Origin of the sequence: Enterococcus sp. DIV0240d (assembly GCF_051711245.1) — a bacterium.
Lineage (GTDB): Bacteria > Bacillota > Bacilli > Lactobacillales > Enterococcaceae > Enterococcus_D > Enterococcus_D casseliflavus.
In genome coordinates this window covers 1,626,510-1,741,852 of sequence record NZ_JBIOMG010000001.1, presented here as the reverse complement: position 1 = coordinate 1,741,852, position 115,343 = coordinate 1,626,510, and the positions used below count along the sequence as shown (strand labels likewise).

General features: G+C 41.8%; 102 protein-coding genes and 2 pseudogenes (2 of these 104 cut by a window edge). 18 read left to right on the top strand and 86 right to left on the bottom strand.

The window, feature by feature from the left end; genetic code table 11:
* From ptsP to IGJ25_RS08120, 3 genes are all read right to left on the bottom strand, one after another.
* On the bottom strand, positions 1 to 857 hold the 5' portion of the coding sequence (ptsP, locus tag IGJ25_RS08130; RefSeq protein ID WP_005225882.1) for a phosphoenolpyruvate--protein phosphotransferase. The gene continues 871 nt to the left of window position 1, outside the view; only the first 857 of its 1,728 coding nucleotides appear in the window; it begins with the start codon at positions 855 to 857; the stop codon falls past the left edge of the window.
* On the bottom strand, positions 857 to 1,123 hold the full coding sequence (locus IGJ25_RS08125; protein ID WP_003126335.1) for a phosphocarrier protein HPr: 267 nt from the start codon (positions 1,121 to 1,123) through the stop codon (positions 857 to 859). Before IGJ25_RS08125 ends, ptsP begins: the two co-directional genes overlap by 1 nt.
* Positions 1,124 to 1,283: 160 nt before the next feature.
* On the bottom strand, positions 1,284 to 1,475 hold the full coding sequence (locus IGJ25_RS08120; protein ID WP_005225880.1) for a hypothetical protein: 192 nt from the start codon (positions 1,473 to 1,475) through the stop codon (positions 1,284 to 1,286).
* Between the two features lie 270 nt (positions 1,476 to 1,745).
* Here IGJ25_RS08120 and IGJ25_RS08115 point away from each other — a divergent pair, with 270 nt between their 5' ends.
* Together IGJ25_RS08115 and IGJ25_RS08110 are read left to right on the top strand one after the other, a co-directional pair.
* On the top strand, positions 1,746 to 4,007 hold the full coding sequence (locus tag IGJ25_RS08115) for an ATP-dependent Clp protease ATP-binding subunit (RefSeq protein ID WP_225001252.1): 2,262 nt from the start codon (positions 1,746 to 1,748) through the stop codon (positions 4,005 to 4,007).
* Positions 4,008 to 4,158: 151 nt separating this feature from the next.
* On the top strand, positions 4,159 to 4,470 hold the full coding sequence (locus IGJ25_RS08110) for a DUF1827 family protein (protein WP_225001250.1): 312 nt from the start codon (positions 4,159 to 4,161) through the stop codon (positions 4,468 to 4,470).
* Positions 4,471 to 4,631: 161 nt separating this feature from the next.
* On the opposite strand, the gene IGJ25_RS08105 is transcribed toward IGJ25_RS08110, so the two are convergent.
* The 3 genes from IGJ25_RS08105 to IGJ25_RS08095 all read right to left on the bottom strand — a co-directional run bounded on the left by IGJ25_RS08105 (position 4,632) and on the right by IGJ25_RS08095 (position 8,476).
* The gene (locus tag IGJ25_RS08105; RefSeq protein WP_225001253.1) at positions 4,632 to 5,951 is read right to left on the bottom strand and encodes a helix-turn-helix domain-containing protein; all 1,320 of its coding nucleotides are present in this window, start codon (positions 5,949 to 5,951) and stop codon (positions 4,632 to 4,634) included.
* 473 nt (positions 5,952 to 6,424) lie between these two features.
* Positions 6,425 to 6,892 (bottom strand): hypothetical protein, encoded by a 468-nt coding sequence (locus tag IGJ25_RS08100; protein WP_081116863.1) that lies wholly within the window; start codon positions 6,890 to 6,892, stop codon positions 6,425 to 6,427.
* 393 nt (positions 6,893 to 7,285) lie between these two features.
* On the bottom strand, positions 7,286 to 8,476 hold the full coding sequence (locus IGJ25_RS08095; protein ID WP_271292405.1) for an IS256-like element ISLgar5 family transposase: 1,191 nt from the start codon (positions 8,474 to 8,476) through the stop codon (positions 7,286 to 7,288).
* Positions 8,477 to 9,201: 725 nt separating this feature from the next.
* On the opposite strand from IGJ25_RS08095, the gene IGJ25_RS08090 reads away from it, so the two are divergent.
* Both IGJ25_RS08090 and IGJ25_RS08085 read left to right on the top strand, forming a co-directional pair.
* On the top strand, positions 9,202 to 9,705 hold the full coding sequence (locus IGJ25_RS08090; RefSeq protein WP_081117359.1) for a hypothetical protein: 504 nt from the start codon (positions 9,202 to 9,204) through the stop codon (positions 9,703 to 9,705).
* A gap of 20 nt (positions 9,706 to 9,725) precedes the next feature.
* The gene (locus tag IGJ25_RS08085) at positions 9,726 to 10,757 is read left to right on the top strand and encodes a hypothetical protein (protein WP_225001356.1); all 1,032 of its coding nucleotides are present in this window, start codon (positions 9,726 to 9,728) and stop codon (positions 10,755 to 10,757) included.
* 206 nt (positions 10,758 to 10,963) lie between these two features.
* Here IGJ25_RS08085 and IGJ25_RS08080 read toward each other — a convergent pair whose 3' ends face one another.
* The 8 genes from IGJ25_RS08080 to IGJ25_RS08045 all read right to left on the bottom strand — a co-directional run bounded on the left by IGJ25_RS08080 (position 10,964) and on the right by IGJ25_RS08045 (position 20,171).
* Positions 10,964 to 11,662: a hypothetical protein gene (locus tag IGJ25_RS08080; RefSeq protein ID WP_081117357.1), complete on the bottom strand. Its 699-nt coding sequence runs from the start codon at positions 11,660 to 11,662 to the stop codon at positions 10,964 to 10,966.
* Positions 11,663 to 12,326: 664 nt separating this feature from the next.
* Complete coding sequence (locus tag IGJ25_RS08075) at positions 12,327 to 13,907, bottom strand: peptide chain release factor 3 (protein WP_438779236.1); 1,581 nt, start codon at positions 13,905 to 13,907, stop codon at positions 12,327 to 12,329.
* 191 nt (positions 13,908 to 14,098) lie between these two features.
* A complete protein-coding gene (locus IGJ25_RS08070; protein WP_225001355.1) occupies positions 14,099 to 14,914 on the bottom strand; it encodes a MetQ/NlpA family ABC transporter substrate-binding protein in 816 nt (271 codons plus the stop codon).
* Positions 14,915 to 14,919: 5 nt separating this feature from the next.
* Entirely contained in the window at positions 14,920 to 15,588 is a 669-nt protein-coding gene (locus IGJ25_RS08065; protein WP_010748069.1) for a methionine ABC transporter permease, read from the bottom strand.
* Positions 15,575 to 16,300, bottom strand: coding sequence for an ATP-binding cassette domain-containing protein (locus IGJ25_RS08060; protein ID WP_081117354.1), 726 nt, complete (start codon positions 16,298 to 16,300; stop codon positions 15,575 to 15,577). The genes IGJ25_RS08065 and IGJ25_RS08060 overlap by 14 nt, the downstream gene beginning before the upstream one ends.
* 11 nt (positions 16,301 to 16,311) lie before the next feature.
* Positions 16,312 to 17,328, bottom strand: coding sequence for a lipoate--protein ligase (locus tag IGJ25_RS08055; protein ID WP_074934723.1), 1,017 nt, complete (start codon positions 17,326 to 17,328; stop codon positions 16,312 to 16,314).
* Positions 17,329 to 17,566: 238 nt separating this feature from the next.
* Entirely contained in the window at positions 17,567 to 18,943 is a 1,377-nt protein-coding gene (locus IGJ25_RS08050; protein WP_005225867.1) for a hemolysin family protein, read from the bottom strand.
* A gap of 112 nt (positions 18,944 to 19,055) precedes the next feature.
* Positions 19,056 to 20,171, bottom strand: coding sequence for an AI-2E family transporter (locus IGJ25_RS08045; RefSeq protein ID WP_005225866.1), 1,116 nt, complete (start codon positions 20,169 to 20,171; stop codon positions 19,056 to 19,058).
* Positions 20,172 to 20,315: 144 nt separating this feature from the next.
* Between IGJ25_RS08045 and IGJ25_RS08040 the strand changes: the two genes are divergently transcribed.
* Positions 20,316 to 20,750, top strand: coding sequence for a GNAT family N-acetyltransferase (locus IGJ25_RS08040; RefSeq protein WP_010748065.1), 435 nt, complete (start codon positions 20,316 to 20,318; stop codon positions 20,748 to 20,750).
* Positions 20,751 to 20,817: 67 nt separating this feature from the next.
* Here the strand turns inward: IGJ25_RS08040 and IGJ25_RS08035 are convergent, their stop codons facing one another.
* The 4 genes from IGJ25_RS08035 to recX form a co-directional block, all read right to left on the bottom strand.
* The gene (locus IGJ25_RS08035; protein ID WP_081117297.1) at positions 20,818 to 21,780 is read right to left on the bottom strand and encodes an N-acetylmuramoyl-L-alanine amidase; all 963 of its coding nucleotides are present in this window, start codon (positions 21,778 to 21,780) and stop codon (positions 20,818 to 20,820) included.
* A 159-nt stretch (positions 21,781 to 21,939) separates the two neighbouring features.
* Positions 21,940 to 22,473: a nucleoside tri-diphosphate phosphatase gene (ntdP, locus tag IGJ25_RS08030; protein ID WP_005225863.1), complete on the bottom strand. Its 534-nt coding sequence runs from the start codon at positions 22,471 to 22,473 to the stop codon at positions 21,940 to 21,942.
* A 93-nt stretch (positions 22,474 to 22,566) separates the two neighbouring features.
* Entirely contained in the window at positions 22,567 to 23,718 is a 1,152-nt protein-coding gene (gene mutY / locus IGJ25_RS08025) for an A/G-specific adenine glycosylase (RefSeq protein WP_081117298.1), read from the bottom strand.
* Positions 23,711 to 24,505: a recombination regulator RecX gene (gene recX / locus IGJ25_RS08020; protein ID WP_179135487.1), complete on the bottom strand. Its 795-nt coding sequence runs from the start codon at positions 24,503 to 24,505 to the stop codon at positions 23,711 to 23,713. Before recX ends, mutY begins: the two co-directional genes overlap by 8 nt.
* 114 nt (positions 24,506 to 24,619) lie before the next feature.
* Here recX and rlmD point away from each other — a divergent pair, with 114 nt between their 5' ends.
* A complete protein-coding gene (gene rlmD / locus IGJ25_RS08015) occupies positions 24,620 to 25,996 on the top strand; it encodes a 23S rRNA (uracil(1939)-C(5))-methyltransferase RlmD (RefSeq protein ID WP_081117300.1) in 1,377 nt (458 codons plus the stop codon).
* Positions 25,997 to 26,067: 71 nt separating this feature from the next.
* Here the strand turns inward: rlmD and IGJ25_RS08010 are convergent, their stop codons facing one another.
* Genes IGJ25_RS08010 through IGJ25_RS07995 form a run of 4 tightly spaced genes read right to left on the bottom strand, consistent with a single transcriptional unit; the run spans position 26,068 to position 29,734 of the window.
* On the bottom strand, positions 26,068 to 26,628 hold the full coding sequence (locus tag IGJ25_RS08010) for a hypothetical protein (protein ID WP_179135488.1): 561 nt from the start codon (positions 26,626 to 26,628) through the stop codon (positions 26,068 to 26,070).
* 16 nt (positions 26,629 to 26,644) lie between these two features.
* Positions 26,645 to 27,850, bottom strand: a complete 1,206-nt coding sequence (locus IGJ25_RS08005) for an ABC transporter permease (protein WP_081117302.1) — start codon at positions 27,848 to 27,850, stop codon at positions 26,645 to 26,647.
* Positions 27,847 to 28,521: an ABC transporter ATP-binding protein gene (locus IGJ25_RS08000; protein WP_081117303.1), complete on the bottom strand. Its 675-nt coding sequence runs from the start codon at positions 28,519 to 28,521 to the stop codon at positions 27,847 to 27,849. Before IGJ25_RS08000 ends, IGJ25_RS08005 begins: the two co-directional genes overlap by 4 nt.
* Positions 28,505 to 29,734 (bottom strand): efflux RND transporter periplasmic adaptor subunit, encoded by a 1,230-nt coding sequence (locus IGJ25_RS07995; RefSeq protein WP_438779235.1) that lies wholly within the window; start codon positions 29,732 to 29,734, stop codon positions 28,505 to 28,507. The genes IGJ25_RS08000 and IGJ25_RS07995 overlap by 17 nt, the downstream gene beginning before the upstream one ends.
* Before the next feature lie 244 nt (positions 29,735 to 29,978).
* On the opposite strand from IGJ25_RS07995, the gene IGJ25_RS07990 reads away from it, so the two are divergent.
* Positions 29,979 to 31,124, top strand: a complete 1,146-nt coding sequence (locus IGJ25_RS07990) for a sensor histidine kinase (protein ID WP_081117305.1) — start codon at positions 29,979 to 29,981, stop codon at positions 31,122 to 31,124.
* A gap of 18 nt (positions 31,125 to 31,142) precedes the next feature.
* Positions 31,143 to 31,820: a response regulator transcription factor gene (locus tag IGJ25_RS07985; RefSeq protein ID WP_016610236.1), complete on the top strand. Its 678-nt coding sequence runs from the start codon at positions 31,143 to 31,145 to the stop codon at positions 31,818 to 31,820.
* A 145-nt stretch (positions 31,821 to 31,965) separates the two neighbouring features.
* Here the strand turns inward: IGJ25_RS07985 and glyS are convergent, their stop codons facing one another.
* From glyS to IGJ25_RS07960, 5 genes are all read right to left on the bottom strand, one after another.
* A complete protein-coding gene (gene glyS, locus IGJ25_RS07980; protein ID WP_034868511.1) occupies positions 31,966 to 34,038 on the bottom strand; it encodes a glycine--tRNA ligase subunit beta in 2,073 nt (690 codons plus the stop codon).
* Position 34,039: 1 nt separating this feature from the next.
* Positions 34,040 to 34,951, bottom strand: a complete 912-nt coding sequence (glyQ, locus tag IGJ25_RS07975; RefSeq protein WP_005225852.1) for a glycine--tRNA ligase subunit alpha — start codon at positions 34,949 to 34,951, stop codon at positions 34,040 to 34,042.
* A gap of 15 nt (positions 34,952 to 34,966) precedes the next feature.
* On the bottom strand, positions 34,967 to 35,206 hold the full coding sequence (locus tag IGJ25_RS07970; RefSeq protein WP_015509542.1) for a hypothetical protein: 240 nt from the start codon (positions 35,204 to 35,206) through the stop codon (positions 34,967 to 34,969).
* Positions 35,207 to 35,504: 298 nt separating this feature from the next.
* Entirely contained in the window at positions 35,505 to 37,262 is a 1,758-nt protein-coding gene (locus tag IGJ25_RS07965) for a glycoside hydrolase family 35 protein (RefSeq protein WP_081116565.1), read from the bottom strand.
* Complete coding sequence (locus IGJ25_RS07960; protein WP_081116564.1) at positions 37,262 to 39,274, bottom strand: beta-galactosidase; 2,013 nt, start codon at positions 39,272 to 39,274, stop codon at positions 37,262 to 37,264. The genes IGJ25_RS07965 and IGJ25_RS07960 overlap by 1 nt, the downstream gene beginning before the upstream one ends.
* Positions 39,275 to 39,395: 121 nt before the next feature.
* Here IGJ25_RS07960 and IGJ25_RS07955 point away from each other — a divergent pair, with 121 nt between their 5' ends.
* Positions 39,396 to 40,202: an AraC family transcriptional regulator gene (locus IGJ25_RS07955; RefSeq protein ID WP_438779234.1), complete on the top strand. Its 807-nt coding sequence runs from the start codon at positions 39,396 to 39,398 to the stop codon at positions 40,200 to 40,202.
* Here IGJ25_RS07955 and recO read toward each other — a convergent pair.
* The 9 genes from recO to IGJ25_RS07910 form a co-directional block, all read right to left on the bottom strand.
* Positions 40,196 to 40,969, bottom strand: coding sequence for a DNA repair protein RecO (recO, locus tag IGJ25_RS07950; RefSeq protein ID WP_074535734.1), 774 nt, complete (start codon positions 40,967 to 40,969; stop codon positions 40,196 to 40,198). The genes IGJ25_RS07955 and recO overlap by 7 nt on opposite strands.
* A 93-nt stretch (positions 40,970 to 41,062) precedes the next feature.
* A complete protein-coding gene (gene era / locus IGJ25_RS07945) occupies positions 41,063 to 41,962 on the bottom strand; it encodes a GTPase Era (protein ID WP_005225846.1) in 900 nt (299 codons plus the stop codon).
* A gap of 34 nt (positions 41,963 to 41,996) precedes the next feature.
* Positions 41,997 to 42,386 carry a diacylglycerol kinase family protein gene (locus tag IGJ25_RS07940; protein ID WP_016610244.1) on the bottom strand — a complete coding sequence of 130 codons (390 nt, stop codon included), beginning with the start codon at positions 42,384 to 42,386 and terminating at the stop codon, positions 41,997 to 41,999.
* On the bottom strand, positions 42,370 to 42,846 hold the full coding sequence (ybeY, locus tag IGJ25_RS07935; RefSeq protein WP_081116562.1) for an rRNA maturation RNase YbeY: 477 nt from the start codon (positions 42,844 to 42,846) through the stop codon (positions 42,370 to 42,372). The genes IGJ25_RS07940 and ybeY overlap by 17 nt, the downstream gene beginning before the upstream one ends.
* Positions 42,846 to 45,047, bottom strand: coding sequence for an HD family phosphohydrolase (locus IGJ25_RS07930; RefSeq protein WP_005225843.1), 2,202 nt, complete (start codon positions 45,045 to 45,047; stop codon positions 42,846 to 42,848). The genes ybeY and IGJ25_RS07930 overlap by 1 nt, the downstream gene beginning before the upstream one ends.
* A 21-nt stretch (positions 45,048 to 45,068) precedes the next feature.
* Positions 45,069 to 46,043, bottom strand: coding sequence for a PhoH family protein (locus IGJ25_RS07925; RefSeq protein ID WP_005225842.1), 975 nt, complete (start codon positions 46,041 to 46,043; stop codon positions 45,069 to 45,071).
* 171 nt (positions 46,044 to 46,214) lie between these two features.
* Entirely contained in the window at positions 46,215 to 46,664 is a 450-nt protein-coding gene (locus tag IGJ25_RS07920) for a GatB/YqeY domain-containing protein (RefSeq protein ID WP_005225841.1), read from the bottom strand.
* A 33-nt stretch (positions 46,665 to 46,697) separates the two neighbouring features.
* A complete protein-coding gene (gene rpsU, locus IGJ25_RS07915; RefSeq protein WP_002356740.1) occupies positions 46,698 to 46,874 on the bottom strand; it encodes a 30S ribosomal protein S21 in 177 nt (58 codons plus the stop codon).
* Between the two features lie 160 nt (positions 46,875 to 47,034).
* Positions 47,035 to 47,466 carry a Fur family transcriptional regulator gene (locus tag IGJ25_RS07910; protein WP_005225833.1) on the bottom strand — a complete coding sequence of 144 codons (432 nt, stop codon included), beginning with the start codon at positions 47,464 to 47,466 and terminating at the stop codon, positions 47,035 to 47,037.
* Between the two features lie 95 nt (positions 47,467 to 47,561).
* On the opposite strand from IGJ25_RS07910, the gene IGJ25_RS07905 reads away from it, so the two are divergent.
* Positions 47,562 to 48,449 carry a pyruvate, water dikinase regulatory protein gene (locus IGJ25_RS07905; protein WP_010748043.1) on the top strand — a complete coding sequence of 296 codons (888 nt, stop codon included), beginning with the start codon at positions 47,562 to 47,564 and terminating at the stop codon, positions 48,447 to 48,449.
* 84 nt (positions 48,450 to 48,533) lie between these two features.
* Here the strand turns inward: IGJ25_RS07905 and thrB are convergent, their stop codons facing one another.
* The 6 genes from thrB to trxB form a co-directional block, all read right to left on the bottom strand.
* Complete coding sequence (gene thrB, locus IGJ25_RS07900) at positions 48,534 to 49,403, bottom strand: homoserine kinase (RefSeq protein WP_005225831.1); 870 nt, start codon at positions 49,401 to 49,403, stop codon at positions 48,534 to 48,536.
* Positions 49,400 to 50,458, bottom strand: a complete 1,059-nt coding sequence (thrC, locus tag IGJ25_RS07895; protein ID WP_005225830.1) for a threonine synthase — start codon at positions 50,456 to 50,458, stop codon at positions 49,400 to 49,402. The genes thrB and thrC overlap by 4 nt, the downstream gene beginning before the upstream one ends.
* 2 nt (positions 50,459 to 50,460) lie before the next feature.
* Positions 50,461 to 51,711, bottom strand: coding sequence for a homoserine dehydrogenase (locus IGJ25_RS07890; RefSeq protein WP_438779233.1), 1,251 nt, complete (start codon positions 51,709 to 51,711; stop codon positions 50,461 to 50,463).
* Positions 51,712 to 51,827: 116 nt separating this feature from the next.
* Positions 51,828 to 52,121 (bottom strand): ArsR/SmtB family transcription factor, encoded by a 294-nt coding sequence (locus tag IGJ25_RS07885; protein WP_005225828.1) that lies wholly within the window; start codon positions 52,119 to 52,121, stop codon positions 51,828 to 51,830.
* Between the two features lie 247 nt (positions 52,122 to 52,368).
* On the bottom strand, positions 52,369 to 54,096 hold the full coding sequence (locus IGJ25_RS07880; RefSeq protein WP_081116559.1) for a phospho-sugar mutase: 1,728 nt from the start codon (positions 54,094 to 54,096) through the stop codon (positions 52,369 to 52,371).
* A gap of 147 nt (positions 54,097 to 54,243) precedes the next feature.
* Positions 54,244 to 55,176: a thioredoxin-disulfide reductase gene (gene trxB / locus IGJ25_RS07875; RefSeq protein ID WP_015509534.1), complete on the bottom strand. Its 933-nt coding sequence runs from the start codon at positions 55,174 to 55,176 to the stop codon at positions 54,244 to 54,246.
* Positions 55,177 to 55,361: 185 nt separating this feature from the next.
* Between trxB and IGJ25_RS07870 the strand changes: the two genes are divergently transcribed.
* Positions 55,362 to 56,747 (top strand): MATE family efflux transporter, encoded by a 1,386-nt coding sequence (locus IGJ25_RS07870; protein ID WP_081116558.1) that lies wholly within the window; start codon positions 55,362 to 55,364, stop codon positions 56,745 to 56,747.
* A gap of 98 nt (positions 56,748 to 56,845) precedes the next feature.
* On the opposite strand, the gene IGJ25_RS07865 is transcribed toward IGJ25_RS07870, so the two are convergent.
* Positions 56,846 to 57,721 carry an IS3 family transposase gene (locus tag IGJ25_RS07865; RefSeq protein ID WP_413118969.1) on the bottom strand — a complete coding sequence of 292 codons (876 nt, stop codon included), beginning with the start codon at positions 57,719 to 57,721 and terminating at the stop codon, positions 56,846 to 56,848.
* Entirely contained in the window at positions 57,691 to 58,257 is a 567-nt protein-coding gene (locus tag IGJ25_RS07860) for a helix-turn-helix domain-containing protein (RefSeq protein ID WP_016249835.1), read from the bottom strand. Before IGJ25_RS07860 ends, IGJ25_RS07865 begins: the two co-directional genes overlap by 31 nt.
* A gap of 190 nt (positions 58,258 to 58,447) precedes the next feature.
* Between IGJ25_RS07860 and IGJ25_RS07855 the strand changes: the two genes are divergently transcribed.
* Entirely contained in the window at positions 58,448 to 58,918 is a 471-nt protein-coding gene (locus tag IGJ25_RS07855; RefSeq protein WP_005235460.1) for a glutathione peroxidase, read from the top strand.
* 235 nt (positions 58,919 to 59,153) lie between these two features.
* On the opposite strand, the gene IGJ25_RS07850 is transcribed toward IGJ25_RS07855, so the two are convergent.
* Together IGJ25_RS07850 and IGJ25_RS07845 are read right to left on the bottom strand one after the other, a co-directional pair.
* Positions 59,154 to 60,587, bottom strand: coding sequence for a 6-phospho-beta-glucosidase (locus IGJ25_RS07850; protein ID WP_008378424.1), 1,434 nt, complete (start codon positions 60,585 to 60,587; stop codon positions 59,154 to 59,156).
* 20 nt (positions 60,588 to 60,607) lie between these two features.
* The gene (locus IGJ25_RS07845; protein ID WP_005225822.1) at positions 60,608 to 61,999 is read right to left on the bottom strand and encodes a 6-phospho-beta-glucosidase; all 1,392 of its coding nucleotides are present in this window, start codon (positions 61,997 to 61,999) and stop codon (positions 60,608 to 60,610) included.
* A 259-nt stretch (positions 62,000 to 62,258) separates the two neighbouring features.
* On the opposite strand from IGJ25_RS07845, the gene IGJ25_RS07840 reads away from it, so the two are divergent.
* Complete coding sequence (locus IGJ25_RS07840; protein ID WP_010748037.1) at positions 62,259 to 63,179, top strand: MurR/RpiR family transcriptional regulator; 921 nt, start codon at positions 62,259 to 62,261, stop codon at positions 63,177 to 63,179.
* A gap of 78 nt (positions 63,180 to 63,257) precedes the next feature.
* On the opposite strand, the gene IGJ25_RS07835 is transcribed toward IGJ25_RS07840, so the two are convergent.
* The 18 genes and pseudogenes from IGJ25_RS07835 to IGJ25_RS07750 all read right to left on the bottom strand — a co-directional run bounded on the left by IGJ25_RS07835 (position 63,258) and on the right by IGJ25_RS07750 (position 88,174).
* Positions 63,258 to 65,177, bottom strand: a complete 1,920-nt coding sequence (locus IGJ25_RS07835; RefSeq protein WP_081116556.1) for a beta-glucoside-specific PTS transporter subunit IIABC — start codon at positions 65,175 to 65,177, stop codon at positions 63,258 to 63,260.
* Between the two features lie 201 nt (positions 65,178 to 65,378).
* Positions 65,379 to 66,223, bottom strand: a pseudogene (gene licT / locus IGJ25_RS07830) (BglG family transcription antiterminator LicT).
* 412 nt (positions 66,224 to 66,635) lie between these two features.
* On the bottom strand, positions 66,636 to 67,745 hold the full coding sequence (locus IGJ25_RS07825; RefSeq protein WP_225001317.1) for a LacI family DNA-binding transcriptional regulator: 1,110 nt from the start codon (positions 67,743 to 67,745) through the stop codon (positions 66,636 to 66,638).
* A 148-nt stretch (positions 67,746 to 67,893) separates the two neighbouring features.
* Positions 67,894 to 68,628, bottom strand: a complete 735-nt coding sequence (locus IGJ25_RS07820) for a hypothetical protein (protein WP_081116554.1) — start codon at positions 68,626 to 68,628, stop codon at positions 67,894 to 67,896.
* Positions 68,625 to 70,753 (bottom strand): annotated as a pseudogene (locus IGJ25_RS07815) (hydantoinase/oxoprolinase family protein). Before IGJ25_RS07815 ends, IGJ25_RS07820 begins: the two are co-directional and overlap by 4 nt.
* Before the next feature lie 62 nt (positions 70,754 to 70,815).
* On the bottom strand, positions 70,816 to 72,168 hold the full coding sequence (locus IGJ25_RS07810; RefSeq protein WP_074931563.1) for an SLC13 family permease: 1,353 nt from the start codon (positions 72,166 to 72,168) through the stop codon (positions 70,816 to 70,818).
* Positions 72,169 to 72,841: 673 nt separating this feature from the next.
* The gene (locus IGJ25_RS07805; RefSeq protein ID WP_010748035.1) at positions 72,842 to 74,617 is read right to left on the bottom strand and encodes an ABC transporter ATP-binding protein; all 1,776 of its coding nucleotides are present in this window, start codon (positions 74,615 to 74,617) and stop codon (positions 72,842 to 72,844) included.
* Positions 74,617 to 76,365 (bottom strand): ABC transporter ATP-binding protein, encoded by a 1,749-nt coding sequence (locus IGJ25_RS07800; protein ID WP_081116551.1) that lies wholly within the window; start codon positions 76,363 to 76,365, stop codon positions 74,617 to 74,619. Before IGJ25_RS07800 ends, IGJ25_RS07805 begins: the two co-directional genes overlap by 1 nt.
* 200 nt (positions 76,366 to 76,565) lie before the next feature.
* Positions 76,566 to 76,784, bottom strand: a complete 219-nt coding sequence (locus IGJ25_RS07795) for a YneF family protein (protein WP_005235432.1) — start codon at positions 76,782 to 76,784, stop codon at positions 76,566 to 76,568.
* Positions 76,785 to 76,891: 107 nt separating this feature from the next.
* Complete coding sequence (locus tag IGJ25_RS07790; RefSeq protein WP_438779232.1) at positions 76,892 to 77,635, bottom strand: ABC transporter permease; 744 nt, start codon at positions 77,633 to 77,635, stop codon at positions 76,892 to 76,894.
* Between the two features lie 2 nt (positions 77,636 to 77,637).
* Positions 77,638 to 78,546: an ABC transporter ATP-binding protein gene (locus tag IGJ25_RS07785; protein ID WP_225001315.1), complete on the bottom strand. Its 909-nt coding sequence runs from the start codon at positions 78,544 to 78,546 to the stop codon at positions 77,638 to 77,640.
* Between the two features lie 240 nt (positions 78,547 to 78,786).
* Positions 78,787 to 80,310, bottom strand: coding sequence for a helix-turn-helix domain-containing protein (locus IGJ25_RS07780; RefSeq protein ID WP_225001314.1), 1,524 nt, complete (start codon positions 80,308 to 80,310; stop codon positions 78,787 to 78,789).
* Positions 80,311 to 80,607: 297 nt separating this feature from the next.
* Positions 80,608 to 81,660 (bottom strand): LPXTG cell wall anchor domain-containing protein, encoded by a 1,053-nt coding sequence (locus tag IGJ25_RS07775; protein WP_081116548.1) that lies wholly within the window; start codon positions 81,658 to 81,660, stop codon positions 80,608 to 80,610.
* A gap of 181 nt (positions 81,661 to 81,841) precedes the next feature.
* On the bottom strand, positions 81,842 to 83,302 hold the full coding sequence (locus IGJ25_RS07770; protein ID WP_262119260.1) for an Ig-like domain-containing protein: 1,461 nt from the start codon (positions 83,300 to 83,302) through the stop codon (positions 81,842 to 81,844).
* 304 nt (positions 83,303 to 83,606) lie between these two features.
* On the bottom strand, positions 83,607 to 85,697 hold the full coding sequence (locus IGJ25_RS07765) for an ABC transporter permease (RefSeq protein ID WP_225001311.1): 2,091 nt from the start codon (positions 85,695 to 85,697) through the stop codon (positions 83,607 to 83,609).
* Positions 85,669 to 86,445, bottom strand: coding sequence for an ABC transporter ATP-binding protein (locus IGJ25_RS07760; protein ID WP_016610278.1), 777 nt, complete (start codon positions 86,443 to 86,445; stop codon positions 85,669 to 85,671). Before IGJ25_RS07760 ends, IGJ25_RS07765 begins: the two co-directional genes overlap by 29 nt.
* A gap of 89 nt (positions 86,446 to 86,534) precedes the next feature.
* Positions 86,535 to 87,482: a sensor histidine kinase gene (locus IGJ25_RS07755; protein ID WP_081116545.1), complete on the bottom strand. Its 948-nt coding sequence runs from the start codon at positions 87,480 to 87,482 to the stop codon at positions 86,535 to 86,537.
* Positions 87,479 to 88,174: a response regulator transcription factor gene (locus IGJ25_RS07750; protein ID WP_081116544.1), complete on the bottom strand. Its 696-nt coding sequence runs from the start codon at positions 88,172 to 88,174 to the stop codon at positions 87,479 to 87,481. Before IGJ25_RS07750 ends, IGJ25_RS07755 begins: the two co-directional genes overlap by 4 nt.
* Before the next feature lie 162 nt (positions 88,175 to 88,336).
* Between IGJ25_RS07750 and IGJ25_RS07745 the strand changes: the two genes are divergently transcribed.
* Positions 88,337 to 88,954: an FMN-dependent NADH-azoreductase gene (locus tag IGJ25_RS07745; RefSeq protein WP_005225804.1), complete on the top strand. Its 618-nt coding sequence runs from the start codon at positions 88,337 to 88,339 to the stop codon at positions 88,952 to 88,954.
* Positions 88,955 to 89,093: 139 nt separating this feature from the next.
* Here the strand turns inward: IGJ25_RS07745 and IGJ25_RS07740 are convergent, their stop codons facing one another.
* From IGJ25_RS07740 to tyrS, 4 genes are all read right to left on the bottom strand, one after another.
* Positions 89,094 to 89,480, bottom strand: coding sequence for a cytidine deaminase family protein (locus tag IGJ25_RS07740; RefSeq protein WP_034858030.1), 387 nt, complete (start codon positions 89,478 to 89,480; stop codon positions 89,094 to 89,096).
* A gap of 45 nt (positions 89,481 to 89,525) precedes the next feature.
* Positions 89,526 to 90,419 carry a deoxyribonuclease IV gene (locus tag IGJ25_RS07735; RefSeq protein ID WP_081116543.1) on the bottom strand — a complete coding sequence of 298 codons (894 nt, stop codon included), beginning with the start codon at positions 90,417 to 90,419 and terminating at the stop codon, positions 89,526 to 89,528.
* A gap of 88 nt (positions 90,420 to 90,507) precedes the next feature.
* Positions 90,508 to 91,419: an AEC family transporter gene (locus IGJ25_RS07730; protein ID WP_081116542.1), complete on the bottom strand. Its 912-nt coding sequence runs from the start codon at positions 91,417 to 91,419 to the stop codon at positions 90,508 to 90,510.
* Positions 91,420 to 91,488: 69 nt separating this feature from the next.
* Positions 91,489 to 92,751 (bottom strand): tyrosine--tRNA ligase, encoded by a 1,263-nt coding sequence (tyrS, locus tag IGJ25_RS07725; RefSeq protein ID WP_005225800.1) that lies wholly within the window; start codon positions 92,749 to 92,751, stop codon positions 91,489 to 91,491.
* Between the two features lie 262 nt (positions 92,752 to 93,013).
* Between tyrS and IGJ25_RS07720 the strand changes: the two genes are divergently transcribed.
* Positions 93,014 to 95,452: a transglycosylase domain-containing protein gene (locus IGJ25_RS07720; protein ID WP_081116541.1), complete on the top strand. Its 2,439-nt coding sequence runs from the start codon at positions 93,014 to 93,016 to the stop codon at positions 95,450 to 95,452.
* Between the two features lie 142 nt (positions 95,453 to 95,594).
* Here the strand turns inward: IGJ25_RS07720 and ccpA are convergent, their stop codons facing one another.
* Complete coding sequence (ccpA, locus tag IGJ25_RS07715; RefSeq protein ID WP_005225798.1) at positions 95,595 to 96,593, bottom strand: catabolite control protein A; 999 nt, start codon at positions 96,591 to 96,593, stop codon at positions 95,595 to 95,597.
* A gap of 194 nt (positions 96,594 to 96,787) precedes the next feature.
* On the opposite strand from ccpA, the gene IGJ25_RS07710 reads away from it, so the two are divergent.
* On the top strand, positions 96,788 to 97,888 hold the full coding sequence (locus tag IGJ25_RS07710) for a M24 family metallopeptidase (protein WP_225001310.1): 1,101 nt from the start codon (positions 96,788 to 96,790) through the stop codon (positions 97,886 to 97,888).
* Between the two features lie 54 nt (positions 97,889 to 97,942).
* Positions 97,943 to 98,821: an NAD-dependent epimerase/dehydratase family protein gene (locus tag IGJ25_RS07705; RefSeq protein ID WP_225001309.1), complete on the top strand. Its 879-nt coding sequence runs from the start codon at positions 97,943 to 97,945 to the stop codon at positions 98,819 to 98,821.
* Between the two features lie 83 nt (positions 98,822 to 98,904).
* On the opposite strand, the gene IGJ25_RS07700 is transcribed toward IGJ25_RS07705, so the two are convergent.
* The 6 genes from IGJ25_RS07700 to hprK form a co-directional block, all read right to left on the bottom strand.
* A complete protein-coding gene (locus IGJ25_RS07700; RefSeq protein WP_016610287.1) occupies positions 98,905 to 99,585 on the bottom strand; it encodes a YtxH domain-containing protein in 681 nt (226 codons plus the stop codon).
* Positions 99,586 to 99,599: 14 nt separating this feature from the next.
* Positions 99,600 to 100,025 (bottom strand): DUF948 domain-containing protein, encoded by a 426-nt coding sequence (locus IGJ25_RS07695; protein ID WP_005235398.1) that lies wholly within the window; start codon positions 100,023 to 100,025, stop codon positions 99,600 to 99,602.
* A 159-nt stretch (positions 100,026 to 100,184) separates the two neighbouring features.
* A complete protein-coding gene (galU, locus tag IGJ25_RS07690) occupies positions 100,185 to 101,102 on the bottom strand; it encodes a UTP--glucose-1-phosphate uridylyltransferase GalU (protein WP_074931604.1) in 918 nt (305 codons plus the stop codon).
* A 17-nt stretch (positions 101,103 to 101,119) separates the two neighbouring features.
* The gene (locus IGJ25_RS07685) at positions 101,120 to 102,148 is read right to left on the bottom strand and encodes an NAD(P)H-dependent glycerol-3-phosphate dehydrogenase (RefSeq protein WP_195960581.1); all 1,029 of its coding nucleotides are present in this window, start codon (positions 102,146 to 102,148) and stop codon (positions 101,120 to 101,122) included.
* Between the two features lie 75 nt (positions 102,149 to 102,223).
* Positions 102,224 to 103,054, bottom strand: a complete 831-nt coding sequence (gene lgt / locus IGJ25_RS07680; RefSeq protein WP_074931610.1) for a prolipoprotein diacylglyceryl transferase — start codon at positions 103,052 to 103,054, stop codon at positions 102,224 to 102,226.
* A gap of 14 nt (positions 103,055 to 103,068) precedes the next feature.
* The gene (gene hprK, locus IGJ25_RS07675; protein WP_005225790.1) at positions 103,069 to 104,004 is read right to left on the bottom strand and encodes an HPr(Ser) kinase/phosphatase; all 936 of its coding nucleotides are present in this window, start codon (positions 104,002 to 104,004) and stop codon (positions 103,069 to 103,071) included.
* Between the two features lie 157 nt (positions 104,005 to 104,161).
* Here hprK and IGJ25_RS07670 point away from each other — a divergent pair, with 157 nt between their 5' ends.
* Positions 104,162 to 105,862: a M3 family oligoendopeptidase gene (locus tag IGJ25_RS07670; RefSeq protein WP_225001308.1), complete on the top strand. Its 1,701-nt coding sequence runs from the start codon at positions 104,162 to 104,164 to the stop codon at positions 105,860 to 105,862.
* 63 nt (positions 105,863 to 105,925) lie between these two features.
* Here IGJ25_RS07670 and IGJ25_RS07665 read toward each other — a convergent pair whose 3' ends face one another.
* The 11 genes from IGJ25_RS07665 to recN all read right to left on the bottom strand — a co-directional run.
* Positions 105,926 to 106,285: a phage holin family protein gene (locus IGJ25_RS07665; RefSeq protein ID WP_225001307.1), complete on the bottom strand. Its 360-nt coding sequence runs from the start codon at positions 106,283 to 106,285 to the stop codon at positions 105,926 to 105,928.
* Positions 106,285 to 106,593 (bottom strand): PspC domain-containing protein, encoded by a 309-nt coding sequence (locus IGJ25_RS07660; RefSeq protein WP_010748006.1) that lies wholly within the window; start codon positions 106,591 to 106,593, stop codon positions 106,285 to 106,287. The genes IGJ25_RS07665 and IGJ25_RS07660 overlap by 1 nt, the downstream gene beginning before the upstream one ends.
* Before the next feature lie 49 nt (positions 106,594 to 106,642).
* Entirely contained in the window at positions 106,643 to 108,205 is a 1,563-nt protein-coding gene (gene liaX, locus IGJ25_RS07655; RefSeq protein WP_074931614.1) for a daptomycin-sensing surface protein LiaX, read from the bottom strand.
* Positions 108,206 to 108,733: 528 nt separating this feature from the next.
* Positions 108,734 to 109,411 (bottom strand): phosphate signaling complex protein PhoU, encoded by a 678-nt coding sequence (phoU, locus tag IGJ25_RS07650; protein ID WP_005225785.1) that lies wholly within the window; start codon positions 109,409 to 109,411, stop codon positions 108,734 to 108,736.
* An 11-nt stretch (positions 109,412 to 109,422) separates the two neighbouring features.
* On the bottom strand, positions 109,423 to 110,181 hold the full coding sequence (pstB, locus tag IGJ25_RS07645) for a phosphate ABC transporter ATP-binding protein PstB (RefSeq protein ID WP_005225784.1): 759 nt from the start codon (positions 110,179 to 110,181) through the stop codon (positions 109,423 to 109,425).
* A gap of 31 nt (positions 110,182 to 110,212) precedes the next feature.
* A complete protein-coding gene (gene pstB / locus IGJ25_RS07640; RefSeq protein ID WP_005225783.1) occupies positions 110,213 to 111,019 on the bottom strand; it encodes a phosphate ABC transporter ATP-binding protein PstB in 807 nt (268 codons plus the stop codon).
* A gap of 13 nt (positions 111,020 to 111,032) precedes the next feature.
* On the bottom strand, positions 111,033 to 111,917 hold the full coding sequence (gene pstA / locus IGJ25_RS07635) for a phosphate ABC transporter permease PstA (protein ID WP_005225782.1): 885 nt from the start codon (positions 111,915 to 111,917) through the stop codon (positions 111,033 to 111,035).
* A complete protein-coding gene (gene pstC / locus IGJ25_RS07630) occupies positions 111,917 to 112,837 on the bottom strand; it encodes a phosphate ABC transporter permease subunit PstC (RefSeq protein WP_438779231.1) in 921 nt (306 codons plus the stop codon). The genes pstA and pstC overlap by 1 nt, the downstream gene beginning before the upstream one ends.
* 97 nt (positions 112,838 to 112,934) lie before the next feature.
* Positions 112,935 to 113,789, bottom strand: coding sequence for a phosphate ABC transporter substrate-binding protein PstS (locus IGJ25_RS07625; RefSeq protein WP_015509511.1), 855 nt, complete (start codon positions 113,787 to 113,789; stop codon positions 112,935 to 112,937).
* Between the two features lie 400 nt (positions 113,790 to 114,189).
* Positions 114,190 to 114,921 carry an alpha/beta hydrolase gene (locus tag IGJ25_RS07620; protein WP_225001306.1) on the bottom strand — a complete coding sequence of 244 codons (732 nt, stop codon included), beginning with the start codon at positions 114,919 to 114,921 and terminating at the stop codon, positions 114,190 to 114,192.
* A 95-nt stretch (positions 114,922 to 115,016) separates the two neighbouring features.
* Positions 115,017 to 115,343, bottom strand: partial view of a DNA repair protein RecN gene (gene recN / locus IGJ25_RS07615; protein WP_010747998.1) — the 3' end only. The gene runs 1,347 nt beyond the window's last position; only the last 327 of its 1,674 coding nucleotides appear in the window; its start codon lies beyond the right edge, outside the window; it ends in the stop codon at positions 115,017 to 115,019.

The window sequence follows — 115,343 nt, the reverse complement described above, 5'->3', positions numbered from 1 at the left end:
ACACCTTCTAAATCTTTTGGCGTTCCAATGTTCGCAGCTAATTCAAAGTGCTTGCCATCAGCGGTAACTGTTTCAGCATCTTTCAATTTTTCCCATTCTGCTTTTTGTTCTGCGTAGGCTTTCCCAGCTTCAACAAATTCAGCTGCTTGGTCATCTGTCGGGTTGACGATAACGTCACCGATAATACCGTTAACAGCTAAGATGTCGCCCGCTTTCACTTTTGCAGTGATCTCCATTGTTCCAACGATTGCTGGGATTTCAAGAGAACGTGCCATGATAGCGGAATGAGAAGTACGTCCACCGATATCTGTTACAAAAGCTTTTACAAAGTTGCGGTCTAATTGTGCAGTATCACTTGGTGTCAAGTCATGCGCAACAACGACTACTTCTTCGTTGATCATTGAAGGATTAGGCAAAGTCACATTCAGCAAATGCGCCAAGATACGTTTTGCGACATCTTTAATGTCAGCTGCCCGTTCTTGCATGTAAGCATTGTCATCCATTGCTTCAAACATACCAATATACATGTCAGTAACTTCTTTCAACGCAGCTTCTGCATTGACTTTGTTATCTGTTACGTTTTGTTTGATTTGACCAATCATCTCAGGATCTGAAAGAACCATTAAATGAGCATCAAATACTTGTGCTTCTGCTTCACCTAAAGTTTGCGCTGCTTTGTCACGGATTTGTTGTAATTCCGCTGTTGACTTCGCTAACGCATCATCTAAGCGTGCTTCCTCTGCTGCAGTATCTTCAACTGATACTTTTGAAAAAGATAAATCAGGTTGTACTAACAGGTAGGCTTTCGCAACGGCTACACCATCACTAGCAGCAATTCCTTTTAGCATCTCAACCATTATTCAGACAAACCTTCTTTTTTCATTGTTTCTACGATTGCAGCGATTGCATCTGCTTCGTCAGCACCTTCAGCAGTGATAGTTACATCAGAACCTTGGCCAACGCCTAATGACATTACGCCCATGATTGATTTAAGGTTTACTGATTTACCTTTGTACTCTAAGTTGATATCAGAGTTGAATTTGCTTGCTGTTTGAACCAATAATGTAGCTGGACGTGCGTGAATCCCTGTCTCAGCAACTACGTGAAAATCTTTCTTTTCCATATTGATCAATCTCCTTTATGATACGTTTTTTTGTGTGAAGGCAAAATTTCCATGCATGCAATGACACCCGAAAAAAATCGCCCTTTCAACTGTTAAGATTACCATTTTTTTCCTCGATAGACAACCGTTTTCTCTTAAATAAACGATTGAAATAAATGTCCTATTTATTTTCTTGCACATAACGGTAGATGATCTTCCCATTTAAGCCCGCTTCTCCGACAAAAGAAGACCGATCTTCCAACTGGAGCCAGACATCTCTAAACGCCAGGAATTCTGGCTGTTGGACAATCAATTCTTGGATCTCTCCATTGCGCAAACGCGTTATTTCTGAAGCAAAATCTCTGTTCTCCATCCTCAATTCTCACCTCTTTCTTTCTATTATAATGGAATTACTTTTTATTTAAAAGACGCTTCTGCTAATGAAAGAGCGGCAAAAATTTTTACGAGTAAAATTCTTGCAGTCTGACAAAAAGTTAGTATAATAGAATTATGGTCAGTAAAGGTCAATAACACATTACCTCGAAGATGACCGTTTCTATGCACACAGCCCCTTTTCTTTTACAAGTGTAAAAAAGCGCCGTAAAATAAGGGTGTTGGAACAAATATGAAAGGTCGTGAATCTATGCTTTGTCAAAATTGCGGCAAAAATGAAGCGTCTATTCATTTATATGCCAGTGTCAATGGTCAAAGAAAACAACTCGATTATTGTCAAAGTTGTTACCAAAAATTAAAAGCTCAATCTGGGAATGCTGCAGCTGCAATGGCGCAAGATCCTTTTGGATTCGGCAATATTGATGATCTATTTCGTCAAATGTCTCGCCAGATGCAGCAAGGAAATACCCCTTATGAACAAACCCCTCCGACGCAAACCGGCGGTAACGGTTTTGTCGGCGGTCAGCCTCCACGCAATAACCAAGCACCTGCAGGTTTGTTAGGAGAATACGGTATCAATATTACCCAAATGGCTCGTGATGGCGAAGTCGATCCAGTCGTTGGTCGTGATTCAGAGATCAAACGAGTGATTGAGATCCTTAATCGTCGAACAAAAAACAACCCTGTGCTTATTGGTGAACCTGGGGTTGGGAAAACTGCCGTCGTTGAAGGGTTAGCCCAAAAAATCGTCGATGGCGATGTGCCACAAAAACTAATGGACAAAGAAGTCATTCGTTTGGACGTTGCGTCTCTTGTTCAAGGCACAGGTATTCGTGGACAATTTGAAGAACGTATCCAAAAATTGATTGAAGAAATCAAGCAAGCAGAAAACGTGATTTTGTTTATTGATGAAGTCCATGAAATCGTTGGCGCTGGTGCAGCTGGCGACGGAAATATGGATGCTGGAAACATCTTAAAACCAGCTCTTGCTCGTGGAGAACTACAAATGGTCGGAGCAACGACGTTAAATGAATACCGCATCATCGAAAAAGATGCTGCTTTAGAACGCCGTTTACAACCAGTACGTGTAGATGAACCTTCTGTGGAAGAAACGATCCGCATCTTAAAAGGTTTGCAACCACGTTATGAAGATTATCATCATGTGAAATATACTGATGAAGCGATCGCAGCTGCCGCTACCCTTTCTAACCGATACATCCAAGACCGATTCTTGCCTGATAAAGCAATCGATCTACTAGATGAAACAGGTTCTAAGAAAAACTTAACGATCCAAATCGTTGATCCAAAAACGATCGAAAAGAAATTACAAGAAGCAGAAGAACAAAAACAAGCTGCCTCTCGAGAAGAAGATTTCGAAAAAGCTGCTTACTATCGCGATCAAATCAATAAACTGCAAAAAATGAAGGAACGCCAAATCAGCGAAGAAGAAACGCCAGTCATTACCGAAAAAGACATGGAACAAATCGTTGAAGAACGGACGAATATTCCAGTTGGTGAATTGAAAGAAAAAGAACAAACCCAATTGAAAAATCTTGCGGATGACTTGAAAGCTAAAGTTATCGGACAAGATGAAGCGATCGATAAAGTAGCCAAAGCGATCCGCAGAAATCGGGTCGGTTTAGGCAAACAAAACCGTCCAATTGGCTCTTTCCTATTCGTCGGCCCAACCGGTGTCGGGAAAACCGAATTAGCAAAACAATTAGCCTATGAGATGTTTGGTTCTGAAGAATCGATGATTCGTTTCGATATGTCAGAATACATGGAAAAACACAGTGTATCCAAACTGATTGGCTCTCCTCCTGGTTACGTTGGCTATGAAGAAGCGGGTCAATTGACTGAAAAAGTTCGTCGGAATCCATATAGCCTGATTTTATTAGACGAAGTGGAAAAAGCCCATCCTGATGTATTGCATATGTTCTTGCAAATTCTCGATGATGGTCGTTTGACGGATGCCCAAGGACGTACGGTCAGCTTTAAAGATACGCTGATCATCATGACTAGTAATGCGGGAACTGGCAAAGTTGAAGCCAACGTCGGCTTTGGCGCAGCGCGTGAAGGCATCACTCGTTCCGTGTTAAATCAATTGAACAATTACTTTACGCCAGAATTTCTCAATCGCTTTGACGGGATCATCGAATTCAAGGCACTAAGCAAGGAAAACTTGTTATCGATCGTGTCCCTTATGCTGCATGATGTCAATCAAACACTTAGTCATCAAAAATTGCATATCGATGTTCCACAAGACGTGCAAGAAAAACTGGTCGATCTAGGTTACAGTGCAACGATGGGTGCTCGCCCATTGCGCAGGACCATCCAAGATCAAATCGAAGACGGGATTGCTGAATATTATCTTGAGCATCCTCAAGTTCGTCAATTAAAAGCACAATTGGAGGATTCCGATAAAATCGTTGTAACTTCAGCCGAATCCTCTGCACTTCCTGAAGAAACACCTTCTGCTGAAGAGGAAAAACCATCGGAAACAGATGAGTAATAACGTGTCAAAACGGTGACCAAACCGTTCGTTTTGCCAGACAACCATGTTTTGCCAAAAAATTGGGTAATTCCGAGTTGTCTGGCTTTTCTTTTGAAAAAAAACGACCTATAATGTTATTAATAAATACATAGAATGTGAGGTGAGTCTGGTGAAATTAATCAACGTTACAAACAGCCATTCTCGACTAGTATTGAATCAACTTGAAAATACCGACGCAGAACTTGTAAATGTTTACACAGCCGGAGACACGACCGTGATCTTTACCTCAGCGCCGAACCACAATGAAATTTTGCTGATCAATAAAAAACGGAATATTCGCCCGACGGAAGTAGAAGAAATCAAAAATTACTTCTTGAAAAAATTACCTGATGGCTCCTATGATCCTGCTACGATCTCTGTGATCCAAATGCCCGAAGTGGTAGAAATCTCCATCAAAAAAACGTTGTCTTCCTCACGTTAGCTTTTCCTAATCATGTGATTAAAAAATATCTATAAAAGGTGACTGTCGCAGCCCTCTTTTATAGATATCTTTTTTTGTCTTCTCTCCTCCTTCTTTCGTCTAGTACTTCGACCAACGATACCTGATAGTCAAGCAAAAAAAGAGAGCCTTACGCTCTCTTTTCAAGTATATTTATTAGAAATCATCGACTGGATCATCACATGTAGATTGTGCCAATCCTTGGTACTATGAACATTGCCAAAAAATGTAAATTTCTGTGACTCATTATGGATCAGCACGCCATCAGAAACCAGTATGTCTGAGTCTCCTAAGTTCGAACTAAAGTGAATCACATTTTCATTGTAAATTTTCAATAGTTTGTTCTTAATGACCGGAATATATTCAGGGTGGTTCAAAAGAGAAATACCAATGCGAATCGGTTCCTCTTTTTGGATAGGTAAATAAGATGCTGTAATCTGAGCGATTTTCCTTAAGAAAAGGGCTTCTTTTTCTATTACAAACGAATGGCGCTGCAAGACGGTCGCAATCAGTTCCTCCACCTCTAATACGCGTTTGTTCGTAGAGGACAAATCTTCAGTAGACACAAAACTATCCAAAAAGAGATGAAGACAGCCCCATGTATTCATCACTAATTCATAGATAAGAAACGCTTCGATCGCTTTGGAAAGATCATACTTTTGCGACAAGACAGCCACAACATCGGCAGAAAATTCGACCAATGGATTCCCCGAGAGGTTTCGCAGCTGTTTCCCCAAAAGAAGTTTCTCTTGATCCGAGATCGTTTCAGGTATGAAGAGAAAAACCCAGAAATGATAAAAAATCTGTTCTTTCTCGATATCTTGCTGACTTCTGATCGGCAGCAGCTTGATCACTTGCTTTTCCCCATTGAGTTGCTTGATTTGCTCATAAATAGCGATGGAAGCTTCGTCTAATTCATTGACGATATAACCCCTCAACACCGCATTCTCAATGATTGAAAACATAATGTCGTGCTTCACTTTTGTAGTTTTCAACGGCTCATATTCTTTCGCAGCTAATTCAACGCTTGCACGGGTGCGCTGATTGATGTAAACATTGCAAGCCATGATCTCAACTAAATAATGGTACATCCGCACACAAGGCTCTGCCCCTGTCAGATCAATGGAATCTGTGTTGTTATTGATAGTAATCGGGACATTTTGGATAACCAGCATTTTTTTCAGATAGCTGATCAATTTATAACAATAAGAAATACTAAAAATCAATTCTTCTGAGATGTCCACCATACGGGTCTTTCTTTTTCTTAACAAATAGGATAATAGACGATAATAAGGAGATTCTAAGAAATACTTCTTCTTTAGATTCACAAAAATATGCAGGCTTTGTTCTTCGTTTAATTCTCGTGACAAATAAACGGTTCTCTTTTTCAGCAAAAAAATAGACTCGTCAAAGGTCGTAAACTCTCTCATATCTTCGGCGATTTCATTGATCAATATTTTCACCTGATACAAAGATTTGTTTATCGTTTCACATATTTTATCAAGAGACAGCTGCTTCTCCAAAATGATATTTCTAATAATAGTTAATTTATCTACCTGTTTTTTGGTTAAATAAAACCTATACAACTTTTCTATATACTCCAAAATTTTTTACCCGCCTTATTTAAAAAGTATCCTAGTTTCCAATTATAGTAAAATAAACTTAAATTTGAGCCTCTTTTTTCATTAAACGGACAATTTTAATAAAAACTTCAGAAAAATCCCCGCTTCTTTAAAACAGAACGGGTGAGAAAAACTTGTGAAACGATTCTTACCTTTTATAACAAAAAAGTGTTGGAAACCATTAAAAAGATCCTGTGAATTAGCTGTTTCCATAGACTTAGAAAAAATTCGTATTCTTTCATTGATTGGTAAGTGACTTGGAGAGTAAAATCATTTTCTAGCTGGACAAACTTCTTTGAGGAATCAAGTTCATTTCAAAGATCTTGTAATAAAATATCTTCTCTTTTTAGCCAGCAATCTTTGTATTCATAAATGTTGATGATCGACAATTCATTACTCATCTCATTAATTGCCCGCATAATTTCTTCATCATCCGAATCAACATTGCCAATGACATGCAAATCATAATGAATACCAGATTTATCCACGCACTCAACGATATAACTGATGACATCTCCCCAAAAATGTTCCAATCGATGCGTGCCTCCTGCTTTTTCTAGCCTTGAACGTTCAGCGATACACAAAACGTTTTTCGAAGAGTATTGCAAGATGTTGATTTCCCCTAGTGATTCTGCTAAGTAGTCAAGAACCGATTGACGATCATCCTCTTGATCCACAATTAAATTTCTCTCTAAAATCGTGTTCGTCTTGTTGCTGAAAAAGCGCACAGTCAACATGGTAGCATTCTTTTGTCCACTGAAATTTATTCTGGTTTGCAGCATTTTGATTCACTCCTTAAAAGAACTTTGATCCTCTGCTATTAAGGATATAGTAAGAACCAGCTGATTTTTATCGTCTTTTTTTCAAAAAAACTACAAATAAAATAATCATTGTCACTCTTTTTCTTTCTACTGACTAAAAGACCTGTCGATTAGAAACGAGTAGCAACTTCATAAAATTAAGAAAGACAAAAAAACTCTTTCAAAGCTTTCTTCAAAGAGTCTGATTGTATATTCCTAAAAAAATATGCTTCCTATTAAAATCTAGGGTTCATGAGATAGCCATCCCACACAGTTAGTTTTTTGAGATATCTTTATAATGAAACAAACATGAACGTTTATTAAGGGAGCGTCAATAATTTTGTGTAAATGATTCTTCCCTACTGCAGATTGTTTCTAATTCTCAATCAGTTGGCTTAGCATTTGTTCAAGTTCGCCTTCGGCCTGTTGAAAGCCTTTATGACTGCGACCTAGGAATTTTTGGTTGTAAGTATCAAAAGACGAGACTAAGAAACGTTCCATCGACTCTTCGTTTTGGAACTGTTCCTTGCGGTGGCTGTATTTCTTGATTTGCTTATTAAAGGATTCAATCAAGTTCGTAGAATAAATACTCTTGCGTATGGCCAAGGGGAAATCATAGAAAGTGAGCAAGTGATCGTTCGAAAGAATCGATTCAACCACTTTTGGATAGCTGGTTTTCCATTTTTCCGCAAAAGCACCACGTGCTTCCAACGCCACCTCTTTAGATGAGGCTTGATACACCATTTTAAAATCATCACAGACTTCCTTACGATCATCGACACGCACTTTGTGACTGATATTACGGGAAACGTGTACACAACAATGTTGAAAACGAGCTTTGGGATAGAACCGACTAATCGCTCCTACCATCCCCTTTAAGCCATCCGTGATGAACAGGAGGACATTTTTCAAACCGCGCTCTTGAAGGTCCAATAAAATTTCCTCCCAAATCGTGATGGATTCAGTCGGTGCAATCGCATAGCTCAATACTTCCTTTGATCCGTCCGGGCGAATGCCAACTGCGATATGAATAGCTTCCTTGGCGACGGTTTTCCGCTTTAACGGAATATACGTTGCGTCCATATAAATAGCAGCATAACGGTCATGAAGCTCCCGCCCTTTAAACGCCGTTACCTCTTCTGTAAATGATTTTGTTATATTAGACATGGTTTGGGGCGTGTAGTGATGCCCATACATTTTCTCAATCAAGTCTGCGATTTCCGACATGGTAATACCTTTTCGGAAGAGGTGAATGACGGTCTCCTCTAACGTGTCATTCGTCCGTCTATAAGCAGGAACAGTCTGTTGCTTGAACTCACCATTGCGGTCGCGCGGAATCTGGAGATGAAGTTCCCCATACTCGGTCTTGACCGTACGGTCATAGGAGCCGTTACGAGAATTACCCGTGTTAAAACCAATGCGATCATACTTTTCGTAATCTATGAAAGCCGTTAACTCCGTTTTGAGAAGCGTATTGACTGCTTTCTCCAAATGGACACGGAATAATTCATTCAAATCGCCTTTGTTCGCTAGAGTCTTTAGAATTTCTGTAGTAAAATCGTTCATAGGGAAGTCCTCTCTTCTGTGAATGTGTTGTGGTAACTCTATTCTACAGAAGGGACTTCCTTTTTTCTATTTACACAAAATATTTTACACTCTCTTTATTAACACAGGAGTAACCTTGATGTCTCTGTCGCGTGAAGCTAGAAGAATTGTAGGTGCAGATTACTAATTGAATGAAAACGTTAATTGATATTTTTTCATAAGTAACTTTGATATACCTATCCAATAGGAACGCATAAATAGAATCATACTTTTCAATCCCCACCCTACGCAACTGTTCATACGCGTAAAGCTACTGCCAAAATAGTTTCTTAAAAATGATAGAAAGTTGATTTCTATTGAATTGCAGGGGTTCACTAAAGAAATATTAAACATGAATTTTCAGAATTGGTTTCTCTGACAGCGACTGATTCAGAGCAAATTCTCAGAGACAACGAATAACATTTTTTTCGTTTTTTAGGTCCCATCCTAGTTGGAACGACAATTCTTTCAATTCTGAGAAGACTTTGACTTAAAATAAAAGCCAAAATATAACCCTGCAACAAATTTACTTTCATAGTCATTATTACCGAATTGATAATTCATAGACAGAAAGATAGGTCGACTTGATAATCAACATGATTTGACCACTTGAATATTTTATTAAATTATTTTATAAAAAAATCAGATTAATAAAATACTTTATTTAAGCAGTAAATCATCTGCAAAAATTAAAGTGAGGTTTTATTATGAAAAAAGTTATTTTGGGTACTACATTCATTGCATCTTTGTTGTTAGCCGGAGGAGTCAACGCATTTGCCAATACTATAGCAACAATTACCGAACCTATTGAAATTGAAGTTATTGATGGTGATGCAACATTCACTTTTAATAAAATGGAGCTATCAAATCCCATACAAATTACAGAAGCATTATTGGAGGGAAATACTGGAATTGTGGAAGGATCTGTATCTAATGTGGGAGGAACATTACAAAACTTAACTCGTTCTCCTAAAACAGTTAATATTTCCGTAACGGCACCTAATGACAGTGGCATAAGCATTATCGGAAGTAACCCTTCTTCTTTAGAAGCAAGAGCGATTGAAGTTGTTTCAACACCTGAAACAGAAACAGAAATAGCATTTACCATTAATAGAACATTTGCTTTGTTACAAGAAACTGATGATAAACCTGTAATTACAATAACAGCACAAGACGGTACTCCTGATACTGGTGAAACTCCACCACTATAATTTTCAGAAGGAAAAAAATCATGAATCATACATTCAAACACAGAAATTCTTTTCTAAGGATTTCTGTGTTGCTTCTCTTACTAACACTGATCAGCAATACAAACATCCGTAATGCAAATGCCGATGAGACGACGAACTCACTGAAACTTACTCTGAGAGAAACGGAGTACAAAATTTCAGATAATACCTTGAGTATTTCTCCGGAAAAGGAGACGGCGTATACTGTTGAAATTTTACTAGAAAATGTTGGATCTGGTGACTCATCCATTGTTGTCACGCCTTACACCTCTACTGCTCTCTCACGAGAATCGGCTATCATCTATAGCGAGGACTTGACTTTACTGCTAGATGATAAGTATAACTTTTCAAATTATGCATTGATCGAATCAGAAGCATTAGATGACGATGATCAAATCGAGATTCTCCCAAATGAATCCGTTCTTGTGACCGTTACAATCACTCTTCCAGATGATCCTGCACGTGAAGGAACCGTGATGGGGGCAATCAATTTTAGTCAGATCATGGGTCTTGAAACAGCAGAAGATTCAGTCGGTATCAAATCTGTGTATGAGTCACTTATTTTTATCAACTTACTTTTTAGTGATGTAGAAGAGATCAAAGATGTCGTTTATGAAGACTTCTCCTTTGTTGCTCTTCAGGACACGGCAAACCTACAATTTTATGCACTCAACTATAATCCTATTTTAGGCAACTTAAACAATGCACTCTATGAATTAATAAACCCCAATGGAGAAACAATTGCCTCTGGGGAATTAGCAAATTCCGTTCTTTTAACGCCGTTAACCAAATCAAGAATGCAGATTCCTCTAATAGACGATAGTGAACTTATTGCAGGAGAATACCGTTTAACAATAGAAACAACTAGAAAAGCGATCACGACTACTTTTTCTTATGAGAAAGAAGACTTGGATAACTTCAAAAATAGAACCGTCCAACGAACACTGCCGATGTTCAGACAAATAATCAAATCCTTATCTGGATCATTTTTGTTCTCGTTGCAGCGTTGGCAGTTGCAGTCATTTACATTTTAAAATCAAAAAGAAAAAGAGAGGGCTAGTGTTGTGACCCCTAAAGTTAGCTTTTAGGACTAACTTTTGGAGGTCGCTTCAAAGCTCCTTTTTTAGTACCACCAATTAGTCACAAACTTGTTCCAGCAAAAGCACTTTTCACCTAGTATTAGAAAAAGATGTGCAAAAAACCGCTCCTATTCAGCTAAGCGGTTTTTTCTACACTTGTTTTAAACATATCTTTTATCAAAAATCACTTCTTTTATAAAAATTGTCGCTATCTCGTACTGGCACTCTTCCTCTAAACGATCCTCATGGACAGTATCATCATTGATATCCTCAAGTGATTCTTCTTGGCTGAATGAATCATTCTCTAATGAGTCTTCTTCCTCTGGGCGTTCAGATTCATCTTCAATGCCATTGTCTTCTTGCTTTTCATCGTCTTGGTCTTCATCTGTCAAGTTTTCATCTGGAATCTCTTCTTTTTCCTCATCCGTCTGATTCATTTTTATATCTTTCGTAAAGGTCTCTGAATCATCAATTGCTGTAAACGTGACTGATAGGTAGTACTCAGAGTTAGAATCAAGATATTCCTTTATGTTCAATGTTGCAGCTACGTTAAGAATCATTGATGCTTCATCAGTATCCTCAATCTGAAAGATCATCTCTTCCGAACCGTTCACGCTGTTTAGTTCTGCTGAAAATCCTTCTCCGACAGCCGTGATCGTTACGTCAAAAGCACCTTCACTGCCATTGCTATTGACGGTCAGCTGAAGATCTTGTGTGGTTTTCAACAAATAATAGTGTTCGTCCTTAAAGTCAATCGTGTTCAAATCAAAAATCAACGTTTCGGAAACCTCATCAGCTGCAGTCTCTATTGTTGGAAAGAAAAATATCGCCGAAAATATGAATAACAAACTTTTTAGCACTATCTGGTCCCCTTTCTGGTTTCAGAAATCACTTTTATTTAATAAATAATCATTTGCTTTAGCAAAATCGATAGATAGATAACTAGTAGACTAGCAATAAGACTAATTCATTTTTTGAGTCGCGAAGCCATGGTTCACCAACTGAAAACTTAAACCATCTGTAGAAGAGCTTCAAATGAAGTTTCAAGGGCTATCACCGATTCATGTTCAGATAAAGAAAGTTTAGTCTTCACTAGTAGCATCTGACAAAAAAACATTTCCCTCAATCAAATGATTAAATGACCTTTATCACTGGCAATCTATTCTCTGCTTTTCCTCTACTTTCAAACAAGTGAAAATTTCCTGAATCATCAAATGTGCCTATGATATTTTTCTATTCATTTCAAATGCATTTCCTTGTGGTCACCTTTAATACTACGCTCTTTTTCCGACTCATTTTATCTTCTTTTAAAAGAATGGTTATAAATTAGGATAATTGTCTGATCATTGGACGATTGCCCCCAATCATGCAACCTTCCTTCTGTATCAAAAGCACGTTTTCAGCAAAAAAAGCCCCTTCTTATCCATTTGGATAAGAAAAGACTTTCTACGATCGTTCAATTAAAAAAGATCAGCCTTACGTACAAAGTTGTGCATACCTAGACAGTCTCGCGGGAATCGACTCTTACATCAAACTCTTCAATTCGACGTCTGGGTACTTATCTGCGAACCAGCGCATCGCAAATTGGTTCTCAAACAAGAACAATGGCTGGTCGAAACGGTCTTTCGCTAAAATGTTACGACTGGAGCTCATACGCTCATCCAAGTCTTTCGGATCGATCCAACGGGCAATCTTGTGGCCCATTGGGGTCATAATGACTTCGGCATTGTACTCATTCATCATGCGGTATTGGAAAACTTCAAATTGCAGCTGCCCGACAGCACCAATGATATACTCATCACTAAGATACGTCTTGTACAACTGGATGGCTCCTTCTTGGACCAACTGATAGATTCCTTTGTGGAAAGATTTTTGTTTCATCACATTTTTTGCAGTGACTTTCATAAAGAGTTCCGGAGTAAATGATGGTAGCTCTTCGTAAGCAACTTTTAGTTTTCCTTCATAGATCGTATCGCCAATTTGGTAATTTCCCGTATCATAAACCCCGATGATATCTCCAGCGACTGCTTCTTCAATATTTTCTCGGGTATCTGCCATAAATTGTGTCACATTGCTGAGTTTCATTTTTTTGCCAGTACGCTCAAGTGTCACGTCCATGCCTCGTTCAAAGGTTCCTGAACAAATACGGACAAAGGCGATCCGGTCACGATGGGCAGGGTTCATATTTGCTTGGATCTTGAACACAAACCCAGACATTTCTGGTTCATAAGGGCTGACTTCATCACCAGCCAAAGTTTTGTGACCGTAAGGCGTTGGTGCAAAGGACAAGAAGGTTTCCAAAAAGGTCTGCACGCCGAAATTCGTAAGGGCGGAACCAAAGAACACGGGTGTTTGATCGCCTCGTGCGATTTTTTCTGTATCAAAGGCATCGCCAGCTTCTTGCAACAATTCCACTTCTTCTAAAACTTGTTGGAACAGCCCATCTTCGGCAAATGGATGATCTGCAGGAAATTGTCCATTTTCATCTAGGGCAACTAAACGTTCCCCACCGTGATTGTCTGGACGATAAAATTCGACCCGTTGGTTATGGATATCATACAGTCCTTCCAAGCCTTTCCCCATGCCGATCGGCCAATTCATTGGAAATGATTCGATCTCTAAAAGATCTTCTAGTTCTTCTAATAATTCTAATGGTTCGCGGCCATCACGGTCGAGTTTATTGATAAAGGTAAAGATCGGAATACCACGTTTTTTAACGACCTGGAAGAGTTTTTTCGTTTGCGCTTCAATCCCTTTTGCGCTATCGATCACCATGACCGCACTATCCACCGCCATCAAGGTACGGTAGGTATCTTCAGAAAAGTCCTCATGCCCAGGGGTATCTAAAATATTGACCCGTTTGCCTTGGTAATCAAACTGCATAACAGAACTGGTAACGGAGATCCCCCGTTGTTTTTCAATTTCCATCCAGTCGGACTTTGCGAAATTCCCAGTCTTTTTCCCTTTGACCGTACCAGCTTGGCGAATCGCGCCACCGAATAATAATAATTGTTCTGTGATGGTTGTTTTCCCCGCATCCGGGTGGGAAATAATCGCAAAGGTACGGCGACTATCTACTTGTTGTTTTAATTTTGGATTATCCATTGATTTTATTGCTCCATTTCTTGTATTTACAATGCGAACAGTGTCTATTTTAACCTGTCGCTAGTTTTCTGACCAAATCAGTATATCATGGATAAGGGTGATAAAAAAGCAAAAAAAGACAAGAAACCCCTTTGACTACTCTCTTTTAAAGAGTTAGGCAAAGGGCGTTCCTTCCATTTGATGGAAATAAATTAAAATGCTGGCAGTAAGGTATCGCTATGGTCGTTTTCTAAAAATTCGCGAACTTTATCGCTAGTCATGGCACGGCGCAAAACGGCGATTTTTTCAGAATCTTGATTGTCTTCTCGAGCAACCAATGAGATAGCAAAGCGATCATCGATCGTTTTTTCTAAGAAAAGTGCATCAGCTGGTTTCAAACCGATTTTCGCAATATAGGTTGGGTAGTTGTATACCAAGGATACATTCGGCTCATCATAGGCTTCCGCAAGATTCAGTAAATCAACAGATAACCATTCAAAATTTTTCGGATTTTTGGTAATGTCTTTTAAGGTCCCATTGACACCAACGCCTTCTTTAAGGGTGATCAATCCTTCTTCTGCTAAAATCGCTAACGCTCGACCTTCGTTAGACACATCATTCGGCAATGCGACTTTTGTTCCTTCTGGAATATCATTGATATCCGTATACTCTTTGGAATAAAAACCGACTTTTGCATTGTAGATTTCATCTAATGCCACTAGGTTTGCATCTTTTTCTTCATTATACATTTGCATATATGGTTCATGTTGCGCAAAGTTGGCATCGACCTCGTCATTATTCAGCAGCTCATTGTACTGGATATTGTCATTGACTTGGACCAACTGGATTTCCCAGCCATCTTCCACTGCTTCCGCTGCAACTTTTACGACATCGGTCATTGGCGTCGTTTGCGAAGCGACCTTGATGATTTTCTCTTCGCTCGCCTCATCCGAACCCGTACCGCAAGCCCCCAATACACCTAATGCCAATACACTCAATCCTAAAACAAATCCTTTTTTCACTTTCATTCCTCCTATTTTCGTTTATCAAGTTTTCTTGCTGCTTGATTGCCAATCCCTTGCAGGATAAAGACCAAAAGAATCATGATGATAATTGCAAAATACATGACGCCATATTCATAGCGTTGATAGCCATAGCGGATCGCAAAATCGCCGATACCACCACCGCCGACGATCCCCATCACCGTCGAATAAGAAACCATACTGACTGCTGTCGTCGTTAAAGATAAAATCAATCCGCTTCTAGCTTCCACTAGTAAAAACGACCAAACGTATTGCCATTGACTGACGCCAAGGGATTTCGCCAAATAAGAAACTTCTTCTGGGACATCCAGCAGTACTTGCTCCGTCAAACGAGCAAAAATACTCATAGCAACGATGCTCAAAGGGAAACTGGCGGGAATTGGTCCAAATGAGCTACCCAAAAGCATTCGCGTCAGTGGAATCAAGGCTACGACAAATAATAGAAACGGAAATGAGCGGATAATCGTCACAACGAGATTCAAACCCTCATAAAGAAATGAGATTTTTTTCCCACGACTGCGGCTAAGAAAGAGCCAGACACCTAGCGGTAGTCCTAAGACAATGGCTGCGAGCATCGAAATCCCCATCATGATCGCTGTTTCTTTCAAAGACTGAAGTAATTCAGGTAAATAATACAAAATACTCTCACTGATCGTCATGCAGCAAACTCCTCTCCACTTTGTCCACATAAGAGCTTTCTTTGCGGACAATTGGCTGCGGATGATTGACAAATTCCGCCGCAAAGACGGCATCTTCCAATACAAACACGCGTTGACAAATTTGTCTAACTGCGGTTAGCTCATGACTAACGAAAATGACTGCTGGCTGAAACGTCTGTTGAACTTTTTGCAGTAAAGCAAGTACATCGGCTTTCGTATCTTCATCCAGCGCACTAGTGGGTTCGTCACACAGCAAGATTTTCGGCTCACGGATCAACGCCCGTGCGATAGCTACTCGTTGTTTCTCCCCACCGCTCAACTTGGCTGGATAAATGTCGACTTTGTCTTCCATCCCAACAAATGAAAGCATCTTCAACACCTTCTCCGATGATTTCCCCATTAACTTCAAGGGCAAATAGACATTTTCAAAAACGGTTCGATTGTGTAACAGATTGTAATTTTGAAAAATCATGCCGATTTCCTGCTGCGCATGTAGCAGTTGCTTTTTGTTTAAGGGATCGATTCGTTTCCCGTCAAAGAGCAGCTCCCCACTGTCAGGTGTCTCAATTAAGTTCAAAAGCCGAAGCAACGTTGATTTCCCCGAGCCGCTTTTGCCGACGACCCCAACAATTTCCCCCGGCTGAACAGCAAAAGAGAGACCATCTAGGACGCTTCGATCGTAACGCTTTGTGATGTTGATGGCTTCTAGCATCTTTTTTCCTCCTAATCAAACAGCAACGCAAGAAATTCAGCGTTAGTCATCTGATGGATAAATTGCTCGATGGCAATATCCTTTAGCAAGCGGCTAATGGTGTTTTGTTCAAAATCAATACCTCGTAGCATCGCTTCAAGTTCACTGATCTCTTTTTGTCCAAAAAAATCACCGGTAATTTGAATCGCTGCAATCTTGCCTTTGTTGACAGTAAAATCGACTTCAACGATCCCAACCTGCGCAAACCGCTTTCTTTTTTGCCATTCAAAAGCAGGCGCTTCATTAAAAATCCACTCATTGTTCGCGTAACGTTCTTCAAACAACGTTTGGATTGCTTGGCGATCCGCATCCGTCAAGACGATCTCTTGCTCACTGATTTCATCAATCGATTCTACTTCATAGATTCGGCAAAGGAGTGTATCTCGAAATGCCTTGGTATCCATTGATTGGTATTGTTCTGCCAAATACGGTTTAATATTCGTCACACTTTTCCGTACGGATTTCGTTGCTTTAGAGGCAATTTTTTCTTGGGCAACGTGTAGGACTTTTGTTAATTCTTCTAGATCCACATCATACATCAATGTGCCATGAGAATACGTTCGACCTTTTTTTGTATACATCGCATTGCCAGAAAACTTTTTCCCATCAATGAACAGATCATTGCGGCCATGTACTTCTACCTCCTTGGCTCCCATTGCCGCTAAGCCTTTCATGATCGGTTGTGTTGCACTTTGGTAGTCACCAAAACTCGTGGCATCTTTTTTGGTGACAAAACTAAAGCTCATGTTGCCTAGATCGTCATAAACTGCTCCACCGCCAGATGTCCTGCGAGTCAACACGATATTGCGACTCCTTAAATAGTCAAAATCAATCTCTTGATACGCATTTTGATTTCTGCCGATTATAACACATGGTTTTTGTATGTATAACAGAAGACAAGGTTCTGAAACATCTACGTTATTCATTAAATACTCTTCAGTTGCCAAATTGTAACGGATATCATCACTAAGCATACGGTAAAATTTCATTTCAAGCCCCTCGTTCTTATTAGATTTCTATGGATATTCTCGCTTTTCTTACGGAAAATTGCAATCAAAGTGCTTAACGATAAGATACACGTGTTTTTTTATCTGTTTTTAAACTGTATTATTGATTAGATTTATCGTAACCGTTTCTTACAAACAAATCAAGGGGAATAAGTAAAAAAAGGAACAAAAAAGACCAAAGCAGTTGCCTTGGTCTTTCTCATTTCATTCATGCGGAACTTTAACGGCGAGGCTCATCTTCCTCAAAATCTTTGCGGAAATAGCGGCGTTCTTCTTCTGGTTCCACTTCGCCTTCTTCTGGATCATGGAAGATTACACGGATCTTCAAGACACGTGATCCTTCCATTTCTTCAGAAATCAATTTCACGTTATCCACTTCAAAGGAAAGTTTTTCTCCTTCATCTGGAATCATTCCTAAAGCAGTGATCAGGTAGCCTGCCATCGTATCGACGTCGCTCATATGCAAGCTCATATTGAAAGCTTCATTGAAATCATCGATCAGCATCCGACCTTGGATCACGTATTCTTTATCAGAGATTTTTTCATAAAGCTCTTCGACCTCATCGGATTCATCATCGATCTCACCGACGATTTCTTCAAGCAAGTCTTCTAACGTAACTAACCCAACGACTCCGCCGTATTCATCAAGCAAGATCGCCATTTGGTTTTGGGTTTTCTTTAATTCATAAAGCAAATCATCGATAAAGACTGTTTCTGGAACAAACAATGGTTCTTGCAAGATCTGCTTGATGTCCATTGTTTCAAAGCCGTATTTGTAGGCACATTTCAAAAGGTTTTTGGTATGCAAAATCCCAACGACTTTGTCTTTATCTTCATTATATACAGGAATACGAGAATAATTTTCTGCTAAAATTTCAGTCAAAATTTCTTCTACTGAGTCATTGATATCCACCATAAAGGCAGAGGTTCGGGGAACCATGACTTCACGGGCGACTTTCGTATCTAATGAAAAGATCCCTTGCAGCATCTCTAATTCATCTTCTTCGAAGACTCCTTCTGTTTCCAACATATACCGCATTTCATCACGGGTCATCTTTGTGTCTTCATCGTCAAATTCCATTGGAGTGATCCGCGCCAATAAGCTTGTTGAAGCAGATAAGAACCAGACGAAGGGTTTTGCAATAATCCCGATCGTTCGAATCACACCAGAAGTGAACTGGGCAACTTCTTCTGATTTGTTCATGGCGATACGTTTTGGATACAACTCACCGAAAACGATCGACACATAGGTCAAGATCGCTAAAACGATAATGTTCGCTAAGCTTTTAGCCGCCGTTCCCCCACCTAATAAAGGTGCCAGACGGGTCGACAAGGTATCTGCCAGAGATGCCCCAGATAAGATATTCACCAAGGTAATCCCAACTTGGATCGTTGACAAGAAATTTGTTGGATTATCAATGATTTTCAATAATTTTTGTGATTTGACATTTCCTTCTTCCGCTTTTTGCTCCACACGGTTTTTGTTGACTGAGACGACTGCGATCTCAGAGGCCGCTAGAAAAGCGTTGATCAATGTCAAAACGATCAATAATAAAATTTGCGCTAGAAGCGACTGACTCTCGGGGTCAGCATTCATAATAGCATTCTCTCCTTATTTTTTCATATTCTAAAAAAAATCGTGGGCTTAGCCCACGATAAAATCCTATCACAAAGTTTTTTTCTTTGCAATAAAAAACACCAGTCATTGATTACTCGATCAACCGTTCTTGATTTTTCTTGATTTTGTCATCTTTGATCAGACGAACAATAAAGACCACGATCGTCCGACAAATTGCGTAAAACGGTACTCCTAAGAAAATTCCCAGCAAACCTGCCAGATTTCCAGCGACCAATAAAACCAAGATGATCGTTAATGGATGGATCGCTAATGATTTTCCGATCACATTCGGGTAGATAACATTTCCATCTAATTGTTGGACGACTAGTACCACGACACAGCACAGCAATGCGCGGAACGGTTCATCAAAGACCGTCACTAAGACTGCTGGAATCAAGCCAAGATACGGACCTAAATAAGGAATCAAGTTTGTGACCCCTGCGATCACCCCAAAAAGAAAGGCATAGTTGACGCCGATCATCCAGTACCCAATAAACGTGAAGGTAGCGACAAAAATACATTCGATCGCTTGCCCACTGATGTAATTGGATAATGTCTTGTTTAAGTCACCTAGCAACCCAACAATCTGCTCTCGTCTTCTTTCTGGAAAGACAGTTTTCAGATTAGGAACTAGCTTTTCTCCATCCTTCAACATGTAGAAAAGGATGAATGGGACTGTAACGATGATCATCGTCGCGGAAGCAATCGTACTGACGATCGATCCTAAGCTAGTGGATAACCCACTAAGAAACTGCTGCAGCAAAGAACCATAAGAAAGATTTAGGTTTTCTAACTGCTGCGCGATATCGATTTGTTTGAAAAATGGATCATCTGCGATTCTTGAGATCCAGCTTTCCATATTTTTGGCAAATGTTGGAATATTTTCCGCCAATGAAGTAATCTGACTCACCAGATTAGGAATAACGCTGACAAAAATCAAGATGATTGCTGCTACTAATAACAATAGAACCAATATGACAGCAAACAGTCGTTTTATTTTTGTCGTTTTCATCAAAAATAGGACGATTGGATTTAGCAGATAATACAGAAAGCCAGCAATCAATACTGGTGCAAATAAAGTAGAAAAAAACGTGCCGATCGGTGCAAATAGAAAATTGACTTTACTTAACACAAACACGAGTGTCACTAAAACCAATGCTTCCAATGACCAAAAGAACAGTTTTGATTGTTTGAATTTGTCGAACAAAAGATTCCCTCCCTTTTTTATAACATTATAGTTGATTTTGTAAAAAAAAGCTTGCGACTTTAGCCGCAAAAAAAAGAAATTTGTAAAAAAAGTGGTATACTAATAAAAATAACGGAGAAATCATAGCTGAGGTGAGTTTTTTTTATGCATATCGCACAAACAAAAGATACGCTAAGTGAGATCTATTTGGCGTCATTGAAAATACGAAATCAAGTGTTCGTAAAAGAGCAAGGGGTTCCATTAGCATTAGAAGTAGATGAAAATGAGGCATTGGCTGTTCATTTCGTCTTATATGACAATGACAATGAAGCAGTCGCAACCTTACGTTTTTTACCGATCTCTGATCATGAGGTGAAATTACAGCGAATGGCGGTGCCAGCTGCTCATCGAGGTTCAGGCTACGGCAGGCAGTTGATCGAGGGAGCGGAAGCTTTCATTCAAAAACAAGGAATCAAAAAAGTCACGTTAGGGGCACAGTTAACTGCCAAAGAATTTTACTTGAAGTTAGGTTATCAGCCTGAAGGCGATGTCTTTTTAGACGCGGATATGCCCCATATCAAAATGAGCAAAACCTTTTAACGAGCAGTGATTACTTAAAACAGCGACCACAAAACAGATCCTTCCTCTGTTTTGTGGTCGCTGTTTTTTATTCCTCTGCTTCAACGATCTCTTCAATCGCTGTCAGCAACGCTTGCGCCACCCTTTGATCATAGCCTTCACTTGTAATCACCGCTAAATCAGTGTCACTGTTCAAATAGCCTAACTCCAACAAAACTGCTGGAATATATTGCTCTCGTAAAACATAATAGTTACCAAAACGAGTGCCGTTGGAACTCAATGCCACTGAACTACTCAAACTGGAAGTGATCGTTTCTGCCATCTCTTTTGCCCCAGTATAGTAATAGTAAGTTGTCAGTCCTTGAATGCTATTTGGTAGCTCTGAATTATCGTAATGAATGCTGATAAATAGATCTGGTTCCTCCGAGAGTGAAGCTGCAGTAATTTCAGACAGCGCTAAATAGCGATCTTCGGTGCGTGTATAACTAACTTGAATTCCCGCTTGGGTCAGTACTTCGCCAATCGTTTGGACGGTGGCTAACGTCAAATCTTTTTCCATGATCGTTTGATCCGTTGACAGTGCCCCAGAATCTTCGCCGCCGTGCCCCGCATCAAGAACGACTTTAAAGTCTGACAATTTTTTTGGAGTCTCCGAAAGTGGAACTTCTTGGATGGATGCAGAATGCTTTTCAATGTAACCCGTTATTCCATCGTCTGTTTGGATTTCAACCATCTCTTCTGTTTGACTAAGTACGGTTGCCCAACTTCCACGGTGGATCTTCCCGATGACGGTCTCTTGACTTGTTGTCTGATAGATCGATACATAATCGTTCTCACTTTCAATCGCTGCATCGTATTCTGAGGGATCCACGTAAATTTGGACCATGCTTGCCGTTTGTGCGACCTCTTCTGCTTGAGCGTCCGACTCGGTTCGAGCCGTGCTTTCTTGGGTCTCTTCTTGAACAAAATGATCATTTCTCAACACAGCAAAACCTGCCGCAAAAAGTAGAATCATGGTAGTACCGATAACAAGCTTCCCTTTTTTCTTCATTTGCTTCCCCCACTTTTTCTTGGTCTTTCTATCATGGGACTAGCAGCTTAAACAGAACTTAAAGGCAACTGCTAGAAGCAACCCTCTCACAGCACAAAAAAACTTCAACCGAAATGGTTGAAGTTTCTCGGGAAAAATGAGCGATCCGACCCATTTCACTTATTTTTGAGACAACTGCTTGTAGCGATCATACCAAATGTCCACATACCCTTGCGAAAAGGGTCCTTTGCCATTATTGATCCAATCTACTAAAATTTTGACATTTTCTTTCAAGATAAAATCAATGTCTTGCGGATATTGCATAATCTTACTGTGCAATTCATACTCATCCACATCTAGTAAACGTTTCTCGCCATCAGGAAATACTTTGATATCAAGGTCATAATCGATATATTTCAATGCCTCTTCATCAAGTAAATACGGTGAAGCAAGATTACAATAATAGGAAACCCCCTTTTCTCGAATCATTGCAATAACATTAAACCAGTATTTTTTATGAAAATATACAATTGCTGGTTCACGGGTAACCCAGCGTCTTCCATCTGATTCGGTCACTAATGTATGATCGTTGACCCCTATCACTGAGAATTCACTGGTCTTTAAGACCATCGTATCCCGCCACGTTCGATGCAAATTGCCGTCATGTTTGTAGCTTTGAATGCTGACAAACTCTCCTTCTTTTGGAACTCGCATAGCAACCCTTCCCTCAGCAAGAAAACTTGCGTTTTGTTTGGGTGTTCATTACACCGACATCGTTAATATTATAGCAATAAAAGAAAGCTTTGCCTAGAAATCTTTATCGAGTTTCTGATATTTCTTTAATTGATCCACCAATTTCTGCTGGGGTTTTGGGAAAACATAGTTTTGAAAGGATTCTTTTGCTGCCCATTCGCTGTCTTGTAACGTGAGCTCTCCACGTTTTCTGCCGTAAAATAAAAGGACGTGCCATTTCAAATGACTAAAGATATGAGTGATTTCGCCAAAATGTCGTTTTTGCCAAACGACAGGTAGATCAGGAAAAATCTCGAGCGCATCATCTTCGGCAATCAAATCCAACTGCAGCTGCTCCTCTTTTGCCCATGTTCGCTGCAGAGCCTCGTACTGTTCTTTCGTCACTTCTACCAAAGGAAAATGCCACATAGAAGCCAATAAGCCTGTTTCAGGTCGCTGCACGAGTAAAAACGAGCCTTGATCTTCGATGGCGCCTGCGATGTAATAGACATCTTTTGGCTTTGCTTTTTTCGATTTCACTGGAAAGTCTGTTTGTCGATTCTCCGCATAAGCAAGACAATACTGACTGATGGGACACTCTTCACATTTCGGTGTAGTGGGTGTACAGATTCGTGAGCCAAGATCCATCAAGGCTTGATTAAACTCACCAGGTTCATCGGGGGAAATGATTGTTCTCATCGCCTCGTCAAATGGTCTTCGGCTGCTGGCTTTCGCAATATCTGCTTCGATACAAAATAACCGACTGACGACCCGCATCACATTTCCATCGATTGCCGGTTCTGGCAAGCCAAAAGCAATACTGCCAATCGCTCCAGCTGTGTAGGGACCAATTCCTTTTAATGAGCGAATCTCTTCAATTGATTGGGGCATTTCTCCGTCGAATTCGGCAACGATTTGCTGGGCGGCAGCCTTAAGGTTACGGGCACGAGAGTAATAACCTAAACCTTCCCAAACCTTTAAAAGCTTTTGTTCTTCGGCTGCCGCCAAGTCTTGGATCGTCGGGAATTGTTCCATAAAACGATAGAAATAGCCAATCACTGTCTCCACTCGTGTTTGTTGAAGCATGATCTCTGAGATCCAGATTGCATACGGATCGTTGGTCGCCCGCCAAGGGAGATTGCGTTTTTCTTTATGATACCAAGTTAAAAATGTTTCTTGGAACGTCTTGATTTTTTCTTCATCCCAAGTTTGCCATTGCTTACTCATCCATTACTTCCTCATCTAAGAATCGTTGTATATCATCGATGGCAAACCCTTTTTGATAAAGGCCTTGCTTGATTTTCATTTTTCGTTTCATCAACGGTAACCGCTGATGCCGCCGCATAAGTCGGGCACCTTCTCTTTGGAGCGCTTCATTTTCTTGGTCCTCATCTTTTTCCATCGGTAATTCATCCAAAATCATCTGAATGACTCCTTGATGAAAACCTTTTTGCATCAAATGCATTTTTATCTTTTGGATCATTTCTTTATGGCTTTTGTTGTGAAAACGACGCATCGCTTTTTCAGCCGTATGATAACCGACTTCAAACTGCATTTCCTCGGTATACAAAGGCAATACTTCCTGAATCACGGAATCTTTTAATCCTTTTTTTCTCAGTTGCTGACTGATGACCACGGGTCCTTTATCACTCATGCGGACTTGGGTGCGAATGTAGCTTTCTCCGTAGTTTTTGTCATCGATCAAATTCAACTCTTTCAGACGTTCAACGACTAAGTCTCGGTCTTGTTTTTCGATTTCTTTGTCTTTCAAATAGGTACGGACTTCCATTTCAGAACGCAGCTGATAGCTGATATAGTTCATGGCTTGCTGCAATCCTAAATCAAACCCCGCACTTTTTTTGATTTCTTTTAATTCTTCTTCACTCAGTTCCTTGCCTTTTAATAGCCGAAAACGGACCAAAAGATCTTCTGAGACCCGCAGCGTTTCACCTTCTGATGTCGCCACTTCATAAAATGGTCCTTTTCCTTTATCGATACGAATAATTGTATTCATCTTCTTCACCTCGCGAACGTACATTCTATTTTACCACAACTACGATGAAATTCCTTCTAATCAAGCTGAAAAAATGTGGTAAAATGAACTGACTATTTTATTTAAGGAGTTCACATGGCAAATACACAAGTCCAGCTTGGACAAAAACTACAACTAACGATCAAACGCTTGGGGATCAACGGAGAAGGCATCGGGTATTACAAAAAGCTGATCATCTTTGTTCCCCGTGTTCTACCGGGGGAACAGGTCATTGCCGAAGTCACCAAAGCATCTCCCCGCTTTGCTGAAGCTAAGATGACCAAAATCATCAAGCCAAGCAGCGATCGCATCCAACCACCCTGCAAGTTTTACGACCGGTGCGGCGGCTGCCAATTGCAGCACTTAGTCTACGACAAACAATTAGACTTCAAAAAAGACCTATTGAAACAAGCACTTGAAAAATTTAAGCCAAAAGGCTACCAACAGTTTGAACTAAGGGATACTTTAGGCATGGATGTTCCTTGGCATTACCGCAACAAAGCACAATTTCAATTGCGTTACAACAGTCAAACCAAACGAATCGAAGCGGGTTTATACGAAATGGAGTCTCATCGCTTAGTCGCCATTGATGATTGCCTCGTACAAGAACAAGATACGCAAAAAGTGATCAACGGCATCGTCCAATTGTTGAATAAATACCAGATCCCGATTTACGATGAACGCAAGAACAGCGGGATTCTACGGACATTGATGGTTCGTATCGGGATCGCGACTGGCGAAGTTCAAGTCGTGTTCATTACCAACTCTGTCAAACTGCCGCAAAAAAATGCGCTGATTCGCGAGATCAATCAGCGCTTGCCGCAAGTCGTTTCCATCATGCAAAATGTGCAAAACAAAAAAACGTCCGTCGTCATGGGAGAGGAAACGATTCATCTTTGGGGCAAAGAAGCGATCGAAGAACGGTTGAATGAACTGACCTTCGACTTGTCCGCCCGCGCATTCTTCCAGCTGAATCCACAGCAAACCAGCATCTTGTATCAAGAAGGGTTAAAAGCCCTTGACTTGAGCAAAAATGAAACAGTCGTTGATGCCTATTGCGGTGTGGGAACGATTGGGTTGAGCGTGGCTCCATATGCCAAAGAAGTCCGCGGCATGGACATTATTCCTCAAGCAATTGAAAATGCCCAAGAAAATGCACGCCGCATTGGTGCCCAAAATACCCATTATGAAACGGGGACTGCTGAGGAGCTCTTACCAAAATGGTTCAATGAAGGCTTCAAACCTGATAGCATCATTGTTGATCCACCAAGGACAGGCTTGGATGAACGATTATTGCAAGCTTTGCTGAAACAACCACCGAAAAAGATGGTCTATATATCTTGTAATGTTTCTACTTTAGCAAGAGACTTGGTCCAATTAGCCAAAGTATTTCACGTAGAATATCTGCAATCAGTAGATATGTTTCCACAAACCGCCCGCTGCGAAGTAGTGGTAAAATTGACCCGAAAATAAACACTCGCCTGACAAATCATCTTGTGATCTGTCAGGCGAATATTGTTTTCGTTGTCTTTTAAGCATAACGATTAATTGATTTGTAAGACGAGGACTTTCGTGGCAATAAAGGTGTCACCTACTCGCTGCCCATAAAGACTTACCGATCGTTCAAGCTGCAGATCCGCACGTGAGCCCTCCACGATTCGAGAATTATGCGATTGTGCATCATATAGAATTACTTTTATCTCAGTCTCGCTAGTAATCGTAAAGGATAATCTTTCCTCAGATGCGATCGCCATATCAAAGACTTCGCCGTCTTCCCCTGTTCCTTGAGAAATGTTCGTCAATTCCATCTCAAAACGATCACCATCAATAAGAATGAGTGTGCCCGTTTCATCTGCTTGTGCCAATTCCTCATTCGCTCGCTCTGCATCAGTCTGAGTCACTTGTTGCGCTTTTGTCTGATCGGTTTGATCGTGATTATTTTGCGTCTCGTCTCCACTTTGACTCGATTGTGTTTGCGTTTGCGCCGTATTGATTTGATTGTTGATGGGTACGTTGTCGTTGTTTGTCTGTGGGTCATTCGCAGCAACACCACAACCACTAAGTAATGCCACAAACAAGATAATCGCTGTTTGACTTTTTTTCATAAAAAACACCTCCCTTTTATTCATAGCGTAATGCTTCGATCGGTTTTAATTTCGACGCTTTATAAGCGGGTAAGTAACCAAAAATAGTACCGATCAGCATTGAAAATGACACACTGATCAAAATGGATAACAATGAGATCGTCATCGGATACTCTAACAGACGCAAAGCGATCAGACTGATCAACAGACCGACGATGATGCCAATCAGCCCCCCGATCACCGATAAAACGATTGCTTCTGTCAAAAATTGCTGCAAAATCACTTTACGTTTGGCACCCAATGCTTTCTTCAAACCGATCTCTCTGGTACGCTCTGTCACACTGACCAGCATCGTATTCATTACACCGATCCCACCGACGAGTAAGGAAATGCTAGCAATTCCCCCCAGTAAAATCATATTCGATCGATTGATATCATCGGTCATTTTCTGCACTTCATCATAGTTGCGGATGGAAAAAACAAAATCTGAAGGCGGAATACTCTTGGTCAATTCATGGCTGGCTTGAACGACTGCTGATTCTAAGACGTCCGCATTCGTTGCCTGAAACAGCACTGTTGGCCTTTGGTTGAGCTTTCCTTCGACGAAACTTTGGCTGCCTCGAGGGATGAAGACATATTTCCCTGACAGTTGCTCCGTGTCAGAAACAGCTACGCCAACGATGCGAAAGGGCGTCCCATTGATTTCGATCAGTTGATTGATAGGATCACGATACGAGAAAAAAATTTCCGCCAAATCTTTCGTAATCACCGCAACTTGCTTTTGTGTCTGCAATTCGGTTTCAGTCATTGCTCTGCCAGCAAGGATCGTATGGGGCAAAATTTCAAAGAACCCGCCATCCATGCCTAGCACTGTCGTATCGGTTTGCTGGTCTCTTTGGAAAACTGTCAGATTGGCTTCATAGAACAAGCTAACGTTCTTGGCGTGATCAATGGTCAGCAACTTTTGCAGCTCTCCTTCTGATAGTTGCGGGGCATAATCAGGCAAACGATCATTTCTGCCGCTTTCGCCCGCTAAAAAAGCACTTCTGGCGTCATATTCAATCCGCATCGAGTTAGTATCACCACCAATCAGCTGCTTTTTCATGTTCTCAGTATTTCCGTTGATGATACTCACAATGGAAATGATCGAGGCAATCCCGACAATGATTCCTAGCATCGTCAACAAGGAACGCAAACGATGCTGGTAGATTGCGTGAATGGCTAAGCGAATATTTTCGGTCATCTTGTGCCCTCCTCAACAACTTCACCATCTTTAATGACGATTTGCCGCTTTGCATAGTCCGCGACTTCTTGTTCGTGGGTAATCAAAACCACTGTTTTTCCATGATGGTTCAGCTTAGTAAATAACGCCATGATCTCATGACTATTAGCGGTATCTAAAGAACCTGTCGGCTCATCTGCTAAAATCACATTTGCTTCTCCTGCTAATGCCCGAGCGATCGCTACTCGTTGTTTTTGCCCCCCTGACAACTGATTGATCCTAAAATCGATCCGATCCCTCAATCCGACACTTTCTAAGGCGTGAATTGCTCGAGTCGTTCGTTCTTCCTGATTGACACCAGCATACAAGAGCGGTAAGGCAGCATTTTGTAAAACGGATAGTTTGGGCAACAGTTCAAAATTTTGAAACACGAAGCCGATTTTTTGATTGCGGATCTCGGACAGTTCATCTTCACTCATTTGACTGGTATTTTTACCATCAAGTAGATAGCTGCCCGTTGTTGGCGTGTCTAAACAGCCAATAATATTCATCAAGGTCGACTTGCCTGATCCTGATCGGCCCATGATGGAAACAAACTCGCCAGCATTGATTGTTAAGTTGATTTTTTTCAAAACGTGAATTTCGCTAGTGCCCTGTGGGAACGTTTTGCAGACATCAATCAGTTGGATCATTTGGTTTCACATCCATTCCTTCTTGGATCCGAACTGTTGGGAAGACGAGCACCACTTGCATATCCAGTTCACTTTCTAACAGATACATGGCTTCATCCGTTTCATCTTCCATGATTTCCACGGATAGTTTACTGATTTTATGGTCCTCAACGACGTAGATGAAGGGCCTATCTTCTTCATAAAACACGAAAGATTTGGGCAGCTTGATCGCGGTTTGCTCTTCCTCAATGCGTTCTACAAAACAATGGATGCCAATACTAGGTGGCTCTTCACTTTCATCCAAAACGACCTCAAAACTAAATTGCGACAAATTGGGGTTTGAGCCTTGTTCTTCAACCACTACCGAAGGCTCTTTCATATCCCCAACTCGGGTGATCTTTCCAGTCCATCGCTGACTGCCGCCATTACGGTCTCTAAGTTCAACCTTTTGACCAGGCTCAAGTTGATTGCGGCGAAATTCATCCACAGTCCCTTTTAAAAAGAGCCGACTGGTATCAACGATCGTCATAAAAGGATTCTCTGGGGCCGCTTCACTTGCGCTTCGATTCATTTGTCGCTCGTCCACGTCTTTAACGATTCCATCAATTTCGGCTTCCACGACGTCTGAGCCATGTTGCTCTTTGACTGAACGTAGTTCTAATTCTGCCCGTTCCAGCTCTAATTCGGCATCGCCAATGCTGCTTTCCAAGTTTTGCGCTTCTAGCAGTAATTGACTTTGCTGCATTTCCAAATCGGTTTTACGATCTTCCAGCCCTTCTTTGTCCTCTTCTTCCGCACTGGCAATTTTTTGTTTCGTCTCCTCCAGCTGATTCGTTACCTTATTGTATTGTTCCCATTTTTGATTCGTTTGCCGTCTTGCTTGTTCCACAGCTCTCGAGCGATTTGCCGTCGCCTGTTCTGCTTCTTTAATGGCCAAAGCTACCTCAGGGTTAGAGTAAACAAAAAGAGCTTGCCCTACTTTGACTTGATCCCCTGCCTCTACTTTTTTCTCAACAACTGATCCTCTTGAGCTATCCACCTTGACTTCAACCGTTCTTGCTGGTTCAACGACTCCTACTAAGTAAAAATCTGCTCTCGGTTGCAGATCTTGCAAAGTTATTTGAGTGATGGAAGGTTCTTCACGACGAGCAACCCCCCAGGCACTCGTCCAGCCTAAACTGCCGATGATCAGTAAACTACTGATGATCATGAAACTCTTTTTTGATTTGTTCATATGCTTTCTCAAACATCTCACCTTCCTGATTGGTTAATCGAATGACCACCTTTATTTAACCATTGAATCAATTTCCGTTTTGAACGTTTCTCTTAATATCTGCTGAAGATTTCTTAAGAAAATAAAATTTTTCCGTTCTTTTTTTATTAATATGAAGAATTCTTAAGAAGAATTAGCTATTCGCTCCTACTCCTCTTTGCTATAATCAAGAAAGAATCAAGAACGAGTTAGAAAGGACTGTTTCATGCGTAGTAAATATTCTTCATTTGTCTTTTTTCTGGTTGGCTTCTTCTTATTGGTAGGAGCCTTATGGCTATTAAAGGAAACGAGACTCATTCAAATGGTGCTGGATAATTTTTTTTCAAACCTCGTTTTACAGGAAGTTGTGGAATCAAGTGATGGCCAAGGCGGGATGATCCTTGGTACATTTGTCGACTGGCGCCCTGTTAAACAATTGTTCTTGGCATTCTCCCTCTTTCTCGTTTTTGCCGTTACCTTGATTTGCTATTTTATCTATCGTTATGTTTCAAGGAAAAAAATTGCAAGGATCGCCGAAGGAATTCAGCTCTTTTTCTCTCAATCGGAAGCAAGTTCGACGGGCAGCCTAGCGATCGATCATGAATTATTAAAAATAAAAGATTCGATGAACCGCAATGAGGCTCTTTTAAAGGAAGAAACACAGCGCACCAAGGACTTGATCACCTATTTGGCGCATGACTTGAAGACTCCCTTGGCTTCAGTGATCGGCTATCTCAATCTATTGTTGGATACGAAAAACTTGACCAATGAACAAATGACGCAATCCTTGACGATTGCTTTAGAAAAGTCTGAGCGTTTGGAAACGCTGATGAATGAATTTTTCGACATCACCCGTTTTAATCTGCAAGACATCCAATTGTATCAACGGGAACTTGATTTCGTCTTCTTACTGAAGCAAATCCAAGAAGAATTCTATCCGCTTCTGAAAGAAAAAGAACAAACCATCTGCTACTCTGGACCAGAGAGCTTGAAATTAAAAGCCGATAGTGAACAGTTGGCGCGAGTGTTAAACAATCTGTTAAAAAATGCCATTGCCTATGCGCCTGATCAAACCACGATCACAATGCAGCTAACCGTAGACGAACAAGCAGCAATTTTTATCCTAGCGAATCAAAGTGAGCCGATCGAACAAGAACAATTGGAGGCATTATTTGAAAAATTTTATCGTCTGGATCAAGCTCGTTCAACCAAGACAGGTGGAGCAGGTCTCGGATTGGCGATCGCCAAAGAAATTATTTTAGCGCATCAAGGAACGATCCGAGCTGCTAGCAAGAACAATGAGATTCAAATGATCGTCACATTGCCTTTAGCGACAAATCAACATGAAAAAACTAGAAAGTCAGTTAACTGAAAAGGAAGGTCAATACGAGTGGAAAAGATACTTTTAGTTGAAGATGAAAAAGAAATTTCAGATTTGATTGCCTTTTATTTACGAAACGAAAATTTTTCTGTCATCACTTGTGCAGATGGGAATGAAGCTCAGGTACAGATCGAGCAAAACAGCTTTTCTTTGGCGATTCTTGATGTCATGCTGCCAGATATCACTGGCTTTGACCTGTGTAAAATCATCCGCAAAAAGCATCATTACCCAATTATTATGTTGACAGCTAAATCCGAGGAGATCGATAAGATCACTGGTTTGACAATTGGTGCCGATGATTACATCACCAAGCCCTTTCGTCCGTTGGAAGTGATCGCTCGGGTGAAAGCTCAGATACGCCGCTCGACTCAATACAACGGCTCAGATCAAAACAAATTGATCGTGAGGGAGTTGGAATTAGATGTCAATAAGCGAAAATGTTTCTTGCAAGAAGAAGAACTTTCCCTGACGCCGATCGAATTTTCCATTTTAAAATTATTGATGGAGCGAAAAGGCCAAGTGGTAAGCTCTGAGGAAATGTTTCAAGAGGTTTGGGGCGAAAAATATTACACGTCTTCCAATAATACCATCATGGTCCACGTTCGAAACCTTCGGGAAAAAATGCACGATACCCACAAGAAGTCCTCTTATATCAAAACCGTTTGGGGGATCGGCTATAAAATTTAACACCAAAAACCGTCCTTTCATTGTACGAAAAGGACGGTTTTCTTGGGACTGAACACAAGTAAATCGAGAAACATAGAAAAAAGCCAGAACTGATTCTTTCAGTTCCAGCTTTTTTTATTTAGAAACGTGCAACTGCAAGCTTCTTTTATTTCGTAATCAAAGCATCTAAACTAGCCACTGCCAGACTCATCTTCGCGATTTTATCCAACAAGGCAAAACGGTTGCGGCGAATCTGTTCATCTTCCACCATGACCATTGTTTGATCAAAATAAGCTTCGATCAATGGGCGCAGTGCCACTAAGCTTTGGTAGTTTTCTTCCATCGTTTGATGTGGGAACTTGTCCTCTACTGTTAAGACCGCTTCATACAAGGCAGTTTCAGAGTCGTTTTCAAACAAGGCAGGATCAATTGCTGCTTGATCCAATTCGGCTTTTTTCGCTAAATTGATCACCCGTGTCAAAGCTTCCATCGATGGTTTGAAGTCGGTGTCTTGCAGATGTTCTCTTAACATTTGAGCCGTTTCAAACAACGTACTGATGTCTGCTTGACGTGCGCCTAAGACAGCTTCGATGACATCATGACGCGTATTTTTGCTGAGTAAGAATTGACGCAGACGACCTTTCACAAAATCGGTCACTTGTTCTTGACCAGCGGCAAGTTGAATCCCAAAAACTTCTGGTTGAGCATTAATGGCTTCACGAATTTCTTCTTGCAACTGAGCAAATGGGAAGTACCAGCGCTTTTCAGCTAAGATGCGGATAATCCCGTAGGTTTGACGGCGTAAAGCATAAGGATCGTTTGAACCGCTTGGAACCATATCAACAGCGAAGAAAGCAAGTAAGCTGTCTAATTTATCCGCAATCGCTAAAACAGCCCCGATTTTTGATTGTGGCAGCTCGCCTTCTGCTGAGATCGGCATGTAGTGTTCACGAATCGCTTGGGCAACTGCTGGTTTCTCTCCTTGGATCAGGGCATATTTTTCCCCCATGATCCCTTGCAACTCAGGGAATTCCCCTACCATATTGGTCACTAAATCAAATTTATAGATTTGAGCTGCCCGTTGAAGGTCGGTCAGTTCTTCTTGTGTTAAACCAACGGTCTTCCCGATGATTTGCGCTGCTAGTCCGACACGTTGCATTTTTTCATATAAGCTGCCGATTTTTTCGTGGAAGGTGACTTGCTTAAGTTTTTCTACGCAATGGTCAATGGTCAGCTTTTTGTCTTCATTGTAGAAAAACTCAGCATCTTCTAGACGAGCGGTCAGGACTTTTTGGTTTCCTTTGATAACATTATCGATTTTCACAGCATCCCCGTTGCGGGCAGAGATGAAGTGCGGCAGCAATTCTCCGTCAAGGGTGCGGACATCGAAGTAACGTTGATGTTCTTTCATAGAAGTAACTAATACTTCTTCAGGGACAGAAAGATATTTTTCTTCAAAGTCCCCTACAAAGGCTGTTGGGTATTCAACTAGATTTGTCACTTCTTCTAGTAAGTCTTCATCTAAATCGATCCGCCAGTTGTTTTCTTGAGCGATCGCATTGATTTGTGCGGTGATCATTTGTTGACGTTCGCTTGGATCAGCGATGACAAATTGATGCTTCATTTTTTCCAAATAGTCGTCCGCATGATCAAACGTGACCGCCTCACCTAAGAAACGATGACCTTTTGACTCGCGACCGGTAACAATATCAAGGATTTGGAAAGGAATGACTTGCTCACCAAAGAGTGCTACGATCCAATGAATTGGTCGGATATATTCAAAATCGTAGTCTGCCCAGTGCATCGTTACTGGGAACGTCAAACTCGTGATTACTTCCTGCAATCCTTTCAATACCTCAACGGTTGGTTGACCTTGGGTATGTTTTGTTACATAGACATACTCAACACCTTTTAATTCACGGAAGGTGATGTCATCGGTTGTCAATCCTTGTCCACGAACAAACCCTTGAGCTGCTTTCGACCAATTGCCTGCATCATCTAACGCGATTTTTTTCGCTGGTCCTTTGACCTCTTCTTGCGTATCCGCTTGTTTTTCAGGAATACCGGTGACATAGACAGCCAAGCGGCGAGGTGTGGAATAGGCTTCGATCGTTGTATAAGGCAACGCATGAGCATCTAAGAAAGCTGCCGTTTTTTCTTGTAATTGTTTCATACTTGGGGTTACGACATGCGCAGGTAATTCCTCTAAGCCGATTTCTAATAATAGGTTTTGTGCCATCTTATTTTCCCTCCTCAATCAGTTTTTGCGCCACTTCTGGATCAAGCAATGGATAACCGAGGTTTTCCCGTTCTGCTACAAATAGTTTTGCTACTTGACGTGCCATGTTACGGATACGTGCGAGGTACCCAGCACGTTCAGTGACGGAGACTGCACCACGTGCATCCAACAAATTGAAGGTATGGCTGCATTTTAAGATATAGTCGTAAGCTGGATGAACTAAGCGTTCATCGATACAGCGTTTTGCTTCTTTTTCAAAACGATCGAAGTTCCCTAAAAGCAAGTCTTGGTCACTGACTTCAAAGGAATATTTTGAATGTTCATACTCAGGTTGGCGGAAAATCTCACCATATTTGACACCTGCAGACCATTCAAGATCGTAGACACTTTCAACTTCTTGAATATAAGATGCCAGACGTTCTAAGCCGTAAGTGATCTCTGATGTCACTGGCTTACATGCTAAGCCGCCGACTTGTTGGAAGTACGTAAACTGAGTGATCTCCATCCCGTCTAACCAAACTTCCCAACCAAGACCTGCACAACCCATTGAAGGATTTTCCCAGTTATCTTCGACAAAACGAATATCATGTTCTAATGGATCGATCCCTAAAAGACGCAGGCTTTCTAAATAAAGCTCTTGGATATTTTCAGGAGAAGGCTTCATCACGACTTGGAACTGGTGGTGCTGATACAAACGATTTGGGTTTTCCCCGTAGCGGCCATCAGCTGGACGGCGAGAAGGTTCTACGTAAGCGGCGTTCCATGGTTCTGGACCGATTGCACGTAAAAATGTGTATGGGCTCATGGTTCCAGCCCCTTTTTCTGTATCATAGGCCTGCATCAGCATACAGCCGTTTTCGGACCAGAATTTTTGCAGGGTCAAAATCATCTCTTGCACAGTTAGTTTACTCATCTTTTTCTTCCTTTCTTATAACGCATTGACGACAGGATAAAATTCGACAACTGATCCAGGGATCAATTTCACTTCGACCACGACATCTGCTTCTAAAACATCCGATAAGTCGTAAAGCATTTGGTCTGGACTCGTTGTAAATTCATGTAAAAGCTGTTCATCCTTTAAAAGGCGAACTTGCAGTGGAATACTTGCTAATACTTTGAGCTTTTTTTCGGTAAACGCACTTGCTGGAATCGTCATATCAAATAACATAAAAACCCTCCTTTGTTCTTGGCTATTCTTGGTGTGAAACATAAAAAAGTCCCTATATCTATACACTTTGTATAGATATAGGGACGATAAATTCGCGGTTCCACCCTACTTCCGACAAGTCGGCAGCTTCATTGATCATGCTCACGGACGCCTGCGAAATAAGGTTCCAACTTGGCTTTCACTCTCCCAAGTTCGCTTCATGGAATGGTCTTCTTTCTTTCTTCCGATCATAGCACGGATTCGATTACCCTTATGATAGTAGTTGAAGCTAGGGTTTGTCAATGATTAATTTGAACTTTTATGCTTCTGGACCTAAATCCGCCTGATCATGAAAGACGATCTCATCAGCGATTTTCCCATCACTTTCAAAAACGATGATCTCATTCATTCCGATTTTTAAAAACGGTGCTGGGACGTACAAGCGCTGCTGCGGTCCTTTTTCCCAAAAACGGCCGATCGTATGACCATTGACTTGGACAAACCCTTTACCCCAGCCTGGCAATTCGATAAAAGTATCTGCACATTCATCAAAAGCACATTCAAAGCGTGAGAAACTTGGTTGTCCTTTTTGCCATTTTCCTTGGAAATCAATGGCATGCAAATTATCCATCGGTAAGGGATAGATTTCCCAGTTGCTTTGGAAGGCACCGTTGATGATCACACCGTCTTTGATGCCTTTGTGCTGATGGTTCATTTTTACGGAATAATTGACCCGCCCCATATTCTCCACTAAGATCCCCAACTCGTTTTCTGATTCTGATAAATCGAAACTGTAGGTTTGACCGATTTCTTGATCGTAATCGATGCGCAAAAGTTCCTGGTTGATAAACGTATGGGCACGATCCATCGTATTGATCAGACGGTAGTCGGCAATCTTCCGAGCAGGCCCAATCAGTGAGCGATAATAGATATAACCTGTCGCTTGATTGCAGGCTTCCATCGATAACGGGTAATTACTTATAATCGGTTGACTGATCGTGTCGATCGTCGAAAACAAGGAGACTCGTTCTTTCACTGAGAATGTTCCATAAGCTTTTCGCTCAATTTCCATACTCAAGGGAAACTCAGGAATTTCCGCATAGTCAGCGATCACCTTTTTGAAGGCTTGGTATTTGGCAGTAGGTTCTCCCCATTCTGTCAACAAGGCATCGTAATCATAGCTAGTGACATCCGGCGCTAAGCGTTCATAATAATTTGACCCGTTCATAAAGCCAAAGTTGGTCCCGCCATGAAACATATAGATATTGACAGAACCTAATGTTAAACAATCCTGCAATTCCTTTACTGCATCTTGTGTTGAGGTCGTATGATGCTGGTCGTCACCCCAGGCATCAAACCAGCCGATCCAAAATTCCATGACCATCAGTGGCCGTTTTTCTCCGTGAAATTTTCGAAGTTTTTCAAAATTTTCCTTGATGTTGGAGCCGCAGTTGATCGTAGGCAATGCCAAGTCTTTGATACTGCCGTTTTCTAGCATATCGTGCCAAGGTCCGTCAGAGGTCACTAACGGCGTTTCTACACCATGCTGCTGCATCGCAGCCACCATTTTCCGCAAATACTCTTTATCATTGGCATAGCTGCCGTATTCATTTTCTACTTGCATCATTATAATCGGACCGCCTTGGGTGATCTGCAGATCCCGCACTTGTGTAAACAAATGGGCGAAATAACGAGTGATTTTTTCCATAAATGGGGGATAATCAAACCGAAGCTTCATCATAGGGTCTTGCAATAGCCAATAAGGCAGTCCCCCAAATTCCCACTCCGCACAAATATAAGGTGCTGGTCGCAAAATGACATAAAGCCCTACTTCTTGTGCCGTTTGGATAAATCGCCGCAAATCAAGGATCCCATCAAATTGATAGACACCTTCCTGTGCTTCATGAAGATTCCAAGGAACATAGGTTTCGACGGTATTACAGCCCATCAAGCGTAGTTTCTCTAAGCGATCTTGCCAATATTCAGGAACGACACGAAAATAATGGATCGCTCCAGAGATCACTTTAAAAGGCTTGTTGTCTAAATAAAAGTCATCTTCAATAGCAAAAGTTCGCATCAGTTACGCCCCTCTTTGACGATATAGGTGGTGTATTGCGTCAGCATCATTTCTGAAGAAAGAACCTTACCCGTCAGAAGATCCGTTTTTCCAACAAACATTTCTGGCAGCGGTTGTGCTTCTTCGTGGAAATTGATGATGACGAAAAATTTCGCCTCTTCATTTTCACGACAGGCAATTTCTAGTTTTGTTGCCTCCTCGATCACTGGGGTAATATCGGACTCTTCGACGATCGTTTTGAAAAGCTGATCTTGCAGCTGATCTTCCAACTGTCCACCAAAGTAATAGACGGTTCCATCGCCAAATGTATTTTTGGTCACTGCCGGCATTCCTGCATAGAAATTGCTCGTGTAATGCGCTAGCGCTTCGGCGTTTTCTAAATGGATCAAATCGCTGACTAAATTACTTGTTCCTGTAAGTTCTTCATTAACTAACGAAACCCCGTTTGATTGTTCTGGCGCTAATGCATCGATTTCTTCCACCCAGATGCCAGCTAACTCCCGCAAGGGGCCAGGGTAACCGCCTAAGTGAACATTGTCTGATTGATCAACGATGCCGCTCATATACGTTGTAAGTAAAGCACCGCCTTGCATAACGAAATCAGTTAGCCGCTCTTGCATCCCTTCTTTGATCATGTACAGAACCGGAGCTGCGACTAGCTTGTATTTTGATAAGTCAGCATCCACGGGAACCAAATCGACCGCAATATTTTGTTCGTAAAAATAGCGATAGTAGCGATGGATCTGTTCCACATATTTCAGGTCAACGGTTGGACCACTCGTATATTCTAAAGCCCAATAATTGTCCCAATCGAAAATCACAGCAACCTGTGCTTGGGTTTGCGTGCCAATGATGTCTGAAAGCTGCGCTAATTCAGCCCCAAGAGCTGCTGTTTCTCGGAAAACCCGCGTGTCTTCATGACCGACATGTTCGATGACCGCACCATGAAATTTCTCACAAGCACCAATGGAACGTCGCAATTGGAAGTATTGGATCGTATCTGCCCCATGAGCAATCGTTTGATAGCTTTGCGCCCGCATCTGTCCTGGTTTTTTTAATGAATTATAAGGCTGCCAGTTTTGTTGGGAAGGTGTTTGTTCCATCAGCATAAAGGGTTGCTGTTTTAACCCGCGCATCAAATCATGGGTCATGGCTACTAAGCTCCATGGCGTATTGTACGATGGATAATTATCCCACGAAACAAGGTCCATTTCCTTTGCCCACTTGAAATAATCCAGTCCTTTAAAGGTTCCCATCAAATTCGTTGTAATCGGTGTTGTGGGATCGATTTTCCGAATAGCGTCCCGCTCCATCATGTAGTTTTTTAAAAGGCTATCCGAGTTGAACCGTCGGTAGTCAATAGAAATTCCTGCAAATGCCGTCTTGTCATAGCCGATTCCTTCTGACAGCGCATTTGGCAGCACGATTTCATCCCATTCATACACGGTATGACCCCAAAATTCCATATTCCAGGCTTTATTCAGTGCTTCGATCGTATGATATTTATCCTTTAACCAGACACGAAACGCTTTTTCACAGTTGTCGCAATAACATTCGCCGCCGTATTCATTATTGATGTGCCAACAAGTCACTTGTGGATTTTCGCCGTAACGTTCGGCTAATTTCGTTGCCAAGCGTTCTGCGTATTTTTGATAAACCAAACTGTTGGGACAGGCATTGTGCCGTTGCCCAAACTTATGATGGCGTCCATCATAATCGGTGCGAGCGACTTCTGGATACTTCTTAAACATCCAAGCTGGCAAAGCAGCTGTGGAAGTGGCTAAGACGATGTCGAAACCTTCCGTACTTAATTTTTCGATGATTTGATCCAATTCCTCAAAATCATAACAATTTTCAGAGGGTTGGATCTTTGCCCATGAAAAAACATTGACGGTCGCGCTATTGATACTTGCTTTTTTAAAGATCCGAATGTCTTCTTCCCAAATCTCTTTCGGCCACTGATTTGGATTATAATCGCCGCCAAATAGAATTCTATCAAAAAATTTTGTCATGTAAGTGAACGCTCCTTTAAAATAAAATGATTTCTACTCTCTTATTGTAAGGCTTTTCATTCTGTTGTAGTATAATACATGAAACACTATTTTATAACTTTTCGAAACACGGAGGTACACTATGCCTATCTACTTTTATCAAACCAATCAGCAGCTGCCTTTATCTCTGGAAAGCATCGGCAACGATTGGGCGCAAGATGACGTCGCTCGTCCTGATGGCTATCCCTACTTCCATTGGCTGCAAACCGAGCAAGGGGAAGGCCGAATCACATTTGGTCAGGAATCGTTTATCTTACGTCCGAGTGAAGGCATTTTGATTTTTCCTTTTACGCCCCATCGCTATTATCCATTGACTAATTGGAAAACATCCTTCGCCACATTCCAAGGCCCTTTGGCAGCTGAGGTGTTAAAGCAGTACACGAATCAGCCCTATATATTAGCTGAAGAGTCAGAAACCTTTTCTTATGTCACCTGGATCAATCAACGGATCAAAGAAGACCAACAAATCAGTTGGGACCCGCTACGGGCTTCTAGCGAATGTTACCGCTTTTTATTGGCGATCATGCAAGAACGCTCAGGGAATCCGACAGAAAAACACCCGCTGTTCCAACAATATCTGGTTCCCGTTATACAAGAAATCGAAACGAATTACGATCAGGCGATCACGATCAAAGAACTAGCAGGGCTCGTCTATGTGTCACCACAGTATCTCTCACGTTTGTTCCAACGTTTTTTGGGGCAATCTACTGCACAATATTTATTGAACTACCGCATGACCCGAGCCAAAGAGCTTTTGGTGGCACAGCCAGATCTGCCCATTCAACAAGCTGCCTTCGCAGTGGGGTTTCAAGATGCAAGTCACTTTACAGCATTATTCAAAAAAAGAGTCGGCTTAACTCCATTAAATTTTCGCCAACTCTATCATTGATTTTTCGGTTTTAAGACGTCTTGCCATTGCCCCATCTGATCGATAAACTTCTTACTTTTTAGATAAATGCCCACATATTCATCATATAATAAATCAATCACTCGTCGGATCGCGGCTTTCGTTTCTGGCTTTAATTTGATTGAAGCAATCTGCTCGTAGGATATTTGCGAAAATAAGCGAATAAAATGGATCGCCCGAGAATCAGCATGATAACGACGTTCGTCCATCCCCCAGTGCTGTTCACATAAAATACCGCTATATTTTGAGGAATAGTCAAACCGACCGTCGGTTTTTCCGCAGATCGCACAATGGGTCCAATTCGGGGTGATCCCGAAACGGTGCAAAATCTGGATCTCAAAGATATTGGTGATGATCTCTGCGTCGTTTTCTTGGTCCATTAATTGCAAGGCCTCATGTAAAAATTGGTATAGATGTGGGTCATAGACCCGATCATCAATAGCAGAATCAGCCAAATTCAATAAGTAGGTTGCATAACCAGCAATAAAAATATCACTTTGGATCGTACGAAAAGGATGGATGTCTTTGGCATTGTTTAAAAAGGACAAGCCTTCCGTTTTGATGGTTCCCATGTAGGTGGCTTCAGTATAGGAGAGCAGCGCTGGTGCCAAGGGGTTGTTTTTCCGATGGGCACCCTTGACATAAAACATTTGCTTCCCAGCAGATTCCGTAAAGATTTTGACTAGCTTGTCTTTTTCTTTATGGTCTTTTGAAAAAAGTAAGATTCCTTTTGTTTCAACAAGATTCATCGTCGCACCCCATTTCTTTAAAAAAACTGATCCAGTTCGCTAACTGCATCAGTTTCTCTTCATTAAAACAGATCATGTTTGATCTGCATGTCATCAATACTCATCTTTGCGATAGCCATAATCTGTTAAGAATGTTTGCTTGTCGCGCCAATCTTTTTGAACTTTTACCCATAATTCCAAGAAGACTTTGTCATCTAACAAGTGTTCAATGTCTAAACGAGCTTTCGTACCGATCTGTTTCAGCATTTTTCCGCCTTTGCCGATGATAATGCCTTTTTGACTGTCACGTTCGACAATGATCGTCGCTTGAATATGCACCTTGTCATTGTGGTCTCGTTTCATGGAGTCAACCACGACCGCTACTGAGTGAGGTACTTCATCTCTGGTCAGTAGCAAGACTTTTTCCCGCACCAATTCGGAAACGATAAAGTATTCTGGATGATCCGTGATTTGATCCTCTGGGAAGTACTGAGGCCCTTCTGGCATTTCATCGATCAGTAGCTTCATTAACGTTTCGAAATTATTGCCTTCTGTTGCGGAAATCGGTACGATCTCAGCAAAGTCCATTTGTGAGGAGTAGTCTTCAATAATTGCCAATAAGGCATCTGGATGGACTTTATCAATTTTATTGATCACGAGGAAAACCGGTGTCTGACTTTGGCGCAATCGTTCGATAATAAAATCATCGCCCTTGCCACGCTTTTGGTCCGCACTGATCATAAATAGCGTCACGTCAACTTCTCGCAGTGCACTATAGGCGGTTTCAACCATAAAATCGCCTAAACGGTGTTTGGGTTTGTGGATCCCTGGTGTATCGATAAAGATCAGCTGTGCGTCATCCGTCGTGTAGACCCCTTGGATTTTGTTACGGGTCGTTTGCGCTTTGTCACTCATGATCGCGATTTTTTGTCCTACGACTCGATTTAGTAGTGTTGATTTCCCAACATTTGGCCGCCCGACGATCGCAACGAAGCCTGATTTGTGTGTTGTCATTGTTGTTCCCCTTTATCTTGTGTTTTGGTGCGCATCAGAAGAGCTGCAGCAATTTTGGCAAGAAGATGATCGCTGCGACGACTAACGCAAAAACTGCGGTCATCAGCACGGCACCAGCTGCCATATCTTTGATTTTTTTTCCGATAGGATGGAAATGGAAATCTGTAAACATATCTACGACGTTTTCAAAGACGGTGTTGATGATCTCAACGATCCAGACTAAGAAAACAGCTAGCAGCAACCAGAGCCATTCCATTTGACTCAAACGGAAAATAAAGCCTGCAATGATCGCAACGATTCCTAGTGCAACATGTTTACGCATATTGCGTTCCTCTTTAAAGACGGTTTTTATACCAGTGAAAGCAAATTCGATCGACGAAATAAATTGTTTGTTTTTCCCAATATTCTTATCTTTTGAGTCCATAGGCATCCAGTATTTCCTTTTGCAATCCAAACATTTCCTTTTCATCTTCAGGTGTCATATGATCATAGCCATTGATATGCAAGAAACCATGTAACGCCAAGAAACCCAGCTCCCGATCATAGGTGTGCCCGTATTCAGCAGCTTGTTCTTTCGCTCGTTCAATGGAGATCATAATATCTCCAAGATCACGCGGCAGCTCTTCAAGGGCTTTGTCAAAAATGATCGACAGCTCTTCATCTGTTTCTTCTTCAAAGGCAAAACTAATGACATCTGTTGGCATATCTTTGCCGCGGTACTCCCGATTGATTTCTTGGATCGCCGCATTGTCCATAAATGTGACGGACATTTCTGTATCCTCTGGAAGTTCTAAATGTCCTGCAGCAAATTGCAACAGTCCTTCGATCTCTTTGATCTTGGTTTCCCCCACTGAATTTGTCTCATCTAAAAAGGTAATCTCCATTAGCGCTCTCTTCTTTCTTGTTCTTCTTTCATTTTCTCTGCTTCCGACTTCATTTTTGGATATTTGATCCGTGAATGGAAGGTACTGCAAAGTCCGTTGACCAGTGATTTTTCAATCATTCGGATTTCTTTCAAAGTAAGGCCTGTTTCATCCAGTTGACCGTCTAAGATCCGATCATTGATGAGATTTGCAACAAATTCTTGAATCTTTTGATTTGTTGGATTTTCCATCGCTCGAACAGCTGCTTCACAACTATCCGCGATACTCACAACGCCAGCTTCTCGTGTTTGCGGTTTTGGACCAGGATAACGGAAATCTTCTTCCGTTACCTCGGGATTACGCTCTTTGGCTTTCACGTAGAAATACCGCATCAAGGTCGTGCCATGGTGTTGACGACAAATGTCGATCACCATGCGGGGCATTTTGGCTTCTTCGAGAATTTCCGCCCCATCGATCACGTGACCGAAGATAATTTGTTTGCTGTCTTCAGGCAACAAGAAATTATGCGGGTTTTCGGCACCAGCAGGTAAATTTTCTACGAAGAAATTGGCATGTTTGACCTTGCCGATATCATGGTAATAACAAGCCACACGAGTCAGTAAGCTTTGCCCGCCGATTTCGGCAACGGCATTGGCACTAAGATTGGCAACCATCATACTGTGATGATATGTTCCTGGCGCTTCTTCCAGCAACTGTTTTAATAATGGATGATTCGGGTTGCTCAATTCATTTAACACGATCATACTCTCATCCGTCACCAACAATTCGATGTAAGGATGTAGTCCCATCGTTAGCAAATAGCTTAAGAGAGAGCCTGCTAAACCACAAATGATCGTGGTCCAAGTGTTCCCGCGAGCAAAATCCATTCCTTGGAAAATCACCAGCACAAAACTCAGTAAGAGCGGAAAGACGATCACCCACGCTACTGCCGTTTTCCCTTGACTAGCGATGCGGGCGCGCTTGATCATCGTTCCCATCAAGCCAGAGAACAAATAGGTGACTAAGACGGTCGTCAACAAGTTGGTTCCGCTAGAATCAAAGTAAATAAAGAGTGCACTGATTACTTGGAAAATCGCAGACAAAATCCCCAAACGACGGCTGGAGAAAATACTCAGGATCAACGGTGTAAACGCAGCTGGGAAAAACAGCGGGATAAAGGTCACTAATTCAGATTGGAAAAGTTGGAAAAACTTCATGATCAAAATACTGAATGCCATTGCCAAAATATAAAACGTGACCGCATTCATCCGTTTTTCCACGTCTTTCGTCTGTTTCGTATAATAAAACACCATCAGCATCTGTAAGACTGTTGCTAACACTAAAGCGATCAATGGAAAAACAGAAAAGGTCTGATTAGTCATTCCTAAAAGCTGCAGCTTCTCTAGGGCATTGGCATCGATCTGCGAGCCCTCACGGACAATGATCTCTCCTTGATAAATCATCACTGGAGGAACAGCATCCATGGCGGTTTGCCGTGCTTCTTCTGTCCGTTTTTCATTTGGGATATCGTTCACGACGATTCCTTGATTGACTAAGAAACGTAAGACAGAAGCCATATCTGAGCTAACATCTAAGAACTGGATCTTATCTTCCGCCTCAGAACGAAACGTACTTAATTCCGTTTGGCGGATCTGTTTCGCCATTTGTTCATCTATTAATTGTAGCGCATAGGTACGCACTGTATTTAATTCATCATCACTTAATGAGAACATCGTCGTCAAAAAATTATTGGTAAATGACTGATAAAAATCTAGTTCATCATCACTCATTTTTTCAAATTCTTGTTTTAAGGCTGCGATATATTCATCTGTACTAGGTTTAGGGATATTTTCATCCTCATCGGCTTCAGCCACTTTTTTTTCATGAGCTTCATCCACTGATTTTTTGACTGAAGCAACTAAGTCAAATAAATGATCGATACGATCATGCTGCGTTTGCGCCAGTGTATCCTGATACGTATACTCTGGTGGTACAGCTTCGGCAGCCAGTTTACGTTTTTGTTCCGTCGCAGCGGTATTTTCGATCGTTTTATTGGCACGGATATTTTCTTCCGCCACTTGACCTTCGCTATAATCGACATTGTTTTGTTTGACGCTGGTGTACATGATACCAATCGAAAAAAGAAAGAAAAGGAACATCAAAACTGGTAGATAGAATTTCCCAAGTCTTTCTCTAAATTTCCGTAGTGGTTGAATGATCATAGTTCTCCTCCTAAAAGACGATCAGCGCTTGTCTTTAAGATCTGCTTCTTCATATGCGCGAATGATCTCGGCAACAACTGGATGCCGCACGACATCTCCTGCTTCAAAATTAGCAAAAGCAATTTTAGGGATCTCTTGTAACGTCCGTTCGGCGTGGATCAGGCCGCTTAAAGTCCCTTTTGGCAAATCGATCTGGCTGGTATCGCCATTGACGATCATTTTAGAGTTGAATCCTAAACGGGTCAAAAACATTTTCATTTGAGCGATCGTCGTATTTTGCGCTTCATCTAAAATGACAAAGGCATCTTCTAGCGTACGTCCACGCATATATGCCAAGGGTGCGATCTCAATGACGCCTCGTTCCATGAGACGGTTCGTATGATCCATCCCAAAAATTTGATACAACGCATCATAAACGGGGCGTAAGTAAGGATCGACTTTTTCTTTCAAGTCTCCTGGTAGGAAACCAAGATTTTCTCCTGCTTCAACGGCGGGACGTGTCAAAATGATTTTTTGCACTTGGCCTTTCTTTAGAGCTGCAATTGCCATTACGACTGCTAAGAAGGTCTTTCCGGTTCCAGCGGGGCCGACACCAAACACTACATCATGTTTACGGACGGCTTCGATATATTTTTTTTGCCCAGCATTTTTCGCTCGGATCGGTTTGCCGTTACGGTCTTTGATGATCTCTTCTTCATACATATCTTTGAAATAATCAAGACTGCCCTTATTCACCATATTCAACGCAGTGATCACATCAGGGGTACTGATATTGATGCCTCGTTTGATCAACTCTTGCAAAGCCCGAATCACGGATTGTGCCTTTTCAGCGGCTTCAGTTTCTCCTACGATTTGGATCAGCTCACCACGAGTGTGAATGACCGTTCCTGTGGAGTCTTCAATAATTTTGATGTTCTTATCGTGGGCACCTAATAATAAACGAACGTCATCGTTTTCACTAAGTGTTATCTCGATCGTTATTGTTTTGTCTGTCAAATATGTTACAGCTCCTTTTTTGGCGTTCTTATTAATAATAACATAAGATGGAAAAAAGAAAAATTACTTATCAAGCACAACAGTCGTTTCCCCTTGTCCTTATGCTTTTTTTAAGTTTTCGAAATCAGAAAAAAAAGCCGCAAGCATGTCATCCATACTTGCGGCGTGAGCTTACATTTGATCCAATAATTCTTTAACGATCGCATTGACTTGATTGCCGTCTGCTTTGCCTTTAACTTGTGGCATTACAGCACCCATCACTTTTCCAAATTCTTTGGAAGAAGAAGCACCAGTCTTTTCAATCGCTCCAGCGACGATTTGGCGGATTTCCGCTTCATCGAGTTGTGCTGGCAAATATTTTTCAACAACTGCAATTTCAACTTTGACTTTCTCTGCTAGATCATTTCGGTCAGCTTTCTCAAACTCATTTAAAGAATCACGACGCTGTTTCATCTCACGAGACAAAACGGTCAACTCTTCTTCTTCATTCAAGTCAGAACCTTTTTTGATCTGCTCATTTTGAATTGATGCTTTCAACATGCGGATCACCTGCAAGGTTTCCTTGTCTTTGGCTTTCATCGCTGTCTTCATGTCATCATTCAGTGTACTTAGTAGTGTCACACTACCAGCTCCAATTCTCAAAACAGTAGAAAATTAGAATTTTTTGCGTTTTCTAGCTGCTTCAGATTTTTTCTTACGCTTTACGCTAGGTTTTTCGTAAAATTCACGTTTACGAGATTCCTGTAAAGTACCCGCTTTTGACACGGAACGTTTGAAGCGACGAAGAGCATCGTCAAGTGATTCGTTTTTGCGAACGACTGTTTTTGACATGTAAATTCCCTCCCTCCGAGCTTAAAAAGTAACCGTAGTTGTTATTGAAATAAAATCCCAAAAAACACGACTGTCCTTTAAAAATTATAGCTAACCCCTGAAAAAGTGTCAAGGCATTCTGTTAAAAAAGTCTTCGATCCCATCAAGTTTGTTTGGGTTTTCATTGACATTCTTCACAACGGCCCAAAATCTCGAAGCGATGTCCCTCGATCAAGCAGCCAGGAAGCTGTTCTTGGAAGAAGTCCATCGGGCAAATATGCAGTTCTTTTGTTTTGCCACAAACCGTGCAAATAAAGTGATGGTGATGATGGTCCTCTAATTCTGCACAGCAGTTATAGCGAAACTTCATCTCCCCGTTCAGCTCTGTTTCTTCTAAAATACCGATCTCAGAAAAATCATGCAGATTACGGTAGATCGTATCATAGCTCAAGCCAGGATACTTTTCTGACATGTATTCATGAATTTCCTTGGCTGGCAAATAGCGATTGCGTTTCACTAAATAGGTGATGATCGCTTCTCTTTTTTTGGTGTATTTAAAGCCATTTTCTTTCAATGTAGTCATGGCATGCTCAATAAGTGTTTGATTTTTCATCGTAGGCCCTCCTGATAAATCAAAATCATTCCGATTCTATCGATCTTAAGTATGGTATAATGAAATCAATAAAAAAGCAAGAGAGGATTTTTCTTATGAAGCCAACTGAACCTGAACAACCAGACTTGCAAGAAAAATTGCAAACCAGTGCCGCAGTGACGATGTTCGTGTTGTCGGACTCTGCCGGCGAAACGGCATCGAAGCTTGCACAAGCGACAATGGCCCAATACCCCAGCGTCGAATTTAACCTTTTTAGACGCACGTTTATCCACACAAAAGAGCATTTGATCAAAGCTTTGTCTGATGCAAAAAAACACAACGCCATTATTCTTCATACCTTGATCAAAGAAGAACTTGTGGATTTGACGAATCATTTTTGTGAAGAAGCTGACCTTTACCATTTCGACGTATTGACCCCTCCAGTAAGTGAAGTAGAACGACGAACTGGCGTAGCACCTTCACGAGAGCCAGGGGCTTTGCACCACTTGAACGAAAATTATTTCAAACGCATCAAAGCCATGGAATTTGCGGTTATGTACGATGATGGGAAAGACCCTCGTGGCTTCTTGGAAGCAGATGTCGTGTTACTAGGGGTTTCTCGGACGTCAAAAACGCCTTTGAGTCTATTTCTAGCAAACAAAAATTTAAAAGTTGCTAACCTGCCTTTAGTACCGCAAGCCCACATCCCAAAACAGCTCTGGGAAATCGATCCGAAAAAAATCGTCGGGCTAACAAACGATCCGAATGTGTTAAACAGTATTCGCAAAGAACGGATGCGCTCCTACGGCTTGAACCCAGATTCTGCGTATTCCGATATAGAAAAAATCAAAGCGGAGCTGACGTTTGCCAATGATCTGTATGAAAAACTAGGCTGTGTCGTGATCAATGTCGCTTCTCTTTCCATCGAAGAAACCGCCTCTATGATTTTAAATGCATTAAACTTAGAAGATCATAGCTATTACACGTCAGAAACGAAAGACTAACATCGATGAAGCAATGAAAAATGGTGAGCAGAAAATCTTCTGCTCACCGTTTTTGGTCTGTGGCTCATTTATTATTATTCTCTTTTAGAACACTTGCAGCCCTTCACGATCGATTTGTAATTGTTCGATATACGCATTGCTCTCCAAGGCATGCAAAAGTTTTGAGATTCGTTCTGCCCGTTCCTCTGGGACGATCGCTAAGACCGTAGGACCTGCGCCGCTTAAGAAACAGCCATAGCCGCCTTCTTCTTCGCAGATTTGGCGAATGGTCGACAAGTGCGGCACAAGCTTTTCCCTATAGGCTTCATGAAAACGATCCTGTTGCATCAATTTTCCTGCAAGAGGCAGATTGCCATTGATGACCGCTGCGATCATCACGTTGGCGATCGCACTGGCTTCGACAGCTTGCTCGTGCGAAAGGGTCTGCGGCAAGACTTGACGACTTGCTTCAGTCAACAGTTCTTCATGAGGAATATAGGCAATGATCTCGCACTCTGGAAAATGATGCTTGACTAAATACGTATGCTTGTGCTGATGGTCGTAAGCAGCAACCGCAAAATCTCCATAAATCGCTGGTCCAACGTTGTCAGGATGCCCTTCGATGGCAGTTGCGATCTCAAGCTTTTGTGCTGCACTCAGATTCATGTGGGCCATGCGGTTGGCTAGTTCAATCCCGGCGACGATCACCGAGGAACTGCTGCCTAAGCCTCTTGCCAAAGGAATGTCCGAACTCATTCGGATTTTCAAAGGCTTCATGTTTGGTGCTAATTTCAATGCCACACGCAAAAGCAAGTTGGTTTCATCCGTTGGGATCTCTGAACCTAGCTCATGGATGATTTCCCACGTATCGTTTTCTTTTAAAACTTCAATGAACAAATACTTTGACAGGGCAATCCCGCAGGAATCAAAACCAGGCCCTAAGTTCGCACTGGTTGCAGGAACGCGGATCTTCATAGATTGGCAACTCCTTCACGAAGATGCTGACGCATTTCTTCTAAATCACTCATCTTATTGATGGTTACTTCTGTCGCTTTGATAGCTGTATCAGGATCCTTCAGACCATTTCCAGTAAAGACGGCAACGACAGTCTCACCTGGTTTGATTTTACCTGCTTTCACGTGCTGGATGACACCAGCCAGCGAGGCAGCTGAGCCTGGTTCAATAAACACACCATCTTGCGCAGCAATTTTACGGTAAGCATTCAAAATTTCCTCATCGGTTACTGCATCGATGTGTCCATTTGATTCATCACGAGCGGCTTCTGCCAACTGCCAGCTGGCTGGATTGCCGATCCGAATCGCTGTAGCAATCGTTTCTGGTTGTTCGATGACTTCACCACGGACGATCGCAGCAGCACCTTCAGCTTCAAACCCATGCATTCTTGGCAACGCGGTGCCTTTTTTCTCATGCCATTCTTTGAACCCTTTCCAATATGCCGAGATATTCCCTGCATTACCGACAGGAATCGCAAGAACATCCGGTGCTTGTCCTAATTGTTCGCATACTTCAAAGGCCGCTGTTTTTTGTCCTTCTAAACGATAAGGATTGACTGAGTTTACTAGCGCCACGGCTTCGGTTTCTGCAATATCTCGTACTGCTTTTAACGCTTCATCAAAGTTTCCTGGGATCGAAATGATGTCGGCTCCATAAACGATTGCTTGCGCCAATTTTCCCATAGCGATCTTGCCATCTGGAATAACAACATAGGCTTTGATCCCCGCTCTGGTCGCATAAGCTGCTGCTGCCGCACTGGTATTTCCTGTCGATGCACAGACGATTGCTTTGGCACCTTCTTCCACCGCTTTTGCCACCGCCATGACCATCCCTCGGTCTTTAAAAGAGCCTGTCGGATTCAGCCCTTCGTATTTTCCATACAATTGAATCCCTAATTCCTTGGAAAGGCTTGGTAAGGGAATCAACGGCGTGTTGCCTTCAGCCAGCGACAATGCTGGTGTATTTTCGTTGACTGGCAGATATTCCTTGTATTGATGCAATAATCCTTGATACATGTTTATTCCTCCATCACTTTCATTATTTGTATGTCTTGTGCATCGGTATAAGTTGCGAGTTTTTCTGTTAACTCTTTTTCGCTCATTGGATTGGTGATTCCAGCTATTCGTTGGTCTGCTTCGTTGAACACCGTTTGCTCAAACGCAAACCATTCTGGAAGAGCGTTCCCTTTGATCTCTTGACTTGAAAAAGACACATAATGCTGGCTAGGGACTTCTTCTACAGATGCTAATGCTGTTTCTTTTTCAAAAGTTAGAAAAGGTTCAACGATCCCAAAGCTTTTATTTTTTGCTAAAACGGTCAAATCCGCTACCACGCTGGTGGCCGTTGGTCGTGATCCTGCTCCTGGTCCATAAACCATTGATTGATCGATGCCTTCACTCTCGATAAAAATGCCATTAAACTCGTTTTGGATCGTCGCTAACGCATGGTTTTTCGGCACTAATACAGGTCCAACTGACACAGTAAGGGACCCGTCAACTGTCTTTTGTGCTGCACCGATCAACTTCACTTCATAACCAAAGGCTTGTGCCTGCTTAATATCTGCCACAGCTAAGCCGCGGATGCCTTTTGTTGCCACATCAGCAACATGGATCGTTTTCCCAAAAGCAAATTTGGTCAGGATCACCATTTTATAGGCCGCATCAATACCGTCAACATCATTGGTAGGATCTGATTCGGCAAAACCTTTTGCTTGGGCTTGTGACAAAGCATCTTCATAGGTCATGCCATCTTCCGTCATTTTTGTCAGCATATAATTGGTCGTCCCATTGACGATACCAAAAACCCCTGTGATGGTATCAGGCAGATAGTGGGTGCTCAATGTACGCAAGATCGGAATGCCACCACCCACGCTGGCTTCATAATAAAGAGACACCCCGGCTTTTTCAGCGATTGCCAGCAGTTCAGGTCCATGGGTGGCAATCAAGTCTTTATTTGCCGTCACAACGTGCTTCTTATTTTCTAAAGCAGCTGAAATAAACGCTTTTGCCGGATCGATCTTCCCGATCAATTCCACAATTACGTCGATGGTCTCATCTTCAAACAACTCATTTGCCTCATTCGTCAACGCAAACCCGTACTTAGCCGCTAACGCAGACTTATCCTCGTAAGGCGAAGCTAATGCTTTCGTGATTTGCACACTGACTCCTGTGCGTGCCAGAATGGCTTCTTTTTGCTCTGCCAACACTTGGCATACCCCGCTGCCGACAACACCCATTCCTAATAATCCAATGTTCAATTGCTTACCCATAATGCCCCCTAACTGAAAACGTTATTAAAAACCGTTCATCTAATTTTAATATTTCCACTAGCATACCAAAAACAATAAGAAAAAACTAGGACTTTTGAGAAATTCTCGCCCTAGTTTTAACGGTGATGGATATGTTCGAATGTTTTTTGCAAAATATCCACAACATGTTTGTCATCAAGACTATAAAGGATGGTTTTTCCTTGTCTTTCCGACTTTACGATCCGATTATCTTTCAAAAGTTTCAGCTGATGAGAAACTGCTGATTGTTCCATATGTACTTGTTCTGCAATCGAAGTGACATTGCGCTCTCCTTCTTGAAGAGACAACAAAATTTTTAGTCTAGTGGGATCACTAAGCATTTTAAAAATCTGTGTTACTTGCTGAATTTCTTCTAGTTTCGGCGTAGTCATCGCGCCACATCCTCTCTTATTTCCTTTTGCATTTTAGCCCTTGATAGACAGCTTGTCAATCAATGCTCGACGATCAAGGAGAAGAAACGAGCTAAAAGACAAGAATAGATCCAAGCGTCAGAAAATTCCCTTTAGAAGCTTCGGTCCCTCAACACCTGTTTGCTGAGGGAAGCGAACGCTTCTTTTTCTACCACTCGGATCATTCAGTCAATTGCAATTTTTTTGATTATGAAGACATCAGATGACTTTATTCACCTGTGATTTCTTCGATCGCTGCTTGCAGATCAGCAATTTTTTGTTCTGCTTCTTCTGCCGTATCGCCTTTTACACCAATATAAAACTTGATTTTAGGTTCGGTCCCAGAAGGACGAACAGCAATCCAGCTTTCATCTTCCAAGGTGTATTTCAAAACATCAGAAGGCGGTGTGGTCATTTTTTGTTGGTGACCATCTAAGCCCACACGAGTCAACAATTTAAAGTCTTCTGTTTGCACGACAGGGGTTCCTGCGAAGACGGAAGGTGCTTTTTCACGGAAAGTCTTCATCAAGGCAGCAATCTTAGTTGCTCCTTCCATGCCGCTCATCGTTACAGAAATCGTTTTTTCTGCATAGTAGCCGTACTCTTCAAAAATATCTTGCAGACCATCATACAATGTTTTGTCTGATTGTTTGTAAAAAGCAGCCACTTCTGCTAATAAAACGAGCGCTTGGATCGCGTCCTTGTCCCGTACGAATGGTTTAACTAAGTAGCCATAGCTTTCTTCAAAGCCAAACATGAAAGTTTGAGAATGGTCTGTTTCAAATTGTTGGATTTTTTCGGCAATAAATTTAAAGCCAGTTAAAACATTGATCATATCAACATCGTAGGATTTAGCGATCGCTGTTGGCAATTCACTAGAAACGATCGATTTTAAGACTGCTGCATTTTCTGGCAATGTTCCAGCTGTTTTATGGGCTTCTAGAATGTAACGGATCATCAATGCACCTAACTGGTTACCTGTCAAGACTTGGTAGTTGCCATCTGGCATTCTTACTGCAGCCCCTAAGCGATCGGCATCTGGATCTGTTGCGATCAATAGATCAGCACCTTCTTTTTCTCCTAAAGCAATCGCATATTCAAAGGCAGAGTGCTCTTCTGGATTCGGTGATTTTACTGTACTGAAGTTTGGATCAGCAACCGCTTGTGAGGGTTCAATAATGAATTGTTGGAAACCAGCTTGTTTCAACGCTTTCTCGCCAAGCATCCGCCCTGTTCCGTGAAGTGGTGTATAGACAAGTTTCAAATCTTTGCCCACCGTATCGATCAATTCTTGATCGATCGTGACTTCTTTGATTTCTTTCAGATAGGCAGTATCGATTTCTTCGCCAATAATAGAGATCAAGCCGCTGTTTTTGGCTTCTTCTTCACTTAATACAGGGATCTCCAACGGATTTTCAATTTCCCGAACAAATTTTGTCAATGCATCCGCATCTGCTGGTGGCATTTGCCCACCATCTTCCCCATATACTTTGTAGCCATTGTATTCGGCTGGATTGTGAGAAGCAGTGATCATGATTCCAGTAAAGGTTTTTAAGTAACGCACAGCAAAAGATAATTCTGGCGTCGGACGTAAGCTTTCAAAGACAAAGGCTGGAATATCATGTTTTGCCAATGTTTTTGCTGCTTCCATCGCGAACTCAGGTGAAAAATGACGGGAATCATAGGCAATCGCTACGCCACGACGTCTTGTTTCGGGATCTTGTGTATCCATAAAGCGAGCCAAGCCTTCCGTTGCTTGACGAATCGTATAAATGTTCATCCGATTGATACCAGGTCCTAAAATCCCTCGCATGCCAGCAGTCCCAAATTCCAAAGGCATATAAAAAGCGTCTTCTAACATCGCAGGATCTGCTTCTAATGCGGTCAATTGTTCTTTTAATTGTGGATCTAAGTGTTCACTGTTTTTCCATTGATTAAATGTTTGTTCCCATGCCATAAAATAACCTCTCCTTTTTCCGTTAAAATGCTCTAAAATTAGTATAACACTACTTACAGATTTCTCAAAGAATAACCAAACGAAAAATAAAAAAAGCTGCTATCAAAAGTGATTGACACTTTAAATATAACAGCTAATTCCATTAGATTATTTTGTTAATTGCGCATCCTTTTGTGTTTCAATAAAATCAAACACTTGTTGACCAGCAATACTGCCATCGCCGACTGCCGTTGTGATTTGACGCAAGCCTTTTTCACGAACATCGCCAATCGCGTAAACACCAGGAATTGAAGTTTCCATCTGATCATTTGTTAAGATCCAGCCAGCATCATTCGTGATACCGCTAGCTTTGAATGGTTCTGTCAACGGATCTAAACCAACATAGATAAAGACACCGCCAGCAGCTTCTTCTGTCACTTCATCCGTTTTTACGTTTCTGATTTGCACGCCAGTTACGACCATCTCATTGCCTTTGATTTCTTCCACAACAGAATCCCAAATAAAAGAGATTTTCTCGTTGGCAAATGCGCGGTCTTGGATGATTTTTTGTGCTCGTAATTCATCACGACGGTGAACGATCGTTACTTCAGAAGCAAATTGCGTTAAGTAGATAGCTTCTTCGACTGCTGAGTCGCCTCCACCAACAACGATCAAGCGTTTGTTACGGAAAAAGGCACCGTCACAAACCGCACAGTATGAAACTCCGCGTCCTGCGAATTCTTCTTCGCCTTTGACGCCTAACTTTCTATGTACACATCCTGTGGCAATGATGACTGTTTTCCCTTGATAGGTTTTGTCTTCGGTGGCAACTTCTTTGAACTCCCCTTGATCCGTGATGCTTTGAACGATCCCATAGGCATTTTCAACACCAAATTTAATGGCACCTTCATACATTTTAAATGCTAATTCAGGGCCTAAGATTGATTCGAAGCCAGGATAGTTTTCAACCTCAGCCGTATTGTTCATTTGTCCGCCAGGTGCTCCTCGTTCAATCATTAGTACTGATAAATTCGATCTTGACGCATAAAGCGCTGCTGTCATCCCCGCAGGGCCTGCGCCGATGATAATTACATCATACATATATTTCCCTCCAATTTGGACTACCCATACTTTACTTTCAAAAGCAAATTCTTTCAACTCATCTGCTTACAAAAAATAATAAGATATTCCTGCTTTTACTTTTGAAAATTACATTGACTTTCTTTTCAATTTTTGTAAAATTTTCACGATACGTCTATTATATAGAAAATAAGGAGTCCTTACAATTGAATAAGAAAAAACTTTTAGGAAAATCAGACCGTGAACTGATTTTTCTCAGCTGGCCGATTTTTGTTGAGCTATTTTTGCGGGTCGTTATTGGGAATGTCAACGTTTGGATGATTTCTCATTATTCCGAGCCAGCAGTAGCGGCCGTCAGTGCTGCCAATCAACTATTGAATTTAACGGTCTTTATTTACGGTTTCATCACCGTGGGTACTCAGATCATTATCGCACAATTGATTGGTGCGAAAAAACGCGACCAGATACCGAAAGTCATCAATACCGCTCTTTTTGGGTCATTGTTCATCGGGATTTTGATCAGCTTGATGTTCCTTTTCGGCTCAACCTACCTTTTGCGATTCATGGGCTTAGATGCTGAATTAGTTGCTTTAGGTCATGGATACTTACAAGTGTATGGCGGAAGTCTGTTCCTTTCATCGATCACGGCGGTCATAATTGCTGTCATGCGTAGCCACAGTTTCACAAAACCTGCGTTATTGGTACCGATGTTTGCTAGTATCCTAGCCGTCATTGGCAATTACTTTGTCTTATACAGCCCCTTTGGTTTACCGAATTTCGGTGTGACTGGATTGGCATTTTCTAGCGTCTTTGGTAATTCGATCGGTTTACTAATTGCCGCCATGTTGCTGAAGAAACATGTGAATTTTTCTGTTTTATCTGCCCGTTTCTCGAATGTCTCTTGGGGCGTGATGAAAAACATTTTGACTTACGGATTGCCTTCTTCTGGCGAGTCTCTTTCCTATCAAGGAGCGCAAGTCGTGGTGACGATGATCGTGGCTCAACTTGGCGCAAGTGTCTTGATTGCAAAATCTTACGTAACAGCTATCACCCAATTTGTTTATTTGATCGCCTCCGCATTAAGTCAAGGAAACCAAATCATGATTGGCCGCAATGTCGGTGCGGGTGAATTCGATCGTGCGCATCAGCGAGGCATGCGCACGATGGTGATCGGGATCATCGCCTCGGTAACGATCTGCTTATTGACCTATCTATTTATTGAACCGATCATGGGGATCTTTACTTCCAATACCGAAGTAATCGAGATTGCTAAAGGTGTCTTTTTAGTAGAGATCGTCTTAGAAACAGCGCGTGCAGTCAATATGATCCTAGTTGGTTCATTAAATGCAAGTGGTGACGTGAAGTTCCCATTGATCTGCAGCCTAATTGTTCTATGGGTCATCAGCTTACCGTTTTCCTACTCACTTGCCATCGTCTTGAAATTTGGCTTGATCGGCGTTTGGATCGCTTATGCCATTGACGAAGCATTGCGCAGTGTCTTAATGATCTATCGCTGGCATTCTGGGGTATGGAAAACTAAATCTGTCGTTCATCCACAAGAAACAGAACCCGAAGTATTGCCAGAAGCATAATTAAAGTCCAGCGGTCTCGGTGACTGTAGTGACCCCAAAAAGTTAGACTTTTATGGAGTGGAGAAATCCACTCCTTTTTTGTACGATAAGATTAACTGTTAGACAGCTGTTTTTACAGCTTCTCGAAACTGAACCGGACTTCGCCAATTTAATTTCTTTTTGATGCGTTTATGGTTGTAATAATAGATATATTGGTCAATTTTTGTTTTCAATTCATCTAAACTCCGATAGACTTCTCCATGAAAAATCTCTTGCTTTAATAAACCAAAGAAGTTTTCCATAGGTGAGTTATCTAAACAATTCCCTTTACGAGACATACTCTGGAAGATTTTATGCTGCTTCAATTTATTCTTATAAGCATTCATTTGATAGGCCCATCCTTGATCTGAATGGAAGGTTCTACGAAATGGACAATCATTTGTCATCTGGATTGCTTCTTCTAATCCTTCCATTATGGCTAGTGCGTTTGGTTTTTCAGAAATCCGATAAGATAGAATTTCACTATTGTAGAAATCCATGAAAGGATCTAAATACAGCTTTTTCTGACGAACGACACCTGCGGTGTCTACTTCATAATACTTAAACTCTGTGGTATCAGTTGTAATTTTTTGGTGACAGATATTTGTATAAAACCGACGATGAATACGATTTTTGGCGACAGTACCAACCTTCCCACGATAAGAATTGTACCGTCGAGATTTTCGAGTGTAAGACTTTACTTCGATACCTAGTTTTTTTATCAGACGTTGAATCTTCTTTTTATTGACATGAATCCCTTGATTCTCTAATTCTTTTTTTAGTCGCAGACAGCCATAGTCTTTATGCTCTTTGCGAATTTCAAGCATTTTTTCTTCAATTTCTTGGTCTGGGTTTGGTCTGTCAAACCGTTTCTGCCAATACATATAGGTTGCTTTAGGAAATTTCAATGTTTCAAGAAGCTCAACTAGTTTGAATGATCCTCGGAGGCTGGCGATGATTCGTGCGATTGATTCTTGCGTCTTTGCTGGGCTTCCTGTTTTCGCAGCTTCCTCAACTCTTTTAAAAAGGCATTCTCAATTTGAAGGGATCGGACTTGCTTTTCTAATGCCTTGATACGATCGCGTTCTTCAGTTGTTGTATTTTCTTTTTTGTTTTCTTTTTTTCTAGTCAAAGTAAGTGGTCGCCCTTTCTCTTTTGAGAGCCCCTCAATACCTGCTTCTCTGAAATTACGCATCCAATTGGCAATAAGCGCAGGGTTGTTCATTTCTAAAGTGCTAGCAACTTCTCGATAGGACATCTCACTTGTTTGATATAACTCTAGCGCATTTAACTTAAATTGAACAGAATATTTCTGATTTTGATGCTTTCTCAATAGACCTTCCTCTCCGTATTCACGATAGGCATTCACCCAATTACTTACTTGAGACTTGCTTGAAATACCGTATTTGTTGGCAAGATACCGATATCCGCCCACGCCACTAAGATATTCTTTAACGATTTTTAGTTTTAATTCAAAAGGATATTTTGCCATACAAATAACGACCCCCAAAAGTTAGATTTTTTTGGTCTAACTTTTGGGGGTCGCTTCAGACTGCTGGACTTTTTTGTTTTCCATAAAAAATAAAATGCGCCAAGAAGTTTGCTTGGTTTTTTTGAAGACTTTGCTCTATACTTGTCTCAGAAGCTATCGACTACGATTTACATTAAAAGGAGCGTTTGCTATGTCAATCTATGACTACCAAGCAACATTGGAAAATGGCGAAACTTATTCGCTAGCAAAATACGAAGGTCAACCGCTAGTGATCGTCAATACAGCTACGAAGTGTGGTTTGAGCCCGCAGTTCAAAGAATTACAAGGTCTTTATGAAACTTATAAAGACCAAGGGTTGGTCGTTTTAGGGTTTCCTTCTGATCAGTTCAAACAAGAAGTCGGGTCAGCCGAAGAAGCCGCAGCCGCTTGCCGAACCACCTATGGTGTCGACTTTCCGATGCACAAGTTAACGGTGATCAATGGCAAAGACGCAGATCCCTTGTTTCGCTATTTGGAAGAAGAAGCACCGGGTACACTAGGCAAAGCCATTAAGTGGAATTTTACGAAATTCTTGGTGGACCGCCAAGGTAAAGTCGTTGAGCGTTTTGCTCCACAAACTAATCCTCAAAAAATGATTCCAGAAATCGAAAAAGTTCTTTAAAAAAACTGATAAAGGCGACCTCAAGGACAAAACATGTCATCCTTAAGGTCGCCTTTTTTGCACTTGCTTCAACGCAAACATTTTACAGTACTCTAATTGTCGGTTATCAAAAATCTCTGAGCAGCCATTTCTACTTATAGAAATCATTTGTTAAAAAGTTTTTTAAAAAGACTTTAAAAAAACTGCAGTTGATCTACTTAGATTTCTCTAAGGGATCAACTGCAGCTTCTTATGATTAGTTATTCGATAAATCTTCACCGTTTGAAGCAATCACTTGTTTGTACCAATCAAATGATTTTTTCTTTGTTCGTTTCAAGGTGCCGTTTCCTTCATTGTCACGGTCCACATAAATGAAACCATAGCGTTTTTTCATTTCACCTGTTCCAGCTGAAACTAAATCGATACAACCCCAAGTCGTGTAACCCAATAAGTCGACACCATCTTGTTCAACCGCATCTTTCATTGCTTGAATATGTTCTGCCAAATATTGAATGCGGTAATCATCTTCCACATAGCCATCTGCATCTGGTGTATCCACAGCTCCTAAGCCATTTTCAACGATGAACAATGGTTTTTGGTAGCGATCATAAATGTCATTCATCGTGATCCGCAAACCAAGTGGATCAATCTGCCACCCCCACTCACTTGCTTCCAAGTATGGGTTTTTCACAGAGGCAAAAATATTGCCAGCCGTTTGTTCTAATAACTCAGCGTCCGTGGTCGATACGCGTGAAGAATAGTAAGAGAAGGAAATAAAGTCTACGGTGTGAGCTTTCAACAGCTCAAGGTCGCCTTCTTCCATTTTGATTTCGATCCCATTGCGTTCCATTTCTTTCAGCGCATATTGTGGATATTCCCCACGTGATTGAACATCAATAAAGAAATAGTTTTCGCGATCTGCTTTGCGTGATTCCCAGACATCTTCTGGTTTGCTTGTATATGGATAGTATGCGCCAGCAGCTAACATACAGCCTACTTTGTTCTCAGGATCGACTTCATGAGCGATTTTCGTTGCGATCGCAGAGGCCAATAGCTCATGGTGAGCCGCTTGGTATTTCACTTGCTCAACGTTATCGCCTTCTTCAAAGTAAAGACCTGCTCCCATAAATGGCGCATGGAGAATCATGTTGATTTCGTTGAAGGTCAACCAGTATTTTACTAATCCTTTGTAACGGTTGAAAATCACGTTACACAAGTTTTCATAGAATCCGACCAATTCACGAGAACGCCATGCCCCGTATTTTTCAACTAAATGCATTGGGCAATCAAAGTGAGTGATCGTTACTAATGGTTCGATCCCATATTTGTGGCATTCTTTGAAAAGATCTTCATAGAACTTCAAGCCGTCTTCATTTGGTTCTGTTTCATCCCCTTTAGGGAAAATCCGACTCCAAGCGATCGACAAACGGTAGGTTTTAAAGCCCATTTCGCCAAATAGCGCGATGTCTTCTTTGTAGCGATGATACATATCGATCGCTTCTTTTGCTGGGTAGAAATGTTCATCATCAAAATCGAACATTTTCATTTGACCAGTAATGACTGGAAAACGATCTTTGCCGATCGGTACCACGTCAACGTTTGCCAAGCCGCGTCCGCCTTCTTGGTAGCCTCCTTCACATTGATTGGCAGCTGTTGCGCCGCCCCATAAAAAGTCTTTTCTAAATGCCATGTTTCTTTCCTACTTTCTCTTTATTTAACTAGTTCGCGATCAAGTTCGCGGGCTACTTCATCTTGTACTTCTACGCCTTCTTTTTCAAGACGTGCGATCGTTTCCTTAAATTTAGGCAAGTGATCTTTGTGGGCAATAAACAGTTCGTCCATGACACGTTTTGCCGTATCACCTGATGGAACCAATGGGTTGATGGTGAAGGCCTGTAATGCGATATTGTAATCCCCCGTCACAGCTGCTTCGATCGTTAATAATTCCATTGCTTTCATTACCTGTAACCAACCTTTTTCAGCTGTCGGTAACTCACCAAAGGCAACATTTCTAGCCCCTTGTCCGCCAACGTAAGCTGTTACTTCGACTACGCAATCGGCAGGAAGATCTGGAACGGCGCCTTCATTTTTGGTTGAAACGACGATTTGGGTATTTTTATTAGCATAAATGGAAGCAATCGTTTCACACGCTGCATCTGAGTAGTAAGCACCACCACGTTTTTGCAGCTGTTCTGGTTTATGATCCAATTCAGGATCTTTGTACAACTCAAACAATTCGGCTTCGGTTTGTTTCACTTGCTGTGCGCGTGTACCGACAGTCTTGTACTCTTCGATCGCATGATTCAACATTTCTTCTTGACGATAGTAATAACGGTGATACCCGCAAGGAATCATCTTCATTTGTTCCAGCTGTTCTTTGTAAAATGGTACATCAAAGATATTCTTCGGTAAGCCATTGTCTTCTTCATACATTTTATCAATAATGTCCATCGTAACGTCATTGCCGTGTGAGTCGGTAACTTTGTGCCAGTGAAAGTGGTTCAATCCTGCAAATTTGTAAATCAATTCGTCAGGTTCTTTGCCAAGCAACGCAGGTTCAACCATCGTTGCCATGACAGGCACGTTACACAACCCGATGACTTTGTCCCATTTTCCGTAACGCACGATTGCTTCAGTCACCATACCGCTTGGATTCGCAAAGTTGATCAACCAGGCATCGGGACACAAGCGTTTCATGTCTTCAACGATTTCAAGAATGATTGGAACCGTACGAAACGCTTTGAACATACCACCAGGGCCGTTGGTTTCTTGACCAATCATGCCGTAATAGGCAGGAATTCGTTCATCTTTGATACGGGCATTCAGCAATCCTACTCGGAATTGAGTCGTAACGAAATCAGCATCTTTTAACGCTTCTTCTCGATCCAATGTCATGTGGATTTTTACATCGTAGGGTGACGCATCCCACATCCGTTGTGCCATCGCACCAACGATTGCTAATTTTTCTTTTCCTGCTTCGATATCTACTAGCCAAATCTCACGAATCGGCAATTCTTCATAGCGTTTGATAAAGCCTTCCATTAACTCCGGGGTATAGCTGCTGCCGCCACCAATGGTTGCAATTTTAATTCCTTTTGTCATTGTATTGCTCCTTTGCTATTTTATTTACATTCTTATTATCATTCATAAAAACATTTGATTCAATGTAAATAGCATATTTAGAAAAAGCGTTTGCAAATCTCGCTTCTTCTTGCAGGTGTTTTGTAAAAAAGATTTACAAAGAGCATCAAATAAGGAATAATTAGGATGTAAACGATTCGCTAGGTACTGAGTAAAAACGAATTTCTGTAAAAACCATTTACAAATAATCAAAAAAAATGTAAAAAGGAGCATGTATTCCATGTTGTTACAAGAAAAAATGCGCCAAATCAAACTAGCACCCGCCGAACGATCGTTGATTGATTATTTATTAGCCAATCCGACCGCGATGGCGGATCAAACCATCAAGGAATTATCTGAAAAAACCTATGTTCATCCTTCTACTTTTATTCGGATCGCCAAAAAATTAGGCTTCAATGGTTGGCTCGACTTAAAAACGGCCTTTGTGGAAGAGCAAACTTATATGAGCAGCCATTTTACCGATGTGGATGCGAACTTTCCCTTCTCTTCCCATGACGGTATTATGACCATCGCCAAAAAGTTGGCAAAGCTTGAACAAACAACGATCGAAGATACGCTTTCCTTGATCCATCATGATGAATTACAAAAAGCGAAACAATCGTTGCTCAATGCCAACCATATCAGGATTTTCGCCAGCAATGCCAACACCTTGATTTCTCAAGACTTTGTTTTGAAGATGCGGCGTTTAGGAAAAAGTATCCACGTCTGCGATACCTTCGGCGAAAGTGCCTATGAGGCATCCAACTGTACCTCCGATACGACCGCGATTTTGATTTCTTACACAGGTGAAAACAAAATGGTTAAAGAAATCGGTAAGATCCTCGCCGAACGGCAGGTCTCCATCATTGGGATGACTAGTATTGGCGAGAATGCGTTAGCGAAATTAAGCGATTGTGTCTTAAATATCACAACAAGAGAAAGGCTTTATTCAAAGATCGCGAATTTTACGATCAATACCTCAGTTTGCTACTTGCTAGATTTGTTGTATGCAGTCGTCTTTTCGGAGCACTATGAGAAAAATCTGCAGCATTTGATCGATATTGGGATGGCGTATGATAAGCGCCCCACTTCATCAACTATAATCGCTGAACCAACCTATGATAAAAACCTTCATTATAAGGACTCACTGTTTCCCAATTAAATGACTGTCAAAAAGCGATCGCGCCTTCACGACCGATCGCTTTTATCCTTATATAGCTGTTTTGCAGGAAAATGTTTCCTAAACTAAAGCCGTGATCAAATCATCGGAACAACCAACTTCTCGTTTGTCAGACTCGATGATATCCAAATAATCCGCTGAGTTGGTCACTAGCACTGGGGTCTCAATATTGAATCCTGCTTTGATCAATGCATCTTTATCAAAGCTGATCAATTTTTGCCCACGAGTGACTTTATCGCCTTGCTTCACATGCGCTTCAAAGAACTCACCATTCAATTGAACAGTATCCAAACCAATATGGATCAAAAGTTCTAAACCATTCTCAGAAATCAACCCGATGGCATGTTTGGTTGGGAACAATGTCATCACTGTACCATCAAAAGGAGCCACGACTTCGCCTTTTGATGGATGGATCAGGATGCCTTTTCCTAGCACTCCTTGAGCAAAAGCTTCATCTTTGGCACTGCTTAGTGGCGCGATCGTTCCTTCCACTGGAGAAGTGATCACTTCTTTTCGAACAGTCATCGCTGGTTGTCCTTCTGCGATTTCTTCTTCCACTGCATCATCTTTCCAGAAAGCCATGGTCAAACCAAAGCCAATCGCTGCAGCGATCAAGATTCCGAAGACAGAGAACCACATGCCACTAGCGTCGCCTTCTGGAGTGATGTAGTTGAAAATGCCAAAGACCCCTAACCCACCAGAGGTGTAGCTCGTTGTTCCATTGATCATCAAGAAGGCACCTGCGACCGCACCACCGATCATTGAGTAGAAGAACGGCATTTTTTTCGGTAACGTGATCCCATAAATCGCTGGCTCCGTTACACCGAAAAGCCCTGAGATAATAGCTGGTGGACATAGTGCTTTCAGTTTTTTATCTTTCAGTTTAAAGTACATCGCCATCACTACGGCTGTTTGAGCAAAGCTGGCACCAAACGTAGCTACCAAAATCTGACTGTAGCCTAGTTGTGTCACTTGCATAATGTGTAGCGGAACAACTGACCAGTGAAGACCGAAAATAACCAATACTTGCCAGAAGAAACCTAGCAACAAGCCATAGGCAGCTGGTGAGAAGTCCATCAGCGCTTCAAATCCTGAGCTCAAAAGATCCGTCAACATACTGATCACAGGTCCAATCACCAAAAACCCAATTGGCAATGCAATCAAGAGAACTAAGAACGGCACTAAGAACGTTTGGACAACAGAAGGAATGATTTTTTTTGCAAATTTTTGAACTTGTGCAGCAAAGGCAATGATAAAGATGACCGGCACCACACTGCTAGTATACGTTGCGCCAACCCACGGAATCCCTAAGAACGTTTCGTACGCTGGCAAGCCTAACAAGCTATACGGTGCAGCAGCTCCCTCGCCAGCGCCTGCAAGAAATGCGGCTTGCAAAGCAGATCCTTGAATCGTTGGGTAACAAAGCGCTGATCCGATCACGATTCCCACCATTGGATTTAAGCGAAACTTTTTCGCTGACGTATACCCTAAAATCACTGGCATAAACATGAAGATCGAATCGCCGATCGCATTGAACATAACGTAGGTACCTGTCGTCGTTGTAAAATCGATCAAGCCTGTTGTACCAATAAAAAGCAACAGTGCGTTTAGTCCTTTGATCATCCCCGCCGCACACAAAGCACCTAAGAAGGGTTGGAAGCAGCCGCTCAAAATATCGATCAAACGATCAAACAAGTTGCCACCTGAAGCTGTTTCTTCAGCATCACCACTGATTCCTGCAACATCGATCACTTCTGCATAGACATCTGGCACATGGTTTCCGATAACCACCTGGTATTGACCGCCACTCTTCATGACCGTCACGACCCCATCCATGTTCTTTAAGACTTCATCATTTGCGACGCCTTCATCCTTTAATTTAAAACGCAGGCGTGTGATACAATGCGTCAAGCTATTGATGTTCTCTTTCCCACCGACATTTGCTACGATTTTTTCTGCTAATTCACGATATTTTCCCATTTTTGATTCCTCCAATTTTTTTGTATTGAAGGTTTAGCCAACTGAATGTCACTATCCAAAATGTTTTCTTTTTTTGATTTCTTGCTGCATGGTCAGATGTCTTGAAGCTGACGTTTGATAAGAATCATTGCGAAGAAACTTTTCTTTTTTGACACCTTCTCATGAATCAAAAAATCCTTCTCCTTTCTTGTTTTTTTTCAATCAACGATTCTTTTGCACAAGTCTGGCAATATGAATCGTTAAATACAAACTTTCGTCACTGGACATTTGATACTGATACTGATTTTCTAATAGTTCAGCGATTTTTTGTACGCATTGATACGCATTTCGGTACTTCACTTTGACCATAGCCAAAAGATCTTCATCGGTTTCATCCGCATGAGGGGTATGGTTTTGCATTCTTGAGACAAAAAATTTCAAATGCGTAGTGAAGCGATAAAAATAAACGGACTCTTCATCAAAGGTTGTTTTGAAAAAATATTTAACAATGTTTATGATGTCTTGCATCGTTTGGGTTAGTTCAGCAATATTGCCTTGGTCACCCCATTCTCAGTTTGCGCATTGACGAGATGCAGAGCAATAAAGCCAGCTTCGTCATCTGGCAGCTGAATCCCGTAATGTTCTTTGATTTTTTCTACTGTTTTGCAGCCTATTTGGTACTCATCGGGGAAAAAACGCTTGATATCCCACAATAAGACATTTTTGACCGTCATTCCTTTTTTCGATCGTTCAATGGCACAGTGCATGTGATCCGTCAACGAGATGTAAATGGAATCATTGATTGGGGATGACAATTCTCGCCGAGCATACTCAATGATCTCATTGGATAATTCAAGATATTCCAGTGGTAAGTCAGCAAGCAGCTCTTGAAATTGAGATAAGATCGTCTGATTTTCTAAGCGATACACTTTATCGACCGTTTCTGAAGAAATTTCATCTCCCACTTTTTTCTTAAATGCAATCCCCCGCCCCATAACAATAATCTCGTTTTGACTTTGATCGGTAGTGATCACAACATTATTGTTTAACACTTTACTGATTTTCATCTCCTACCCCCACTTACTTTATCATTGCGGATATGGTTCATTGCTTGTCTTTATTGCTGAGCCAACAGTCAACACAGAAAAAACCTCATGAAAGCAGCGCAAATACCGCAGCTTCATCAGGTTTAGCTTGTTAAAAATCAACAATCACTATCCATTAGAACCAGTTTTATTATCTTTATCATAGCAAAGGTAGAAAGCGCTGTCAATCGTTGTTCGTTATTTTTACTGACACCTAGTACGAATCTATTGATCGTTTCTTAAATACACGAGCGATCAATTTTTATTCGTTCTTATCTTAGATAAAGACAAAACCCTTAGCGAACGAAAAAACGCTCCCCAAAGACTTGACTGATCAGTCTAATCTTTAGGGAGCCGGCTATGGTGTCATTTGTTTCTTGTTTTTCAAAAAAACCTAATCATCTTGTTTACGATAATTTTTTTTGATGTAAGGCTGGTTTTCTTGGTTCATACGGATAACGATCTTATCAAAACTATTGTCACTCACTTGTGTCGAACCATTCATTTTGATTTTTGGCTGTACTTCGATTACCTTTGGTTTATACTGCATTTTCCCTTTTGAGATCCGCTTGACTAAAAGTTCAGCAGCTTGCGAACCAATCTCATACGACGGTTTTTCAATCACAGACATTTCATGATGATAAAGTTTGTTCCAGCCTAAATCATCATAGCCCCCGATCGCAACATCTTCTGGAATCCGTAAGCCCAAGCTATAGATCACATGGATCAACGCAAACATCAACTCACTGTTTTCAGCTAGTATTGCTAAACGATAGCCTTGATTTTTTTTCAACAATTCGTTTAGTGATTCCTTACACGCGTCAAATGCCGCTTGTGTTTCTTCGATCTCAAATGCTAGTTGTTCAGGATTTCTAACTGCGATTTTAGAACTTTCCAGAAAAAGAGCGAGCTTTTTCTTCCGACTAGGCGTTGTGAGCGGTGGTGTAAAGTAAGCGACTCGATCAAAGCCTTCTGAATAAATACGTTGAATCATCTCGCCCGTCGCTTTTTCATTATCAACGATGACTGTATCAATCATCACTTCTTCGATCGTGCAATCAGCCAGCACGATCTTGACCTTTTGCTCAGTCAAGCTTTTCACGAATGCTTCGTCCTGATTCGACGACAGAATCAGCCCTTCCACTTGACGGTCGATCAACGCTTGAATTTGATCCTGCTGAGAAATATTTTTGTGATCGGTTTCAACAAGAATCACCTGAAAAGATTTTCGTATACAATAATCATTGACGCCTCGAACTAAAGCTGCTACTTCCGGGATCATGATATTGCTGACAACGATGCCGATCAATCCCGTTTTATTGTTTTTCAACCCCTGTGCTAGCGCATTTGGACGGTATTCAAGCTCCTCGATCACTTCTTCGATGCGCTTTTTTGTCTCTGCTGACATAAATTCATATTTGCCATTCAAATATCTAGAAACGGTGGTTTTTGAAACATTTGCTTTTTCTGACACCATCTTAATGGTGATTTTCTCATTTGCCATTCAATCCACGCCTTGCTTTTTGCTGTTGGTCAATTATATCATGGAACCCTTGAAAAATGAACAAGGACCGATTTCGTTCGACATGGACTGTCCTATCTCAATAGTGACGGATCGTAAAGAAGCCGCTAAGTGAGCGATTTTCAAAGAACTAGCTCATTGCTTCAATGTGGCGCATTTCTTGCTGCACGACTTCATATATACTTTTTGAAAAGTCGACTTCCAACGGATAAGAAAGCAAAATATCTAACATTTGAGGCACAAAGTCTGTCTCACACAGTTCTTTTGCAAAGGCCATCGCCGCAATTTCCGAAGCACAACCAACCGTCGACCGATGCTCGTAGGAAAAAAAGCGCCACAGGGGAATCGTTTTGGTGATATGGTACATCGTTGCCCCATGTTGCTCTTCTAAATAGTGAAAAATTTCATGAGCGATCAAGACTCCTCGGATAACTTCTGGTTTAGGCAATATTTCCGAAGATTGAGTCAGCTCGGTGTAAGCAGCAATGGGTTCAGTGATCAATTCAATGGAGCGCTCCATGATAAACTGCGCAAAGACCATACGAAACTTCGTCGGTTTTCCAGATCTTTCCGTAATCGTTAAACCAAGCTTATTCGCCAAGTACCAGGCACGATCTGCCTTTTCCTGTTTTTTTAAATCAAACTGGTCGAGTATTTTTTGCGCCCATGTTCTACCACATAAAATGGCTTCTTCAATGATTTCGTTTTTTTCCTCTTCACTCACTTTATTACGCAGCATCTCGCGGGTAAACTCAAATACTCCCCAACTAAATTCGTTGATGGGCATGAGCTGTTCATACCACGTTTCTAATAATGTCAGATCAACCGTATGTTGCTGTTTTAAGAAAAACCTCTGCTTGATCATAGGGAATTCGCCGCCAGAACCATCACTTCTTCATTTGGATCTAAAGTCGACATTTCGATATCGATCAACAACATCAATGCCTCCAAATCGTTTACTGAAAAATCCATCACCCGTGGTCCGGCACAAATATAGAAATCTGGACGCAAAATCACTTCTGTCTGATAGATCGCCAAGTCATCCCACAGTTGCTCGACTGCTTGCACATAATTCTCCGCGGTGGTTTTGATGACCTTCCCTGAAGCTCGTTGTACTTTAATAAAGCCTTTTTTATCAAGGATTCGAATTGCCGGATTGTCTCCTGAAGAAACACGGGTTCCAAACACATAAAAATGCGAACTTTTCTCTAAAAGATCAATTTCGTTGGTAGGTAGCCCCAAATCGCCTGCTGCTAATTCTTGGGCTTCCTCGACGGTTGCCTCTGCTAAAAGATCCGTCGTCTTGACTTCGGTGGAACCAGTCGCAATGGCTGTGACTTTAGACGTTTGAGGATCGATTTCGATAAAGACTTCCACACTTTCTGGGGTAGCCCCACTCTCAATGGCTTTATTGATAGCCTCTGTTTTGATTGATCGCAAGTCTTCTTTCGAAGGGGAAGGAATGATCCGTTCAACGACATCTCGCACCATCGCTAGGGCGACGCCAATTGAGGAAATCACCTCAGCGTTCTCCGGAATCGAATATTTTACGCCCATTTTTTCTGACAAGTAGATAATTAATGACGAAGCGCCGCCACCAACTCCTACTAATGAAATTTGGCTTTTTTCTAATTTGTATTTTTCTGCTAAAGACAAAATCACTGGCTCTAATTTTGCATAAGAACGCTCCATGATTTGTGTCGCAATATCTTCGATCGTCGTGCCACAATAATCCGCTAATACGCCCATCGCTTTTCGAGCCGCTTCGATATTCCCATAAGAAAAATGTTCCGGTTTGATCAAGCCCAACACATTCGCTGCACACGAATTGGTGATAGTTACCCGCTCACCATTATCAAATTTGATTGCAACATAATCCGCAGGATCTCCTTCTTTCGGACTAAAGAATTCCACCTCTCCTCCTGTCCAATTGGTTGGATCAGAGTAGACTGCGTAGTCCAGACCGGCAATATGAGCAGAACGAGGTCCTACATCTACCACTCCATTAGCAGTTGCTCGAATCATGGAACCCCCTGCACAACCCGTGATCCGAACATCCAAACTGGAAATGTATGTTTCATGTCCGCCAACGACAGAATAGTCGATCGCTGGCCGTCCGTTTTTAATGACACCGATATTGGTGGTTGTGCCGCCTACTTCAAAATACACACCATTTGATGCTCGTAAATACATCAGTGAACCCATTACTGAAGCTGCTGGACCCGAGAGCATAGTCAGAACTGGTCGCTTTTTCATCTCAGCAATTTCCATAACCCCACCATCGCCGCGCATGATCATTAAAGGTACATCTACTCCCGACTCCTTCACAGAGACTTCCGTTGAATTTGCGACAGATAACATTTTAGGTAAAATGCTTGCATTGATAGTGGCCGTTCGTGTTCTTCTGGTCAATCCGTAAAGTTTCGTGATATCCGAAGCAACGGTACAGGGAATTCCTTTTTCTGTACAAACTTCCATCACTAGATTCTCAGCATCATTATTATCTACTCCAAAAGCCATACTAGCGACGATCACTTCTGATCCTTGCCTCACTAGATCATCGATCATCTCTTCCACACTCGCTTTATTCATTCCTTTGAGTTTTGAGAAGGCATTGATGATCTTAATGGATCGCTGATTTCCTAGGACGATATCGGCAATTTTTAATTGACGCTTTGCCAGAAACCCTTCGAAACCACCACGAGCCATACCGAAAACACCAATGTCAGCCACATCCCCTTCAATCAAAGCGTTCGTGGCTTGGGTGGTTGAATGAGCAACAAAAATCACACTTTTTGGGTCAATATCATTTTCTTTCATACAATTTTGAAAACTCTCGACAACGCCAGCAGCTACCCCCGTTCATGATCATGGGTGGTCTTCACGCTGGATTTTCCTATGATCTCGTGAGTCAGATTATCGATAGCGACAGCTTTTGTATGGGTACCGCCTACATCGATTCCCATTCTAACTTTTCTTAATTCACTCATTTCCACTTTCCTCCTACATCCATAGTTGCATGATTTATTGATTAGCTACGTTTCTTCATCGACTAGTTATTCAATCCGAACAAAATGAGCGCAATGATACACAGGATCGCACTAGAAAGCCACCCAGCTGGTATCGAAAACTTCATGAAATCTTTAGAACCAACTTTATGATGTCCTAGCCCCCATGCTACCCATGACTGAGTAATATCCAAATGCTGAGGAGCGATCGTGACCACAGCGAAAAGTGGAAAAATGAATGCCAGATCCCAATTTGTGGCAGCTAAGATCACTGCCGCTACTGCGCCTCCTGATCCGACTAAGTTCAAAGGACCACGGAAAAAACCAAGGGGTGCTAAGATAGCAAATAAGATCGCAAGAGCCACGGTACTATGAGGAACTAGACCGCCAACGATTGGTTCAAAGAAAGGAACCGCGAGACTTGCAGCTGAATTAAACATAGCCAGTACTAATAAGAAACCTACCAGGGGCGCAACATCGACAGCACCATCTGCAAATTGTTTAGCTAACATGCGGCAAATATTTACGAAACCACCTTTTAATTTTCCGCAAGTCAGTAAGGCGTACAAAGCTGCCAGAATAAATGCAGGAATAATAGGAAACTCAGCAAACACAACGAGTAAGACTGGTGCGATCACAGCCACCCAAGAATACCAAGGAGCATCGCCTGAAGTTGCACCAGGTGTGGAAGCCCACGCTTTGACTTTTGATGATTTCGCACGACTTAAAGCAATATTGGCAAAAACCAATGTCACAAGTAAGGAAACGACTAGTGCGATCATGCCGAATGTGAAATAGTCGGAAAACCCATATTCCATCATGGATTGACTTCCTTCAGGTTGTAATGCTGCTAAAATACCTTGGTATTGCACAAAATTTGTTACATTGGCAAAAATTCCCGCCATGATGGAACCCATAAAAGCGAATAAAGCAATCGCTGTTGGAATACCCAACGCTTGCAAAATCGGCATAACGATCACTGCGATAGAGATTACAGGACCAATGCCCGTCATGGAAGTGAAACATAAGGCAGTAACAGTACATAAAAGGGTCATTGTGATCCGTGGTTTATCTCCACCAAGCTCAACAACCTTCCGAATCAGCGTTGCTGCGATCCCTGTATCCATCAAAATCCGACCAAAGAAGGAACCGAAGAAAATATTAACCAGAATCGAACTAGCAAAACCGGCGGGTCCTGTTTGATAAATGTTCGTGATCGTATCGACAAAATTCAAAGCTGTTAAATCCGGACTCAACGCATTGCCAATAAAAGCTAAAACGGTCCAAAGTGTTGCCATAACGAAGAAACCTACCATCAGGTTGAACCCTTTGACGCAGTACCAAACCATTCCTAAGAAAGAAACGATCATTAAAATACCAATTATAATTTCTACCATAAATTTTCCCTCATCTTTCCATTTGAACTATTTTTTGTTCATAGATCGTGTTGCAAGTTTCTACGTTTGCTACTTTCCCTATTCTCGCTGAATGCGACCTTTGTCATGAAAAAAACGGCTAAACTTGTGACCATTCCCCATGCTTGCTTTCCTCCTCTTTTTTGTTAACCGTTTTAGTTAACCGGTTAACAAAGAATTAAAAAAATAAAACAACGAATGATTTCTCGTGTTTATCCACTCGACTATCTTTGAGCTCTCAATACATTCCTTTTCGCCCCCTTCTCGATGGGACTGCCTTTATTACAATCCCCCTCCACAATCCTCTCTCGTTGGTTGGGTTCTTCGTAAAAAATAGGCTCAGGATACTTGCCTTTTGCTTAGAGCAGCTTCCCTCATATATCTAGTCTATAATTTGACCCTCCTATTTGCGCAACATTTCACATAGAGCTCCTCTGCCACTCGCTTGACTGCGCGTGATTCCTAATCTTAACCGAAATGTCTCGCGACCGTTTGATCCGTTTGGATGTCTAGGAGCTAGTTGCTTTAATGTCTACATGATAGCAAAGGGTGAAAACGCTGTCAATCACAAATAGAAATTTTTTCCTCCATTTGTTCAATTTATACAAAATAGACCTTAAAATACCTAGGCGGTATTTTAAGGTCTATTGGTCGTTTAAACTTCACTTGCCTGCAAACGGTACATATCGGCATACAACCCTTTTTGAGCCAAAAGTTCATCATGGGTGCCTCGTTCGACGATCGAGCCTTTATCAAGCACCAAAATCAACTCGGCATCGCGGATGGTAGACAATCGATGGGCGATCGCGATCGTGGTTCGCCCTTGACGCATATTTGCCAACCCTTCTTGGATCAGTCCTTCTGTTTCAGTATCGATATTGGCAGTCGCCTCATCCAAGACCAGCACTTTCGGATCGGTCACCATGGTGCGGGCAAAGGAAATCAATTGTCGCTGCCCACTTGAATAGCTGGCGCCCCGTTCAATCACTTTGGCGTGGTATTTACCAGGTAATTTTTGAATAAAGGCATCTGCTTGAACAAATTTTGCTGCTGCTTCGATCTGTTCCTCACGAATGTCCTGATTCAATAAGCGGATATTGTCAGCGATGTCCCCATAAAACATGAAGGCGTCTTGCAATACGAGTCCGACTTTTTTCCGAAGCTCTTCCATCGTGAAGTCGCGGATATCTTGATCATCGATCAAAATTTGCCCTTCCCCGAATTCGTAAAAACGCATCAACACATTGATGATCGAGCTCTTGCCACTTCCTGTGTGACCGACTAAAGCCACGGTCTCACCTGGATAGGCGATGAAAGAAATATGATTCAATACGTTGTTTTTACCATCATAGGAAAAACTGACATCGCGAAATTCGATTTTTCCTTTGGTGATGGTTTGACTAGCATCGGGGTTTTGCTGCGGCGTGTATTCTTCGTTATCCATAATCTTTAGAATACGGCTGCCGGCGACCATCCCATCAGTAAAGACGCTGAGAAAATCCATCATCTGTGTCATGGGATTAAAAAATCCTTGAATATAGGTCGTAAAGGCGAAAATCAACCCGACTTCAATGGGCGATTCTAAGGCATCAAACCCAAAGACCGTCAACGACAAGGCGATCGCTAAGGCATACAACAAACTAATGATTGGTGATAATAGCAGCGCATTCGTGCGGATCATAGCGTATCTAGTTTTCAAATAATCATCGTTGGTCGCTTCGAATTCTTCATTCAGCCGCGCCTCTTGACGGAATTGCTGAATGATTTGCATACCAGAAATCGATTCATTCAATTTCGTATTCAGCTGACTCAGTTTTTCCCGCATTTGACGATAGATACGAGAGCTGAATTTTTGATAATACCAGATGACTACCATTAGGATCGGCAGAAAAATCAAGTTCAGTAAGGCAATTTTGACGTTGATGCGGAACATGGCGGCAAAAGAAGAAACCACCGCAAAAATTCCTGTCAATACCATCAAGAAGACATACCAAAATTCATACAACGTTTCTGTGTCGTTGCTGACCCGTGAAACGATCGAACCCGCTGGTGTCTGATCGAAATAGCGCATCCCAAGACTATGCAATTTTTCAAATAATTTTGCTCGAATATACTGATAGGTTTTTAAAGAACCCATCGAATAAAGGAACCATTGGAAAAACCAAATCACAGCTTTTACCAACACCCCAAAGAAATACAATGCAGCAAAGAAATAAATGACTTGCTGGGTCGCCGTTTGATTGGTCAAATAATTATCCATAAAGGTTTGAATGATCAAAGGCAACAGGATATTGACGATCGATAGCACAAAAGCAAAAAAGATCGCTGCATAGAAGGTTTTTCGAAATGGCTTGGCAAAAAGAAACATTCGTTTGATGATGTTTTTTTGCTCTTTAAAGGGAATCGATTTGCTCCATTCTGATTCTTGCATTAGGCTTCACTCCCTTCGATTTTGGCTTCTAGTTGCTGTTTGTCCCACATTTTTTTATACCAGCCATTTGCAGCCAATAATTGTTCATGGGTCCCGCGTTCACTGATTTTCCCATTGTCGATCACGAGAATTTCTTCTGCGTGCTTGACACTGCTTAGGCGGTGGGCAGCAATGATCGTTGTTTTATTCTGACGGAACGTCCGCAACTGTTGTAAAATAGCTTCTTCTGTTTTGGCATCTACTGCTGAAAGGGCGTCATCTAAAATCAATAATTCTGGATCAGTGATCAAAGCACGGGCAATGGATAAACGCTGTTTTTGTCCACCAGAAAGAGAAACACCACGTTCCCCCACCATCGTTTCGTACCCTTCAGGAAACTGACTGATATCCTCGTGGATCACTGCCAATCCAGCAGCTGCTTCCACTTCTGCTTGAGAAGCCCGTGGTTGCGCAAAGCGGATATTGTCTCGAATCGTCATGGAAAATAAGAAATGATCTTGCGGAACATAACCGATCGACCCCAAAAGAGCATTCAAGGAGTATTGCTTGCTATCGATGCCCCCGAAGGTGATCGCCCCGTCAAATGAATCATACTCTCGCAACAAGAGCTTCATCAAAGAGGTTTTTCCAGCACCGGTTTTCCCGACGACACCTAGTGTCTGACCCGCTGGCAAAGTAAAGTGGATGTCTTGCAGGGCAAAATCATCTCCTTGATAGTGAAAATCATTGATTTGAACGTTCACCGTTCCTTGGGCTGGGGCATCGACCGCATCTTTGGCTTCAATAATATGGGTCTTTGCCGCCAACAATTCGGCAACCCGATCATAACTTGCATTGCCTCGTTCCAGCACATTAAACAGACGTCCGATGGCAAACATCGGCCAAACTAACATACCGATATAACTGATGAAGGATACCAATTGACCGATCGAGATGGTACCGTTCATGACATAATTGCCGCCAACGATGATCGTCAGCACATAGGAGATTCCGATGATGATCGTAATAAACGGATCAAACAAGGCATCCAGAAAATTGACTTTGCGGTTTTTGATGATGGCATGGTCGATTTTGGTTTGAAAATCAGCGATGTCCTCTTTTTCCTGTCCAAAAGTTTTGATGACTTTCATCCCAGTAATACTTTCTTGGGCTTTGTCGTTGATGGAAGAAAATGCTTCTTGCGAGTCACGAAACGCATCATGCAATTTGCTGCCAAGAACCCGTGCAATGACTGCTAAGAAAGGCAGCGGCAATAGAGCAATGATCGTTAACCGCCAGTCGATAAAGAGAACCATCGCAATGATGGTTGCCCCTCCCGAGATGAAGGAATCGGCAAAGGTCAAGATCCCTGCCCCTGCCACATTTTGGATGGCATTCAAGTCATTGGTGGCATGGGCCATCAAATCACCTGTCCGATGCTTTTGATAAAACAACTGATCCATCCTTGTAAAATGTGCAAATAGCTGTCTGCGTAACGTTTTTTCTAGCCGAGCGGCACTGCCCCAGATATGCGTTCGCCAGACAAAACGAAACACGTATTGAGCGATGGCTGAAGCAATCAAGATCATGACCCAAAAAAAGATCGTCTGCATCGAGATCTCTTTTTCCGCAATCTCATCGATGATGATCCCGATAACTTTGGGAGGTGCCAACTGTACCAAGGCGACTAAGACTAAAGAGCCTACGCCTAACAAATAATGTTTCTTTTCTTGTTTAAAAAACCAACCTAACTTCCTAAATATTGACATAACACTCTCCATTTCTTTATGACCTGTTGCCTAAATTTTGCGATTTTTCCGAATATTCATTGGATTCAGATTCGATTGCTTCCCCGCTATTTACAGAACGTAAACAGAAAAAGCAGCTTGGGGACATTTTTTATTCGTTGCTGCGTTTTGCCGCAATAAAAAGCGAGCTGATAAAATCAGCCCGCTTTTTAGAAAAAAACCTACTTTTGGTTTTTCATTTGCTGCATCATCTGACGAATTTTTTTCTCAGAAGGTTTTTGACCCATTGACATCATCATCGAGCGAAGCATATCCTCATTAACGGGAGGATTTTTCTTTAGATAATCTTGCATATATTTACGCGCCAAAAAGAAGCCGCCGACAGCGCCTAGCAATGCTGCAACAACAGCGATTACGATTACGATTCCTACACTAACCATTCGAAAACTCTCCTTTCTCTTGTACTCTCAATGAATCATTTTACTAGAAAAAAACACAAAAAGAAAGAGTGAAAGCTGGATTTATCCAAAAACTTTCACTCGTTTCCTCAACTTAATGCGACATCTCTTTTGTTGAATAACCAATTTGTTAAAAGGTAGATTAAAACACTGTAAACAAGGATCCCGATCGCCATTTCCCAATAGCCCAATCCCGGATCAAAGGCAGTCATCTGCATGTCAGGACTATTTAATAAACTCGGTATTTGCTCTTTAATATTCATAAAATTAAATGGATTCCACTTCAGCCATGGGTATTTTTCTTGCGCAAAAAGCATGATCGAGTTGATGATGCTGCTTCCAAACAACATACCCAAGCCTAAGCCTACCGCCAAACTTTGAGAGCGAATGACGGCTGAGATAAAGATGGTCAATGCAATATAAAAGACAATCAATAGCAAGTTGGTTCCCGCAAAAACAAGGGCAACGAGAATCGCCGCTAGCCCGTTGTAGCCAGTAGCAGCAAAAGGTGATTCAGCTGCTAAAAATAAATTGGCGGCTGCTAAACTACTGATCAGTAAAACAGCAGTCCCTAAAAGCGCAAATAAAAACGTGTTGATGGCTTTTGCTGCTAAGATTTGGCTTCTGGAAAAAGGCCGAATCAATAAGAACTTGATCGTTCCACGACTGAACTCTTCTGCTACTGAAGAAGCCGCCACAATCACTACAAATAAGTTTAAGAACGACGTCATATCGCTTAAAGAAGCAAATAAATCATTGGTACCAATTTCTGGACTACCTAAGCGTACAACATAGGTCAAGCCAAACGTCATTAAAACCAATAAAAGCAGCATGCTTACAAACCTCCTTCTTCGGTCCAAGCCAAGAATGTATCTTCTAAAGAAGATTGCATTGTCCGTAGTTCTTTTAAGCCGATACCCGACGTCACGATCGCTGCAGCGATTTCAGAACGCTGATCTGTTTGCAACGTGACTTGCAATTCGTCTGCAACCTGCAAGACCTCGACGTCAAAGGAAGCTTTTAACAGTGCTTCTGTTTGCGAGTTATCATCGGTTTTGATGATCAACACATTTTTCTCTGCTTTCAACTCTGCCATTGCTACTTGATGGGTGACTTTTCCTTTTTGTACCACGATCAAATGATCCGCAATTTGCTCGATGTCGCTTAACTGATGACTGGAAACTAAAACAGAGACCCCTTTTGCTCGCAAAGAAAGAATCATTTCCCGAAACTCCCGCATGCCTTTAGGATCCAGACCATTCATCGGCTCATCTAAAACTAATAGATCTGGTTGATGAACCAGCGCCTGAGCAACACCTAAACGCTGACGCATCCCTAAAGAATAGGTTTTGACTTTTTGATGGATATGTCCTTCTAAATGCACCTGACGGATCAGGGCTTCTAGCTCAGAGGCTGTGCCTTTTTTCATCGCCATACGCTGATACTGCATCAAATTCTCATAACCGGTCATATAATTATAAAACTCAGGATTCTCAACGATCGCTCCGACTGAGGCAATCGCTGTTTTAAAAGAAGAATCCAATAAATTTCCCATAATGGCAATCGATCCTGTGTTGTGCTTCATCAAGCCAACGATCATTCGGATGATCGTCGTCTTCCCAGCCCCATTGGGCCCTAATAAACCAACGACTTGTCCTTGGTCCACCACAAAGGAAATATCATCAATGATTCGTTTGGTTCCAATCAATTTGGAAACATTTTGCAGTGCTAATACTTCTGTCAAAGTTACCCCTTCTTCCTAACACCATTTCTGCAACGATTTTAAATAAAAAACGTTATGATAATATGTATACCATGCCATCTCTGTAAAAAAAAGTCAAGAAGCGAAAAAGGAACATCGATGCTCCTGTTTTTGCTTCTTGACAACTTCGTTTATCACTGATGCTTTTCACGTTTGCCCTATTGCTGCTGGTCAAAAGCTTGGCAAAATTATAAGTTCTATTTGCTCGATCTTATAGCTGGCTCACTCCGTTTGGGTGAATGCCAGTTGGGCGAACGCTGCCTTGTTCTTGGCACTTCTGATCTGTTTGATCACTTGCTTGAGCTGTTTCCATTCCTTTGCGCTTGGGTGACCATTCCAATAAAAGAGGTAAGGCTGTTCTTCCTCGGAAAATTCCTGATGGATCGGATAATCGCTGATCACCAAATCTGGTTTTTGAGACAGCGAATAATGGGCCATCGCTCGATGCGTGGCATTCATCAAGCGGTTCTTGATCCAAAGCTCTTGCGTTTTTCCGTATTTCGAATGGATCGAGAACGTGACCGGCTGTTCATATTTGATAAAAATAACTCTCAGTAACATACAGTATTGGAAAATCAAACGATCATTCATTTGCAGTAATCTACGCAACGCTGGTAAAGAAACAGTCGCTTCCAAAAAAAACCGTTTCATGGTTGGATAAAGCACTGGAAAAGCGGCTTGCAGCTCTTGCTCGTCGGTTGTTTTGCCAAAACTATCGCTTTTTTGTCGCGTACCAAAACAGCCAGAGGCGGAATGGATCATGACCAGATTAACCAGTAAATAGTTTTTTTCGGCTTCTGTAAACGTCAACCGAAAATACACGGCTAGTTTTTCAACGAGCTGCGCTTCTTGCTGGTACTTTGGCTGAGTCAGCCACGAGATGTTAGCAGCATCGAGATCCTCCTCAAGATAGGTGTTCATTACCCCAAACATATAATACAAGAAGCTGCGTTCAACCTCCGAAATTTCAGAAAACGGCAGATGATTCCTGTTAAACAATGGGTTCAAAAAGACCTGATCAAACTGTTTTTTTTCAATTAATGGGTGCTCAAAGGTAAGTACTTCGTTTGGTAAAAACGAAAGCGGATGCTTTTGATGGATTCTTTGCACGGAGATAGCGAATAGATGAAGAAATTTATCGATATCGATTTTTCTCATATAAGAAGCATGGGTTTCAAACAACGCTTCAGCCTGCTCTTTCTCCTTGATCGATGCCAAGACTTGTGAGTCCTTCTCATCAAAAATTTGCCAATAGGTAAGATGATAAAAATAGCGGATCGCATATTCATCACCTGCCAAAGGATCACCTTTTTTTAAACTATAGGACAAATGATAGTTCGCCAAAACATGATTTAACTCCTGCAATTTTCGTTGAATCGTGCGGGGACTGCTAAAGGTTTTGTGACTGAGTTGTTCAAGGGAATGATAATCCCCCTGAAAGAGTGCATCCAGCAAGATAAACCCAACGGTTCCCTGCAACAATACACTATAGGCTTGGCTCAATAGAAATCGTGGAGAAAAAGTAATCGACACTTCTTTTTCCAACCGATCATAGGTCAAAGTAAACTGAGGATAGCGTGCACGAAACACCTCTACTTGCTGAACGATCGACTGCATTTTGTTGGTTTTCCTATCGAAAACACCTGAGAGCTCTTTAATTGTATAGTCTTTCTTGTTCGTTTCGTAACAATAACTTAGAAACGCATATATTTGTTTTTCTGTCGTATCCAAAAGTGCCTGTAACATGAAATTTCCCTCGCTTGTATAATCAGCAAACGCTGTTTTTGTCCTAAATTTGTCATCTTACAAAATTGTAAGCTGGCAGTGTTTGGTGATCGTACCACCGTGCGCTCTTTTCTGTCAAATCACTTTTAACAAATTTTCCTTTCGTTATCTGTATATTTTCATAAAAAAAGTCTGACGCCTCAAAACGATCGTCAGACTTTTTGTTAAAAACGGTAAAACAAAACGTGATTGTGCTTTCTGGGGAAGAAAATTCCAATCGTGGGTTATCAATTCTCTCATTATCCTCGGCTTTTTTCTTTACTGTCTCTCATCAGAAAATAACTTTCGATTCAGCCAGTAAAGGAAGACAGTAAGGATAACCACGCCTAGACCAAAGAGTAAATAGCGAATACTCGTATTTTTGCTGCCGGTTTTCGGTAGTACGGCTCCATTGACCTCCTTAGCACTGCTTGTCTCCGTAGGTTGTTCCTGTTCCATTTTCACTGAAGACGATGCTTTAGCGAGTTGTTTGCCTGCGGGATCATCGGAGGAAACACTTCGCTTGCTTGACTGACTTTGGTTAGGCGGTAATTTGTTTGGTTTCGTTTCTGAATCTGAAAGATTCTCAGATGCCGCTTCACTAACGGTCGTTGTTCCTGTTGTTGCGGTGGTTTCTCGACTCCTAGTTATCTGAGTCGATTCACTCTCACTAACTGGTTGGGTGTTGAAGTTTTCTGACTCACTTGCATTGTGACTACTTTCGATACTTTGAGAATCCTGACTTGTGTTTTCCGTAGTAGAAGTCCTTGGATCCGTCGATTGAGAGTCGCTAAATTTCGGTTCGATACTACTAAAGGAAGAGCTTGTTTCTTCAGACACCTTAGAGCTTGCGCTTATCTCAGAGTTCGTGGTCTCACTAGAGCTCGGGGGTGTTATTACCTGCCATTGACTAGGCTTCAAGTTTTCAGTAATCGTTGTTTCACCGTCATAAATCACAACTAAATCTACTTTATCCACACTTTTGATCTCATCGATGGCCATCTCAGCATAGATCCTTAAGTAGTTTTCAACACCTGAAAACCAATCGACATTTGTTAGATACGTTTCACCAATCACCTTTTCACTGTGTCCATTGCCATCCCAACCATAAGTTAAACGGATACAAACGTTTTGTGAAGTCAGCGTTTTGTTCGGCCGTACCGGGATCGTAATGACTTTCAAGGCTTCATCATAGATCACTCGATTCGTTTGAACAGAAAACGATAAATTCCCTCCGGCTCGTTCTTTTGCTGAAGTATGATCGAAACCAAACACCAGCAGCAATAATCCCGCTAACAGCAAAATCAAAACAATTCCAACCAGTTTTCTCATTTCCTCACTTCCTAAATGAATATTTCAAGATAACTTGATAAGGAAATTATAATAAATTCTCAGAGAAAACATGCGCCGAAAAAAAAAGGAAAGACCCAATAAAATGGCATCTTCCTTTAAATAAGTCTTTATTAATTATTCTTCCAAGTAAAAAAACTGCCTCCAAAATTTCAGTTTCTATCTACCTGATAAATTTACTCCAACTTAACTTCAATGCGCATCCTGCTAAAACCATTCCTATTGCAATCCATAAATGATTAGACGATTCATTCGTTTGAGGAAACTGCTGTTTTTCTGATTGATTATGCAAATTATTTGATTGGGATACCTGCATGTTCCCAGGGGTTGAACTTTGATGTGTCATCGCTCCATTATTACTAGAACTACTCCCGTTATTTGATTCTGAACTACTAATCATACTGCTTTCGCTACTTGATCCTGAGCTACTACTTGTACTGCTTTCACTACTTGGTTCCGTACTGCTACTTGGTTCCGTACTACTGCTGGTGATACTTTCAGTACTTGGTTCCGTGCTGCTACTAGTGCTGCTTTCACTACTTGGTTCCGTAGTACTACTAGTGCTGCTTTCGCTACTTGGTTCCGTACTACTACTTGTACTGCTTTCGCTACTTGGTTCCGTGCTACTACTTGTACTGCTTTCGCTACTTGGTTCCGTGCTGCTGGACTCCCCTGGTTCACCGGTTCCGCCACCACCGCCACCATAGCGTGGCGTATAGCCAGTAATACTGCTTGTTCTTGGCACGTCATTGACCAAAGCATCAAGGATGCCCCGATTGGTATATTGTTCCAATGAACCATCCGTTTCTGTTTTGTAGGTAATGTAGATCCGTTCCTCTGTATCCCGCAAAGGAATTTCAAAGGAGCCGTCACTATTTAAAACGATCGGTACTTGCTCGACATACGTTGGGTTGGAAACGCTGGGTCCATAGACCACTCGAGCACTCGTACTGACTAGTGTCTGATGAGGACCTAAAAAGTCAATAAACGTTCCATCTTTGATCGTCACTTGGTCCGTGTCAAACGAGTTGATATACACTCGCCAATCAATGATCCGTTTGGGTTGTTGCGTACCTAAATACAGTCCTTGTTTGGTGAGTAAGGCACCCTCCCCTGAATCATCCACTGCTTGAATAAAAATAGGCACCGATTGCGTCCCATTTGCCGTTTCAAAGTTGATGTTGTTGATCTGATTTTCTATCACGTCATCACTGAACTTTGTCCAAAAATAAAAGTCCCCATGTACATTGGTATTTTGTTCGACAAATTCCGTGAAAACAAAGGTCAGCTGATTGCCAACTTGGGTAACATTGACCACTAAGTTGTTATTTTCATCGTATAAAGCATACGTATTATTAACGCCTTCAATCTCAGCTGGCAAGGTGACGGTCGCTTTGTCACCTGCTTTTAAATCACCTAAGTCCTCCAAACTCCAGGTCATATCTATTTTAAAGGAATCATCCTTTTCAATACTTGTGATGACCTCGTTGTGGCTATTTACGATCGATACATTTGTGATCAGCTTGGCACCCACATCGGTTTCCCCATAAACAACCCGCATACCAGCAAAAACAGGAATCAACAGCAGCAAGACAGCAAATGCTTTTCCTAAACGTTTGATCATTGGTTTCCTCCCTTAAGTGATCGCTTAGCTAACCCCATCGGTCACAGCAATTACTGTACTCGACATGAATATTTTCATTAACAGTTGTCTTTTCGTTTCACGGTGAGAAAAATAGACTTCCAGTTGCCCCATTCTTGCAGCGTATCAGCGACTGCCTAATAGAATCAGTGTTAACTAATTTTATCTGCTTTTCGGTGATTTACACAATTAAAACGCTTCATTGGTGAAAGAAAATAACAATACAGCAAGCAAAAAACCAAATCCCAATCTGTATTGACTGAAAGGGATTTGGCTAAAAAATAAATCACTCTGTCGGATCGGCGATCCTATCAATTTGCTGGAAATACCGGTACTGACAAACAAAGTAAAAAACGATTTGGAAAATCAAAAAGAGACTAACGATCACACCATAGTATTGCCAAACAGGCAATTCAACTAAAATACGCAAAGCGGTCATTGCCACCGCAAAATGGATCATTGCCACGACTGTTGGCAAGAAGTACATCACTTGCAGCTGGCGTCTCAGAACGTTGTGACGCTCCTTGGGCGACACACCTAAAATATGCAAGGAACGATGATACGCTCCATCTTTATCTAAATCTGCAAATAAACGGAAATAGATAATCGAAGCGGAGAAAATAAAGAAAACCGAACCTAGTAATACCGTGATCATTAAGATGATGCCATTTCCTTGACGATTTTCTTGGAAAACTTGGTATTTCGAGGTATAAGACGTACGCATCGGAATGTCTTTTGCCGCTTCTGACCACTCTTCATCCGTATAGTCACCTTTGGCTTCGAACTCCTGACTGAGTTCTTCGTATTGCTGATCGATCAAGGCATTTTCTTTATCTAACTTTCCATTGAAATCAGATACCAATTCAGGTGTTTCAGCCCATTCTGGATAATCTAACCAAATAAAACCAGATTCCATATCATCGTTAGATTCTTGTAAAAGAGCTTGCCATTCCTCAAAGGTCTTATCTGTCACAACTGACAAACCAAAGTGATTCAGAGAAAGCATTGAGGGGCTGTGGACAATCGTAATATCCTTTTTTATACCGGTTTCTGAACCCAATTCAAGTGGATAGATACTTGTGCGTTCGTTCTCAGGGACTTCTAGAAGCTGTTTTCGACGTGAATAATTAGCACTAAGTGTCATTATTTGATTATCTGCAACGGAATCAGCTTCCTCACCGATTTGTTTCATCATTTTCTGATAGTCGCTTTCTCGCATAATTGAAAAGCCATTCGTCGTATAAAATGAATCATTCATAACTGCAGATTCATCAAGATTCGCATAGACCCATAGTAAGGAAACACTATCCGTTACAGGTGAGTACCCTTTTTCTTCTATGGCAGTTTTAATTTCATTCATTTTCCCCTCAGAATGATCGAGGTCTTCTGGCCCAGACCACGGAAACACATAGGCTACACTGATTCCTTGGATCGAAGAAAAAGAAGAACTGCCGATCGCCAGCATCACGGAAATCCCAACGAATGCCACGGAGGTACTAATAGCGATCAGACTATACATCGCCGCATTGTCTCGCATGCGAAAGATCCATTCGCTGATAGTCAGCATCCGAGTCCCTCGTAAGAAGGTCGGGCGTTTTTTTAATCGTTTCAACAGAAATACGCTGAACTGATGGAATGACAAAATCGTGCCTGCAACAGTCAACAAGACTCCTAGCATAAGTGGCAGCATTGAGTACGTTTGGTAGCTAAAATAAAAGACCGATCCATAGCCAACTAGTAACAGCACAATTCCTGAAAATGCCAATGCCCAATGACTTTTTGGCTCAGGACGTGGTTTTTCATTTTCCTTGATCAATGAGATGATCTGTTCTCCTTGCAAGGCCCGCGTACTGAAAAAGGAAATCAAGAGGAAAATAAAGACATAGATCCCAAAGGTCAATCCTAAACCTTCCATAGGAACCATAAATTTCAGTCCTTCTGTTAGATACATGACATTTTGCGCAATCAGCAGCAACAATTTCGTCACTAAAATCCCCAACCCAATACCGGTCACTGTGGCGCCGGTTCCTAAAAGGGCATTTTCGACAAACAAAATCTTTCGCAGATCTCTTTCTTCGATCCCCAAAATCAAGTAGATCGCCAGATCACGTTTGCGTCGTTTCAAAAAGACCACAAATGTATACCATAAAAACAACAGCGACAGTAAGGCGATCACCACGAGTGCGACGGATAGACCAACCTTAGCTAAGCTTGAAAGTGTATCGCTATTAGATAAGTTTTCTTCCAATTGCGGATGAAAGAGCAAAAGACTAAAGATATAAAACACCATCGCCGCAAAGGCGCTGCTGACGAAGTAGGCCGCATAAGTTCGAAAATTCCCCCGCAGATTACGAATGATCAACTGTCTGAAATTCATGACGGCGACCTCCTAAATGTGCTAGGACTTCAAGAATTTTTTGATAAAATTGCTGTTGATCAGCACCTCGATAGACTTCGTTATACAGCTTTCCGTCTTTGATGAAAACGACCCGATCAGAAAAGCTGGCGGAATACGGATCATGGGTGACCATCATGGTGGTGACTTTGCGCTGTTTGTTCATCTGACTTAGTATTTCCATGACATCTCGTGCTGCCTTGGAATCAAGATTCCCCGTCGGTTCGTCTGCTAAAAGCAATTCTGGTTGATGGATCAAAGCTCTAGCAATCGCTACTCGCTGCTGCTCTCCACCGGAAAGCTGATAGATGCGTTTGTCTTTTTTCTCATAGATCCCAAGTTCACGTAATAGCTGCTCCGAACGTTCTTTCATCTCAGGAACTGCCACCCGATCCAATGTCAATGGTAAAATCACATTCTCAAGCACGCTCAATGGCGAAAGCAAATTGTAGTTTTGAAAAACAAAGCCTAGTTGCCGACGACGAAACTCCGCGAGTTTTTGCTTAGATAATTCTAGTGGCTGCTCTCCCTTGAGGATCACCGAACCTGAAGTCGGTTTATCCAATGTTGCCACCAAATTCAGCATGGTGGTCTTGCCACTGCCAGATGGACCCATAATGCTGATAAATTCTCCTTCTGGCACTTTGAGATCGATTTGTTGTAAAACCTCAACAGACACTTCCCCTGTATAGGTTTTCGATACATTTTTCAATTCTAGTAAAGCCATCATCTTCACTCCTTTGCTACCAGTTTAGCAGGCGGCACCGCAATCAGTTATCGATTTCATGATAGAAAGCTTACAAAATTGTAAGAAAGCCTTCACCTCCGAAATGTTAAGGTAACTGTCGTGCCTTGATTCTCCTTAGAGGCAAGCGACACATCGATATCTAATTGCGTACTGATCGTTTCAACTAAATAAAGACCGATCCCAGTTGCCTCTCCTGTTTGCCGCCCATTCTGACCTGTATAAAAGGGGCGAAAAACCCGCGGGAGATCCGCTGTTGCAATCCCGCAGCCTTCATCTGCGATCGTTAAGCTTCTAGAAAAAGGATCGATCTCAAAATAGACTTTACTGTCTGGCTTTGAGTACTTGATGGCGTTGCTGATGAGTTGAAAGAGCAGAATACTTAGCCATTTTTTGTCTGTTGTCACCGTGATATCTGCTTCACTTATCAGCTTCGGATAGACTTCACTGCGAATAAAATTTCGCTTCTGGTCACCGATACTGTGTTTTAACAATTCCAACAATGAGGCTGATTCGATAACGAAGTCCTCCGTGAAATCTTCCAAGCGCACAAAATTCAGCGCAGTCGCCAAGCCACTTTTTAAGCGATCTGTTTCAGCCAAAAGATCATAGCTATCGACTTCTTCACTTTCAGCCATTAGCGCCAAAACTGAGACAGGTGTTTTCATTTGATGAACCCAGATATTCATGAAACGAATATGATTTTGATGGTGCTGATCTAATTCTGTCAGCCGCTCTTGCTCTTGCTGTTCATGGGCATCGAACTGCTTGCGCCATTGCTTGGAAAGGTAGCCATTGCTTCGGTGTGTCGCTCTTCCATGCTTGATATACTGATAAAACGCAGTATTGGTAAGGTAATCTACCAAATAAACAAGAACAATGAACAGCCCGAATAGAAGCAGACCATAACCAATTACGAGGTAATTTCGATAGCCATCCAACCAAATCACTAAAACGAACAATGAAATGGCTAGGACGGTAACGAGTAGTTTAGGTAAATGAACACTTGCATATGCTTTCATTCTTCCGTACCAACCACTGATAAAGCGTAGCCCTTTCCGCGAATCGTTTGGATCGGATCATTGATGCCCATTGCCGCCAATTTTTTTCGCAAACGGCCGACATTGACAGAAAGCGTATTGTCATCAACGAAGCGCTCATCATCCCATAATAGATTTAAGATCCGTTCCCGTTTGACCATCTCTGGGTGTGCCGACATTAACAGGGTCAATAATTCTCCTTCTCGAACAGTCAGCCATTCACTGGCTTCACGATAGACCATCTTCAATGCTTCGGGATAGTAGATCAATTCGCCGGCTTTCAAACTTCTCGCCCGATCAGACTGTGAATAATCCCCGTAGACTCTGCGAATGTGGCTTTTTACTTTTGCCAGCAGCAAATCATAAGAAAAAGGTTTGACTAGATAATCATCAGCACCATATTCTAGAGCCATCACTTGGTCCATATTGCCGTCACGGGCGGAGATGAAGAGAATTGGAACCAACGAACGTTCCCTGATTTTTTGGCACCAATAAAACCCATCATAATAAGGTAGATTGACATCCAACAAAACCAAATCAGGTTGGATCATCAAGAATTCATCTAAAACCGCAGCGAAATTTTCTGGAACAAAGGTTTGATACGCATAGCGGGATAATTGATTTTCCATCATTTTGACTAACGATTTGTCATCTTCGACCACGAATATTTTCATAGAAATCCTCCTGTTTTCTCTAAAGTTTACCAAAACTGCGTGAAAAAAACTGCAAAATTCCAGCTTTTTTAAAAAAACTGTACTTATTTATTGTAAGCAAAATTATTTTATAGTATACTACGTTTTGTGATTAAAACTTACTTAAAGTAAAGGTGGAAAAAAATGAAAAATATTTTAGTTGTTAAAGCCAATAACCGTCCCGATGGAGTATCTGCAAAAATGTTTGATACGTTCGTTGAAAATCTTGATACCAACAATGTGGACGTTGTAACCTTTGATGTGTACGCACAACCAATGCCTTATATCGGTCAAACGTTATTTGAAGCATTTGGCAAACTTTCACAAGAACAAGAATTAAACCAAGAAGAACAAGAATTGATGACTGTCCGTCAAGACGTGATGAACAAATTCGCAGCAGCGGATACCATCGTTTTCGCTTTCCCAATGTGGAACTTAACGATTCCTGCTGCCTTGCACACATTCATCGACTATATCTTCCAAGCTGGCTTTACTTTCTCTTATAACGAAGATGGTTCAATGAACCAATTATTGAAAGACAAAGAAATCGTTCTATTGAATGCCCGTGGTGGTGTTTACTCAGGCGAAATGAGCGCAATGGAAAACGCTGTAACCTTTATGGAAAAAGTTTTCGGTGGTATGTTCGGCATGAACATCACAGAAGAAGTAATCATTGAAGGCCACAATGCAGATCCTTCTAAAACAGCAGAAATCATTGCTGAAGGTTTAGAACGCGTAGCAGCAGCTGCGAAAAAATTCTAATCATTGCTATCGATCAACTCCTCAACAAAGCGCTATTGCTTGTTGAGGAGTTTTTTTATCCAAAAACGTAGCTCGTCTATGGGATCGATAAAACAAAGAGGCCCCATAGAACACAGCGGTCTAAGGGGCTAAATCTCTTTTATTTTGATGCTTTCCAATCAACAGGCAACAGCTCTTCTAGCGTCATGATTTTTCCTGCTGCGATCATGACCTGCGTGTTATGGTTGGCAGGGTCCAGCTGGCTGATGAATTCACGGCAACGACCACAAGGTGGGATCGGCTCACCTGCCGAATTGATTGCAACCATCTGTAACACCCGCTGCTGTCCATCGGTGATCATTTGCGCAGCCGCAGCCTGTTCGGCGCAAAAACCCATAGAACAGCTGGTATCGATACAGATCCCTGTATAAATCTGTCCATCTGCAGTAGCCAGAGCTGCCGCGACACTCCCTGCTTCTGCAAATTGAGAGAGCTGTCTGAATCCCAGTTTTTGTTTCGCGGCATCGATCAGCAACTGAAAGTCCATTTTTCTTCCTCCAATAATAAGCTGACTCATGGTTAAATGAACCGTTTAAGCACCCGCCATGATTTTCGTCAATAGCTCAGGATCAAAGGTCTTTTCCCGCAGCATCGCGATTTCATAGCCATAAGGGGCTTTTTTATTCTTTTTGTCTTCGCCGACATAGGGTGTTTCCAAAATTTTCGGTAACGCTGATAATTGCTTATGATGAACGATCTTATTCAAGGCTTCAAAGCCGATCGTGCCAAAACCAATATTCGCATGTCGGTCTTTGTGGCTGCCCTGTGGATTTTTTGAATCATTGACATGGATGACCTTCAAGCGATCCAACCCGATGATTTTGTCAAACTCGTTTAACACGCCGTCAAAGTCTTCTTTGACATTGTAGCCAGCATCGTTCGTGTGACAAGTATCTAGGGTAACGGATAATTTTTCATTTAAGGTGACACCATCGATAATTGCTGCCAATTCTTCAAAACTGCGACCAATCTCGGTGCCTTTACCTGCCATTGTTTCTAATGCGATCTGGGCAGTTTGATTTTTTTCAAGAACCTCGTTCAAGCCTTTAATGATCTGCTTGATCCCAGCTTCTGGTCCTGCACCAACATGGGCACCGGGGTGCAATGTGATTTGAGTTGCACCTAAAGCTTGGGCTCGTTGGATTTCTTCTTGTAAGAACGAAACAGCAAAGCCAAAGTTTTCTGGTTTGATGGTATTGCCTAAATTAATGATGTACGGGGCATGGACGACGATATTCGAAATTCCTTTTTCCGTCATAAAATCTTGTCCAGCTGCGATCTGCATCTCTTCGATCGGTTTGCGCCGCGTGTTTTGCGGAGCTCCGGTATAGATCATAAACGTAGTAGCTTGATAGCCAGCTGCCTCTTCTGCTGCTCCTAAAAGCATTTTTTTGCCGCTCATTGAAACGTGTGAACCAATCAACATTTTTCTTTTCCTCCTAAATCTAGTCTTCTCTATTATCGATAAAAGCGCCTTGTAAAGCGATTATTTTGCTCATTGCCGTATTTTTTTATCAAGCGAGTCCAAATAACATCAGAACACCCGTCATTAGCGGCATACTTATCAAAAAGCTAATGGAAGAAACGAACCCCACCGCTTCTTCCTCCATTCCTGCAATCACGGAATTAATGACACCGAATAAAGGAATTGGAGCAAACACTAACAAACAAAGAACTGGCTTTAATAAAACTGGGATGGGTAAAACATAGAAAGCTGCGAACAGCACGAATGCCAGTCCGTACCGCAAGCTTAAAATTTTGATCACGGTTTGGGTGGTGTGCTTCGGTAAGCGGAAATCCAAAAATAAGCCAATCATAAACATGGACAAAAACGTATTTGCGATCCCGATTGGTTGGACAAGCGCCAATGCCGCTTCGGGAATCCTCCAATCCGCACTGCGGATAATCAGCATCACTAGATAAATGGTAAACGTTGGCGAACGCAGGAGATTCAAAAAGATTTTCCCTGGTTCAAACGTCGTCCGCTTTCCAATCAAGAATTCGATGAAAATCGTCGTTCCCCCTGCCAACATGATACTGTTCCCCATATCAAACAGCGAAATCAGCGGAATCCCTAAAGGATAAAAGCTTTGGGCAAAAGGAATCGCAAAATTGCCGATATTAAAGCCTGACCCGCAGTACATCGCAAACTGCTGCAGCGTGTTCGATTCTTTTTTGGTCAAGAAAAATGCGAAGAGGATCTGGACGAACGTAATGATCAACGCGATCACAATCAAACTAAGCGCACTGACTTGTACTTGCATTGAAGCTAAATTCAAAATGATTGCTGCCGGTAACGTCACATTCAAAATAATTTTGGATAAGATCGAGCCATCCGCTTTTGAAAGGACATTTAGCCGCTTAAGAAAATACCCTAAGAAGATCATGGCAAATAAACCGGCGGCATTCAACACTATATTTCCCATTCCAACAAAAACCCTTCCTCTACAAAAATTTGAAAAAAGCGAACCAACAAGGCGGTTCGCTTTTTGCGATTAAAATGTTAATAAGAAATATTTTTTCTTGCCACGACGAATCACGACGTATTTTCCACCGATCCGATCACTTGCTTGGAGCTCGTACGTTAGGTCTTGGACGCGTTCCCCATTGATGTAGATGGCACCATTTTGAACGTCTTCTCTTGCTTGACGTTTTGATGGTTCGATTTTAGCAGTCGTCAACACTTCAACGATGTTCAAAGAATCATCTGCTGTTACCTGATGGCTTGGCACCCCTTTGAAGCCTTGTTCGATCTCTTCAGCGTTCAATTCTTTGATATTGCCACTGAATAAACTTGCTGAGATGCGTAAGGCTTGTTCATAAGCCTCTGCCCCATGAACCAAAGTAGTGACTTCTTTTGCCAAAGCTTTTTGTGCTGCTCGAGATTCTGGTGCAGCGTTAAACTCTGCTTCGATCGCAGCGATTTCTTCTAATGATAAGAAGGTGAAATATTTCAAGAATTTGACTGCATCACGATCATCCGTATTGATCCAGAATTGGTAGAACTCGTAAGGCGTCGTTTTCTTGGCATCTAGCCAAACCGCATTGCCTTCTGTTTTCCCAAATTTCGTTCCATCTGCTTTTGTGATCAATGGCATAGTCAAACCGAACCCTTGGACTTCACGCTCACGACGTAATAATTCGATCCCAGAGGTGATATTCCCCCATTGATCGCTACCGCCTAATTGCAACAAGCAACCGTGGTTGTCGTAAAGATTCAAAAAGTCATAGGCTTGTAATAGCTGGTATGCAAATTCCGTGTAGGAGATCCCAGTTTCGATCCGACGTTTGACACTTTCTTTGCTCATCATGTAATTGATGGTAAAGTTTTTCCCAGTGTCGCGCAAGAAATCAATCAGTTTCAATTCCCCTAGCCACTCATAGTTATTGGCAATGATGGCAGGATTTTCTTGGTCATCAAAATCAATGAAGCGAGATAATTGGCTCTTGATACTTTGTGACCATTCTAAAACGGTATCTAGTGTGTTTAATTGACGTTCTTGATCTTTAAAGGATGGGTCACCGATCATTCCTGTACCACCGCCTACTAATGCGATCGGCACATGTCCGTTTTGTTGGAAACGACGCAACATCAAAATAGGCAATAAATGACCAATATGCAGGCTATCTGCGGTAGGATCAAAGCCGATATATAGTTTCACAGACTCTTCATTTAATTGTTTGGTCAAGGCTGCTTCGTCTGTGGTCTGATGAACTAATCCGCGTTGCTTTAGCTCTTCAAAAAAGTCTGTACTCATTCTTTCTCCTCCTAATAATTGCTTCATTGTTCATCTTAACTGAAAAAGAGGTCAATGAAAAGTCTTTCTCTCAAAGTCCTTTACCAAAAAAGAAACTTTTAGGCAAATCCGTTCATTTTCCCTTATTATCGCTGGTTCAATACAAACACCAACTGGCCTTTTCTAGCACACTTCTTTCGATAACAGATAGGGTGCTACCCAAGCGCCTTGTTTTTTGCTATAATTACACGGAATCTATTCTAATTTATTGAGGTGACTCTTTTTGTCCCAGAAAACGAAAAATCAAAAGAATACAGAAAACAAAAATAGAGGCTGGTTCTATTTCAATATCAGTCTTAGGGTTTTACATGCCTTGTTCTTAGTGGCTATTTCTTTACTGGTGCTAGGCGGTTCTTTAGCTTTAGGGATCGGTGCCGGCTACTTTGCTTTTCTTGTGGAAGATACCGCAGCTCCTTCTAAAGATGAGTTACAAAAAGAATTGACCGACATCACAGAGACTTCTCAACTCGCATACGCTGATGGCAGTAAAATCGCAACGATTCGCTCAGATCTGATGCGAACGTCGGTTAATTCCGATCAAATTTCAGACTACTTGAAAAAAGCGATCATCGCAACAGAGGATGAATATTTTAATATTCATAATGGCGTCGTACCAAAAGCAGTCGTGCGGGCATTATTATCCGAAGCGACAGGCTTTGGCGGCAGCGGGGGTTCCACTTTGACCCAGCAGCTGGTGAAACAACAAATCCTTTCCAGTGAAACGACCTTTAAACGCAAAGCCAATGAGATTTTATTAGCCATGGAAGTGGAGAAATTTTTCGATAAAGATGAGATCGTCACCATGTATCTAAACATCTCCCCTTTCGGCCGGAACAATAAAGGGCAAAATATCGCAGGTGTGCAAGAAGCGGCGCAAGGAATTTTTGGCGTTAACGCAGCTGACCTGTCTTTACCGCAAGCAGCCTTTATTGCGGGTCTGCCACAAAGCCCGATCGTCTACAGCCCTTATACAAATACGGGTGAGATCAAGGAAAACTTGACCGCTGGCTTAGAACGGAAAGACTTCGTGCTCTTCAGTATGTATCGTAACCACGATATCACGAAAGAAGAATACGAAGAGGCGCTTAATTATGACTTGAAGCAAGACTTCAAAAAACAAGAAGCCATTGAACAAACGGATCAAAGCTTCCTTTATTACACTGTGTTAAATGAAGCAAAAGACATTATTGCCAAACAGCTGGCAGATGAAGATGATGTCAGTGACGAAGAATATGCCAAAGACGAAACCTACCAAAAATACTTCGAATTGGCGCAGCAAAAACTAGTTAATGGTGGCTATACCGTCACATCAACGATCGATAAAGATATTTATAATGCGATGCAAGATGCCGTCGATAAATACGGCTATATGTTAGACAACTGGGGCGACTCCACCATCGAAGTCGGCAATGTCATGATGGACAATGCCACCGGGAAAGTATTAGGCTTTATTGGCGGTCGTAACTATGCTGACAATCAATTCAACCATGCCTTTGATGCCAAACGCCAAGCAGGTTCAAGTATCAAACCAATGCTGGTTTACGGACCGGCGATCGAAAGTGGCTTGATGGGCTCTGAATCAATGGTTTCTGATTATGCCGCAAAATGGCGGACAGGAGAAAACGCCGGTGAGCCGATCGTCAATGCAACAAACCGTGGAACCAATACTTTTATGTCGATTCGCGAATCATTGGAAGTTTCCAGTAATATCGCAGCGACAAATATTTTCCAAGATCTGTGGGAAAAAGAAGGCGATCATTTTTATGCCTATTCAAATTATTTGAGCAAAATGGGCTATCCTGAAGATAACAGCTGGGCATATGAATCAGCGCCATTAGGGGTTACCGATGTCACAGTGTTGAATCAAACAAATGGCTTCCAAACATTTGCCAATAACGGTGTCTATCAGCAAGGCTACATCATCGAATCAATCAAGGATAATGAAGGCGAAGTGCTTTATCAGCATGAAGCCAAACCGGTCCAAGTCTTTTCTGAAGCGACAGCTTCCATCATGACCGACATGATGCGTAGTGTTATCGATGAGCAAAAAACCAGTTCCTTTAAATCGGTTATCAGCGGATTAGATTGGAACCTCGGGAATGCCGATTGGGTCGGTAAAACTGGGTCTACCAATAATTGGTCTGACTCTTGGCTAGTCGTCTCCACCCCATCGATCACCATCAGCAGCTGGTCAGGTCGAGATGACAATAAAGGGACCGATAGCGCTGCAGGAACTCGGACAGCCAATTACATGGCTTACTTGATCAATCGTATCTATCAAACAAACCAAGAAGTCTTTGGTGTAAATCAGAAGTTTGAACTTTCTAGTGATGTCAAAAAAGCTCAAGTTTCCAAGTTTACTGGTACCCAACCAGGAGGAACCGTGCGAGTCGATAATCGAACCTATACGAATCCAAGTAGTACCGTTACTTCTTATTGGGCAACTGGCGGACCAGATACGGTCGATTTCAAATTTGGACTCGGTGGTTCAGATGCAAACTATGCTGACTATTGGAAAAAAGCATCTTCTAGCCGTTCAACAAATCGTTCGTCGAATACATCATCGAATAACGCATCCAACAATGTTACACCTACTGCAAATGATGACGACGAGGACGAGCAAGAAAATAACCAACCTAATACAAATGATGATGATGACTGATCAGCCTTGTGCTGATCAGTTTTTTCATACAAAAAAAGTGTGGGTAGAAAATCCATAGATTTTCTACCCACACGAACGATCGTTGAAGCAAAAAGTGGAACAACAAAGCGTTGCTCCACTAGTCTTTTTATTAAATCGCTGCTTATTTCGTAGAGCTTTTTTCTGAAATACCGTAAGGCAAAACGATCGTTTTTTGTTCTACATCTTCTTTGTTCATCATTTTAGTTAATAGACGCATCGCAACGGCACCCATATCATACAATGGTTGCGTCACGCTTGATAAGCGTGGACGAGCTGCTTCAGCCAATAATGAATTGTTGCTGGTGATGATCTCGAAATCTTCAGGAACTTTAACACCTTTGTCTAACAAACCATCTAAGACGCCGATGGCTAACTCATCGTCTGTGACATAAGCTGCTGTTGCACCACTGTTGATGATGCGATCAACTAAGGCTAAGCCTTCTTTAAAGCTGTATGGTGATTCAAAGATCAACCCTTCAGAATATTCAAGGTTGTTTTCTTTCAAGGCTTCTTTATAGCCTTTCAAGCGGTTTTGGCCATTGATTGGATCGATCAAAGCACCGCTGACAAAAGCGATTTTTTGATTGTTTTTCGCCAATAATGAAACAGCATCTTTGGCAGCTGCTGTGTAATCGATATTGACACTTCCTACTTGTTCATCAGGATCGATCGAACCAGCTAAAACGACTGGTGTTTTTGAGCGAGAGAATTCCCCGCGAATTTCATCCGTGATGCGATGACCCATGAAGATAACGCCGTCCACTTGTTTTGCTAACAAGTTGTTCAAAACGTTGACTTCTTTCATCGTATCGCCATCAGAGTTGGCTAAGATGATATTGTATTTATACATGGTCGCTACATCATCGATCCCACGAGCAAGTGATGAGAAGAACATATTGCTGACATCAGGAATGATGACACCAACAGTCGTGGTTTTTTTACTTGCCAACCCTCGAGCAACTGCGTTTGGACGATAATCCAAGCGGTCGATCACTTCCAGCACTTTCTTACGAGTTGCTGGTTTTACATTTGGATTTCCGTTGACTACCCGTGAAACAGTTGCCATCGATACATTCGCTTCCCGTGCAACATCATAAATCGTAATTGTTTGTTTTTCCATGATATATCTCCCTTATTCTATTTTCAGAAAATCTTATTTACATTTCTTTGTTAGAATAGCAAATTTTTTCCGTATTTGCAACCGTTTTAATTTTGTTTTCATGAAAACTTAGCAATTTCCTACTTTCCCCGCCCCTATTCTCTTCTAAAGCATGATAAAATAGAAAAAGAATACTTGAAAGAAGGTTTTTTCAAATGAATGATAAAAAAATCAATGAGTTAAATGGCTGGTTGAAAACCAATGGTGCAGATGTTGCCTATATTTCTAATCCAGCAACAATCGCTTATTTTTCAGGTTTTAAAAGTGAACCTCATGAACGGGTCCTTGCTTTGTTTGTCGCACCTGGAAAAGATCCCTTTCTTTTCACACCAGCTCTGGAAGTAGAAGAAGCAAAAAATAGCGGCTGGCCTTTTGACATTATCGGTTATCTCGATAGCGAAGACCCTTGGGCGAAAATCTGTCAGGAATTGACCTCTCGTTACCGAGTTTCTTCCTTGGCACTAGAAAAAAATGACCTTTCCGTCGAGCGCTATGAAGCATTGAAACGGTTTTTGCCACAGACCGATTTTTCTTTAGATGTGACTCCGGTCATTCAAAAAATGCAGTTAACCAAAACGGCTGCTGAAATTGACACCTTGCTAGAAGCTGGCAACTGGGCAGACGTTGCTTTTGAGATTGGGTTTGCTGCCATCAAAGAAGGCGTCAGCGAAATGGCAATCGTGGCGGAAATTGAGTACGAGTTGAAAAAACGTGGGGTTTCCCATATGTCCTTCGATACGACGGTGTTAGCTGGTGCTAATGCAGCCAGTCCTCATGGCGTACCTGGTGACCGCAAAGTGACTGCCAATGAACTTGTCTTGTTTGACCTAGGGGTCGTTTGGAAAGGATATTGCAGTGATGCAACCAGAACGGTTGCCTATAAAGAACCAACTGCATTACAAAGAAAAATTTATGACATCGTTCTTGAAGCAGAACTAGCAGCGCAAGCAGCGGTCAAACCTGGGATTACCGCTGGAGAATTAGACAAGATTGCTCGTGATGTGATTACTGGCTATGGCTACGGCGACTACTTCAACCATCGTCTAGGTCACGGCATCGGGACCACGGTTCATGAGTTCCCCTCTTTGATCACTGGCAATGATTTAGTGATCGAAGAAGGCATGTGCTTCTCTATCGAACCGGGCATTTATTTACCAGATCAGGTCGGTGTCCGCATTGAAGACTGTGTGTATGTCACTGCAGATGGCTGTATACCTTTTACCAAGACAGCAAAAGAATTATTGATCTTATCTTGATTTTCCTAATGAAACGGCGCAACATGTTGGCATTACATGAAAAGGAGTGTTCTTATGAGTAAAAAAGTGTTGGTTTTAGGCGGCACGCGTTTTTTCGGTAAATATTTGGTCCAATCACTAATTGATCAAGGATTGGACGTGACGATCGCTACCCGAGGGAACACGAAAGATTCCTTTGGCGATCAAGTCAACAGAATCATCTTCGATCGCACGGAGGAAGAAAGTATCAAAACGGCATTAACAAAAGAAACCTATGAGGTCATTTACGACAATATTGCTTATACTTCCAACGACATTGAGATTCTACTGCGTCATGTCACACCGAAGCGCTACATCGTTACTAGCTCAATGTCTGCATACCATGAATTACACTTCGATTTGATTGAAGCGGATTTTGACCCTGCTAAAGAACCCTTCAGACTGGTTGGCTCTGAGGAGGTCGATTATGCACAAGGCAAGCGAACCGTGGAAGAGATCCTGACCCAAAAATACAGTCAAATCCCGTCCGTTTTTGTCCGCTTTCCTTATGTGATCGGTGCAGATGATTACACAAAACGTTTTACCTTTTACATTGACCATCTGATAAAGCAAAAGCCAATGGCTGTCGATAATCTAACGCATCAAATGGGCTTTGTGGATGCCCAAGAGGCTGGTAAATTTTTAGCGTTTCTAGGTACTAGCTCGTTCACAGGACCCATCAATGGTGCGTCAAAAGGTACAGTTTCCTTAGAAGAAGTGCTGCAATACGTGACGAAAAAAACTGGTCTTTCCCCGCTCTTTTCAGAAACAGGCGATCAAGGCCCTTATAATGGTACACCTGCTTATTCGATCAATGTTGGTCTCGCTGAGGAAATTGGCTTTCCATTCAGTCAACTGCAGGATTGGCTCTATCAACTTTGCGATTGGGAAATCACCCAAGCATCAAACGAATAACTACCAAATCACAAAAAAACGTTCGCCGATTTAACTGGCGAACGTTTTTATCTTTTGAAGTAATCAAATTTTTGTATCCTTACTTATGCTTCAGGATTGTTTTTTTCTAATGTATCTTTTAATTCTTCTTTCGCATCTTCTAAGTCAGCTTTGGCATCTTTTGTTTCTGCTTTCGCTGTTTTTTTGGCATCATCTGCTGCTTTTCCAGCTTCTTTTTTCAAATCAGCTGCGGCTGCTTGACCGTCTTTTTTGGCTTCTTCAACGACAGGTTTTGCTTCTTGTGCTCCTTCTTTGACGGTTTGTTTCATATCCGCTGCAGAAGATTTTGCATCAATGATGATATCTTGCACCGTGTCATCAGCGTCTACTTTGGCATCTTTCGCTGATTCTTTGACCTCGTTCGCTGATTTTTTGAAGCGTTCTGATAGATCACCTGCTTGTTTCTTTAACTCTTCAACGGTTTCTTCTGATGAACCAGCTGCTGTTTCTTTTAAGTCATCGACTTTCGCTGTTAAAGAACCGGTGAAGTCAGATGCTTGCTCGCTTAGTTTTGCCGCTTTGTCTTTAGCGATATCGACAAGATCCGTACTTCTTTCTTTGGCTAAATCACCATAATCAGATGCTTTATCTAATAAATCGTCTGCTTGTTTTGCTAATTTATTTCTTAATGTTTTACCAGATTCTGGCGCCAACAAAAGTGCTGCTGCTGCTGCCGCTGTTCCTCCGATGATTGCTCCTAATAAAAATCCGCCTTTTTTACTCATTGAAAGTCCTCCTTTTATTTTTGGTTATTTTTGTCTTTGAAAAATTTCATGGCTGTTTGACCGACTTTTCCAGCTACCGTTGCTTTGGCAGTGGTCCGGCCAAGACTACCCACGCGCGTAATTAAATTTTTTCCAGAAACATTTAGTTCTGAAACACTGGTACTTAGATCTGCAACTGCTGTGAACAAAGGATCGATGGTTGCGACTTTTCCGTTCACATCTTGTAAAAGCTCATTCGTTTTTACCAAAAGACCTTCAACCTCTTTTGAAAGAATATCAACGTCTTTGGTAATGACACGGATGGTTGTGTTTGCCTCTTCGACCGTTTTGTCTACTTTGGTCATTGTCTTGCTGACTTGCATCAACAAACGAACGACGAAAATGACCAATACGACAAATGCGATCGCAGCAATCAATGCAGCTAGTTCTCCTCCTGACATAGAATGGCTCCTTTCCCCATTTACTTATATTAAGAATAGCATTTCACTGCACTTTCTACAAATAAAAGACTGCATTTTTAAGAAAATTATCCGCTTTCAACAGGAAATAATATAAAACAAAGCAATTTCATCAGAAATCGCCTTGTTTAGGAGTTTTTGTTATTTTTTTGACGCTTTCGGTGCTTCTTTGACTTCTTTTTGAGCCGGAGCTAGTTCTTTTCCTAACTCGATCAAATACTCTTTCAAGTTGTCTTTAACTTCAGGGTGCACTAGACCATACTCGATACTTGTTTTTAAGAAACCGAATTTATCTCCTACATCGTAACGCTTGCCGGTAAATTGATGAGCAAAGACTCGTTGAGTTTTGTTTAATGTGTCGATGGCATCCGTCAATTGGATCTCACCACCAGCACCTGGTTCTTGATTGGCTAAAATATCAAAAATTTCAGGGGTCAGCAAGTAGCGGCCAATAATTGCTAAATCACTTGGCGCATTTTCTGGCGCTGGTTTTTCAACAAAGTTTTTGACATTGAACAAGCCTTTTTCAACTTCCATACCAGGATCAATGATCCCGTATTTTGATGTATCTTCATGAGGAACATCCATGACAGCGATCGTTGATGCATGCGTTTTTTCATAATTATCGATCAACTGTTTGGTCAACGGTACTTGATCTTCCATCAAGTCATCACCTAGCATAACTACGAACGGTTCATTTCCGACAAATGCTCGAGCCTGTAATACGGCATGACCTAATCCTTTCGGATGAGATTGGCGAATGAAGTGAAGATTTACGTCAGTTGTTTCTTCCACTAATTTCAGAAGCTCCGTTTTGCCTTTTTCTTTTAGATTCATCTCTAATTCTAAATTGGCATCGAAATGGTCTTCGATCGGACGCTTTGCTTTCCCTGTGACGATCAAAATATCTTCGATCCCTGATTGTAAAGCTTCTTCCACGATAAACTGAATCGTTGGTTTGTCAACGATCGGCAACATTTCCTTTGCCATTGCTTTTGTAGCTGGTAAAAATCGGGTACCTAGACCAGCTGCTGGGATAACTGCTTTTTTGACATTCATGTGACTCGCTCCTTTAATCATAATGATTGATCTACCGTAAATTCGTTTTCTTCTTTGCCGTCTCGCAGCATAATATCTTTCGCTGCTTGCTTGATGTCTTTGCCTTCATACAAGACCGAATAAATCGTTTCTGTGATTGGCATTTCCACCGACAAAGCTTCTGCTAATTCGCGGGCAGCTTTGGTGGTTGAAACTCCTTCAACGATCATCCCCATATTGTCTAACACTTCATCTAAGCTATGGCCTTTTCCTAATAGGTTTCCTGCACGCCAATTCCGTGAATGGACACTGGTACAAGTGACGATCAAATCGCCAACCCCACTCAATCCGATAAAGGTCAAAGGATTGGCTCCCATTGCCACACCAAGACGACTGATTTCTGCTAACCCACGGGTCATGATCGCTGCCTTCGCATCATCCCCAAAGCCAAGTCCTGCGATAGCACCGGCACCAATGGCGATGATGTTTTTCAAAGCGGCGCCAGTTTCGACACCGATCACATCGTTATTCGTGTAGATTCTAAAGTAATCATTCATAAATAGCTCTTGTACATATTTCGCAGCCGATTCATTTTCTGAAGCTGCCGTGATCGTCGTGATATCATGGACAGCGACTTCTTCGGCATGTGATGGTCCTGACAAGACAACGATTTCTTGTCGTTTATCAGCTGGGATCTCTTCGGCAAGTACTTCTGAGATTCGTTTATGACTGCCTTGTTCTAATCCTTTTGAGGCATGGATGATGACTGGCTTGCCGGTTGTCTTTTCAGCGAACTCTTGTGCCACGGCACGAATCGCTTTGGTTGGTACGACAAACAAAACGGCATCGGCATCTTGGATCGCCTCTTCTAAATCTTTACAGCCTAAGATATTTTCAGGCAATTTCAGATCTGGCAAATAATGCCGATTCGTATGATACGTATTGATTTCATCGATTTGGGCGGGATTGTTCCCCCAAATAGTCACTTCATGTCCATTTTCAGACAAGACTTGTGCCAAAGCAGTCCCCCATGATCCGGGACCTAAGACGGCGATTTTCTGTTTCACTATGGAAACCTCCTCTATCCTTTTCGCAAATTCATGCACTTCATCATTTTACCATAATTTCGATAAAATAACTGTTTAGATAATCGTTTGGTTCTTACCAAAGCTGCGGTTGTAATCCTTTAACGCTTGTTTTTTCCTGCGCCAGATCATTAAAGCGATCGCTCCGAAGAATAATAAAGCGGAAAGTGCCTGTGACACACGGATTCCACCAAATAAGTATAAACTATCGGTACGCATTCCTTCAATAAAGAAGCGCCCGAATCCATACCAAATCAAGTAGCTCAAGAAGACTTCGCCTTCTTTTAATAACCCAGTTTTCTTACGCAAGAAGATCAAAACGATAAATCCAATCACGTTCCAAACCGATTCATAAAGAAAGGTCGGCTGCCGATACGCTTCATCAATATACATATTATCGATAATAAATTTCGGTATATACAAACTTTCTAAGAAGGAGCGGCTGACTTCAGCGCCAAAAGCTTCATGGTTCATAAAGTTGCCCCAACGCCCGATGCCTTGTGCCAATAAGACACTTGGTGCGGCGATGTCTAAGAAGGTCCAGGGAGAAATAAAATTTCGTTGGCAGAAAAAGTATAGCCAGATCCCCCCGGCGATCAGTGCGCCGTAGATGGCGATCCCACCAGATCGAATATTGAAAATTTGACTTGGGTCATCAATGTAGTATTGCAAGTCAAACAGAATATAATAAAGCCGCGCACCAATGATCGCTACTGGCAATCCAATCAACATAAAGTCAGTCACATCATCTGGCTTGAGCCCGACACGAACCGCCTCTCTCGTGCTTAACCACATAGCAATGATCACGCCTGATACGATAATGATCGCATACCAATAAATCGGCAAACCAAATAGTTCAAATGCGACTCGATTTACTAAACCTAACATCTATCTTATCCTCTCTAGTTTCCAGAATTTTCTTCGATCAATTGCGTCAATCGATTTTCAAAGGTCTTCGTTGCATCGTAGCCCATCGTTTTCGCTCGGAAATTCATGGCAGCGACTTCGATAATGATCGCAACATTTCGACCAGTTTTTACGGGGATCTTGATTTGTGGTACATCGACGCCACCAATTTCAACCGTCGTATCATCGGTTCCTAGTCGATCATACTTTTTGTCTTTCGCCCAAGCTTCTAAATACACCGCTACTTGAACCTGCATATACCCTCGTACGGCACTGGCACCAAAAAGATTCATGACATCGATGATCCCGATTCCGCGGATCTCGATCAAGTGCTGCAAGATTTTCGGCGGTTCCCCTACCAAAGTCAATTCATCTTGCTTATACACATCCACCCGATCGTCAGCGATCAACCGATGCCCACGTTTGATCAACTCTAAGGCTGTTTCGCTTTTCCCAATTCCGCTATCGCCTTGAATCAAAACGCCTAGTCCATAGACATCCACTAATACCCCATGGACACTGGTTCTTGTGGCTAAGCGCCCATCGAGGAAACTAGAAAGCTCTCCTTGCAGACGTGAGGTTGAGATGGGCGAACGCAAAATTGTGATCTCATGTTCTTTGCAGGCTTGAATCATTTCTGCTGGTACTTCCAAGCCGCGAGAAACGATAAACCCTGGGGTATCCTCGGCACACATTTTGCGCATCACCATCAAGCGTTCTTCTGGCATCATTCGTTCCGCAAAGGTGATCTCTTTGCTGCCGAATAATTGCAGACGATCATGGGAATAGTAATTAAAATAACCCGTCAATTCCAAACCAGGTCGGGAAATATCGCCGGTAATGATTTCTCTTTCTAAACTGTTTTCAGTTCCTTCAACTATCTCTAAATTTAAAGCCTCCGCCAGCTCGCTGACTTTGACGGTTTCTGCCATAGGTTTTCCCTCTTTTCTCAATGATTCTTGCCGCTGTTTCTTGTAAACGACACTCTGGTTCTATTTTATCATTCTATCAGTAAAGTTACTACCTTCGCCAATAGAAGTCCTCATTCTTTTTCGTTTGTGTTATTATTTTACTAAGGAGGGATTTTTAATGAAATTTTCAGCATACAAGTATCAACGCCCTGATTTTCCAGTTTATCAAGAAACATTCAAAAAAGCATTAGCAAACCTTCAGTCAGCCGATACCTTCTCGGAGGCGAAGCAAGCCCTTGATGCTTTGAACGAACTAAGAGGAACGATCGATACCGCAATGAACTTGGCTTCGATCCGCTATTCGATCGATACCAACGATGCCTTTTATGAAGCAGAAGACACCTTTTGGAATGAATACCAGCCTCATTTTGAAGCTCTGGATTTTCAATTCTATCAAGCACTCCTGGCTTCACCTGTCTTAGATGAATTAAAAGCCGAATATCCAGAAACACTTTTTTTATTTGCCGAAAGCCGTGTGAAGCTTTTTGATGAGGCCTTGATCGAATTATTTCAAAAAGAAAACCAATTGGCTTCTGATTACAGCAAATTGGTCGCTTCTGCCCAAATCGACTTCCAAGGAGAAACCTATACCCTCGCACAACTGCGACCATTTACCGAAAACAAAGATCGCGGTGTTCGAAAAGAAGCGTTTGAAAAACAAACAGCTTTCTTCACGGAAAATGAAGACCGTTTTGATCAAATTTATGACGAGATGGTCAAGGTTCGTACCGAGATCGCCCACAAGCTCGGCTTTGAAAATTACGTCGCCTTTGCGGATACCCAAATGAATCGTTGGGACTATGATCGTTCAATGATCGAGACCTATCGTCGAGAAATTTTAGAAAAAGTCGTCCCGATTACCCAAAAACTGTACCAAAGACAGGCGCAGCGTAATCAATTGACTCAGGCAACCTTTACCGACCTGCCGCTTGTTTATCCTAGTGGTAACGCAGAGCCTAAAGGAACTCCTGAAGAACTAGTAGAAAAAGCCCGTGTGATGTATCAGGAACTATCCCCTGAAACTGGCGAATTTTTTGATTTTATGGTCGAGCATGACCTACTTGATCTACTAAGCAAAAAAGGCAAACAATCTGGCGGCTATTGTACGTTTATCCAAGACTATCAATCGCCATTTATCTTTGCCAACTTTAACGGCACTTCTGGCGATGTCGATGTTTTGACCCACGAAGCTGGCCACGCGTTTCAAGCCTTTCGCTCTCGTTGGATCAAAGAACCGGAAATTCTCTTTCCCAATTACGAGTCTTGCGAGATCCATTCAATGTCGATGGAGTTTATCGCCTGGCCATGGATGGATGCCTTTTTTGAAGAAGAAACAGAAAAATACAAATTTGCGCATCTTGCTAGCAGCCTGCAATTTTTGCCTTATGGCGTTTTAGTGGATCACTTCCAACAAGATGTTTATGAGCATCCTGAGTGGTCACCAGCACAGCGCAAAGCCCGTTGGCGGGAATTAGAGCGCCAGTATTGCCCAGAACGGGATTATTCAGAATATCCAGACCTTGATCGTGGCTTGTATTGGTTTAGACAAGGGCATATTTTTGAATCACCTTTCTATTATATCGATTATACATTGGCGCAAGTGTGTGCGTTCCAATTTTGGTATCGATTCATCGTGGCTAAAGACGAAACCGCTTGGCAAGATTATTTGGCCATCTGCGAAGTCGGCGGCACGAAAACATTCCTTGAGATCCTGTCTCTTGCTCATTTGCGTTCACCTTTTGAAAAAGGGGCGCTTGATGAGACGTTACAGGCAGTAGATACGTACCTTGCTGCTATCAAAGAAGAAGAGTTAAACTAAAAAAAGACGTTTCCGTTTCTCCACTAGCTTCATAGCTAGTGGGAGAAAACGTGAAACGTCTTTTTAACGTGAATATTTTTCGATATGGTGTTCGGTCACGATCATATTGATCACTGACATGATCAGTGCCACTAATAGCGCTGCCCCAAACGAGGAGAAGCCGAAGTTGGCTGACCCAACAAAATATGAAGTCAAATTCAGCATGAGCGCATTGATCACAAAAGTGAAGAAACCAAGCGTCAGTAAAGTCAATGGAAATGAAATGACGATCAGAATTGGTTTAATCAAAGCATTCAGGATCGACAGTACGAAACTGGCGATCACTGCAGTCAGAATGCTTTGAACATGGATCATATTTGGTAATAAAACCGCCAATGTGACAAACGTCAGTGTATTCATGATAAGCCGTTGAAAATAAGACACTAGAAGTCACTCCAGTCCTCATCCTCCACCTTTTCCGCTTCTTTACGGGGACGATTTGCTTCATTGTATTTGTTTTGCTTGTAGTAGTGATTGTCGTGGCCATATCCTGAGGTACTCTTGCGACCAGAAGGAATCAAGACCGCCATGATGATATATAAAGTGATTCCAGGAAACGCAGCAGTCACTAAAGATAGAAAGACATAGATCACGCGAACGATGGTTGGATCAATTCGCAAGTATTCTGCCAGCCCCCCTAGAGTACCTGTAATGACAACGTTATTGGCTGATTTTGTTAATTTTTTGTTCATTTATCTACACCTTCCTTCTTTTCTTTAATGAGTGTAAACCCAGCGATTCTTATTTGTCTGTATCTTTGATAAAGACATTTCCTGTTGTTGTGGATAGATCGATTTGAGCGACTTTATCGGCAACCCGACGGAATTGCAATAGTTGGTTTAGGCGTTCTTTTTTCTCACGCACAACTTCCATCTCGCTTAAACGATTGTTGATGCTACCTAAACTTGTTTTTGCGATCCCTTCAAAACCGATTCCTGTCGGTAATGCTACTTTGACATTCCCATTTACAGAGCTGGCGTTTAATTTTTGGACCGTTTCTTCTTTGTAGGTCACACGGATGTTGCCGTTAACTAAAGAAATACCGGTATTTTGTGGCGTTGCTGTCAACGTAACGTCGCCGTTCACCGTTTCAATAATGGCATCTAAAATCTCACCCTCTTGAACAGTGATCGTTCCATTCACGCCCTCAATCTCTAACATCGATGCGTTTACTTTGCGGAAATCGATATTGCCGTTTGTTGATTTTGTATAGACATCTTTCGCATCCAATTCATTGAATGTAACATTGCCGTTCAACAATTTCACTGCCACATGATCATAGGTACGTTTTGGCAAGTAGAAAACGAGATCGGCACGAATGCGTTTGTTGGGAATTTGGAAAGAGATGCGTTCATCATCGACATTGATTTGGCTTCTTGCTTCAAAAGCATCGAAAGGCTCCGCCGCATCCATTTTACCATATAGTTTGATTTTGGCATCTACTTTGACGCCTGGTTCATCCCATAACTGGAAGGAAACATTGCCGTTTGCCAATTTCACATCGATCAATGTCGCTGCCGTTTCGTCATAGCTGAATGTGTGCTCAAATTTTGTCGCTGCAACACCAGGAACTTTCAAGTTGATGTCTTTCCATTCCATGTTGTCATTGACTGACTCTGTCACTGCCCGAACCGTTTTCTTCAAGAAGTGTCCGAAGTGTGTGCTGGCATCGACCATTTTTTCACTTACTTGGTTAAAGGTGTCAGTCGCTTGCTCTTTCCAATCCTCTGGAATATCTAATTTTTGAGAAATTTTTTCTTTTGTTTGAGACCATTGGTCTTTGCGAATATTTTTTAATTTTGCTTCCAATTCTGCTTTTTCTTCAGATAAACCATCTAAGGTTTCTTCCAAGGCAGTAATGGTCGCTTCTGTTTCGTGACGCGTAGCCAGTTCATCTTCTGACAATTGATCCAACTCTTCTTTGGTGTTCAATTGCATCAGTGTTTCTTGTGCTTCTTTTAATTCTTCTTTGACGCCAAGAATTTCAGCATTGATTTCGTCCAACTCAGCAGATGCTTGGTTGGCTTCCGTTGCTAAACCATCGAGAATCTTTTCAAGATTTTCTTTGTCTTGCGCTTCGTTTTGACGAAGTTTTTCTTCGCCGTCAAACGTGAACATCTCATCGTCGTTTTCAGTATCATCAAATGGGCTTGTCGCATTCTTATCCGCGGTTACCTCAGCAGCAGCTTTGTTAATTTGTTTTTCGTCTTTGGCTTTTGCCATACCTTCTAGTAAATCCAAGGCTTCTTCTGTAGAAAGCACACCTTTTTTTACTAGATCCAATATACGTTCTCTTTCGTTCATGGAAATTGCCTCCTTCAGCAAATGTGTGATTGCAAGTTTAGCTTACGAACCTATTATGCCTTGTTTTTGCAAAAGTGTCATAGGTCTTAAGTACCAAGTTTTTCTCAATCTGCAGATTGGCAAGCAAAACCGACACTTTTTCTTCATTCCTCTAGGCTCAAAACGATCTTCCTATTATTAACAGTACCACGAAAAACCAATAGAAACAAAAGTTTCAGCTAGTAGAACTCTTAAGGAATAGGCCTGCTAGAGTAAATGAGTGATTGCTCCTTTCACTGCAGGTCGGCGACGATAAGAATAGACGGCTCAACTAGTAAATTTCAGGGACGATAGAATCGATTTCCATTGGCCATCTTTATGGAGGAGCCATTTTCTATTCTGCCTATCCTATTCACGTCATCGATTGAAGCGATTCTTTCAAATCAAAAAGACCGCCGAGAGAAGTTACTCCTTAAAGGACAACTGCTTTCGACGGTCCATCCCATCTCTTTTAAAAGAGATATGTGATCAAGAACCCAAGTTGGTTTCTTAAATCATTTCCGTACGGTTTGTATTCAATTCACTGATTTTCCCAGTAGCAAGATACACGATCCATTCACAAATATTCGTTACGTAGTCACCGATTCGTTCCAAGTATTGAGCAACGGATAAATAATCGGTCCCGCTGACAACTGTTTCTGGATTTTCTTTCATACTCTCGATCGTTTTGTAATAAATGTCTTTGTAATATTCATTGACCCGATCGTCCATTTGAGCGATCATGCGGGCATCATCTTGATCGGTTTTTACATATGCCACTAAGACATTATCAACCATTTTTTTGACGTAATCCGACATATCTGAGATTTCTTTTTCGATTTCGGCAATCCGCGTTTCGCCTTTGACCCGAATCGTTGACTTCGCGATGGATACCGCATGGTCCCCCATCCGCTCCAAGTCAGAGCTGGCTTTCATCACGGTAATGATCATTCGTAGATCGGTCGTTACTGGTTGTTGCAAAGCAATCATCTCAAAGCTCTTTTTTTCTAAACGAACTTCCATATTGTTGATCGCCAAATCATTTTCAATTACTTCCTGCGCAATTTCTTTGTCATGTCTGACATATGCTCGCACAGATTTATGAATGGCACTGCTGACTAGCATCCCCATTTCATAAAATTGATTGTGTAAATTTAATAATTCTTCTTCAAATTGTGTACGCAACATCCCTTTTCCTCCTAACCAAATCTTCCTGAGATATAATCTTCTGTTTCTTTTTTGCTTGGACTTAGGAACACTTTTTTCGTGTCATTGAACTCGATCAAGTTGCCGTCCAAAAAGAACGCGGTTTTATCTGAGATTCTTGAAGCTTGTGACATGTTGTGGGTCACGATGATCATGGTGTAGCGTTCTTTCAGTGCTAGAAGGGTATTCTCGATTTTCCCTGATGAAATGGGGTCTAACGCACTGGTTGGTTCATCCAGCAAAATGATTTCTGGATCGACAGCCAATACCCGAGCGATACAAACCCGCTGCTGTTGTCCACCTGATAAAGAAAGCGCACTTTGGTGAAGTTTGTCTTTGACATCTTCCCAGACAGAAGCTGCTTTCAGGCTTTCTTCTACCGTCTTATCAAGAATCTCCTTGTCCGTGACTCCTTTTAATTTTAACCCATAAATCACATTTTCGTAAATTGAAAAGGGAAAAGGATTCGGTTGTTGAAAAACCATCCCGATTTCTTTGCGCAAATCAACGATGTCTTGCTTTGGACTATAAATGTCTTTCCCTTTATAGACAACACTTCCTGTAATTGTCACACCAGGGATCAAATCATTCATTCGATTAAGAGAACGCAAGTAGGTCGATTTCCCACATCCTGAAGGTCCGATCATTGCAGTGATCTCGCCTTTTTTGATGGAAAGGTCGATTCCTTTTAATGCTTCTTTTTTTCCGTAGTATAAATGCAGATCTTTCGATGTAATAATTTCTTCTGCCATTGTTTTGCCTCCGTTTACTGATCGAATCGGCTCAGCCAAAATGACCGGATACGTAATCTTCTGTTGCTTTAATTTTTGGACGAGTAAATATCTTACGGGTCTCATCGTACTCGATCGCATTTCCTAAGTAGAAAAAGGCAGTATAATCGCTGATCCGAGCAGCTTGCTGCATATTATGGGTCACGATGATGATTGAATAGTCGTTTTTCAAGTTGATAAGAGTTTCTTCCACTGTCCCTGTTGAGATTGGATCAAGGGCACTAGCTGGTTCATCTAGAAGCAAAATATCTGGTTTCATCGCAATTGCTCGAGCGATACACAGACGTTGCTGCTGTCCACCGGACAATGCCAAAGCACTTTTGTCTAAGCTGTCCTTTACTTGATCCCAAAGTGCGGCTTGTTTCAAGCTGGTTTCGACTGCTTCATCCAATTTCTTTTTGTTTCTTTCTCCATGACGTCGCAAAGCAAAGGCGATGTTGTCATAGATCGATTTACTGAAAGGGTTTGGTCGTTGGAAAACCATGCCGATACGCTTGCGCATTTCGAAGACATCGACTTCTTTTGTATTGACGTCGACTCCTTTATACATGATGTTTCCTGTGACTCTCGTGTTTGCGATCCCGTCATTCATTCGATTCAAAGAACGCAGATACGTTGATTTACCGCAACCGGAAGGTCCGATCAATGCGGTGATTTTATTTTTTTCAAATTGTAGATCAATGCCTTTGATGGCTTCATTTGATCCATACCATACATGCAAGTCAGTGGTATAAAGCGCCACATCTTCTGGTTTATCGAAGGTAATGATATTTCGATCGTCCCAATTGTAATCGTTCATACTGTCATTCTCCTTATGCTGACGTCATTTTCTTGTACAACCGTTTGCCAGCTGCACGGGCGCCAAAGTTAAATAGCAAGACGGCAATGATCAATACCGCCGAAGCACCGGCTGAAACTTGAGCGCCATCAGGCATCGTACCTTCTGTATTGATTTTCCAAATATGGACTGCCAGCGTCTCCGCTTGTCGGAAAAGACCGATCGGGCTGGAAACACTCAATGGATTCCAGTTTGTAAAATCAAGGGCCGGTGCACTTTGTCCTGCAGTGTAGATCAGCGCTGCCGCTTCACCAAAAATCCGACCAGAACTTAGAATGACCCCAGTCAAAATCCCTGGTGTTGCTTCTGGAACAATAATGCGTGTGACAGTTTCCCAACGGGATAAGCCTAAAGACAAGCCCGCTTCACGCTGCGTATAATGAATCGCTTGTAGAGATTCTTCCACATTTCTAGTCAATAGTGGCAAATTGAAGAAAGTCAATGCCAAGGCACCTGAAATGATCGAAAAGCCATAACCAAACTGGATAACAAAGACCAAGAAACCAAAAAGACCGACAACCACAGAAGGCAGTGAACTCAAGATTTCGATCGATGTCCGAATGATATCCGTCAACCAGTTTTTCTTCGCATATTCTGATAAGTAAATCCCCGCTCCTAAAGAAATCGGAAAACTAATGATCATTGTCACTAAAAGCAAGTATAGGGAATTGAACAATTGGATGCCGATCCCGCCACCTTCTTGATACGCTTTTGAAGAAGAAGTCAGAAACTCCCAATTGATATGGGGAATACCACGTACCAAAATGTACAATAGTAAGGAAGCCAAAATCAAAACAATGACTCCAGCAACAGCATACAAGACGCCGGTAGCAATTTTATCTGAACGTTTTGCATTCATTATTTCAATGCTCCTTTCTTCCCAATAAAGCGAATGACAATGTTAAATAGTAAGGACATCAATAAGAGAATCAAGGCTAATGACCATAGAACGTTGTTTTGGACTGTTCCCATGATCGTATTCCCAATACCCATGGTTAAGATCGATGTCAATGTTGATGCAGGTGTCACTAAGCTCGTCGGCATCAGAGCCGCATTACCGATAACCATTTGGATCGCCAATGCTTCCCCAAATGCGCGAGCCATTCCGAAAACAACTGCCGTTAAAATCCCAGGGACAGCTGCTCGTAAAACAACTTTATAGATCGTTTGCCAGCGTGTTGCACCTAAAGCTAAGGATGCCTCACGGTAGTGCCGAGGGACTGCCCGTAACGCATCGACAGTCATCGTAGTCACTGTCGGCAAAATCATGATAAATAGGACAAAGGTCCCCGCCAAGATCCCAAACCCTGTACCGCCAAAAACAGAACGGACTGCTGGTACAATGACAGACAAACCGATAAAACCATAAACTACAGAAGGAATACCGACTAATAGTTCGATGACAGGCTGCAAAATCTTCTCTCCGTTACGAGGAGAGATCTCCACCATAAAGACTGCTGCACCGATCGCAAATGGTGTTGCGACGATTGCTGATAGGAAGGTTACGAAGAACGAACCAAGGATCATCGGTAAAGCACCTACTAATGGTTGGCCATCAGGACCAACAGAACTTGGATTCCATTGCGTACCAAACAAAAAGTCGAAAACATTGACTTTGTCTACAAAGAATGTCGCTAATCCACGGCTAGCAACGAAATAAAAAATGGAGATCACAACCAATACAATCAACGCAATACATAGAAAGCTAACCAGCTTTCCTCTTTGTTCCATTCTTGCGCGCTTGGATTTTTTTGTTAACACTTCTTTTACATTTTCCACGAGGGTTCCTCCTCAAAAATCAAACTAAACTCATAACCATTAGTTTATCGGTTCAACATCAATTTCTGTTAAAGCTTGTGTAAATTTTGTGTAAAGATTACTCGACGATGTTGCCTTCCCAATCTCTTTCCACCTTCATGATGGAAATTGGAATATAACCCAGATCCCCGACGATATGCTCTTGTACTTCATCAGAAAGCATATATTCGAGAAATTCAGCGGTCAATCCCGTTGGTTCTCCTTTTGTATACATATGCTCGTAAGCCCAAACTTTCCAATCATTGGTCGTTACATTTTCAATCGTTGGTTGAACCCCATCGATCGAAAGGACGTTGACTTCATCTGTCACATAAGAAAATGCAACATAACTGATGGCCCCTGGTGTATCTGAAACGATCGAACGGACCATCCCACTAGAATCTTGCTCTTGGGAAGGAATCGCTGTTTCACCATCCATGATCCATTTTTCAAACGTACTTCTCGTGCCGCTTCCAGTCGCCCGATTCAACAAAACGATGGGCAGATCATTTCCGCCAACGTCACGCCAATTTGTAATATTTCCTAAGAAGATATTTTTTAAGTCCTCTGTTGAAATATCCGTGATCCCAACGCCTTTGTTGACGATCGGTGTGATACCCACCGTTGCCACTCGGTGGTCAACGAGTGCATCCGCATCGATCCCTGGCTTTTCTTCTGCAAACAAATCAGAATTCCCAATATCGACTGCGCCTGCTTGGACTTGACTTAACCCAGTGCCGCTCCCGCCTCCTTGGACATTGATAAATCGCCCAGGATTTGAGTTTTGAAATTCTTCCGCAACGGTTTCTACGAGTGGCTGCAAGGCAGAAGACCCGACTGCTGTGATCGATTCTCCTCGATCTGCCCAGCTCGCACATCCTGAGAGTAAAATAACCAATCCGATGATAGGACTTAGAAGTTTTAATTTTTTCATCATAACGCTCCTTGTACTTTCGAAAGTCATTGATTGTAAAAATCAATTATTTTCATTTTACCATTAGTTGAAATCAATGAAAATTATTATTTGCTTTTTTTTCTTGAGCTGAGTCTGTCCCTTTATTTAAAACGCTTTTTTCCTTTTACAAAATAACTATTTTGTAAATAAAATGACAAGATTTCTTAATTAAATTACGTGCATCCAGAAGGTATGCTGTGCTATACTGTGAGAGGAAACGTATTTTAAAAAGAACATAATTATTAATCTTGCTTCCCCAATCAAGTACAATATGTTGTTATGTTCAGCGTTTTCACGATTTCATCAACATTTCCCCAAAATGTCTGTTGAATCGAAACGGCAGAAAGAAGCATTCCTATGCATCTTCTGCCGTCTTTTTTTATTCTAATTCACTTAACCATGCCGCCATCTGCTCAATGATGGCTTCTTGCTGTGCTTCATTTGGTAGATCCGCTGCTGCTTCTCCTTTTTGTAACCCATAGGTACCAAAGCCAGCATGATTGCCGCCTTCGATCGTTTCAAACGTCGTAGTTTCTGGAAGGAGGCTGCGGGCAGCTTGCCAATTTTCTTGATTCACTACTTGGTCTTGACTGCCTGAGAGTGACAACACAGCAATCGATTGATCAGCTAAGGATCCTTTTTCATCTGGGTAACTAGCAAAGAAAAAGACGCCTTTTAACTCGTTGTCGTTTTCAGCCAACTGATTCGCTGCAAAACGGCTTGCCATGACGCCACCTAATGAATGACCGCCAATGACATAGGAGCTATGGGGGATTTCTTCCAAGACCTCTTCTGCACGATTGCCTGCTAAAACAGCCATGTTAAAGGGCATTTTAACGATCGCGACAGGATAGCCTTTTTCCGCTAAACCTGCTGCCCATACACTATAGCTTTCGGCATCGACAAGCGCACCAGGATAGAAAATAACCAAAGGCTTTTCTTCATCTCCAGCAAAATAGAGGACATTTCCCTCATCATCTGCCTCTTTCGCAGCTGTAACTGCAGCATCCACTGCTGAGTAATGCAGTTGTTGCCAACCGACCCAACCGGCAATAATTAAAATAACAACGGTGATCAATACACCGATCAAGACTTTTGTTCTTTTTCTCATCATGTCCTCCTGCAAAAAAGAAGATCAGGAAAGGATGGCAGACGAAAGTTGCGGGTCCATCATCTCCTGAATCTTTCTATAAGTGTTTCCAATTTTTATCGGTGAGCCAGCGCCAATAGTTCTCGTGCATGTTCGATCGTTAAATCGGTGATTTCTGCACCTGAGAGCATACGGGCGATCTCAGCCACTCGTTCTTCTTCTGATAATTTACGGACATGGGTTTCTGTCCGACCTTCTTGAATTGCTTTTTCGATAAAATATTGATTGTCCGCCACAGCCGCTACTTGCGGCAAGTGGGTGATACACAAGACTTGCGAATTCGCAGCGATCTTGGCGATTTTTTCGGCGATCGCCTGAGCTACTCGGCCACTGACCCCAGTATCCACCTCATCAAAGACAATACTAGTGATTCCTTGCTTGCG

Bases quoted from the DNA above. Each gene is read 5' to 3' on its own strand.
- IGJ25_RS08125 (WP_003126335.1), bottom strand. From the start codon at position 1,123: ATGGAAAAGAAAGATTTTCACGTAGTTGCTGAGACAGGGATTCACGCA.
- IGJ25_RS08120 (WP_005225880.1), bottom strand. From the start codon at position 1,475: ATGGAGAACAGAGATTTTGCTTCAGAAATAACGCGTTTGCGCAATGGA.
- IGJ25_RS08115 (WP_225001252.1), top strand. From the start codon at position 1,746: ATGCTTTGTCAAAATTGCGGCAAAAATGAAGCGTCTATTCATTTATAT.
- IGJ25_RS08100 (WP_081116863.1), bottom strand. From the start codon at position 6,892: ATGCTGCAAACCAGAATAAATTTCAGTGGACAAAAGAATGCTACCATG.
- IGJ25_RS08095 (WP_271292405.1), bottom strand. From the start codon at position 8,476: ATGAACGATTTTACTACAGAAATTCTAAAGACTCTAGCGAACAAAGGC.
- IGJ25_RS08090 (WP_081117359.1), top strand. From the start codon at position 9,202: ATGAAAAAAGTTATTTTGGGTACTACATTCATTGCATCTTTGTTGTTA.
- IGJ25_RS08085 (WP_225001356.1), top strand. From the start codon at position 9,726: ATGAATCATACATTCAAACACAGAAATTCTTTTCTAAGGATTTCTGTG.
- IGJ25_RS08075 (WP_438779236.1), bottom strand. From the start codon at position 13,907: ATGGATAATCCAAAATTAAAACAACAAGTAGATAGTCGCCGTACCTTT.
- IGJ25_RS08070 (WP_225001355.1), bottom strand. From the start codon at position 14,914: ATGAAAGTGAAAAAAGGATTTGTTTTAGGATTGAGTGTATTGGCATTA.
- IGJ25_RS08065 (WP_010748069.1), bottom strand. From the start codon at position 15,588: ATGACGATCAGTGAGAGTATTTTGTATTATTTACCTGAATTACTTCAG.
- IGJ25_RS08060 (WP_081117354.1), bottom strand. From the start codon at position 16,300: ATGCTAGAAGCCATCAACATCACAAAGCGTTACGATCGAAGCGTCCTA.
- IGJ25_RS08055 (WP_074934723.1), bottom strand. From the start codon at position 17,328: ATGAAATTTTACCGTATGCTTAGTGATGATATCCGTTACAATTTGGCA.
- IGJ25_RS08050 (WP_005225867.1), bottom strand. From the start codon at position 18,943: ATGAATGCTGACCCCGAGAGTCAGTCGCTTCTAGCGCAAATTTTATTA.
- IGJ25_RS08040 (WP_010748065.1), top strand. From the start codon at position 20,316: ATGCATATCGCACAAACAAAAGATACGCTAAGTGAGATCTATTTGGCG.
- IGJ25_RS08035 (WP_081117297.1), bottom strand. From the start codon at position 21,780: ATGAAGAAAAAAGGGAAGCTTGTTATCGGTACTACCATGATTCTACTT.
- ntdP (WP_005225863.1), bottom strand. From the start codon at position 22,473: ATGCGAGTTCCAAAAGAAGGAGAGTTTGTCAGCATTCAAAGCTACAAA.
- mutY (WP_081117298.1), bottom strand. From the start codon at position 23,718: ATGAGTAAGCAATGGCAAACTTGGGATGAAGAAAAAATCAAGACGTTC.
- recX (WP_179135487.1), bottom strand. From the start codon at position 24,505: ATGAATACAATTATTCGTATCGATAAAGGAAAAGGACCATTTTATGAA.
- rlmD (WP_081117300.1), top strand. From the start codon at position 24,620: ATGGCAAATACACAAGTCCAGCTTGGACAAAAACTACAACTAACGATC.
- IGJ25_RS08010 (WP_179135488.1), bottom strand. From the start codon at position 26,628: ATGAAAAAAAGTCAAACAGCGATTATCTTGTTTGTGGCATTACTTAGT.
- IGJ25_RS08005 (WP_081117302.1), bottom strand. From the start codon at position 27,850: ATGACCGAAAATATTCGCTTAGCCATTCACGCAATCTACCAGCATCGT.
- IGJ25_RS08000 (WP_081117303.1), bottom strand. From the start codon at position 28,521: ATGATCCAACTGATTGATGTCTGCAAAACGTTCCCACAGGGCACTAGC.
- IGJ25_RS07995 (WP_438779235.1), bottom strand. From the start codon at position 29,734: ATGAACAAATCAAAAAAGAGTTTCATGATCATCAGTAGTTTACTGATC.
- IGJ25_RS07990 (WP_081117305.1), top strand. From the start codon at position 29,979: ATGCGTAGTAAATATTCTTCATTTGTCTTTTTTCTGGTTGGCTTCTTC.
- glyS (WP_034868511.1), bottom strand. From the start codon at position 34,038: ATGGCACAAAACCTATTATTAGAAATCGGCTTAGAGGAATTACCTGCG.
- glyQ (WP_005225852.1), bottom strand. From the start codon at position 34,951: ATGAGTAAACTAACTGTGCAAGAGATGATTTTGACCCTGCAAAAATTC.
- IGJ25_RS07970 (WP_015509542.1), bottom strand. From the start codon at position 35,206: ATGTTATTTGATATGACGATTCCAGCAAGTGCGTTTACCGAAAAAAAG.
- IGJ25_RS07965 (WP_081116565.1), bottom strand. From the start codon at position 37,262: ATGCGAACTTTTGCTATTGAAGATGACTTTTATTTAGACAACAAGCCT.
- IGJ25_RS07960 (WP_081116564.1), bottom strand. From the start codon at position 39,274: ATGACAAAATTTTTTGATAGAATTCTATTTGGCGGCGATTATAATCCA.
- IGJ25_RS07955 (WP_438779234.1), top strand. From the start codon at position 39,396: ATGCCTATCTACTTTTATCAAACCAATCAGCAGCTGCCTTTATCTCTG.
- recO (WP_074535734.1), bottom strand. From the start codon at position 40,969: ATGAATCTTGTTGAAACAAAAGGAATCTTACTTTTTTCAAAAGACCAT.
- era (WP_005225846.1), bottom strand. From the start codon at position 41,962: ATGACAACACACAAATCAGGCTTCGTTGCGATCGTCGGGCGGCCAAAT.
- IGJ25_RS07940 (WP_016610244.1), bottom strand. From the start codon at position 42,386: ATGGACTCAAAAGATAAGAATATTGGGAAAAACAAACAATTTATTTCG.
- ybeY (WP_081116562.1), bottom strand. From the start codon at position 42,846: ATGGAGATTACCTTTTTAGATGAGACAAATTCAGTGGGGGAAACCAAG.
- IGJ25_RS07930 (WP_005225843.1), bottom strand. From the start codon at position 45,047: ATGATCATTCAACCACTACGGAAATTTAGAGAAAGACTTGGGAAATTC.
- rpsU (WP_002356740.1), bottom strand. From the start codon at position 46,874: ATGTCAAAAACAGTCGTTCGCAAAAACGAATCACTTGACGATGCTCTT.
- IGJ25_RS07910 (WP_005225833.1), bottom strand. From the start codon at position 47,466: ATGAAAAATCAAACACTTATTGAGCATGCCATGACTACATTGAAAGAA.
- IGJ25_RS07905 (WP_010748043.1), top strand. From the start codon at position 47,562: ATGAAGCCAACTGAACCTGAACAACCAGACTTGCAAGAAAAATTGCAA.
- thrB (WP_005225831.1), bottom strand. From the start codon at position 49,403: ATGAAGATCCGCGTTCCTGCAACCAGTGCGAACTTAGGGCCTGGTTTT.
- thrC (WP_005225830.1), bottom strand. From the start codon at position 50,458: ATGTATCAAGGATTATTGCATCAATACAAGGAATATCTGCCAGTCAAC.
- IGJ25_RS07890 (WP_438779233.1), bottom strand. From the start codon at position 51,711: ATGGGTAAGCAATTGAACATTGGATTATTAGGAATGGGTGTTGTCGGC.
- IGJ25_RS07885 (WP_005225828.1), bottom strand. From the start codon at position 52,121: ATGACTACGCCGAAACTAGAAGAAATTCAGCAAGTAACACAGATTTTT.
- IGJ25_RS07880 (WP_081116559.1), bottom strand. From the start codon at position 54,096: ATGGCATGGGAACAAACATTTAATCAATGGAAAAACAGTGAACACTTA.
- trxB (WP_015509534.1), bottom strand. From the start codon at position 55,176: ATGTATGATGTAATTATCATCGGCGCAGGCCCTGCGGGGATGACAGCA.
- IGJ25_RS07860 (WP_016249835.1), bottom strand. From the start codon at position 58,257: ATGGCAAAATATCCTTTTGAATTAAAACTAAAAATCGTTAAAGAATAT.
- IGJ25_RS07855 (WP_005235460.1), top strand. From the start codon at position 58,448: ATGTCAATCTATGACTACCAAGCAACATTGGAAAATGGCGAAACTTAT.
- IGJ25_RS07850 (WP_008378424.1), bottom strand. From the start codon at position 60,587: ATGGCATTTAGAAAAGACTTTTTATGGGGCGGCGCAACAGCTGCCAAT.
- IGJ25_RS07845 (WP_005225822.1), bottom strand. From the start codon at position 61,999: ATGACAAAAGGAATTAAAATTGCAACCATTGGTGGCGGCAGCAGCTAT.
- IGJ25_RS07840 (WP_010748037.1), top strand. From the start codon at position 62,259: ATGTTGTTACAAGAAAAAATGCGCCAAATCAAACTAGCACCCGCCGAA.
- IGJ25_RS07835 (WP_081116556.1), bottom strand. From the start codon at position 65,177: ATGGGAAAATATCGTGAATTAGCAGAAAAAATCGTAGCAAATGTCGGT.
- IGJ25_RS07825 (WP_225001317.1), bottom strand. From the start codon at position 67,745: ATGGCAAATGAGAAAATCACCATTAAGATGGTGTCAGAAAAAGCAAAT.
- IGJ25_RS07820 (WP_081116554.1), bottom strand. From the start codon at position 68,628: ATGATCAAGCAGAGGTTTTTCTTAAAACAGCAACATACGGTTGATCTG.
- IGJ25_RS07810 (WP_074931563.1), bottom strand. From the start codon at position 72,168: ATGGTAGAAATTATAATTGGTATTTTAATGATCGTTTCTTTCTTAGGA.
- IGJ25_RS07805 (WP_010748035.1), bottom strand. From the start codon at position 74,617: ATGCAAGAATCAGAATGGAGCAAATCGATTCCCTTTAAAGAGCAAAAA.
- IGJ25_RS07800 (WP_081116551.1), bottom strand. From the start codon at position 76,365: ATGTCAATATTTAGGAAGTTAGGTTGGTTTTTTAAACAAGAAAAGAAA.
- IGJ25_RS07795 (WP_005235432.1), bottom strand. From the start codon at position 76,784: ATGGTTAGTGTAGGAATCGTAATCGTAATCGCTGTTGTTGCAGCATTG.
- IGJ25_RS07790 (WP_438779232.1), bottom strand. From the start codon at position 77,635: ATGCTGCTTTTATTGGTTTTAATGACGTTTGGCTTGACCTATGTTGTA.
- IGJ25_RS07780 (WP_225001314.1), bottom strand. From the start codon at position 80,310: ATGTTACAGGCACTTTTGGATACGACAGAAAAACAAATATATGCGTTT.
- IGJ25_RS07775 (WP_081116548.1), bottom strand. From the start codon at position 81,660: ATGAGAAAACTGGTTGGAATTGTTTTGATTTTGCTGTTAGCGGGATTA.
- IGJ25_RS07770 (WP_262119260.1), bottom strand. From the start codon at position 83,302: ATGATCAAACGTTTAGGAAAAGCATTTGCTGTCTTGCTGCTGTTGATT.
- IGJ25_RS07765 (WP_225001311.1), bottom strand. From the start codon at position 85,697: ATGAATTTCAGACAGTTGATCATTCGTAATCTGCGGGGGAATTTTCGA.
- IGJ25_RS07760 (WP_016610278.1), bottom strand. From the start codon at position 86,445: ATGATGGCTTTACTAGAATTGAAAAATGTATCGAAAACCTATACAGGG.
- IGJ25_RS07755 (WP_081116545.1), bottom strand. From the start codon at position 87,482: ATGAAAGCATATGCAAGTGTTCATTTACCTAAACTACTCGTTACCGTC.
- IGJ25_RS07750 (WP_081116544.1), bottom strand. From the start codon at position 88,174: ATGAAAATATTCGTGGTCGAAGATGACAAATCGTTAGTCAAAATGATG.
- IGJ25_RS07745 (WP_005225804.1), top strand. From the start codon at position 88,337: ATGAAAAATATTTTAGTTGTTAAAGCCAATAACCGTCCCGATGGAGTA.
- IGJ25_RS07740 (WP_034858030.1), bottom strand. From the start codon at position 89,480: ATGGACTTTCAGTTGCTGATCGATGCCGCGAAACAAAAACTGGGATTC.
- IGJ25_RS07735 (WP_081116543.1), bottom strand. From the start codon at position 90,419: ATGTTGATTGGTTCACACGTTTCAATGAGCGGCAAAAAAATGCTTTTA.
- IGJ25_RS07730 (WP_081116542.1), bottom strand. From the start codon at position 91,419: ATGGGAAATATAGTGTTGAATGCCGCCGGTTTATTTGCCATGATCTTC.
- tyrS (WP_005225800.1), bottom strand. From the start codon at position 92,751: ATGAGTACAGACTTTTTTGAAGAGCTAAAGCAACGCGGATTAGTTCAT.
- ccpA (WP_005225798.1), bottom strand. From the start codon at position 96,593: ATGGAAAAACAAACAATTACGATTTATGATGTTGCACGGGAAGCGAAT.
- IGJ25_RS07710 (WP_225001310.1), top strand. From the start codon at position 96,788: ATGAATGATAAAAAAATCAATGAGTTAAATGGCTGGTTGAAAACCAAT.
- IGJ25_RS07705 (WP_225001309.1), top strand. From the start codon at position 97,943: ATGAGTAAAAAAGTGTTGGTTTTAGGCGGCACGCGTTTTTTCGGTAAA.
- IGJ25_RS07700 (WP_016610287.1), bottom strand. From the start codon at position 99,585: ATGAGTAAAAAAGGCGGATTTTTATTAGGAGCAATCATCGGAGGAACA.
- IGJ25_RS07695 (WP_005235398.1), bottom strand. From the start codon at position 100,025: ATGTCAGGAGGAGAACTAGCTGCATTGATTGCTGCGATCGCATTTGTC.
- galU (WP_074931604.1), bottom strand. From the start codon at position 101,102: ATGAATGTCAAAAAAGCAGTTATCCCAGCAGCTGGTCTAGGTACCCGA.
- lgt (WP_074931610.1), bottom strand. From the start codon at position 103,054: ATGTTAGGTTTAGTAAATCGAGTCGCATTTGAACTATTTGGTTTGCCG.
- hprK (WP_005225790.1), bottom strand. From the start codon at position 104,004: ATGGCAGAAACCGTCAAAGTCAGCGAGCTGGCGGAGGCTTTAAATTTA.
- IGJ25_RS07670 (WP_225001308.1), top strand. From the start codon at position 104,162: ATGAAATTTTCAGCATACAAGTATCAACGCCCTGATTTTCCAGTTTAT.
- IGJ25_RS07660 (WP_010748006.1), bottom strand. From the start codon at position 106,593: ATGAACAAAAAATTAACAAAATCAGCCAATAACGTTGTCATTACAGGT.
- liaX (WP_074931614.1), bottom strand. From the start codon at position 108,205: ATGAACGAAAGAGAACGTATATTGGATCTAGTAAAAAAAGGTGTGCTT.
- phoU (WP_005225785.1), bottom strand. From the start codon at position 109,411: ATGTTGCGTACACAATTTGAAGAAGAATTATTAAATTTACACAATCAA.
- pstB (WP_005225784.1), bottom strand. From the start codon at position 110,181: ATGGCAGAAGAAATTATTACATCGAAAGATCTGCATTTATACTACGGA.
- pstB (WP_005225783.1), bottom strand. From the start codon at position 111,019: ATGAACGATTACAATTGGGACGATCGAAATATCATTACCTTCGATAAA.
- pstA (WP_005225782.1), bottom strand. From the start codon at position 111,917: ATGAATGCAAAACGTTCAGATAAAATTGCTACCGGCGTCTTGTATGCT.
- IGJ25_RS07625 (WP_015509511.1), bottom strand. From the start codon at position 113,789: ATGAAAAAATTAAAACTTCTAAGTCCTATCATCGGATTGGTTATTTTA.
- IGJ25_RS07620 (WP_225001306.1), bottom strand. From the start codon at position 114,921: ATGAGAAAAAGAACAAAAGTCTTGATCGGTGTATTGATCACCGTTGTT.